Annotated in this window: 113 protein-coding genes, 6 tRNA genes and 3 pseudogenes (2 of these 122 running past the window's edge); 91 read left to right on the forward strand and 31 right to left on the reverse strand. The window is 38.7% G+C overall.

The window, feature by feature from the left end:
• Positions 1–234, reverse strand: the 5' portion of a protein-coding gene (locus O2S85_RS00970) for an ABC transporter ATP-binding protein (RefSeq protein WP_269410930.1). The gene continues 678 nt to the left of window position 1, outside the view; only the first 234 of its 912 coding nucleotides appear in the window; its start codon is at positions 232–234; its stop codon lies beyond the left edge, outside the window.
• A 240-nt stretch (positions 235–474) separates the two neighbouring features.
• Here O2S85_RS00970 and O2S85_RS00975 point away from each other — a divergent pair, with 240 nt between their 5' ends.
• Together O2S85_RS00975 and O2S85_RS00980 are read left to right on the forward strand one after the other, a co-directional pair.
• The gene (locus O2S85_RS00975; RefSeq protein ID WP_269410931.1) at positions 475–1,200 is read left to right on the forward strand and encodes a response regulator transcription factor; all 726 of its coding nucleotides are present in this window, start codon (positions 475–477) and stop codon (positions 1,198–1,200) included.
• A complete protein-coding gene (locus tag O2S85_RS00980; protein ID WP_269410932.1) occupies positions 1,197–2,615 on the forward strand; it encodes a sensor histidine kinase in 1,419 nt (472 codons plus the stop codon). Before O2S85_RS00975 ends, O2S85_RS00980 begins: the two co-directional genes overlap by 4 nt.
• A gap of 564 nt (positions 2,616–3,179) precedes the next feature.
• Here the strand turns inward: O2S85_RS00980 and O2S85_RS18675 are convergent.
• The 8 genes from O2S85_RS18675 to O2S85_RS01010 form a co-directional block, all read right to left on the reverse strand.
• Positions 3,180–3,317: a helix-turn-helix domain-containing protein gene (locus O2S85_RS18675; RefSeq protein WP_369420048.1), complete on the reverse strand. Its 138-nt coding sequence runs from the start codon at positions 3,315–3,317 to the stop codon at positions 3,180–3,182.
• On the reverse strand, positions 3,274–3,408 hold the full coding sequence (locus O2S85_RS18680) for a helix-turn-helix domain-containing protein (RefSeq protein WP_369419707.1): 135 nt from the start codon (positions 3,406–3,408) through the stop codon (positions 3,274–3,276). The genes O2S85_RS18675 and O2S85_RS18680 overlap by 44 nt, the downstream gene beginning before the upstream one ends.
• Positions 3,395–3,565 carry an RNA polymerase sigma factor gene (locus O2S85_RS00985; RefSeq protein ID WP_369420050.1) on the reverse strand — a complete coding sequence of 57 codons (171 nt, stop codon included), beginning with the start codon at positions 3,563–3,565 and terminating at the stop codon, positions 3,395–3,397. The genes O2S85_RS18680 and O2S85_RS00985 overlap by 14 nt, the downstream gene beginning before the upstream one ends.
• A gap of 245 nt (positions 3,566–3,810) precedes the next feature.
• Positions 3,811–5,355, reverse strand: a complete 1,545-nt coding sequence (locus tag O2S85_RS00990; RefSeq protein ID WP_269410933.1) for a hypothetical protein — start codon at positions 5,353–5,355, stop codon at positions 3,811–3,813.
• Complete coding sequence (locus tag O2S85_RS00995; protein ID WP_269410934.1) at positions 5,348–6,061, reverse strand: ABC transporter ATP-binding protein; 714 nt, start codon at positions 6,059–6,061, stop codon at positions 5,348–5,350. The genes O2S85_RS00990 and O2S85_RS00995 overlap by 8 nt, the downstream gene beginning before the upstream one ends.
• Positions 6,062–6,073: 12 nt before the next feature.
• Positions 6,074–6,841, reverse strand: a complete 768-nt coding sequence (locus O2S85_RS01000) for an ABC transporter permease subunit (RefSeq protein WP_269410935.1) — start codon at positions 6,839–6,841, stop codon at positions 6,074–6,076.
• Positions 6,838–7,728: an ABC transporter ATP-binding protein gene (locus O2S85_RS01005; protein ID WP_269410936.1), complete on the reverse strand. Its 891-nt coding sequence runs from the start codon at positions 7,726–7,728 to the stop codon at positions 6,838–6,840. The genes O2S85_RS01000 and O2S85_RS01005 overlap by 4 nt, the downstream gene beginning before the upstream one ends.
• Positions 7,712–7,954, reverse strand: a complete 243-nt coding sequence (locus O2S85_RS01010; RefSeq protein ID WP_269410937.1) for a PLD nuclease N-terminal domain-containing protein — start codon at positions 7,952–7,954, stop codon at positions 7,712–7,714. The genes O2S85_RS01005 and O2S85_RS01010 overlap by 17 nt, the downstream gene beginning before the upstream one ends.
• A gap of 96 nt (positions 7,955–8,050) precedes the next feature.
• Between O2S85_RS01010 and O2S85_RS01015 the strand changes: the two genes are divergently transcribed.
• Positions 8,051–8,563 (forward strand): helix-turn-helix domain-containing protein, encoded by a 513-nt coding sequence (locus tag O2S85_RS01015; protein WP_269410938.1) that lies wholly within the window; start codon positions 8,051–8,053, stop codon positions 8,561–8,563.
• Between the two features lie 75 nt (positions 8,564–8,638).
• Here O2S85_RS01015 and O2S85_RS01020 read toward each other — a convergent pair whose 3' ends face one another.
• The 3 genes from O2S85_RS01020 to O2S85_RS01030 are packed head-to-tail and all read right to left on the reverse strand — an operon-like array spanning position 8,639 to position 10,036.
• Positions 8,639–9,247, reverse strand: a complete 609-nt coding sequence (locus O2S85_RS01020; protein WP_269410939.1) for a hypothetical protein — start codon at positions 9,245–9,247, stop codon at positions 8,639–8,641.
• An 11-nt stretch (positions 9,248–9,258) separates the two neighbouring features.
• On the reverse strand, positions 9,259–9,609 hold the full coding sequence (locus O2S85_RS01025; protein ID WP_269410940.1) for a hypothetical protein: 351 nt from the start codon (positions 9,607–9,609) through the stop codon (positions 9,259–9,261).
• Positions 9,610–9,640: 31 nt separating this feature from the next.
• The gene (locus tag O2S85_RS01030) at positions 9,641–10,036 is read right to left on the reverse strand and encodes a hypothetical protein (protein ID WP_269410941.1); all 396 of its coding nucleotides are present in this window, start codon (positions 10,034–10,036) and stop codon (positions 9,641–9,643) included.
• 531 nt (positions 10,037–10,567) lie between these two features.
• On the opposite strand from O2S85_RS01030, the gene O2S85_RS01035 reads away from it, so the two are divergent.
• Both O2S85_RS01035 and O2S85_RS01040 read left to right on the forward strand, forming a co-directional pair.
• Positions 10,568–10,711, forward strand: a complete 144-nt coding sequence (locus O2S85_RS01035) for a hypothetical protein (protein ID WP_269410942.1) — start codon at positions 10,568–10,570, stop codon at positions 10,709–10,711.
• A 292-nt stretch (positions 10,712–11,003) separates the two neighbouring features.
• Entirely contained in the window at positions 11,004–11,648 is a 645-nt protein-coding gene (locus O2S85_RS01040) for a hypothetical protein (protein ID WP_269412417.1), read from the forward strand.
• A gap of 53 nt (positions 11,649–11,701) precedes the next feature.
• On the opposite strand, the gene fabI is transcribed toward O2S85_RS01040, so the two are convergent.
• Both fabI and O2S85_RS01050 read right to left on the reverse strand, forming a co-directional pair.
• Positions 11,702–12,478: an enoyl-ACP reductase FabI gene (gene fabI / locus O2S85_RS01045; RefSeq protein WP_269410943.1), complete on the reverse strand. Its 777-nt coding sequence runs from the start codon at positions 12,476–12,478 to the stop codon at positions 11,702–11,704.
• A gap of 292 nt (positions 12,479–12,770) precedes the next feature.
• Positions 12,771–14,486, reverse strand: a complete 1,716-nt coding sequence (locus O2S85_RS01050; protein ID WP_269410944.1) for an IS1634 family transposase — start codon at positions 14,484–14,486, stop codon at positions 12,771–12,773.
• 272 nt (positions 14,487–14,758) lie between these two features.
• Here O2S85_RS01050 and O2S85_RS01055 point away from each other — a divergent pair.
• From O2S85_RS01055 to O2S85_RS01160, 23 genes and pseudogenes are all read left to right on the forward strand, one after another.
• Positions 14,759–14,833: transfer RNA gene (locus O2S85_RS01055), tRNA-Glu, on the forward strand.
• A 6-nt stretch (positions 14,834–14,839) separates the two neighbouring features.
• A tRNA-Val gene (locus O2S85_RS01060) sits at positions 14,840–14,915 on the forward strand.
• A 134-nt stretch (positions 14,916–15,049) separates the two neighbouring features.
• Positions 15,050–15,122 (forward strand) — tRNA-Thr (locus tag O2S85_RS01065).
• Between the two features lie 42 nt (positions 15,123–15,164).
• Positions 15,165–15,249 (forward strand) — tRNA-Tyr (locus tag O2S85_RS01070).
• A 12-nt stretch (positions 15,250–15,261) separates the two neighbouring features.
• Positions 15,262–15,336: transfer RNA gene (locus tag O2S85_RS01075), tRNA-Gln, on the forward strand.
• Positions 15,337–15,441: 105 nt separating this feature from the next.
• Positions 15,442–15,514: transfer RNA gene (locus tag O2S85_RS01080), tRNA-Lys, on the forward strand.
• A gap of 251 nt (positions 15,515–15,765) precedes the next feature.
• A complete protein-coding gene (locus O2S85_RS01085; protein ID WP_269410945.1) occupies positions 15,766–17,055 on the forward strand; it encodes a hydroxymethylglutaryl-CoA reductase, degradative in 1,290 nt (429 codons plus the stop codon).
• Positions 17,052–18,014: a mevalonate kinase gene (gene mvk / locus O2S85_RS01090; protein ID WP_269410946.1), complete on the forward strand. Its 963-nt coding sequence runs from the start codon at positions 17,052–17,054 to the stop codon at positions 18,012–18,014. Before O2S85_RS01085 ends, mvk begins: the two co-directional genes overlap by 4 nt.
• A 17-nt stretch (positions 18,015–18,031) precedes the next feature.
• Positions 18,032–19,009 (forward strand): diphosphomevalonate decarboxylase, encoded by a 978-nt coding sequence (gene mvaD, locus O2S85_RS01095; protein WP_269410947.1) that lies wholly within the window; start codon positions 18,032–18,034, stop codon positions 19,007–19,009.
• Positions 19,010–19,188: 179 nt separating this feature from the next.
• Entirely contained in the window at positions 19,189–20,289 is a 1,101-nt protein-coding gene (locus O2S85_RS01100; RefSeq protein WP_269410948.1) for a phosphomevalonate kinase, read from the forward strand.
• 443 nt (positions 20,290–20,732) lie between these two features.
• Positions 20,733–21,632 carry an arginase gene (gene rocF, locus O2S85_RS01105; protein WP_269410949.1) on the forward strand — a complete coding sequence of 300 codons (900 nt, stop codon included), beginning with the start codon at positions 20,733–20,735 and terminating at the stop codon, positions 21,630–21,632.
• 425 nt (positions 21,633–22,057) lie between these two features.
• A complete protein-coding gene (sigW, locus tag O2S85_RS01110; RefSeq protein WP_269410950.1) occupies positions 22,058–22,621 on the forward strand; it encodes an RNA polymerase sigma factor SigW in 564 nt (187 codons plus the stop codon).
• 16 nt (positions 22,622–22,637) lie between these two features.
• Positions 22,638–23,267, forward strand: coding sequence for a zf-HC2 domain-containing protein (locus O2S85_RS01115; protein ID WP_269410951.1), 630 nt, complete (start codon positions 22,638–22,640; stop codon positions 23,265–23,267).
• Between the two features lie 131 nt (positions 23,268–23,398).
• Entirely contained in the window at positions 23,399–24,220 is an 822-nt protein-coding gene (gene cdaA, locus O2S85_RS01120; protein ID WP_269412418.1) for a diadenylate cyclase CdaA, read from the forward strand.
• On the forward strand, positions 24,213–25,559 hold the full coding sequence (locus O2S85_RS01125; protein ID WP_269410952.1) for a CdaR family protein: 1,347 nt from the start codon (positions 24,213–24,215) through the stop codon (positions 25,557–25,559). Before cdaA ends, O2S85_RS01125 begins: the two co-directional genes overlap by 8 nt.
• A 149-nt stretch (positions 25,560–25,708) precedes the next feature.
• Positions 25,709–27,052: a phosphoglucosamine mutase gene (gene glmM, locus O2S85_RS01130; RefSeq protein ID WP_269410953.1), complete on the forward strand. Its 1,344-nt coding sequence runs from the start codon at positions 25,709–25,711 to the stop codon at positions 27,050–27,052.
• Positions 27,053–28,004: 952 nt separating this feature from the next.
• Positions 28,005–29,807 (forward strand): glutamine--fructose-6-phosphate transaminase (isomerizing), encoded by a 1,803-nt coding sequence (glmS, locus tag O2S85_RS01135; protein WP_269410954.1) that lies wholly within the window; start codon positions 28,005–28,007, stop codon positions 29,805–29,807.
• Between the two features lie 171 nt (positions 29,808–29,978).
• Complete coding sequence (locus O2S85_RS01140) at positions 29,979–30,299, forward strand: hypothetical protein (RefSeq protein ID WP_269410955.1); 321 nt, start codon at positions 29,979–29,981, stop codon at positions 30,297–30,299.
• A gap of 12 nt (positions 30,300–30,311) precedes the next feature.
• Positions 30,312–30,689, forward strand: a complete 378-nt coding sequence (locus O2S85_RS01145; RefSeq protein WP_269410956.1) for a hypothetical protein — start codon at positions 30,312–30,314, stop codon at positions 30,687–30,689.
• A gap of 110 nt (positions 30,690–30,799) precedes the next feature.
• Positions 30,800–31,489, forward strand: coding sequence for a TnsA endonuclease N-terminal domain-containing protein (locus O2S85_RS01150; RefSeq protein ID WP_269410957.1), 690 nt, complete (start codon positions 30,800–30,802; stop codon positions 31,487–31,489).
• Complete coding sequence (locus O2S85_RS18685) at positions 31,422–31,685, forward strand: Tn7-like element transposition protein TnsE (RefSeq protein ID WP_367748928.1); 264 nt, start codon at positions 31,422–31,424, stop codon at positions 31,683–31,685. The genes O2S85_RS01150 and O2S85_RS18685 overlap by 68 nt, the downstream gene beginning before the upstream one ends.
• Positions 31,686–31,933: 248 nt before the next feature.
• Positions 31,934–32,896 (forward strand): helix-turn-helix transcriptional regulator, encoded by a 963-nt coding sequence (locus O2S85_RS01155; protein WP_269410958.1) that lies wholly within the window; start codon positions 31,934–31,936, stop codon positions 32,894–32,896.
• A 73-nt stretch (positions 32,897–32,969) separates the two neighbouring features.
• Positions 32,970–33,596, forward strand: a pseudogene (locus O2S85_RS01160) (type 1 glutamine amidotransferase family protein); the annotation flags it as partial.
• 109 nt (positions 33,597–33,705) lie between these two features.
• Here the strand turns inward: O2S85_RS01160 and O2S85_RS01165 are convergent.
• Positions 33,706–34,887 (reverse strand): IS256 family transposase, encoded by a 1,182-nt coding sequence (locus O2S85_RS01165; protein ID WP_269410047.1) that lies wholly within the window; start codon positions 34,885–34,887, stop codon positions 33,706–33,708.
• A gap of 187 nt (positions 34,888–35,074) precedes the next feature.
• On the reverse strand, positions 35,075–37,786 hold the full coding sequence (locus O2S85_RS01170) for a penicillin acylase family protein (RefSeq protein WP_269410959.1): 2,712 nt from the start codon (positions 37,784–37,786) through the stop codon (positions 35,075–35,077).
• Positions 37,787–38,476: 690 nt separating this feature from the next.
• Here O2S85_RS01170 and O2S85_RS01175 point away from each other — a divergent pair.
• Positions 38,477–38,725, forward strand: a complete 249-nt coding sequence (locus tag O2S85_RS01175) for a hypothetical protein (protein WP_269410960.1) — start codon at positions 38,477–38,479, stop codon at positions 38,723–38,725.
• A 494-nt stretch (positions 38,726–39,219) separates the two neighbouring features.
• Here the strand turns inward: O2S85_RS01175 and O2S85_RS01180 are convergent, their stop codons facing one another.
• The gene (locus O2S85_RS01180; RefSeq protein WP_269410961.1) at positions 39,220–41,421 is read right to left on the reverse strand and encodes a Xaa-Pro dipeptidyl-peptidase; all 2,202 of its coding nucleotides are present in this window, start codon (positions 41,419–41,421) and stop codon (positions 39,220–39,222) included.
• Positions 41,422–42,312: 891 nt separating this feature from the next.
• Between O2S85_RS01180 and O2S85_RS01185 the strand changes: the two genes are divergently transcribed.
• Both O2S85_RS01185 and O2S85_RS01190 read left to right on the forward strand, forming a co-directional pair.
• Positions 42,313–42,690 (forward strand): VOC family protein, encoded by a 378-nt coding sequence (locus tag O2S85_RS01185; protein ID WP_269410962.1) that lies wholly within the window; start codon positions 42,313–42,315, stop codon positions 42,688–42,690.
• 63 nt (positions 42,691–42,753) lie between these two features.
• Positions 42,754–42,903: a hypothetical protein gene (locus tag O2S85_RS01190; RefSeq protein WP_269410963.1), complete on the forward strand. Its 150-nt coding sequence runs from the start codon at positions 42,754–42,756 to the stop codon at positions 42,901–42,903.
• A 345-nt stretch (positions 42,904–43,248) separates the two neighbouring features.
• Here the strand turns inward: O2S85_RS01190 and O2S85_RS01195 are convergent, their stop codons facing one another.
• A complete protein-coding gene (locus O2S85_RS01195; RefSeq protein ID WP_269410964.1) occupies positions 43,249–43,689 on the reverse strand; it encodes a cell wall hydrolase in 441 nt (146 codons plus the stop codon).
• 149 nt (positions 43,690–43,838) lie between these two features.
• Between O2S85_RS01195 and O2S85_RS01200 the strand changes: the two are divergent.
• The 25 genes and pseudogenes from O2S85_RS01200 to O2S85_RS01310 form a co-directional block, all read left to right on the forward strand.
• A pseudogene (locus O2S85_RS01200) lies at positions 43,839–44,108 on the forward strand (hypothetical protein); the annotation flags it as partial.
• Positions 44,109–44,529: 421 nt separating this feature from the next.
• Positions 44,530–44,847, forward strand: coding sequence for a PadR family transcriptional regulator (locus O2S85_RS01205; RefSeq protein ID WP_269410966.1), 318 nt, complete (start codon positions 44,530–44,532; stop codon positions 44,845–44,847).
• Complete coding sequence (locus O2S85_RS01210) at positions 44,834–45,400, forward strand: DUF2812 domain-containing protein (protein WP_269410967.1); 567 nt, start codon at positions 44,834–44,836, stop codon at positions 45,398–45,400. Before O2S85_RS01205 ends, O2S85_RS01210 begins: the two co-directional genes overlap by 14 nt.
• A gap of 109 nt (positions 45,401–45,509) precedes the next feature.
• Entirely contained in the window at positions 45,510–45,971 is a 462-nt protein-coding gene (locus tag O2S85_RS01215) for an ATP-binding cassette domain-containing protein (protein WP_269410968.1), read from the forward strand.
• Positions 45,972–45,993: 22 nt separating this feature from the next.
• A complete protein-coding gene (locus O2S85_RS01220) occupies positions 45,994–46,377 on the forward strand; it encodes an ATP-binding cassette domain-containing protein (RefSeq protein WP_269410969.1) in 384 nt (127 codons plus the stop codon).
• 257 nt (positions 46,378–46,634) lie between these two features.
• Positions 46,635–46,952, forward strand: a complete 318-nt coding sequence (locus O2S85_RS01225) for a hypothetical protein (RefSeq protein ID WP_269412419.1) — start codon at positions 46,635–46,637, stop codon at positions 46,950–46,952.
• Complete coding sequence (locus O2S85_RS01230) at positions 46,949–47,077, forward strand: hypothetical protein (RefSeq protein ID WP_269410970.1); 129 nt, start codon at positions 46,949–46,951, stop codon at positions 47,075–47,077. The genes O2S85_RS01225 and O2S85_RS01230 overlap by 4 nt, the downstream gene beginning before the upstream one ends.
• A gap of 455 nt (positions 47,078–47,532) precedes the next feature.
• Positions 47,533–47,745: a helix-turn-helix transcriptional regulator gene (locus O2S85_RS01235; protein WP_269410971.1), complete on the forward strand. Its 213-nt coding sequence runs from the start codon at positions 47,533–47,535 to the stop codon at positions 47,743–47,745.
• Entirely contained in the window at positions 47,735–48,148 is a 414-nt protein-coding gene (locus O2S85_RS01240; protein WP_269410972.1) for a hypothetical protein, read from the forward strand. Before O2S85_RS01235 ends, O2S85_RS01240 begins: the two co-directional genes overlap by 11 nt.
• Positions 48,149–48,432: 284 nt before the next feature.
• Complete coding sequence (locus tag O2S85_RS18690; protein ID WP_367748662.1) at positions 48,433–48,477, forward strand: erythromycin resistance leader peptide; 45 nt, start codon at positions 48,433–48,435, stop codon at positions 48,475–48,477.
• Positions 48,478–48,854: 377 nt separating this feature from the next.
• Positions 48,855–49,025, forward strand: a complete 171-nt coding sequence (locus O2S85_RS18695) for a putative RNA methyltransferase (RefSeq protein ID WP_367748641.1) — start codon at positions 48,855–48,857, stop codon at positions 49,023–49,025.
• Between the two features lie 90 nt (positions 49,026–49,115).
• Positions 49,116–50,579, forward strand: a complete 1,464-nt coding sequence (locus O2S85_RS01245) for an Msr family ABC-F type ribosomal protection protein (RefSeq protein ID WP_269410973.1) — start codon at positions 49,116–49,118, stop codon at positions 50,577–50,579.
• Positions 50,580–50,882: 303 nt separating this feature from the next.
• A complete protein-coding gene (locus O2S85_RS01250; protein WP_269410974.1) occupies positions 50,883–51,272 on the forward strand; it encodes an RDD family protein in 390 nt (129 codons plus the stop codon).
• Positions 51,273–51,848: 576 nt separating this feature from the next.
• Positions 51,849–52,031, forward strand: a complete 183-nt coding sequence (locus O2S85_RS01255; protein ID WP_269410975.1) for a hypothetical protein — start codon at positions 51,849–51,851, stop codon at positions 52,029–52,031.
• Between the two features lie 243 nt (positions 52,032–52,274).
• Complete coding sequence (locus tag O2S85_RS01260) at positions 52,275–53,426, forward strand: MFS transporter (RefSeq protein WP_269410976.1); 1,152 nt, start codon at positions 52,275–52,277, stop codon at positions 53,424–53,426.
• 197 nt (positions 53,427–53,623) lie between these two features.
• Positions 53,624–55,312 (forward strand): hypothetical protein, encoded by a 1,689-nt coding sequence (locus tag O2S85_RS01265; RefSeq protein ID WP_269410977.1) that lies wholly within the window; start codon positions 53,624–53,626, stop codon positions 55,310–55,312.
• Positions 55,313–55,409: 97 nt separating this feature from the next.
• Complete coding sequence (locus tag O2S85_RS01270) at positions 55,410–55,592, forward strand: DNA polymerase subunit beta (protein WP_269412420.1); 183 nt, start codon at positions 55,410–55,412, stop codon at positions 55,590–55,592.
• 200 nt (positions 55,593–55,792) lie between these two features.
• The gene (gene copZ, locus O2S85_RS01275) at positions 55,793–55,999 is read left to right on the forward strand and encodes a copper chaperone CopZ (RefSeq protein WP_269410978.1); all 207 of its coding nucleotides are present in this window, start codon (positions 55,793–55,795) and stop codon (positions 55,997–55,999) included.
• A 219-nt stretch (positions 56,000–56,218) separates the two neighbouring features.
• Positions 56,219–56,890 (forward strand): DUF8832 domain-containing protein, encoded by a 672-nt coding sequence (locus O2S85_RS01280; RefSeq protein WP_269410979.1) that lies wholly within the window; start codon positions 56,219–56,221, stop codon positions 56,888–56,890.
• 36 nt (positions 56,891–56,926) lie between these two features.
• Entirely contained in the window at positions 56,927–57,205 is a 279-nt protein-coding gene (locus O2S85_RS01285) for a glutaredoxin family protein (protein WP_269410980.1), read from the forward strand.
• A gap of 125 nt (positions 57,206–57,330) precedes the next feature.
• Positions 57,331–57,486 (forward strand): hypothetical protein, encoded by a 156-nt coding sequence (locus O2S85_RS01290; protein WP_269410981.1) that lies wholly within the window; start codon positions 57,331–57,333, stop codon positions 57,484–57,486.
• A gap of 136 nt (positions 57,487–57,622) precedes the next feature.
• Positions 57,623–57,925: a metal-sensing transcriptional repressor gene (locus O2S85_RS01295; protein WP_269410982.1), complete on the forward strand. Its 303-nt coding sequence runs from the start codon at positions 57,623–57,625 to the stop codon at positions 57,923–57,925.
• Between the two features lie 11 nt (positions 57,926–57,936).
• Entirely contained in the window at positions 57,937–60,309 is a 2,373-nt protein-coding gene (locus O2S85_RS01300) for a heavy metal translocating P-type ATPase (RefSeq protein ID WP_269410983.1), read from the forward strand.
• A 33-nt stretch (positions 60,310–60,342) separates the two neighbouring features.
• On the forward strand, positions 60,343–60,549 hold the full coding sequence (copZ, locus tag O2S85_RS01305) for a copper chaperone CopZ (RefSeq protein WP_269410984.1): 207 nt from the start codon (positions 60,343–60,345) through the stop codon (positions 60,547–60,549).
• 433 nt (positions 60,550–60,982) lie between these two features.
• Positions 60,983–62,383: an MFS transporter gene (locus tag O2S85_RS01310; protein ID WP_269410985.1), complete on the forward strand. Its 1,401-nt coding sequence runs from the start codon at positions 60,983–60,985 to the stop codon at positions 62,381–62,383.
• Positions 62,384–62,563: 180 nt separating this feature from the next.
• On the opposite strand, the gene O2S85_RS01315 is transcribed toward O2S85_RS01310, so the two are convergent.
• Positions 62,564–62,719 carry a hypothetical protein gene (locus tag O2S85_RS01315; RefSeq protein WP_269410986.1) on the reverse strand — a complete coding sequence of 52 codons (156 nt, stop codon included), beginning with the start codon at positions 62,717–62,719 and terminating at the stop codon, positions 62,564–62,566.
• Between the two features lie 258 nt (positions 62,720–62,977).
• On the opposite strand from O2S85_RS01315, the gene O2S85_RS01320 reads away from it, so the two are divergent.
• From O2S85_RS01320 to O2S85_RS01350, 7 genes are all read left to right on the forward strand, one after another.
• The gene (locus O2S85_RS01320; RefSeq protein WP_269410987.1) at positions 62,978–64,300 is read left to right on the forward strand and encodes a YhgE/Pip domain-containing protein; all 1,323 of its coding nucleotides are present in this window, start codon (positions 62,978–62,980) and stop codon (positions 64,298–64,300) included.
• Between the two features lie 148 nt (positions 64,301–64,448).
• Complete coding sequence (locus O2S85_RS01325) at positions 64,449–64,874, forward strand: MarR family winged helix-turn-helix transcriptional regulator (protein ID WP_269410988.1); 426 nt, start codon at positions 64,449–64,451, stop codon at positions 64,872–64,874.
• 28 nt (positions 64,875–64,902) lie between these two features.
• Entirely contained in the window at positions 64,903–65,289 is a 387-nt protein-coding gene (locus tag O2S85_RS01330; RefSeq protein WP_269412421.1) for a DoxX family protein, read from the forward strand.
• A 360-nt stretch (positions 65,290–65,649) separates the two neighbouring features.
• The gene (locus tag O2S85_RS01335) at positions 65,650–66,225 is read left to right on the forward strand and encodes a DUF4256 domain-containing protein (protein WP_269410989.1); all 576 of its coding nucleotides are present in this window, start codon (positions 65,650–65,652) and stop codon (positions 66,223–66,225) included.
• Between the two features lie 316 nt (positions 66,226–66,541).
• Positions 66,542–67,294 carry a DeoR/GlpR family DNA-binding transcription regulator gene (locus O2S85_RS01340; protein WP_269410990.1) on the forward strand — a complete coding sequence of 251 codons (753 nt, stop codon included), beginning with the start codon at positions 66,542–66,544 and terminating at the stop codon, positions 67,292–67,294.
• Positions 67,291–68,205 carry a 1-phosphofructokinase gene (pfkB, locus tag O2S85_RS01345; RefSeq protein WP_269410991.1) on the forward strand — a complete coding sequence of 305 codons (915 nt, stop codon included), beginning with the start codon at positions 67,291–67,293 and terminating at the stop codon, positions 68,203–68,205. Before O2S85_RS01340 ends, pfkB begins: the two co-directional genes overlap by 4 nt.
• A 25-nt stretch (positions 68,206–68,230) precedes the next feature.
• Positions 68,231–70,108, forward strand: a complete 1,878-nt coding sequence (locus O2S85_RS01350; RefSeq protein ID WP_269410992.1) for a PTS fructose transporter subunit IIABC — start codon at positions 68,231–68,233, stop codon at positions 70,106–70,108.
• A gap of 151 nt (positions 70,109–70,259) precedes the next feature.
• On the opposite strand, the gene O2S85_RS01355 is transcribed toward O2S85_RS01350, so the two are convergent.
• Entirely contained in the window at positions 70,260–70,979 is a 720-nt protein-coding gene (locus tag O2S85_RS01355) for a type II toxin-antitoxin system prevent-host-death family antitoxin (protein ID WP_269410993.1), read from the reverse strand.
• Between the two features lie 249 nt (positions 70,980–71,228).
• Between O2S85_RS01355 and O2S85_RS01360 the strand changes: the two genes are divergently transcribed.
• A complete protein-coding gene (locus O2S85_RS01360; protein ID WP_269412422.1) occupies positions 71,229–71,810 on the forward strand; it encodes a GrpB family protein in 582 nt (193 codons plus the stop codon).
• A gap of 448 nt (positions 71,811–72,258) precedes the next feature.
• Here the strand turns inward: O2S85_RS01360 and O2S85_RS01365 are convergent, their stop codons facing one another.
• Entirely contained in the window at positions 72,259–73,488 is a 1,230-nt protein-coding gene (locus O2S85_RS01365) for an IS4 family transposase (RefSeq protein ID WP_269410712.1), read from the reverse strand.
• Positions 73,489–73,607: 119 nt separating this feature from the next.
• Here O2S85_RS01365 and O2S85_RS01370 point away from each other — a divergent pair, with 119 nt between their 5' ends.
• The 5 genes from O2S85_RS01370 to O2S85_RS01390 all read left to right on the forward strand — a co-directional run bounded on the left by O2S85_RS01370 (position 73,608) and on the right by O2S85_RS01390 (position 79,322).
• On the forward strand, positions 73,608–75,587 hold the full coding sequence (locus tag O2S85_RS01370) for an acetate--CoA ligase (RefSeq protein ID WP_269410994.1): 1,980 nt from the start codon (positions 73,608–73,610) through the stop codon (positions 75,585–75,587).
• Between the two features lie 215 nt (positions 75,588–75,802).
• Complete coding sequence (locus O2S85_RS01375) at positions 75,803–76,180, forward strand: hotdog domain-containing protein (RefSeq protein ID WP_269410995.1); 378 nt, start codon at positions 75,803–75,805, stop codon at positions 76,178–76,180.
• A gap of 253 nt (positions 76,181–76,433) precedes the next feature.
• Positions 76,434–77,009, forward strand: coding sequence for a peptide deformylase (def, locus tag O2S85_RS01380; RefSeq protein ID WP_269410996.1), 576 nt, complete (start codon positions 76,434–76,436; stop codon positions 77,007–77,009).
• A 240-nt stretch (positions 77,010–77,249) separates the two neighbouring features.
• A complete protein-coding gene (locus O2S85_RS01385) occupies positions 77,250–78,164 on the forward strand; it encodes a class I SAM-dependent methyltransferase (protein ID WP_269410997.1) in 915 nt (304 codons plus the stop codon).
• Positions 78,165–78,446: 282 nt separating this feature from the next.
• The gene (locus tag O2S85_RS01390; RefSeq protein WP_269410998.1) at positions 78,447–79,322 is read left to right on the forward strand and encodes a YitT family protein; all 876 of its coding nucleotides are present in this window, start codon (positions 78,447–78,449) and stop codon (positions 79,320–79,322) included.
• Positions 79,323–79,617: 295 nt separating this feature from the next.
• Here the strand turns inward: O2S85_RS01390 and O2S85_RS01395 are convergent, their stop codons facing one another.
• The 3 genes from O2S85_RS01395 to O2S85_RS01405 all read right to left on the reverse strand — a co-directional run bounded on the left by O2S85_RS01395 (position 79,618) and on the right by O2S85_RS01405 (position 83,100).
• Positions 79,618–80,436, reverse strand: a complete 819-nt coding sequence (locus O2S85_RS01395) for a purine-nucleoside phosphorylase (protein ID WP_269410999.1) — start codon at positions 80,434–80,436, stop codon at positions 79,618–79,620.
• A gap of 206 nt (positions 80,437–80,642) precedes the next feature.
• A complete protein-coding gene (locus tag O2S85_RS01400; protein WP_269411000.1) occupies positions 80,643–82,409 on the reverse strand; it encodes a pyruvate kinase in 1,767 nt (588 codons plus the stop codon).
• A gap of 187 nt (positions 82,410–82,596) precedes the next feature.
• Positions 82,597–83,100, reverse strand: a complete 504-nt coding sequence (locus O2S85_RS01405; RefSeq protein ID WP_269411001.1) for a hypothetical protein — start codon at positions 83,098–83,100, stop codon at positions 82,597–82,599.
• A gap of 291 nt (positions 83,101–83,391) precedes the next feature.
• Between O2S85_RS01405 and O2S85_RS01410 the strand changes: the two genes are divergently transcribed.
• Positions 83,392–83,847, forward strand: a complete 456-nt coding sequence (locus O2S85_RS01410; protein ID WP_269411002.1) for an NTF2-like N-terminal transpeptidase domain-containing protein — start codon at positions 83,392–83,394, stop codon at positions 83,845–83,847.
• Here O2S85_RS01410 and O2S85_RS01415 read toward each other — a convergent pair.
• The gene (locus tag O2S85_RS01415) at positions 83,825–85,186 is read right to left on the reverse strand and encodes an IS4 family transposase (protein WP_269411003.1); all 1,362 of its coding nucleotides are present in this window, start codon (positions 85,184–85,186) and stop codon (positions 83,825–83,827) included. The two genes, O2S85_RS01410 and O2S85_RS01415, sit on opposite strands and share 23 nt — an antisense overlap.
• Before the next feature lie 166 nt (positions 85,187–85,352).
• Here O2S85_RS01415 and pbp4 point away from each other — a divergent pair, with 166 nt between their 5' ends.
• The 3 genes from pbp4 (at position 85,353) to O2S85_RS01430 (ending at position 89,378) form a co-directional block, all read left to right on the forward strand.
• The gene (pbp4, locus tag O2S85_RS01420; RefSeq protein ID WP_269411004.1) at positions 85,353–86,969 is read left to right on the forward strand and encodes a penicillin-binding protein PBP4(5); all 1,617 of its coding nucleotides are present in this window, start codon (positions 85,353–85,355) and stop codon (positions 86,967–86,969) included.
• Positions 86,970–87,192: 223 nt separating this feature from the next.
• Positions 87,193–87,582: a BlaI/MecI/CopY family transcriptional regulator gene (locus O2S85_RS01425; protein WP_269411005.1), complete on the forward strand. Its 390-nt coding sequence runs from the start codon at positions 87,193–87,195 to the stop codon at positions 87,580–87,582.
• Positions 87,582–89,378, forward strand: coding sequence for a BlaR1 family beta-lactam sensor/signal transducer (locus O2S85_RS01430; RefSeq protein WP_269412423.1), 1,797 nt, complete (start codon positions 87,582–87,584; stop codon positions 89,376–89,378). The genes O2S85_RS01425 and O2S85_RS01430 overlap by 1 nt, the downstream gene beginning before the upstream one ends.
• 227 nt (positions 89,379–89,605) lie before the next feature.
• On the opposite strand, the gene O2S85_RS01435 is transcribed toward O2S85_RS01430, so the two are convergent.
• Positions 89,606–90,103 carry a hypothetical protein gene (locus O2S85_RS01435; RefSeq protein ID WP_269411006.1) on the reverse strand — a complete coding sequence of 166 codons (498 nt, stop codon included), beginning with the start codon at positions 90,101–90,103 and terminating at the stop codon, positions 89,606–89,608.
• A 153-nt stretch (positions 90,104–90,256) separates the two neighbouring features.
• Complete coding sequence (locus tag O2S85_RS01440; protein WP_269411007.1) at positions 90,257–91,102, reverse strand: YihY/virulence factor BrkB family protein; 846 nt, start codon at positions 91,100–91,102, stop codon at positions 90,257–90,259.
• A gap of 351 nt (positions 91,103–91,453) precedes the next feature.
• Between O2S85_RS01440 and O2S85_RS01445 the strand changes: the two genes are divergently transcribed.
• From O2S85_RS01445 to O2S85_RS01460, 4 genes are all read left to right on the forward strand, one after another.
• Entirely contained in the window at positions 91,454–92,836 is a 1,383-nt protein-coding gene (locus tag O2S85_RS01445) for an amino acid permease (RefSeq protein WP_269411008.1), read from the forward strand.
• Between the two features lie 174 nt (positions 92,837–93,010).
• Positions 93,011–93,526, forward strand: a complete 516-nt coding sequence (locus tag O2S85_RS01450) for a TetR/AcrR family transcriptional regulator (RefSeq protein WP_269411009.1) — start codon at positions 93,011–93,013, stop codon at positions 93,524–93,526.
• 152 nt (positions 93,527–93,678) lie between these two features.
• Complete coding sequence (locus O2S85_RS01455) at positions 93,679–94,656, forward strand: SDR family oxidoreductase (protein ID WP_269412424.1); 978 nt, start codon at positions 93,679–93,681, stop codon at positions 94,654–94,656.
• A 343-nt stretch (positions 94,657–94,999) separates the two neighbouring features.
• Entirely contained in the window at positions 95,000–95,974 is a 975-nt protein-coding gene (locus tag O2S85_RS01460; protein WP_269411010.1) for an LLM class flavin-dependent oxidoreductase, read from the forward strand.
• A gap of 230 nt (positions 95,975–96,204) precedes the next feature.
• Here O2S85_RS01460 and O2S85_RS01465 read toward each other — a convergent pair whose 3' ends face one another.
• Both O2S85_RS01465 and O2S85_RS01470 read right to left on the reverse strand, forming a co-directional pair.
• Positions 96,205–97,854 carry an ABC1 kinase family protein gene (locus O2S85_RS01465; RefSeq protein ID WP_269412425.1) on the reverse strand — a complete coding sequence of 550 codons (1,650 nt, stop codon included), beginning with the start codon at positions 97,852–97,854 and terminating at the stop codon, positions 96,205–96,207.
• A gap of 278 nt (positions 97,855–98,132) precedes the next feature.
• Positions 98,133–99,506, reverse strand: a complete 1,374-nt coding sequence (locus tag O2S85_RS01470) for a sigma-54 interaction domain-containing protein (RefSeq protein ID WP_269411011.1) — start codon at positions 99,504–99,506, stop codon at positions 98,133–98,135.
• Between the two features lie 265 nt (positions 99,507–99,771).
• Here O2S85_RS01470 and pruA point away from each other — a divergent pair, with 265 nt between their 5' ends.
• From pruA to O2S85_RS01495, 5 genes are all read left to right on the forward strand, one after another.
• Positions 99,772–101,319 (forward strand): L-glutamate gamma-semialdehyde dehydrogenase, encoded by a 1,548-nt coding sequence (gene pruA, locus O2S85_RS01475; RefSeq protein ID WP_269411012.1) that lies wholly within the window; start codon positions 99,772–99,774, stop codon positions 101,317–101,319.
• Between the two features lie 391 nt (positions 101,320–101,710).
• On the forward strand, positions 101,711–102,718 hold the full coding sequence (locus tag O2S85_RS01480; protein ID WP_269411013.1) for a proline dehydrogenase family protein: 1,008 nt from the start codon (positions 101,711–101,713) through the stop codon (positions 102,716–102,718).
• Between the two features lie 462 nt (positions 102,719–103,180).
• Positions 103,181–104,035: a DUF72 domain-containing protein gene (locus O2S85_RS01485; RefSeq protein WP_269411014.1), complete on the forward strand. Its 855-nt coding sequence runs from the start codon at positions 103,181–103,183 to the stop codon at positions 104,033–104,035.
• A gap of 114 nt (positions 104,036–104,149) precedes the next feature.
• Entirely contained in the window at positions 104,150–104,776 is a 627-nt protein-coding gene (locus O2S85_RS01490) for an IS607 family transposase (RefSeq protein WP_269411015.1), read from the forward strand.
• Positions 104,763–106,106: an RNA-guided endonuclease InsQ/TnpB family protein gene (locus O2S85_RS01495; RefSeq protein ID WP_269411016.1), complete on the forward strand. Its 1,344-nt coding sequence runs from the start codon at positions 104,763–104,765 to the stop codon at positions 106,104–106,106. Before O2S85_RS01490 ends, O2S85_RS01495 begins: the two co-directional genes overlap by 14 nt.
• Before the next feature lie 176 nt (positions 106,107–106,282).
• On the opposite strand, the gene O2S85_RS01500 is transcribed toward O2S85_RS01495, so the two are convergent.
• Positions 106,283–106,870 carry a cell wall hydrolase gene (locus tag O2S85_RS01500; protein WP_269411017.1) on the reverse strand — a complete coding sequence of 196 codons (588 nt, stop codon included), beginning with the start codon at positions 106,868–106,870 and terminating at the stop codon, positions 106,283–106,285.
• Between the two features lie 1,029 nt (positions 106,871–107,899).
• Here O2S85_RS01500 and pgsB point away from each other — a divergent pair.
• From pgsB to O2S85_RS01525, 5 genes and pseudogenes are all read left to right on the forward strand, one after another.
• Positions 107,900–109,099: a poly-gamma-glutamate synthase PgsB gene (pgsB, locus tag O2S85_RS01505; RefSeq protein WP_269411018.1), complete on the forward strand. Its 1,200-nt coding sequence runs from the start codon at positions 107,900–107,902 to the stop codon at positions 109,097–109,099.
• Between the two features lie 189 nt (positions 109,100–109,288).
• Positions 109,289–109,741 (forward strand): poly-gamma-glutamate biosynthesis protein PgsC, encoded by a 453-nt coding sequence (gene pgsC, locus O2S85_RS01510; RefSeq protein ID WP_269411019.1) that lies wholly within the window; start codon positions 109,289–109,291, stop codon positions 109,739–109,741.
• 5 nt (positions 109,742–109,746) lie between these two features.
• Positions 109,747–109,908 (forward strand): hypothetical protein, encoded by a 162-nt coding sequence (locus O2S85_RS01515; protein WP_269411020.1) that lies wholly within the window; start codon positions 109,747–109,749, stop codon positions 109,906–109,908.
• A 5-nt stretch (positions 109,909–109,913) separates the two neighbouring features.
• The gene (locus O2S85_RS01520; protein ID WP_269411021.1) at positions 109,914–111,527 is read left to right on the forward strand and encodes a gamma-glutamyltransferase family protein; all 1,614 of its coding nucleotides are present in this window, start codon (positions 109,914–109,916) and stop codon (positions 111,525–111,527) included.
• A gap of 2 nt (positions 111,528–111,529) precedes the next feature.
• A pseudogene (locus tag O2S85_RS01525) lies at positions 111,530–111,625 on the forward strand (DUF72 domain-containing protein); the annotation flags it as partial.
• 48 nt (positions 111,626–111,673) lie between these two features.
• Here O2S85_RS01525 and O2S85_RS01530 read toward each other — a convergent pair.
• Positions 111,674–112,027, reverse strand: a complete 354-nt coding sequence (locus tag O2S85_RS01530; protein ID WP_269411022.1) for a DnaJ family domain-containing protein — start codon at positions 112,025–112,027, stop codon at positions 111,674–111,676.
• 318 nt (positions 112,028–112,345) lie between these two features.
• On the opposite strand from O2S85_RS01530, the gene fadH reads away from it, so the two are divergent.
• The 4 genes from fadH to O2S85_RS01550 all read left to right on the forward strand — a co-directional run.
• Complete coding sequence (gene fadH / locus O2S85_RS01535) at positions 112,346–113,125, forward strand: 2,4-dienoyl-CoA reductase (protein WP_269411023.1); 780 nt, start codon at positions 112,346–112,348, stop codon at positions 113,123–113,125.
• Between the two features lie 25 nt (positions 113,126–113,150).
• Complete coding sequence (locus O2S85_RS01540) at positions 113,151–113,930, forward strand: enoyl-CoA hydratase/isomerase family protein (RefSeq protein ID WP_269411024.1); 780 nt, start codon at positions 113,151–113,153, stop codon at positions 113,928–113,930.
• Positions 113,931–114,108: 178 nt separating this feature from the next.
• Entirely contained in the window at positions 114,109–115,008 is a 900-nt protein-coding gene (locus O2S85_RS01545; protein ID WP_269411025.1) for an ATP-binding cassette domain-containing protein, read from the forward strand.
• Positions 115,009–115,045: 37 nt separating this feature from the next.
• Positions 115,046–115,343, forward strand: partial view of a hypothetical protein gene (locus O2S85_RS01550; protein ID WP_269411026.1) — the start only. Its footprint extends 389 nt past the window's final position; 298 of the gene's 687 nt are visible here — the first part of the coding sequence; it begins with the start codon at positions 115,046–115,048; the stop codon falls past the right edge of the window.

The following is a 115,343-nucleotide window of genomic DNA, read 5'->3' on the forward strand; positions in this document are numbered from 1 at the left end:
TTGTAAAATTGGCAGACGATTTTTTTTCAGGCTTTGCCCAAAAATTTCAATATGACCTTTTGTGGGTTTTATCAAACCTAGTAACATGCGAATCGTCGTCGTTTTTCCGGCCCCATTTGGCCCAAGGAATCCATAAATTTGTCCACGTTCAATCCGTAAATTTAGTCCATCTACAGATATGTGTTTTTTGTACTTTTTTGTTAGATCATTTGTCATTAATATTTGATCATTCATCTGTTTCTCACCTCATTTCTATCGTAAACGGAATAAATTAAACATGAATGAAACTTTCCCTAAACATTTGCTTAACAATCCAATTCCGAATATTTCTCTATATCAATTACATACTTAGAGTAGCTTAGGTTATGGAGTAATTATACTTTTCAGAAATCTAAACGGGATATAAATTCTTTACTAAACGGGCTTTTTTATCTATGTTTTATGTAATAATGAAGATAGGAAGGGGGATAAAGTGTGACTTTAAAACTTGAGGATCATAAAATTCTTATCATTGATGATGATCAGCATATTTTAGATTTATTAATCACAATATTTGAAAAGGAAGGCTTTCAAAATGTCTTAACAGCTGCTACTGGAGCAGAAGCACTTTTAATGACAACACAAAATCATCCCCACATTATATTGTTAGATGTTATGTTGCCTGATATAGACGGCTTTACCCTATGTGGCAAAATTCGTTTGGAGACAGATGTGCCTATATTGTTTCTTACAGCAAAAACAACAGATTTAGATAAGTTGCAGGGTTTTAGCTTTGGAGGAGATGACTATATTACCAAACCTTTTAATCCATTAGAAGTAGTAGCTCGTGTGAAGGCTCAATTACGACGTTCTATTCAAATTCCAGCCCAACATACACGGAAGCAAGTTTACGATTATGGGGTTTTTAATATAGATCCCAATACTGGAAGACTCATTGTTAATGGTGCACGAATAGAGTGCCCTACCCAGGAGATGAAACTTTTACTCTATTTTTGCGAACACCCTAACCAAATTCTAAGTAAGCATCAAATTTATAAAGATGTATGGGGAGAATTGTATGGTGGGGACAGTACGGTGATGGTACATGTACGGCGTTTACGTGAAAAAATAGAAGAAGATCCAAGCAGACCTAAATGGATTAAAACAGTCCGAGGATTAGGCTATATATTTGAAACAGACGTAAATGAGGAGTTGTTGTGAAATTAAAAAACCGTGTCGCCTATTACTTCGTATCACGACTTTTCTGGTTAATGCTTATTTGGGGCTTACTCATTGTTCTTAGTGTTATTTTGATTAGCTTTTTTCTCGGTCATAACAAAGAAGAAAATCCACAATTATCGATTAGCAAAATCGTTGAACATACGGATATGGTTGATCAAAAGCCTACAATAGGCTCGAAGACAAAAGAAGATTTGATAAAAAACAACATGTGGGTACAAATCTTGGATGAGCAGGGTGATGAAGTTTTTTCCATTAACAAACCAAAAAGCATGCCAGATCATTATGACCCTGGAGAACTAGTGTCTGACTACTTATATCCTGCCAAAAAGGGTTTTCAGTTATCTACATGGTATGAAACCAAAGATAATCAGGATCTAACATGGGTTTTGGGGAAACCGATGACAAGTAATAATCCCTTTCAATATTGGGTGAATAATTTATGGGTTCTTTCCATCATTATTATTGGAATATTAATTGCCTTATTTTTTGGAAGACAATTGGGTGCTCCTTTACTCTATATTGTATCTTGGATTGAAAATCTATCTATAGGTAAATATGAAGAACCTTTTAATAATCGAAAGTTTAATTCAAAGCAACGCTGGCGAAATAAAGCTGAATATAAAACGTATCAAGAATTGACGCAGGCTCTTTCTAAGCTTACATCAACTCTTCAGAGAAACACAGAAGAACGAGAGTTATTAGAAAAGACAAGGGAAGAATGGATGACGGGAGTCTCACATGATCTAAAGACGCCTTTGTCTGTTATCAAAGGGTATACTGTACTCCTTTCTTCACATGAACATGACTGGGAACAAGATAAAGTACGTCACTTTTCCAAAATCATGGAGGAACGTGTGGAGTATATGGAGCAACTAATCGAAGACTTCAATTTAACTTTTCAATTGAAAAATGATACTATTCCGATACAACTTGAACAAAAAGACCTTGTAAATGTTCTCAAAGGTACTTTGGAACAATTGAAAAAAATGCCTGAATCAAAAAATAAGGTGTTTTCATTTGAAACGAATAAGGAACAAATACTTTTTAATATGGATACGAAATACTTAAAGCGAGCATTTGAAAACTTAATCGCGAATAGTATCAAACATAATCCGCCTAATACTGAAATTAAGATCATACTTCATGAAGACCTGTCTCATCCAAGACAAATTCGTGTTTTAATTGAAGATGATGGGGTCGGTATGGATCAAGAAACGATTGAACATTTATTCGATCGATACTTCCGTGGGACGAATGCAACTTCTAATAATTCTGGAACAGGACTAGGAATGGCAATTGCAAGGCAAATCATAATAGCTCATGGCGGAGAAGTTGAGATAAATAGTAAACTTCAATTAGGAACCCAGTGTAATATTACTTTCCCAATCGAATAGAATCATCAAGACTATAAAATAACTTATCGGTTCCGATTTCCTTCATCTTTTCGTCAATCTGTTTAAGAATGTACTGTCCCAATGCATCATCATCAATTTGTATTTTTATGAAAGATGTATCAATTATTGCGGTTCACCTTTCTTTTTTATTCCTGCATTTGTATATAAAGATGTTTTGTATGCAAAAAGTATATACATAGATAAATCGACTATTTAAAAAATCAGACGGCTGTTGGTACAGCCCCACGGGAATTTCACCCCTGCAAGTATTGGTTCCAGCCCTACTCATAGCTTGTGACGCTTCAAACGCTGGAACCATGACGGTAGGGGAGTATCATTATTCAAACTGATGGGTTATCGCCAGTAATCCACCACGATTACATTAGACTTCTTGGTTATCGCTCGTTTCCATGGAAAGTCATGGCGCAAGAACCAGGTAGCTCGTCATCAGCAGAACGTGTCTGATTTTTTGTTATGCTGCACGACATTATCTTCCGTGCTTTATTTGTCAAAGAACAATTCCATTCTAAAATTCAACAATTAACTTTCTGCATGAGAATGATGTTAATGAAATTTAAACTTGATAACTGCTGTGATTAATTTAAGTTCTATCCTTCGCTTCCATTCGTCATCCACAATCAGAGCAGTGTTTCCATTCTCATCTACTATTTTTCTCTGTGCGGTAATTGTAGCCTTTGTAATGGTTCACAACTTGGTCCATAGCTTGTGAATCGTCTTGTACCGCCATTAAGATTACCGAATAAGGAAGTAAAGGATAGTCATTCATTTTCATGCTCCTTTAAATAGTTTTTAATCTTTTCTAATGCCTTCTTTTTGTGGTAATTAACGGTTCCCCTAGCTATTTCTAACTCTTTGGCAATTTCAGTATCACTCATATCTAAGAAAAAGAAGCATAAGATAATGAGTTGATCTCTCGTTTTGATAAAGATTGAATAGCATTCACAATTAAAAAATCTGCTACTGGAACGACATAATCATTAAGGTGAAAATAATAGACATCCGTAGCGTAGGTGTCACACATACTTAGTTCATTCAACTTCTCTTGACTTACCGCAGATAAGACAATCAATCTTTTATTCTGTGTCTGTGTTTCACTTTGAAAGGTGAGATAGCAATTTGGATTTTCATTAAATATTATTTATTTTTATGTTTATTCCATCCATTACTTAAATTTTTAGTTTAAAATCAAACTACTATTTGATATTTTATTCATCATTCCAATGATGAATAGTATTTCTATGAGAATTATGGGTAATAGAAAGAAAATACTACCTAAATATACGACTAAAATAATAATTGGAATTGTCACCATACTTATAACGGCAGTAATGATCGTGGCTTTACTCTGTTTAACTACTTCCATATCATTACTCCATGTATAGGTTGGAAAACGTAAATTGACTAAAAAACCAACAATACTTATTAGGGCCAATGTAGTGAACATCAATACGACCATCGTTATTAGGTAAGGTATGCTCACATGAAATACGGTATAAAACACAATGACAGTTAACGCCATACCAGGGAGAAATAAAAGTATATTTACCGATACTTTTGCTAATGCAATTTTAGTGATGCGGATAGGAGCTACCAACATGACCCAAATACTTTTTCCTTCGAATGAAAGGCTACAAGAGGTGGTTGTTGTAAGCATGAGAAATACAAAGGTTATCATGGTAAATAGATGTTGGGCTGTGATCGTAAATCCGATTACATCATAAGAAAAGGAAGGCATATTTGGTATGACTCTAATGAGAATACATATATTTAATGCGATCATCCCAACAGGGGTTAACAGCGTATTACTTACATATGTGAGGGAAGAGAAATATAATTTGAATTCTTTCCTCAATAACGCAATAATGGGTGTATTTACAGTCCAAACGGCATTCGTATTTCTTCTTTTTAGCTGTTTTCTTTTTTGATCTTTAAGGAAATGATGAAAATAATGTAATACATAGATTGTTATCGTTGTGGTAACAACCGCTATAATAAATAACAAAATGAGATTTAATAGAAAATGAGATTCTGTTATATCATCAATCGAATATCGAAAAATAGAGGCATTTATAAACCAATCTTTATAATCCATGGATTTTGAGTTAACTATAAAATAAATCAGCGGTGCTATAAAAATTCCTAAGGAAAGGATCGATTCTGTTACATTGTTATGGAACTTAATCAGTGTTAGAAAGTTTCGTACCAACAAGGAAATTAAAAAAGTCAGATTGATTGCCAGTAACGGAATGATGAAACTTAATACTAATAAAACAAAAAGGATGACGATAAAGTAAATGTTTAAAAAAGAGAGCGTTAAAATATACCCAAACATCAACACAATAAATGTTAAAATGATATGAATGATATATTTACTCAATAGTGGAAGCAGCTTGGCTTCCCAGCTTTTTATAGGTAAGCTAAAAATGAAATCACTATCTTTGCCATCTATCACATCATCAAATCCGCTAAGATTATTCCATATTCCAAAAATCCAAAACAATAAGGATGAGAGTAAAACAAAAAGAGCTGCCATATTATTATTTGCATTTAAATCTATGGCAATAAACAGCACATAACCTAAAAACATTAAAAAAGCTGCAATGTAACCTGAAATAGTATAAATAGCGTACTTTCTTACTTCTTTATTCGAGCTGTTCAAATTAGAAAGCTTCATTTGATTTTTCAGACGAAATGAAAATAATAACTTCAGATTATGCATGGGATGTCACATCCCTAAACAGTTCATTTAACGATGTGTCTTTGATAATGTTTTCCATCGTATCATTTACAACCACTTCGCCTTTATTTAAAATCACCACTTTATTACAAACTTTTTCGGCTACCTCAAGCACATGGGTAGAATATAAAATGATCGCTCCTTCTTTTGCTCTTTTTTTCATTTCATTGATCAAAAAATGAGTAGCGTTGGGATCTAAACCAACAAAAGGTTCATCTAAAATAATGAGTTTTGGATTATGCATAAATAACGAAATGAGAACGAGCCTTTGTTTCATTCCGTGGGAATAGCTAGATACCAGCTCATGGATCGCACTTTCCAATTCTAATTCTTTTAGTAAATAAGCTAAGTTTTTATCTCGTTCTTTATCATCCATTTGATAGAGAGACGCAATGAGTTCAATATAGTCTTTTCCAGTCATGTTGTTATATAGCGTAGGGGTATCAGGAGAATAGCCAATCATCGCTTTAAACTTTTCGGGATCATCTTTTAGCTTTGTATCAAACAGCTTTACTTCCCCTTTATCAAACGCATGTATACCAACAATGGCTTTAATCGTCGTCGTTTTTCCCGCTCCGTTTGCGCCAATAAATCCACAGATATCGCCTTCATGCAATGCTAAAGATAAGTTTTTCACTCCTTTGTTAGAACCTTTATATGTTTTGGTTAAGTTTTTAATCGATAACATGTGCTATCCCTCCTAAACCTGATTAATGAAGAACTTGGCTGTAAAAATATTAATCATAATATAGATAATTGGTGCAATGAGTAACAGGAAGTTGGCACTGCCTGTTTGAAGAAGCAAGCTTTCCGCTAAGGTCAGTACACCGCTTGGCAGGAATAAAGAAAATGTCTCATTGATATTTCCTAGTAACAGAAAAACCATCGATAATAATATTGTTGCCACACCAATAAATATCGAACTTTTTATTATGGTGCTAAACAAAACTGCTAAACTGATAACGAAAAGAATCCATACATTGTAAAATACAAGGAACAATAAAAAATCAGTGATAGAATAATAATCAAAAAGATAAATGGTGTAGAAATAAGAAACAATCGAACCTATTGCAATGCATACCATGCTGATCAGCCAGTTTCCAAAAAGTTTGGAACTGATATATTCTAAACTGGATACAGGTCTAGTGAAGATAAAGCCTTGCACTCCACTGTTTTTCTCATTGGCGATCATCCCCATAAAACTTATAACAAGTATGATTAAACCGATTTGATTAAATTGGCCTGAAAAAGTCGCCAGTAACACTTCATTTGCCTGTGGATCAGGGGCATTCGGATCGATCATTATCCCGTCAATCCCTCCAACGTTTTGAATAATGACCTCCATATATTTATCAATTAATGGCTGTGTTACACCAAGAATGGTGAAAAATATCGTTAACCAGATAAACTTTATATTTCTAATGGCCTCCAGTAATTCAACTTTGAATAAGATAGCTATATTTCTCATACTTCGGACACCAACTCTAAAAATATTTTTTCTAAATCTTTCTTCTCATATGCCAAAGAATTGATCTGGATGTTTAATTGTTCCAATTCTTTGATAAGATGAGAAAAATTGATTGGTTCATTACTAGTGACCGAATATTGACCAGCTTTTATCTCTTTCAATTTATATGGATCATTTAATTTTATGGTTGATGTAGTGGTTTCGTCTGTATTGACTTGGAAATTTACTTGTTTCCTATTTACCGTTTCATCTTGATTGGTTATGTTTCCAATAATTTTTCCGCTTTTTATAATAATGTAGCGATCACAGAACTCACTGGCATCATCTAAAATATGGGTAGATATGAGAACAGTCGTATATGCTTTCAGTTTTTTGATTAAATTCTTGATTTCATTTCTGCCAACGGGATCAAGCGCAGAAACCGGCTCATCTAAGATTAAAAGCTTGGGACGATGAAGAATCGCTTGAGCAATTCCTAACCGCTGTTTCATACCTCCAGATAATTCTTCCACTCTGTATTTGTTTTTGTCTTTCAGTCCTACGTCTGTCAAAATGTCATTGATATTGTCAGCAAGATATTCTTTACTTAAACCAGATAAGCTGCCAAAAAATCGTAACGATTCTTCACACGTCATCCACCGTTTAAAATCTGTGTGCTGTGACAAATAACCAATATCATTTTTGAAGTTTAAAATGTCTTTGCCATGAAAGGTGATTTTTCCGCTCTCATAACGAATGATACCAGTCATACATTTAATCAACGTGGTTTTGCCCGCTCCATTTGGCCCTAATAGGCCAATACACTCTCCTTCTGCGATATCAAAACTAATATTCTTTAATATTTTTCTGCCTCTAAAAGATTTATTCACCTTATGAATGGCGATCATTCTTTAACATTCTCCTTCCAATAATCAGATATAGTATGGGCCCAAGCGTGTTGAGCAGTACGATGACAATCGCCCAAACGATTGGGTAATTTACAATGTTTCTGCGACGATACAAATCAAATAATGCGACAGCTAAAAGTATGCCGTGTAAAACCAAAATTGGAATAACTAATGGTAAAATTGCGTCCCAATTCAAATCGAATAAAACACTAATATCAGTGTTCATAAAGGTATCCTCCTATAATTATCATTATTGATAACGATAATTATAATGTACATTTAAATAAAAATCAATTATTATTATAAGTAAGGAGTGAAAGCTATGGAATTTAAATTATTTAAAAATCAGATACGTTTTAAAATAGCATTAGAACTAATTGATAAAGAAGGGGGATTATCCATCATGCAATTAAACGATTTATTAGAAGATGTGCCACAGGCTACATTGTATAGACATATGAATTCGATGTATGAAGATGGATTGGTAAAGGTTGTAAACACAAGAAAAACACGATCAGGAGAAGAAAAATTTTATGCAATAAACACAGAGACGTATAAAATTGATGAAGAAGAATGGAACCAAGCAAGCTATGATGAAAAGGTGAATTTTGTAACTTTCTATTTCATGTACATTCTGCAATCCTACAAAAGTTACCACGAAATCATAAAGGAAAAAAAGGATCAATCTACTTTCTCCATTGCGAAGTTACATTTAGATGAATCTAAATTTGAAGATTTCCAGTCAGAACTTAATGCATTATTTAATAAATATTATGATGAAAAACAAAATGATAATAGTAAAGAGCGAACAATCTCGTTAGTTATTATACCCTGAAAACAGGTTGTGGTAGGACAATAATGATAAATTTTCCTTTAGTAAAGATTACTGGACAATAAAAAGTTCTGAACACTAAGAAGCCAGTGAATCGTCCTCAAAATCAGGTGTTTCCTGCTTACATTGAATTATTTGCGTTATGGATAAATGCGGATTTTGGGCAAACAGGTAAAAAATAGATCGCTGCAAATAAGCCTTCACCGTAGCTTCGGAGACGACTGCTTTGGAGGGTGTCCGCAAGTAACGAAAGAGCAGACCAGGGACACGATGGGAATAATGAATCGAGATCAGCTGTAACAGCCCCATGGCGATACAGCTGCACATCACGTATCCTTCGATGGCTTTGATGGCCAACTGGATGTTTTCTTTATCTTTTGTGTCCGTAATCTGCTCTAACGGGTGCGCTTCGCCCTTTTTTAAATAACGGTTCAGCTTTGGCATCGATTTACTCCAGAAATGATAACCGAAACCATCGATGACCTGTTTCATTTCTCGGAAAGCAGATTCGATTTTGAAGCGATGTCCATATAACTGGATGATATCTATAGCTGCAAGCGTTTGGTCGGTGCTTACCAAAATGGCTGACCGCTCTCCATATTGAACGAACAAAGCGCAGTTCTTGATATAATCCCTGTCCCCACAACAAATCAAGACAGAGATATTGAACCGTTTCTTCCTTGCCATAGATGGTTACTTTAGCAGATTGAAACTGATCTGCCCGGGTGGAAAACAGCGTCATCAGTTTGATATCTTTCCCCTTTTTTCGTGGGCGTTCCCCGTCCCTTCTTTTTCGCAGGAGGTTGCTCATACGTTACGGCACTCTTCTTGGCTTTGGTAACAAGGTGCATCTGCGTGTCTTCGGATTGATGGAGTTCGTTTAACCGCTTTAGGGTAGGAACAGACAGGAAATAGCGATCCAGCAGCAATAGTGCTTTTCCAAATGTTTTCGCTGTGATAAATCCTTGTTCAATCATCTGCACCACATGGGATTCTTGCCGAGATGTATCTTTCCTGTTTATTCCAACCAAAAATCGCTTTAACACCATCTTGCAGGTTGATAAACAAAGGCAGACAAAACTATTTCTGTGGTGTTCCCATTAGAATGCCGACAGACCAAACAAATGTCCGAAACGTGGCTTTGGAGTTATTCTCGGATTCCTGGTGAAGCTTTTTGACAGCAGGCATCCGCCGGGCTTCTTTGGACTGTTTCACACCATCGCCTACAAGCACCACTTTTCCATTGTAGCGAACAAGAGGAGCAGTACGTTGAATGATTTGAAGCCATGCCATACGAATGGATTCTAAAGACCATGCATCGGAACGGAAAAATTGGTTGAGTTTTTCATAGCATCGGGCAGGCAATGAAAGGGCACGCATCAAGCCGATAATGACAATAATAAACCATTTGTAGGTGGCTTTTCTGGAAAAGCAGGTACGAAATGCACATGGGATAGAATCAATATATTTTAACATAGGTATGGTCAATCGCCTGAAAATAGGGTAAACTATTTAATATAACCCTTTCAGCGATCTAATCTCCTTTCCGGTAAGTTAGGTTATTAGATATATTCGCCAGAAAGGGTTATTTTTCCTGCGTTTTCTTATTTGAACTCTTCACTGTCCAGTTATTTTAAATATGGAGGGAAAATGACTCTTAAAGCAATTCTGTAATGAAGAAATTTGAATTAATTGGAGGTACCTTTGACATATTGTTTTTTGTCCAGTAAAAAGGGTGAATTGGAAGGCACTCCAACAGTCAAACAACGTTATCCGGATAAAAGGGGATTCTTCCAAGTTTTTCAGAAGCGCTGAACGATTGATAAAAGGTTCAACTTGATATGATGATGAGTTGAAAGGTTTAGCCTCCATGGTATTATAGAGTTAAAATTCAGATAGAATTCCTGCGTATGCTAAGCGGAATGGAGTTAGCCCCAGCAAAAACGGAGCTTATCTATGGATTTTTCGAAACCTATTTTAATTATATAGAGGGAGGAAGAGGAGCAAATGCGAAAGGAAATCGATAAACTGCCTGAACATGAAGCGGATCGAGTACTTGAATTGCCGAATTCGTATCGGGAAGAAGGATTTAAACAAGGAAAGAAAATGATAGTTAAAAATATGATCAAAAAGGGATGTCGGATCAATTAATTGCTGATATTGCTGGTTTAGACATTGAAGAAATTAAAGAAGTGAGACAGCGGTTGAATGGTACAAATGAATCGTAAGTAAGATTCAGAAATCAACGGAGAAGTCGGAGAAGGCTGGCTTTTATCCGATCGAACAAAACGTAATAGATGTTTTTGAAAAGGCCTGGGAAGTATTAAGAGAAGGGTTAATGGAATCACATTTGTCGCTTTCATTGACCGGATACCCTGATCTTAACTCATGGCTAAAATTGAAATTGATGATCGGTAAGTAGGGGAGGGAGTGGACGTAGTTGATGGAGCTCATGCTTAAATTCCAATGGGAAATATTCATTACCGCAGAAGTGTTGTCTATGGTGTCACTTTTACTGTTCGGTGTTGTCCGATATGTAATGAATAAGAAAAAGCTAAGCTTACTTTTTATCGTTGCTTTTCTTGTATTCTTAGCTTTAGAAGCATTACTGGCAATCTTGATTTATCGGATAACCGGGGAAATCTCAACCTTTCAGATAGTCATTACTATTTTTGTGATTTATGCATGTACATTTGGCGTTATAGACTTTAAGAAATTGGATCGCTGGATGCGGAAGAAAGTCGGGGATTGGCGTGGGGAGGAACTTTTAACCGAAAAAGACTATCAAGTTATAGAAAGAAGTAAGGATCCGAAGTATGTGGCAAGAAAGTATCGTTGGTCTTCCACTGTACATCTAGTAGTGTTTGTTGTTGTGCAATTGGTGTTTTGGATGTACGGTACCGCAAACTTGGAGGAATTGTTTGGATATATACGTGATCTTTCCTGGATTGAAGCAGGTACTTATGAGGAATCTCCATATCCGAACGAAGCAATCTATTCCATAGGGATGCTTTGGGGGATAGTTTTTATTGTTGACTTTATATGGTCCTGGTCCTATACCATTTTTCCATCAAAACCTAAAAAATAAAAAAGTTTTGAAACAAATTAAGACGCTTATTCAGGTAAGCGTCTTAAGTCATTTTACTCTCCAATAATATGATATCCCGAGTCCACATGCATGACTTCGCCTGTAACACCTCTGGACAAGTCACTCATAAAGAATAAAGTCGCATCGCCAACTTGGTCTTGATCAATATTACGGCGCAAGGGAGCTTTCTCTGTAATGAAAGACGTCTTTTCATTAAATCCGGATACGCCTTTTGCGGATAACGTGCGAATCGGTCCTGCAGAAACAGCGTTAACACGAATACCATATTTACCAACATCCTCGGCCAAATAGCGGACACTTGCTTCCAATGAGGCTTTGGCAACACCCATGACATTGTAATTCTTGATGACCCGTTCTGAACCAAGATAAGTTTGGGTAACAATACTGCCGCCTTCAGTCATTAATTCCTTGGCTGCCTTTGTGACAGCTACCAGGGAGTAGGCACTTATCTCTTGGGCTAACAGGAATCCGTCCCGGGATGTGTCTGCATACTCTCCTTTTAATTCTTCCTTATTGGCAAATGCAACCGAGTGCACCAATCCGTGAATGACACCAACGTTTTCTTTAATCTCCTGGAAAGCGGATTGGATGCTCTCATCACTGGCTACATCACATGAAACGATTAGCTTTGCTGTTATTTCATTTTCTTCTAGCAGTTTTTCCAATTTCTTACGGGAACGTTCCTGCCGATTGGTAAATATTAAATTTGCCCCGGCATTATGTAAGGACTTGGTGATTCCCCAGGCGATACTGCGTTGATTTGCGACGCCCATGACAACAATATTTTTCCCTTTTAACAACTCAGTCATTTGTTTACCTCCAATATAAGCAAGTGTTCAAAGCAATTATTGAAAAATCAATATTTTATATTCATCGATTACTGAACACTTCGATTAGATCTGTAGATAGTATAACCCAAAACTAATATTGAAAGAAACCATAGACCCTAAGCAATTTATCACCCGGCTAAAAAATGATAAAAAGTGAAAATACCCTTTACAAAATCAAGCAATCTGTATACTCATCTTTGACACCTAAAACCGCCTCAAGTGCTGTAAAATCAACACTTTTGGCGGTTTTTTTAGAGCCTAAAACTGCGTACTATTTTCCTTTTTTGGTTTGTTTTAAAATTTTTTTCATGTTTTTTTGGGTTACTATTTCGAAGTCAGTCCTAAAGCCAAATGCATCATGCAATGCATCCGTAATTTCTGTTCGAGTAAATGCTGGTATGTATCCTTCACCATCTAACTCACGCATGTTCATATTCCTCAATGTACTGACTAGTTCAGGGCAAGTAAAACGTTCATCTACCTTTTTTTCCAAAATACGATACATCAATAGGGACAGAAAGCATGTCAGAAAATGTGCTTTTATGCGGGATTCTCTTTGTAAATAAACAGGTCGAGTCCGGAATTCACTTTTTAATATGCGGAATGTCTCTTCAATTTCCCATCTCCCCTGGTTAATTTTGATCACTTCCTCAATGGGAGATTCCAGATTGGTACATACCGCATAAAACCCATCATACATCGATTCCTTCTCTATTTGTTCTTGATTCAAAACCACTTGGGTTTTATCCGCAATTTCCCCATCATCCGTCACATGGGTGGATTTTATGAACCTTTTCGGATCATTTTGATGCGGTTTATTCAAAGAGCCGGGCTTCTCTATTTTTTTGATCGCTCGCTCAATTTGTTTCTCCCGAATGGATGATTGATATCGTTCATAAACAGGTGAATAGGTGACAATTAACTTTTGTTCCAAATCATTTTCTTTTATCCATCGCTCTTTATAATAGGTTCTTTTGTCATTTTCGAGCTGACGGATATCATTCAAGTTTATTTTTTTATTACTCCCAGGTATTCGCCATCCTTCTGGATCTAAAGCCCACTCCTTAAGAAATTTCTTTAGTTTTTTAATCGATTGTGTGGTCACAAATGCACGTTCTCCATAGGTGTTGTATATCCGGTTACCATTCGAAGAAAGACCAGCGTCCGTGCATACAACAAACTTGGAAAGATTAAAGTCTTTTAAAATGCGTTTTTCCAAGGGCTTCAACGTTGGTTGTTCATTGGCACTCCCGGGGTTCATACTGAAAGCGAGTGGGAGGCCAGATCCATCCATAAATAATCCCATTTGAACGATTGGATTCGGGCGATTTTCTTTCGAAACGCCATATTCCCTCAGGCTATCTTCTTCTTCAATCTCAAAGAAAAAATTAGTGCAGTCATAATAAAGAACCTGTGTGTTCCGCCCGACGACATTCAAGCTATTTTTATAAACTTTTTCCTCAATAAAATCTGATTGTTCTTCGAGGACGTTGAGGGCCCGATATATTTGATGTGTCTGAAAATGTGCGGGTTCTAGTAAATCCTTTGCGTGTTCAAATGTGCCTTTTTTAGAAGTGGGATGCAGAACGCGCAAATAGAGAAGACGCGTGAGAATCTCGTTGAGATCATATTCAAATTCATATTTTTGTGAGATCTCCTGACAAACTTTATCCAGTTTCAGCTCGTGATAAATAGATTGTAAAAAAAGATAACCAGTATTGAAGAGCGTTTGTTTATCTCGCTCAATTTGCTTGTCGGGATTGTATTTCGCAATGATTTTGTGATTATTTTCTTTTTCTTCTAGTGTTAATTTTTTGGCATATTCTTTTGCCCAGGTGTAGGGATCTATGCCAGGATGTTTTTTTAAAATTTCTTCGTGATTTCCCAAGGATTCAACAACTTTGGTTGTTCTTTTATTGTTTCGATAAATATCCTTAATCACAAAATAAGATGTAGAATTTTTAGAACGACTGACTTTAATGCGCACATAATCGCTCCTTAAACCAGCTTTAGTTATCTACATTATACCATATTACGAAATGTTACGAAATAATAAAAAGGAAAAATTGACAAAAAAATAAAGCCGCATCAAGGCTTTTGTCCATTTTTTAAGTTTTTAGGTGTCAAACTCCCGAATTTATCACCCGGCTAAAAAATGATAAAAAGTGAAAATACCCTTTACAAAATCAAGCAATCTGTATATAATAAAATTCGTTGGTATACGACATAGTTTTTAATTGCGACATACATAATCGGCAAGGCCCGTTGGTCAAGTGGTTAAGACACCGCCCTTTCACGGCGGTAACACGGGTTCGAATCCCGTACGGGTCACCATTTTGGGGAGGATTAGCTCAGCTGGGAGAGCATCTGCCTTACAAGCAGGGGGTCGCAGGTTCGAGCCCTGCATCCTCCACCATTCGTACGTTGTGTCAACTGGAATGAATAAACATTCCAATTGGTACACATACTTAGATAGTGATTTTTGTACATATGAAGCGTATGTTCAAAAGGAGTGTCATTTTTACCGGACCTTTTGAACAACTGCTACAAGCCGGCCTAGCTCAATTGGTAGAGCAACTGACTTGTAATCAGTAGGTTGGGGGTTCAAGTCCTCTGGCCGGCATCATTTTTTTATGTATAATATTTGTAAAGCTGTTAACAATACGGAGGGGTAGCGAAGTGGCTAAACGCGGCGGACTGTAAATCCGCTCCCTTTGGGTTCGGCAGTTCGAATCTGCCCCCCTCCACCATGATCATATTGTTGGGCTATAGCCAAGCGGTAAGGCAGCGGGTTTTGATCCCGTCATTCCCAGGTTCGAATCCTGGTAGCCCAGCCAATATTATGTTTGCAAATGAATTACATAAAAGGGAATGTTCAATAGGTGGTTTATCCTTCCCCATTTTGAATATGCTCTAAAATCAGAACTTATGATGCGATCAATGAGCCATTAGCTCAGTCGGTAGAGCATCTGACTTTTAATCAGAGGGTCGGAGGTTCGAATCCTCCATGGCTCACTAGAACAAAGGCGGAAGCTGAATGAATCGGAAATTTTTACGTTTTATTTTCCGTTATACAAGAAATCCTAGCCAAAAACTAGCAACCATAGTAAAATGAAGTAAACAAGGTCGTTCTGTAAAATGACAACCTTGTTTATTTGCATTTTAGACTATTTTTTTACATAATAGAGAGAGCTATTTTTTGAATAAAACGTACTTGAAACAGACACAAATATAGATATGATCTTTTTTGCAAAAGGATGAGTGGAATGAGGACTTCTAGAATCCCTGGGTTTTATAATATGGCGGTGGAAAAGCGACGTGAATGGTTAGCATCAAATTTACAACTGCAGGATGGGGAATTGGATCATTTGGAGAGTGCTCAATCATTGCCACTAGAGACGGCAAATAAGATGATTGAAAATGTTGTTGGTACTTATTCCTTACCATTAGGGATGGGTTTGAACTTTTTAATAAATGGAAGGGATTATGTCGTTCCAATGGCGATTGAAGAACCATCTGTTGTGGCGTCGGCCAGTCATATTGCTAAAATTGTCCGGGAAGCCGGCGGGTTTAAAACAAACGCTACTGAACGTGTCATGATCGGGCAAATTCAGATTATCGGCTGTCCGGATTTTAATGCTGCCAAAGAGGCCATTATTGCAGAGAAGAATGCACTGATCAATGATGCGAATGCGGCATACCCAAGTTTGGTTGCTAGGGGTGGCGGTGCCGAGGATCTGGAAGTTCGACTGTTAAATGATGATGCAGAATCGGATTACGGGAAGATGTTAGTGGTGCATGTATACATAAATACATGCGATGCCATGGGAGCCAACATTATCAACACGATGGTGGAATCATTAGCACCAACCATGGAAAAATTAACAAATGGGAAAGTATATTTGCGTATTCTTTCCAATTATGCCGACCGATGCCTGGCAAAGGCGATATGTGTCATCCCACCTGAATTGTTAAGAAAGGATGGCTTTACCGGGGAAGAAGTGCGTGATGGTGTTGTTCATGCATATAAGTTCGCTGCCTCTGACCCATACCGGGCGGTCACCCATAATAAAGGGGTCATGAATGGCATTGACCCGGTGGTTATCGCAACCGGTAATGATTGGCGTGCGGTAGAGGCTGCTGCCCATGCCTATGCATCACGTCATGGAAAATATGATTCGATGACAACCTGGTCCGTTGATAATCAGGGAAACCTGGTGGGGGAATTGGAGTTACCGATGTCGGTTGGAACTGTTGGCGGATCTATTCGTGTGCATCCGATGGCTCAGGTCGCTCATAACATATTGGATGTATCTTCTGCCAAGGAGCTGGCACAAGTCATTGTTGCTGTAGGACTGGCACAAAACCTTGGCGCATTAAAGGCTTTGGCAACGGAAGGCATCCAGAAAGGTCATATGGCATTACATTCTCGGTCGGTTGCTATGGCAGCAGGTGCTACTGGGGAGATGATCGATATTATTGCGGAACAATTGATTGAAGCAAAGGAAATCCGTGTTGGAAAAGCTAAAGAATTGGTGGAAGAATATATAAAATGAGTGCAGAAAAGGCAACAACTTCAGAACAAACAGCTATAGGATTAGCTCATAGTAAACTGATTTTAATTGGTGAGCATGCGGTTGTACATGGGCAACCTGCCATTGCCATTCCATTTCCGCTAGTTGGCGTGGAGTCCATTGTTGAACACGTCCCAGGAGCAGTTAAATTGGATAGTGCCATCTACCATGGGCCAATTGATTTAGCGCCGAATCAAATGGATGGGATTGTTAACTGTGTCCATGCGGCGTTAAGGGAATTGGGACTGCCATGTAAGGATCTATTAATTCGCATCAAATCTTCCATACCACCTGGCAAGGGACTAGGGTCGAGTGCTTCGGTGGCTATTGCAGTAATCCGGTCATTGTTTGCCTATGCAGATGAACCCTACACGGAAGAGGAACTGCTTAACCTTGCTAATATTTCGGAAACTTATGCACATGGCGCACCTAGCGGAATTGATACATTGACAATTACATCCGGATCACCGGTCTGGTATGAAAAAGACAGACCATTTGACTTTATTCAGCCAAAAGCGGACTTCCATTTTGTCGTTGCTGACTCTGGTCGAATGGGTGATACGAAGTCTGCGGTTGAATCGGTTGCAAACTTATTCAAATCCGCACCAAAGCGAATTCAGGCAAGCCTTGACCGGATAGGTGAAATCACACATCAGGCAAGACGTGCGCTGGAAAAGGCGAGTAAACACATCTTGGGGAAAACGTTGAATGAAGCACAAAAGGAACTGGAAGCGCTTGGTGTTAGTGATGCGGGATTAAACAGGCTGATTTATATAGCCCGAAAAGAGGGAGCACTGGGGGCAAAACTAACTGGTGGTGGAAATGGCGGTTGTATCATTGCGCTGGCACGAAATGAAGCACACTCCATCCATCTGACCGAGAAGCTGAAAAGAATTGGTGCACACGCAGTTTGGCCTTTTGTATTACGGCGGCAGATCTAAGTGAAATGGGGATATCGATGAAAGCAACAGCTAAAGCACATACAAATATTGCCCTTATTAAATATTGGGGAAAGCGGGACGATTCGTTAATTTTACCGATGAATAACAGCCTTTCCTTAACACTTGACGGGTTTTATACAACAACAACGGTAGCTTTTCGGGAAGAACTTTCACAGGATACGTTTTTTCTAAATGAGCAGGCTGTTACGGGGAGTCAATATCAACGGGTTGCAGCGTTTCTCGATCACATCCGAAACGAAACAGCGGTAACGAATTTAAATGCTGAAGTGCACTCCATTAATCATGTTCCCACTGCGGCCGGGTTTGCCTCCTCTGCTTCAGGATTTGCGGCATTGGCGGCAGCAGCGATCAAAGCACTTGATGTTCCAATGAGTGACGAGGATCTATCCAGGATAACCAGACAAGGATCAGGTTCTGCATGCCGATCCATTCACGGTGGATTCGTGGAATGGGTAAAAGGAACGAAAACGGATGGTTCCGATTCCTATGCTGTTCAGGTACAAGCCGCGGATCAGTGGGATGTAAGGGTCGCTGCTGTTGTTTTAACGGAAACGGCAAAGAAAATATCCAGCCGGGAAGGGATGAAGCGTACAGTAGCAACTTCTCCGTTTTATCCGGGCTGGATGGATAGTATCCCTCATGATTTGGAACAGATAAAGGACGGAATAGAACATCATGATTTTGAAAAGGTTGGCAGTATCGCTGAGGCAAATTGTCTGAAGATGCATGCTACAATGCTTGGGGCTGCACCACCGGTTATGTATTGGAATGATGCAACAGTTCGGGTCATGCGAGAGGTTCAGGCAATGCGAGAACGTGGTGTCCCCGTGTTTTTTACGATTGATGCCGGTCCCAACGTAAAGGTGCTCTATTTACCGGATGATGAGGCAATTGTAGAAAAGGCGCTTCACCAAATTCCTGGTGTACAAGATGTTACCTTAAGTCGCCCAGGACAGGGAATCACCTATCTATAAAGTGAAACAGGTGGGGGTATTACAGCCGGTTAATGCGTGATAAAAATGAGTAGGCGGGGGTAGGTTTGAAAAAACGCCCGCGATGCGAATATATTTTTTGGCGTTTTGTGCCTTAGGTAAAGCAAATGGTATAGATATAACAGCCTGTAAGTTCCTGATTCATATAGGAGTTGAAAAAATTGTCGAACACATCCATGACCATTCAAGTACCAGGAAAACTAATGGTTGCAGGTGAATTTGCTGTCCTTGAGCCGTATCATCAGTTAGTAGTAATGGCAGTTGACCGCTATGTTTATGCAACTATTACAGAACAAAATAACAATCGGCTGTCACTACTCGATTTTGCATTGACCGACCTGGAGTGGGACTATCATGCGAATAAGCTTGACATTCGTGCGCAGGATGACCGGCTTCGGTTTGTAGAAGATGCGATGACTGTGGTGCTTACATATTTAGTAGAAAATGAAATCAGGCTAAGCCATTTTCATTTAACGATAAAAAGTGAATTAGATGATGCCTCGGGAGTGAAATATGGGCTTGGCTCCAGTGCAGCTGTTGTAACATCCGTTATCGCCTCAATCCTACATATGCATTTAAATGAAAAACCTACAGCGGAATTGGTGTTTAAACTGGCAGCAATTGCACATGTGAAAACGCAAGGAAGTGGTTCAGGCGCTGATGTTGCCGCATCTTCCTATGGCGGTTTCCTTCAATACAGTTCATTCCAGGCAGAATGGTTGCTACAATCTTACCAGCAGGCTCATTCGATCATGGAGTTACTAAAGATGGAATGGCCTTATTTTTCTGTGAATCCAATTCAACTCCCTAAAGATATTTACATTTGTATTGGCTGGACAGGCAATCCCGCATCTACGTCAAGGTTAATCCCAAGAATCCGTGAGCTCAACAACCATCATCCAGAACTTTATCAGCAATTTTTACTAGATAGTAAACAAGCGGTGACCACCTTTTTGGAAGGTGTGGAAAAGAGTGATAAGGGTTTATTATTCAAGGGGGTTGCGGACAATCGAAATGCGCTGGCAACGGTCGGGAAAAATGCTGGGGTTGAAGTAGAAACCCCTTTGTTAAAAACGTTGTGTGATTTAGCGGAACAATATGGAGGAGTCGGAAAACCATCTGGTGCTGGCGGTGGTGATTGCGGAATCGCGTTCATGCCAAACCTGCAAATGGCCAATCGATTAATGAAGGCCTGGCAGGATGTTGGAATCAAACCGTTGACCATCAGTCCTAACCTTTTTGGGGCAACCATGGTAGAATAGATAAACAGTAAACAGGTATTATCCAAATAGGATGGTACCTGATTTTTTTGTGACTGGGTAAAGACATGGGCTGTCATGGGTAGATATTAACCGGACTTCGGCTGATTGCAATTGATTGTTGCATTGCCGGGGTCGATATTTCCTTTGTTCTGGTTGATAGTTAAGCCTATCAGGTTGATATTAGCATGTGTATGGTCGATAAAAGCACTGCCTCGGTCGATACACGCCCAACCCTGGTTGATATTAGATAAATTCGGTCGATGTTAGCTGCGTTTCGGTTGATATTAACATTCCGGAATTGATTGTGTAGTAACATTCAATCAATCGTGTGTCTATCCTAACAATCGCCTGAACCTTATTATGTATGAATATACAAAAAAATGTTGAGTTGAGTCATGTTCCCCTTTTTCGCTAAAATATACATATACAAGGGGGTTGGGAATATGTTAAAAGATATGTCGATTATTGGGGTACCGATGGATCTGGGACAAAGCAGACGGGGTGTTGATATGGGGCCGAGTGCGATGCGCTATGCTGGTGCTATAGAAAGATTACAGCGTTTACAATACCACGTTGATGATTTGGGAGATATTTCTATCAATCGTCCAGACCAGCAGTCGGATGAGCGGGAAGGAAACTTAAGAAATTTACCACAAGTTGCCGAAGCGAACGAAACATTAGCACAATTGGTAAATGAGGAGATTAATAAAAACCGCTTTCCGCTAATTTTCGGTGGGGATCATAGTATTGCCATTGGCAGCTTATCCGGAATCGCCAAGCACTACAACAATCTTGGGGTGATCTGGTATGATGCGCATGGTGATTTGAACTCCGGGGACACATCACCGTCAGGCAACATTCACGGAATGCCACTAGCCGTTAGCATGGGAATTGGCCATGAAAGGTTAACGAACATGTTGGACTACCAGCCAAAAGTGAAACCGGAAAATGTCGTTATTATTGGTGCACGTTCACTGGATCCGGGAGAACGTGAACTGATTAAAGACAAAGGGATTAAGGTGTTTACCATGCATGAAATTGATCGGATGGGAATGACTAGTGTGATGCGGGAAACGGTTGATTACTTAAAGCATTGTGATGGTGTTCATCTTAGTCTTGATTTGGATGGATTGGATCCATCGGAAGCACCTGGTGTAGGAACACCGGTGCTTGGCGGGCTAAGTTATCGCGAGAGTCATTTGGCTATGGAAATGCTTGCTGAAGCGGATATTCTGACATCAGCCGAATTTGTTGAAGTCAATCCAATCTTAGATGACAAAAATAAAACCGCAACACAGGCAGTTGGATTAATGGGATCTCTATTTGGTGAAAAATTAAAATAGCAATGAAAAAGACATTGAATTTCACTCGTGAGCTTCAATGTCTTTTTTGATTTTCCTGGTGGCGGGCACGCACGTGATTCTGAATTGTCTAACTCCTATGTGTACGTCAATTTTTATCCCCAAAACTATCCATATATCTAGTATACTATAATATGGAATTCCCGATATATTTATAATATAAAAGATATTACTTAAATGCGTGTTCAAAAAGGAGGATAAAAAGGACCGAGAAGTTCTAGGCGGCGTAGCTTTGAGCACCGGAGTGTACATAAAAGGTACATGAGGAGCGGAAAAGCAAGCCAACGACGAAATTCGAAGCGTCATTTTTACCGGACTTTTTGAACATCCTCTTGATGGAACAAAATGAAACCTTGTTCAAATGTGATTCGTAACATAATTACCGCGAGGCAAGCGGAGGGCTATTCATGGAATGGATGATAACGGAAAAAATAAAACAGGTGAAAAAAGGAGATCAGGCAGCCTTCGAGGATATTGTCAACTTTTTTCAGAATAAAATCTACCAGCATTGTTACCGTATGCTTGGCAATGTGCATGAGGCTGAAGATATCGCACAGGAAGCCTTCATTCGTGCTTATATTAACATTGATTCATATGATGAGAAGCGGAAATTCTCCACCTGGCTTTACCGGATTGCAACGAATTTAACGATTGATCGCTTACGAAAGCGAAAACCGGATTATTATCTTGATGCAGAAATAAAAGGCAGCAAAGGACTTACCATGTATTCGCACGTTCAGGCTGACAATCGGTTACCGGACGAGGAAGTGGAAGGTTTGGAACTCCAATGTTGTATCCATAAAGAAATTTATGCGTTACCACCCAAATACAGGGCAATCATTATTTTGAGGTATTTAGAAGAGTTTTCATTAAAAGAAATTAGTGAGGTCCTTGATATCCCATTGGGAACCGTTAAAACCCGGATTCATCGAGGGAGAGAAACGTTGCGTAAAAAGCTGCGCTACGTGTAAAAGGAGTGTGGACAGTTTGGGCGATCATGAGGCGATCAAGCTGATGCATAAATATTTTGACGGCGATTTAAGAAAGATAGAAGAGGAAAGTTTGCTGCGGCACCTGGAAAGCTGTCAAAGCTGCCAAGAGCACTTTCATGAGTTGAAACGAATGATCACCTGGGTCCAGAGCAGCAAAAAAATAGAAGCTCCATATGATTTTACTAAAAAGGTCATGGAAAAGTTGCCAAAAGAAAGGAAACGTATCAGTTATAAACGCTGGCTGAAGGCTCACCCAATCATTACTGCTGCGGCAATATTTATTGTATTATTGTTTGGCGGGATCCTATCATCCTGGAATCAAGATAACCAGCTGGTTGTTTCCAAACAGGATAATGTGATTGTCGATGGTGATATGGTTATTGTTCCGGAGGGAGTAACCGTTGCAGGCGATCTGATTGTTAAAAACGGCGATTTGCGAATTGACGGCACTGTCGATGGTGATGTCACCCTCATCAATGGTAAGCTAATTGATCAGACAATTGATGATGATGACCTTATGGCAACGGTTGGGGGAGTCAACGGTGAATTTAACCAAGTTGATCGAGTGTTCGATTGGATCTGGTTCAAATTGAAGCATATGTTTGATGCTGTCTTTTTGTTTTGAGGTGTTGTGTACTATTACAAAACGGGTGCATACACTTTAAGTTTCATTATACATATAAATTTATGATATAATGTATAATGTTAGTATGGACTAGGGTGAATGAAATTTTATGGGTAAAGGGAAGTGTAAACATGCTTGATGGGGGATTTGACTTTTTTAATCTGCTTCGAATCGGTGTCGATATTGCTCTCGTCTGGTATGTATTATATAAATTAATCATGTTAATCCGTGGTACGAAGGCTATTCAGTTACTAAAGGGAATTGCCGTCGTTCTGGTGGTTTGGCTGCTAAGTATTGTATTCGATCTCCAAACTGTTCAGTGGCTGACAAATTATTCGATAACATGGGGTTTCCTTGTCATTGTTATCTTGTTTCAGCCAGAGCTTAGAAGGGCATTGGAACAACTTGGTCGTGGCAACTTCTTTTCCAGTGGGGTAAAATCGGAGGAAGAGCGAATCGAACAGACAATTGAAGCACTTGTTCAATCTGCCAATTACATGGGTAAGCGACGGATTGGTGCACTTGTTTCGATTGCTCGCGAAACTGGCATGGGCGATTACACCGAAACAGGGATTCAGATTAACGGAAAACTGACCCACCAATTATTAACCAATATTTTTACCCCCAATACACCACTGCATGATGGTGCGGTGATTATCAATGGCGAAGAAATCGTTGCGGCAGCTTGTTATTTACCTTTATCCGAAAGTCCGTTTATTTCCAAAGAACTGGGGACGAGGCATCGGGCTGCAATGGGGATCAGTGAGGTAACTGATGCAATAACCATTGTTGTATCCGAGGAAACGGGCGGTATTTCCTGTACAAGGAATGGCGAATTACATAGGGATTTGGACCAGGACGCATTACGAAATTTCTTACGGGAAAATTTATTATTAACATTGAAATCCCCTGAATCAAAGTCGTGGATCAGGAGGGGGAAACGAAATGGATAATTGGTTTAGGAGTAAATGGTTTGTCCGGGCAGTTTCATTGGCTTTTGCGATTTTGTTATTCACGTTCGTTAATGTTGAAATAAGTGATAAAAACGCGGAAAAACAATTTTTTGGTACGTCAAAGGACTCAGAAGTAGTTGACAATGTTCCGGTTGATATCAAAATCGATAAAAACCAAGTCGTCAGTGGAGTTCCCAAAGATGTGCAGGTACAACTGGAAGGGCCAAAAAGTATGGTTGCACCAGCAGCTAAACAACGAAATTTTGACGTGTTTGTCGATTTACGAGGATTGGATGAAGGAGAACATAAGGTTGAAATCCAATATGCCAACGTAGCTGATGATGTGAAGGCATATATCGAACCGAAAACAGTTGATGTAGTGATTGAAGAACGCTCCTCGAAGGAATTTAATGTAAATGTTGACTTTATTAACGAAGATCAGCTTCCTGACGGGTATGAAATCGGGGACTTTGAGGTGAATCCGCAAACTGTAACAATCCGTAGTTCCAAGAGTGTTGTCGATCAGATTGCTGTTGTGAAAGTGTTTGTCGATGTTGCAGGATTAACGGATCCAATTAAGAGTCGGGAAGTACCCGTTAATGTGTATGACAGTCAGGGCAATGAGTTGAACGTAGCGATTAAGCCGGAAAACGTGGAAATATCCGCTGACATCAATCATCCCAATAAAAAGGTACCAGTCAGTGTGGAGACCACCGGAAAACTACCTGATGGTTATAGCATTGATTCAGTAACACCAAAAGTTAACGAGGTTACTCTCTATGGTCCGAGCAGCAGTTTAGAGAATATTAATACGATCACTACCGAAAAGATTGATTTGTCAAAAATAACCAAATCAGGCACCGTTGATGTTGATCTGGATTTACCAGACGGCGTGAAGGCTCCCGACCATGATTCGATAAAAGTAGATGTGGAAATTGAAGAAACAAATGAAGAAACAAATGAAGACATAAATGAAGAAGCAAGTGGACAAGCAAGTGAACAAGCAAGTGAAGAAGATAATGAGGAAGAAAACGAAGAAGCAAATGCACAAGAAAATGAACAGTCAAAAACAATTGGGAATGTCCCCATTGAGGTGAAAAACCTTGGTGAGGATAAGCAGGTCTCGTTTGTAAATCCGGAAAATCCAAATGTGAATGTAGAGGTTGCCGGCAAAGAAGAAGATATGGACAAACTTACTGCGGATGATTTCCAACTATCTATAGATGCGGATGGCTTGGATGAAGGTGAACATAAAGTACCGGTAACAATTGAAGGACCGAAAGACGCAGACACCAAAACGGAAGTTGAGGAAGCAACTATTGACATTACCGCTCCTTAAGGTTCAAAATTGTGCAAGTATAATCGCATATTTCGATTGGATTACGTATAAATGGAACAAGAGAATGCATGATAGCTACAAGGGATAAATACGGATTTCGCTCTCACTTTGCAAAAGTTGGTTGAAATGGAGAAAAGGAGAGGTACAGCATGGGAAAACATTTTGGAACAGATGGTGTTAGGGGAGTGGCAAATCTTGGTCTAACACCTGAATTAGCTTTTAAAGTTGGACGCTTTGGCGGTTATGTCCTAACAAAGGAAACCGAAAAACCAAGAGTGGTTATCGGACGGGATACACGAGTTTCCGGGCATATGCTGGAAGGTGCATTAGTTGCAGGGTTACTGTCGATAGGTGCCGAGGTTATGCGATTGGGTGTTATCTCAACACCAGGGGTTGCCTATTTAGCAAAAGCCACCAGTGCCCAGGCAGGTATTATGATTTCCGCTTCACACAACCCAGTGGAGGATAATGGAATAAAGTTTTTTGGCCCGGACGGTTTTAAATTATCGGATGAACAAGAAGACGAAATTGAGCGATTAATGGAAGGAGAAGATAACCTGCCACGTCCAGTGGGTGCCGATTTGGGTGTTGTCAATGATTATTTCGAGGGTGGACAGAAGTATCTTTCTTTCCTTAAGGAATCAATTGATAATGACTTTGAGGGGTTCCGAATCGCGCTTGATTGTGCGAACGGTGCGACCTCAAGCCTGGCTACCCATTTGTTCGCGGATTTAGAAGCGGATACGTTTACAATTGGTTCTTCTCCGGACGGACTGAATATCAATGAAGGTGTCGGCTCTACACATCCAGAGAAATTGCAGAAATTTGTAATAGAGAAAGATGCTGATGTCGGACTGGCATTTGATGGTGATGGTGACCGGCTGATCGCTGTTGATGAATTGGGCAATATCGTTGACGGAGATAAGATTATGTACATTTGTGGAAAATACATGAATGACAAAGGCTATTTGCGACATAATACTGTGGTTTCAACGGTTATGAGTAATTTAGGTTTTTATAAAGCTTTGGAAGAACATGGTATGCGCAGTGATAAAACAGCTGTCGGAGATCGTTATGTTATGGCGGAAATGCGCAAAGGCGGGTATAATCTTGGCGGTGAACAATCCGGCCATGTGATCTTCCTTGATTACAGCACAACCGGTGATGGGATGTTATCTGCATTACAGTTGGTGAATGTGATGAAAGAAACTGGCAAGAAACTGTCAGAGTTGGCAAGTCAGATGGAAGTCTATCCACAAGTGTTAAAAAATGTAAGGGTAACGGATAAGAAGAACGCTTTGACGAATCCAAAGATCAAGGAAGCCATTGACGAAGTGGAACGGGAGATGAATGGCGAGGGTCGGGTTCTGGTTCGCCCATCAGGTACCGAACCCCTTGTACGCGTCATGGTGGAAGCGGCAACCAAGGACGAATGTGAACACTACGCTGATCGGGTTGTAAAGGTCATTGATGACTTATTAGGAATAAAATAAACTACTTTACAAAGCTGCTCCAATAATGGGGTGGCTTTTTTGTTGCTTAGGAAATTGTAAATATTAAATGCTGTGGATAACTTTGTAATCGGATGAGCCCCGTCCGGCTCCAGCGCCCAGCGGCTAGTGTGCTTCCTTCACCTTCGTACGATAAGTCAACATCGACTCCCTCTGGTCGTCGTGTTTCCTTTATCTCCTACGGTTCAGTCCAGCACATACGCCGCTAACCGGGCGCTTACGCCTTTGTGCTTTTCAGAACATCTCTATAAGCTGAGGGCATCGAATTGGTGTCAATAGAATATAAATATCGACATTTCCCGGGAAATAAAATCGAATGTTGGCGAATGTCCAAATGTCCATAAGCCAATGTTCGTATAAAACGGCTGATACTTGTTCCACACGATATTCCGGAATATCCGCATACAGGCAATATGCTATTTAAACATGTTGTAGATACGGACATATAATATTAGCAGTTACCACAAAAAAGTATTGACCAATTTATTCTTTGTCAGTTACAATAAATGGTGCGCGCATTTTAATGTTTGTATGCGCCTTTGTGGTAACTGTAGTCAAACAAGGAAAGGAGCATCGTCTTTAGTTTAGCAAGTAAAGCGCCAGAACTATTTTCGTTCGATTGGAAAATAGTTGACGAGGTGGAGGTTAATCGATTTTTCGGCGGATTCCTCCCGATTGCACATCTCAATCGTTATGCTTTTATCTGAAAACAATGAGGCGACTTGTTGTACAAAGGAAAAGGTGAGATGGAAAATAAACAATCACGAGAAAGGGGCAACAATACGCCCCAAGGCAGAGGTTAGATGTAGCAGGTCTGATGTCAATGAAATTCGGTCGGTAGTACGCCAATTCTATGATGATCCGGCTTTTGCGCATATAAAATCTGCTATAATGAGTCGTTTGTTGCCCCTTGATACTAGGAGGAAACAACGATATGTGTGGAATTGTCGGATATATAGGTCGAAATGATGCAAAAGAAGTTTTATTAAACGGATTGGAAAAGTTGGAATACCGTGGTTATGATTCAGCGGGTATTGCGGTGCTTAATGATGACGGAATCAACATGTTTAAAGGAAAGGGACGGATTGCAGCACTCCACGAACGGGTTGACAGCACCGTGTACGCCACAATGGGAGTCGGTCATACACGTTGGGCGACCCATGGCATTCCAAGTGAGGACAATGCACATCCACATCAAAGTGCAACTGGACGGTTTACACTCGTGCATAATGGTGTCATTGAAAACTATCAGGAGCTACAAAGTCTTTATCTTCAGGATGTAACACTTGTAAGTGAAACAGATACAGAAGTCATTGTACAACTGGTTGAAAAACTGCTGGAGAAATATGAAGACACTGCTGAGGCATTTCGCCAGGCCGTAAGTTTATTAAAAGGATCTTATGCGATTGCATTGATCGATAGACAGGATCAAAATACGCTGTATGTTGCCAAAAATAAAAGCCCATTACTGGTTGGATTGGGCGATGGTTTCAATGTTGTTGCAAGTGACGCGATGGCTACCTTAAAACTTACCAATCAATATTTGGAAATCCATGATGAAGAGATTGTCCTGGTAAGCCGCAACTTTGTGGAGATACAAAAACTGAATGGTAAAGCCGTTGTACGAAAGCCATATACAGCGCAAATTGATGCAAGTGATATGGAAAAGGGTACGTATCGACATTTTATGCTAAAAGAAATCGATGAACAGCCGTTTGTCATGCGTAAAATTATCAAGGAATACCAAACAGAAAATAATGAACTAAAGCTTGATGCCGATATTCGCCAGGCGATGAAAGTATGTGACCGTATTTATATCATTGCAGCGGGCACGAGTTATCATGCCGGTTTGGTTGGCAAAGAGTTCCTAGAGAAATTGGCCAACATCCCCGTAGAGGTGCATATTGCCAGTGAATTTTCCTACAACATGCCACTGTTATCTGCAAAACCATTATTTATTTTCATTTCGCAAAGTGGTGAAACAGCGGATAGCCGTGCCGTATTAGTAAAGATCAAAGAAATGGGACACCCGGCACTAACGATTACCAATGTGCCAGGATCCACCCTTTCTCGTGAAGCAGATTATACACTAAATTTGTATGCCGGTCCGGAAATTGCGGTTGCATCAACAAAGGCATATACGGCCCAAATTGCTGTGTTTGCCATTCTTGCTGTCGATACAGCCAAAGTAAAAGGTATACAATTGGACTTTGACCCAATACAAGAACTTGCCATTGTCGCAAATGCCATGGAAGTATTAACAGATCAGAAAGAAACAATAGAAGAATTAGCACGCGGTTATTTTGCCACTTCCCGTAATGCATTTTTCATCGGACGCAGCAGAGACTATCATGTTTGCCTGGAAGGTGCATTGAAATTAAAGGAAATCTCCTACATCCAAGCAGAAGGTTTTGCCGGGGGAGAATTAAAACATGGAACGATTGCCTTAATTGAAGAAGGAACTCCGGTTATTGCTTTAGCGACACAGGCAAATGTAAATTATTCGATTCGTGGCAACGTTCAGGAAGTTGTCGCCCGTGGTGCCAACGCGATGGTCATCAGCATGCGCGGTCTGGAACAGGATAGGGATGCGTTTGTTTTGCCGCATGTGCATGAACTATTAACGCCGTTGGTATCGGTTGTGCCGTTACAACTGTTGGCCTATTATGCTGCATTGCACCGTGGTTGTGATGTTGATAAACCAAGGAATTTGGCGAAGAGTGTGACGGTGGAGTAGGGTTCTTGGAGTTTTGTATGAAGATTGTGTAGAGTGACAATAAAGTCGTTTAATTACAAATAAAGTTGTTTAATTTACAATAAAGATGTTTAAAAAACACGCGTTATCGATTATAATTAATGTAATCGAACGTGTGTTTTTTATTGCATTAAAATATGAGGTGATAAATACGTGGCTAATGCTAAATACAGGATCAAAAGAAGAAAAAATGCTTTGAAGGAGCTAAATGAGCTAGTAGAAAGACACTCTAATCTATTAATTATTCATTACTCTTGCGAAAGTTTTTATAATATTAAAGATGGGAGAACTCCACGAATTACATCTATTGCAGTTAGGCATTTCAATACTGGACAAACTATTTCCTTTTCAATTCATAAAGTGGCAGAGAAACAAGGTAAATTAAATAGCATTGAAGATCACTATAATGAATTAGAAAAATCCATGTTAGATGAATTTTATCAATTTGTTTCAACTCATATCAACTTTAAATAGATTCATTGGAATATGAGAGATATTAATTTTGGATTTGAGGCAATTAATCATCGATATAGTGTTCTTGGAGGAACGCCTTCTATTATTCATGACAATAATAAGTATGACTTGGCTAGAAAAATGGTTGATATCTATGGAACCTACAGTAAAGAACATCCAAGATTTGAAAAATTAATTGAAAAAAATAACATAACCAAGAAAGATTTTCTCAGTGGTGCAACTGAGGCAGAAGCATTTGAAAATAAGGAGTTCGTAAAGCTTCACCAATCAACATTAAGAAAGGTGGATATACTGCATATTATTGTTGAAAGAATTATTGAAGATAACTTGGAAACCGATGCTACTTTAAGAGAAATCTATGGTTTACTCCACAAGGGTTGTATGAATTAATGAAGGAAAATTGGGGATATAATCTTTTGATATTCTTTTTAGGAGCTGTACTCTCAGGGATAGTTGGAGTATAATTACACTTTTATTTTTATAAAAGGAGATGTGATAAAATGCCTAAACGCCAAACTGGTTGGACTGAAAAGAAAATAGCTCGTTATTATGAAGAAGGTCGTGGCCAAGGAGAATTAGGGAATTACAAATCTTGGTTAACGATTCAAGATGTTCTGTCCAAAGGGCGTGCTCATCGAGACATCGGTTGGAAAACAAAGCGTGGGCATCATCTATTATCAGATAATGAATACAACTATTTTTGCTTACTCGATTGGTCTGATAATGTAATTGATATTCGAGAGCAGTTTCCCATCAATAGAGAAATCACCACAAAAATTGCTGAAGACTTGAACATTACACACCCCTTAGATCCTACAACACAGTCCCCTATCGTAATGACAACAGATTTTCTTATTACACTACGGTATGAATCAAAAGTAAATTATATTGCCAGAACTATTAAACCTGAAAAAGAGCTTAATAGCACAGGAGTTATTGAAAAATTTGAAATTGAACGTGTGTATTGGGAAGGTCAAGATGTTGATTGGGCTATTGTAACAGAAAAAGATCTTCCCAAAACAATAATTGAAAATATAAAATGGCTGCGATTTTCTTATATACTCGCCGACACTACAGGTAATAGCTTTATATCTATCCTTTTAGAAAAACTAAAAACAGGTAATGGAACAATTAGGGCGGAAGTTTTCGTATTTGTCGGATGGAAGAAGGCGAGTTTATGCGATAGTTAAAGTAAATAATGGGTTGAAGGATTCCTTTATACTTGAAGTAGCAGTACTGGACAATCGTTCCTTGTCTACACTAATTGTACCTTCACTAGGGTCTGTCCATAGAAATGAATTACATATTAAGGGATTATTAACTAAATTAGTCTTAAATTGTGGAAGTTGGAGTCGCTCTTTCTTGAATAACCAAGTCCATAACTAGATAAGACATTCTAATGAGACTACGATGAATTGGGTTCAAAGGATAAGAAATTGTATATATTAATATTGCTGACTTTTAGAAATGATGTTAATTGCCACGGTAACCGTTTAACCCATTTGGATATACATTGTCCAAAGGGTGATTTAATGGTAAAAATAACATAACGATATTCCATTAAACATGTGATTGTAGAATATCACAGTTAAACATATATAATAGAAATAAATTTCATATAGAGGTGAATTTATATGCCTAAAATTGACAATATGCTAGCAATTCTATGGATGCTTAGTTCAGGTGAAAAAGTTACTGCACAACAAATTTCGGAAAAGTTAGAGATTAATATAAGAACTGTGTATCGTTATATTGATACCCTTTCAACAAGTGGTGTGCCTATAATTTCAGACACAGGACATTACGGTGGATACACTTTATTGAATAGTTTTATTGAAGCCCCACTCTTTTTTGATTTAGACGAGCAAATTTCCCTGTTTCACGCTGCTGTTTTTGCAGAAGAAGCTGGATACTATGGAGGTGAAGCACTAAATAGGGCTATTTCAAAGCTAAGCAAATATACAAATCAAGAGCAGGAAACAAAGATAAACCAACATTTAAGCAGCCTTGAAGTAATGAGTCAATTAATTTTTTTCCCTATGGAACCTTTATTGAAGGAGTTGGAGCGGGCTGTAGCTGACGGATACTCTGTAAAAATTTCATACAATAAAAGTGATGAAGAGCAATCAAATTATAGATTGATTGATCCGTACAGAATTATTTACTGGAATCATAAGTGGTATGTGATTGGATTTTGTCATCTTAGGAATGATTTCCGTAGTTTTAGAGTAGATCGAATTGAAAGTCTAATGCTAACGGAAAATAAATTTAACCGACCAGAAAATTTTTCAGCACGTGACTTTTTTATGAAAAATCTCCTTCCAACTATAGAAGATAAGCAAGGGATTATTTCTTTAGTTATTAATGGAAATGCACGAGCTTTGGGTGATATTTGCCAACACTGGTTTTTAGGACATTATCTACAAGAACGGACTTCAAATCAAGCAGTATTTTTTCTTGAAAAAGATATGTTGTATACATATGTACCTTATTTACTGTTGCCGTATGGTAAATCTATTCAAATTGTTGAACCAATAAGTCTTAAGAAAAGACTTACTGAAGTTTTGTCGGATCTAATAAAATTTCATCAAATATGATAACTTCCCTGACGCTAGTTGTCAGGGAAGTTATCATATAATAGGCTTATCATTGTGATGGGAGTGTTATTAGATGCAAACAAAAAAGGTTTATCTTTATGTATTTGATACAATGTCAGACTGGGAATATGGGTATTTAACTGCTGAACTAAATTCAGGAAGATATTTCAAAAAGGATTTAGCGCCTTTCAAAGTAGTTACAGTAGGAGCTGATAAAGAAATCATTACATCGATGGGAGGATTGAGCATAAAACCAGATATTTCTCTTAATGCTTGCACTTTTGGGAGTAAAGATCTCTTAGTTTTACCTGGAGGGAATACTTGGGGAGAAGATATTCATCAACCTATCTTGAAAAAGATTGGCGAAGCATTAAAGCTTGGGACTATTGTTGCTGCAATTTGTGGTGCAACGGAGGGGCTAGCGAATTTTGGGTACCTAGATTCTAGAAAGCACACAAGCAATGACTTAGAGTATCTTAAAATGGTCTGTCCTAATTATAAAGGAGAGAAATTTTACAATATGAGTCCTGCAGTATCTGGTGAGAATCTAGTTACTGCATCCGGAGTAGCTCCTCTGGAATTTACGATGGAAGTACTGAAAAAGTTGGATGTATTTGCGCCAGATACATTGCATTCATGGTATAATCTAAATAAGACTCATAAACCTGAATACTTCTTTCAGTTAATGAATTCAATAAACGGATGGGTACTGTCAATAAGTTTGTGTAAATTAATAGAGTATCCTCGGAATTGGGATTTGTTTTCTGACACCTACCCTGGGTACCCAGGGTAGGTGTCAGAAAATTAAATCAGATATTATTTGGTTTCCCGTATCGTTTTTCAAACATGTCCTGTAGCTGCTGATAAGCGCTTGCGAATCCCCTTAATTTTCGTTCTCCCCATCTTTGGTTATAGTCGGTTACTTGAAGGTACACTACTTTTTCTGTCGCCCTTTCGCTTGGTAAACTGTTCATGGTTTTTGTGCGCTTCTTGATTTCCTTCATCGTCCGCTCGATGATGTTCGACGTGTATATCACGCGCTGGATAGACGATGGGTAATCCAGGAAAGTCAGAAGCACTTCTAGATCTTCTTCCCATGATTTCACGACTTTAGGATGCTTCGATTGCCAAACCTGCTTAAATGCGTTAAATTGCTTTCTGGCTTCTTCTTTGGTACTTGCCTGATAAATAGGTTTTAAGTCTTCTGCTATGGCTGTCTGATCCTTTTTACGCACGGCATTTAACGCATTGCGGATTTTATGAACAACGCATCGCTGGACATCGGCTTTTGGGTACACCTCTTTCATAGCTGTTTCCAACCCGGGAAGACCGTCAAACACACCAAGCAACACTTCTTCAGCCCCGCGCTCGTAAAGATCTATCAAAATCTCTTTCCAGCCCAAGGAACTTTCCTGACCGCCTACATAAAATCCGAGAATTTCGCGGTAGCCATTCTCATTAACTCCAATGACGATGTAGACGACCTCATTGGCAACGTCATCCCGGCGCAACTTTAAATAGGTTCCGTCCAAATAGAGGACTGAGTAGCGTTTATTCAATGGGCGTTGCTGCCAGGCCTCAATATTTTCAACTGTCGCTTCCGTGATGTTACTGACGGTTGTGGCGGAGTAGGAAGATCCTAGCATATGTTCAATCATTTCCCCAATTTCACGCGTACTAACGCCTTTCTGATACATGCGCGTCACTGTTTCACCTACCCACTGATCACGGCGTTGGTAAGGATCAAATAATTCCGTCTGAAAGTCACCATGGCGATCACGAGGTACTGCGAGATCATCAATATGACCGTGTTTGGTATCAAGGGACCGTTTGTAATAACCGTTTTTCACTTGTTTCAATTCAGGGTGTTCTACCTCGAAAAACTGCTTTCTTTCTTCCTCCATGATGGTCTCCAACTGCTCTTTGACAAAGTCACGTACAAGGTTATCCAGTTGATTTATAAAGTCATGATCCGTTATACTTTGAGACATGGTAGGGTTTCTCCTCTCTTTATTTGTTGTCCAATTTTGAGGATACCCTACCTCTTTTTTTCGTCTCAAATATTTTACACAAACTATTTTACGTCATCAGTGGATAATCAAATAATTAAAAGAAAAAGCCCTACATAATTTAACCGCTGTAGGGCTAAAACTATTAGACAGACTCAAAACCTAAAATCTATTCCCATTTCTCAATTAAGTTATTTGCTTGAGACATGAGTGTGTCATATGCAAGTTCAGAAATTACTCCATTATCTTTTTGGTTATCAAGTAGATTCTTAAAACCTTTCATGTGCTTGACGACTTTCTCTGCATTATCTTGTTTTTCAAAGTGACTCACAGCCGTTAAATGAAGGTTTAAAGAGTGAGGGAATTCATCATTAGAAAATTCCCCCTCTTTTTCGAAGTGATTAACTAGTGTCTGTATACTGGTTGCACTAATATCCATATCCGGTAATAAAACAATACGACGGTCTGTTGCTTCTTCTATTTTACCACGGCTATATAATAATGGAATTGCCTCATCATTTGCCCATTTATCGAACAAATTGCCATAGAATTTACTATTGGGATCCCCCGATTGACCGGGACTGTTCATGGCAATTGAATTATCCCATTCACCAACATCCACTACAACCCTAAAGGTTGCTCCATGATTTTGTTGGAAATCTGAATTATATCCTGAAGCCCCAACAGTGTCTTTACTTCCACCGCGTGGGAGAGGGCCAATATTCATTTTTTCTGCTTGCTTCTCATCAACTAAATTCGATAATGGATGTTCTAAATAAGCATGTTTCAAATCTCCCCACCGCCATTCATCCATTTCTGGACCAAGTAGTTCTTCCGCATGGTCAATTGCATCACCCAAGGTTGATAACAAAATATGATCACGCACTTTTTCAGGATGCTCACCGAAACGCTCATCTGGATTTTCTAATAGATCCAAGATGACAACAGGATCCCCAGATCCAATATGATTTGCTGTCTCTTCCGACATAATTTCTCTCACAACCGCATCTTGTAAATGATATTGATACCATACTTCAAACAAAGTACCGGCAGATGTTTCAATGGATAATTCGCCATCCCATTCTTTTAACAAATTCAAAGCATCGTTTAATTTATCATCAGAAGAATGTAGATCATCCAATAAACTGGTGATACGTTGACCCGGAATTGATGTATAGTCTGTTTGTAACTGCAGTGAATCTTCAATTCCTATTTTTTCATTACTTTCCATTACTTCCTTAATACGTTGGTAACGAAATGGTGTGGCCCATGCGTCAAATCCAAGTTTATATTTTTCGTAGTCATAATCATCTGGTAAATTCATTTGATTGGCTGTGCCAATCCACCCTCTCTCTGGATTAAACTCGTTTGGCAAATTATTTTGGTCGAGATAACCATCCCATTCATAGGTGCCATCACCAGGTACAGGCAAGAGTCCATCCCAATTATCTCGCACAGGTGTTAATCCGCCTGGTTTCCATCCAATATTTCCTTTAGTATCAGCATATACTTGATTCTCAGACGGCGATCCCCATTTATTCATTGCATCATAGAATTCATCCCAGCTTTCGGCACCCATATAGGATAAACTTCCCAAATAAGGAGCCATTCCAGGTTCTAACCAAGCTGCTTTTACCGCATATGCACGGTTGTTTTCCTCATCCTTATAAATAACTGGACCATGTCGAGTGAATTCTAGTTCCTCTACCTGTTGTCCCTCATCTTTTACCACGATTTCTTCTGATATTGAAGTCATCTCTTCCCAATCATCTTCGTATAGGTACTCTGATGAATTATCTGGATTTGTTTCATACACGTAAAGATCTTCCTGATCGATTCCAAAGATAGTTAAACCCCATGCGCTTGTATCGTTGTGACCAATCGAGACACCTGGTAAAACTGGTTCACCACCTCCAATAACATCTAATCCAGGTGCAGACAGATGCGTAATATAACGAAGTGATGGAACATCCACCGCTCTATGAGGGTCATTAGCCATTATCGGACGGCCAGTTTTTGATTTTTCAGGGCTGATAACCCAGTTATTACTACCAAGGTTCATATTCTGCTTAATTTGTTCGTTTAAGTCTTCAGTAGTAGCCTGAGTTTCAACGTCGTCTATCACAACCTTGTTTTCTACACTATCAAAATTAACTCCACTGGTTGCTAATTGATAGGTATCTAATATATCTTCGGAAATGTCATTAAGATCTAGACCTTCCGGTATGGTTGTTTCCCATTCTGGTTCAAGTCTATTACGAATGCTTTCAGCATCTTCGCCATGTTCACGTAAAGTGATTGCTCTCGCCACTTCATTTTTGATGTTTCTAGTTAAACCATGACTACGAATACGGACAATATCCTCAGGTTCCCATTTGGATGGCTTATAATTAAGGATATTAAATTCATCTGGAAGTAGATCAGGGTTCTCTTCTGTCATTTCAACATAGGCATTAATACCTTCGGTAAACGATGTCACAATTTCTTCTGTATTCGGGCCATAAGCTTCCCATTCTTCTTCTATATCACCGCGATATAGAAATAATCGTTTAGCTTTATCTTGTTCTAAATAGTCTGGACCAAGAACCTCTGACAGTTCTCCCAATCCATTCTTTCGCCACAAATCCATTTGAAATAATCTATCACGGGCAACATTAAATCCTTGTGCAAAATAAACGTCATCCTCAGATGATGCATAAATATGTGGTATTCCCCAATCGTCCACGAGTATTTCGGCCGGTTCTTTAAGTCCCTCCAATTCATGTATTGTCGTTGTAACGTCACTTGGGCTTGCATTACTTGTAATGCTTGTAGCGCTTGATAAAAAAGGTGTAATGAAGAGCATACAAACAAATGCCAACATTACTATTTTCTTCTTCATGAACTCACTCCTCGTATAATATATTTATAGCTCACATTTAGTTAAACTCGTCGTCCCCCTCCTTCAATTGATTTTATATGTGATTCATAATCAGCCGTTTAACCTGATTATGAAATGCCACCATTTTTTATTAACACTCCAAATTTTGGAGATACTAATTATCCTCAAGAACATCCGATGGCAATGATTAAAGAACCAACAAGTATAATGTCGGCAACCACAAAAAAAAGAACACTCCATTCTAATGGGGTGGAGGATTAAATCATATACATATCAAACCTGGATATTTGCGACAACATTTTTAAAACAACTAGTTCTAAATTTAATGCGTTGTTATTATCTCCTTTGCTCTCATATTGGGGACTTGTTATTTCCCCAGGATAGCATATCAAGATATAGGAAATAGTTATCTACTATGTTTGATAGTCTACTTTTAATGCTATCATCGGAATACATTTATGTGTATTGGGAATAATCGACCCATTTCGACAGTTTTCTGCCCTCTTTTATTATAAAATTCGATAAAACTTTCCTTGAATTAGGAAAGGGTCTTGAGATAATTTGTCGATAATAGAAATAGGGAAGAAGTTTTAACCATGTAAAATTGGTTGTAAGTAGTCTAGAATGTGAATTCATTATGAACTCAGTTAACCTGGGATGGTCGTATAATTCTAATTTTAAGGTCAGAAGGTGTGTTCCGAGGTCCGGGAGGAGATTCAACAATTATTAAAAATAGACGCCCATTTAAAGGAAGCCTATGATTTAAAGCATAAGCTGGATACGTGGTTTAAAGTAGAAATGAAGACGGTATTGTTTCAATGTTTGGATTGCCATGGAACCGATGAAGTTCCTGAGTATATAATTGGTGAATTTAGTGTGGAAAAAATAATAGGGATGAAGTGGAACTTCATTGTCCGCATTGTAATGCACTATGATTGAGACGAAAATGCCCCAGGTGATTATCACCACTGGAGCTGCCTTTTCTGTTGGAACCTTTAATATATAGACTGGACATAAACGACCCGTTTCGTTGTAGTGTTATTTTCAAAAAGCCCCTTTGTTTGATGATAACGCAGGAAGTGGTATGTAGAATTACTAGTTTTGATTTTAAAAGTTATAATATGCTTTCACCTAGTTTTGGTGTTGAGAAAAGGTAATAGATTTCTATTGCTTGCTAAGCGGTGGTTTATACTACTTGATATGTTAATAATTAATAAATAGCATGTGAAATTTTTGGTGATTTCACACGCTATTTATTGTGTAGATCATAGTTTTTTCTTTTTAAGAGGGCCCATTCCTATGTTGTTCATTAACTGTAGATATGAGCAACTCAAAATTATACCCTTTCAAATTCCCCAAATATTTTTATCTTCTTGTTTATCTTGCTACTTTCAGGGAAAATAAAGGTTTGTTTTGGTCCATTAACATGATTCTTATTTCCATTTGTCAATGATATAATTTGCATCCGCCTTTAAAACAAGGTAAGCTTCGTTGGAAATCAGATCATTTTTCAATTGATGGTTAATCAATTGTTTGAACCCTTTCATATGTTTAACAACCTTTTCTCCCGCTTGCTTATTTTCAAATCGTTCCACCGCTGTTAAATGCATCTGCAAAGATTTTAAAACTGAGTTATCGGCAAAGTCATCTTCTGCTGCAAAGTATTCTACTACATCATGCACGTCCGCTATTTGTTCTGGTGATGTTCCACCATTAAAGCCAAAAGCTGTGTCTAGTGCTTGCTTTCCGCCTACAATAGGTAATTTCACATAGCTTTCGCCTAAGGTTACATCAACATTTGTCTGATTTGTATCTGCAATTAACCGTTGATAATCACTTCCAGCGATAACAACTCCCAATCGATGGCCTTTTTTGAAAACATAGTCCTCAGGTAGAGTATCCCACTGAAATGTATATTCCTTTCCGGTTTCGAGCGGTTCTGAAACATCAAGTGACTGCCAATGTTGGGCATCAAGCCATCCATGTGTCACTATTTCATATGGGGCAACATGGGTTGTCTTTTCAGTTTCTTTATAACATGGACTATCTTCCTCTGATTCTTCTCCCCAGCAGGTTTTTTCATCAAGTGTTCGGATTCCTTCCCCTTGATTGTTATGATCAACACGCTCATCTTTACCATAGTCCACGATCATGGCTGTCAGATTTGTATCATCCGTATCAACGACTGCATCGATATTTACTTCGGGAATACCACTTAATCGTACATCCTTATCCAGTTCAGGTGATAGGAACATGAGGCGATTTTCCTTTTGTGTATATTCATCCTCGACCATTTGTATTTCCGTTTGTCCAGCATCATCTGTATATGTTTGTGTAACGTCTTCCAACAATGGGCTTGTTAGAAATGTACCTGGCAATTCATCATCCGCCGGTGCAAGTCTGAGGGTAACGTTTTCCGAGTCATTATCTGGCCAATTGGAATGTGTTTCCCATTCATCTGCTTCGCGCTCAATATCAACCATTGGCTCATCCATAATTCCGTTATCAATTCCCATTAACCAATAATCAAACCAACGATGAAGCGTATCGACCCATTCTTCCCGGCGAAAATCAAATGGATCTACATGACCAGTTTGGGCTAGCCAAAGTTTTCTTGGCACATCATTTTCTGCTAGAGCATCCCACCAGTTGGAAAAATTATTTGTCTTTACATTATAATCATTTAAACCATGAATCATAAACACACTTGCGTGAACCTTATCTGCACCTTTGATAAAATCTCGCTCTTCCCAAAATTCATTGTAGTTACCTGTTTTATCATCTGCTTCATGCTGTATTTTATCACGAACAGGAGCACATGCATCTATATGGGAGCTGCTGGTTACCGTTTTTGATAATCCTGAAGGACCATTCCGATAAAACGGAATACCTCCATAACGATAATAATCATACCAGCTACTAATAGCACCGATCGGGACAATCGTTTCCAAGCCTTCAATTCCTGATGCGGCCACACCGTTCGCTAATGTACCGTCGTAAGATTTTCCAATCATTCCTACTTTACCGGTAGACCACTCTGCTTCAACTATCTCACCATCCTTATCTCGTGCCTCTCCTTTACCATTCAGCCAATCTATGACGACTTCAACACTTTCAATTTCTTCAAATCCCCCGGTAGTCGGGCAACCATCAGAGTTGTTTGTTCCTACCATATCGGGCAGTACAACTGCATATCCCCGTGGGACAAAATAATTATCATAATACAGGGGGAAGAGATCATTTACGCCATCCCCATCTGGATCTTTTATTTGTGACTCGTTTCCACGACCAAGCTTTTCGTAGTAGGGGCTTGCATCCATAATAACTGGCACTTTAAGTCCATCTTCCGTTTCTTCTGGTCGTATAATGTCTACTGCAATACGATCGGCCCTTCCGTCACGGTCACTATCCAATTCCGATTCTACGTAAATTGTTTCTTTAATTGCATCAGCATAGGAGTAGATTGGCTCTGTAACTCCATCAACCAGCTGGTATCCAGTGATATCTTGAAAATTGTCATTTGAACTGGCATCTGCCACCATTGGCAACGAAATACTCAGTGTTATGGCTACCGACAACATGATTCCAAGAAATCTATTTTTCTTCTTCTTTCCAACCAAAATTAATCCCTCCATTCATAAATGATGACAATCCCCAGAACTTTTGCTAAAGGGCACTGCTTTCCGTTTTTTGCCAGTAAAATGTTTGTTTACCTCCTAATCAATTTGAATATCAGCCACTTCTGTGGATGTACGCGTTGATTCCATAGACAGCCCATTCTGAAGCAATTTTCTCGTGTTGTTTCTAACCCATTTATGTTATGTACATAACGTACACCCCCTAGATCAAAGAGCCGTAACTGTTAAACAACAATCTATCAATAGACTTTTAATGTGCTCTATAAAACAGTCCGGCTTCCAAATTGAACTAAGTATAATAGATTTAAGAAAAAAATACTGAAGAATTATGTCGAATTTATGCAATTATTTAGAAGATGGTCAAAAGTTACTAGCCGACAACAGATTTGTGGCTAATTTGTCGATAATAGAAATAGGAGAAGGTCGTAATCATGCAAAATTGGTTGTAAGTAGTCTAGAATATGAATTTACCATGAATCAGATCACCTGGGATGGATGTATAATTCTAATTCTAAGGTCAGAAGGTGCTTGTATGGGGGTAACCGTCAAAAAAGAAAAAAGTGTCGGAATATAGTTAATAAATTTAATCCAATTGAAAACAAATAGATATAATAGTATTCAAATAATTGAAAAGTGGCAAAATGATGTAAAATATGACATAGATGTTACATATTTAGAAGTGCGTTTAGTTAAGGTTTGTTAAATTTGATGAACAATAGGAAACGACCGTTGATCAACAACTGGAAGATTACAACGGAGACACAACACTTTACACACCTCGTTGAAGGTCGGGTTAAAGCAGGTTTCTCGGTTGGGGAATTTGATACGTTGAAAATCTAATTATGGAATAATAAAATTATTTAAATTTAAAACTTTAAGGAGACTGCAATGATGAAGGTCAAACAAATTGTTACCAATATTGAGACGCAGGACATTTCCAAGGCAAAACACTTCTATGAGGAAATACTTGGACTTGATCAATTAATGAATATGGATTTTATCGTAACATACGGATCACATGAAAAAATAGAAACGCAAATCAGTTTCCTTTCAGAGGGAGGTTCTGGGACTCCTGCACCTGACTTGTCAAATGAAGTGATTCGGGTACTAATACCTGGGAGACGATTTGCAATTCTTGATTTTCAGCATGTAGATGAATACGCACAATATTTTCATGAACTTGGTATTGATGTAAGTATAAGCCGAAAACATTATTTGCAGTTTCCCTTCGTCCGTTCCGTGAATTTTTTAAGCAATGCAATCTGAAAAATGATAAACATTATGCGGATTTACCCCTGTCTCTATAGCTGGATTTGCAAAGAATCGTTAATGAACATACAGGAAGAAAAGAAAGCAGATTTAGAAGCAGCTGCAGCCGACTACCGAAAACACCCCCGAAAAAGAGTTGATGGAATCGCCTGTTTTAAAAATAAAATATGTATTCCAAAGTGGAGTATCAACTTCCACTTTGGTGACTAAATAATACCCGCACCCCCTTTATTGTACGTAGACGAGTTCATCTTTGAATCAACGATTTACCCATTAATAAAAGGATTGCCTTAATGACAATCCCTAAGTCATTAGGCCATTTCATTTTTTATGCAGGATCTTATGCATTTTCAAAGGTGGATCCGGGAGGGAAAACCTTTAAATTAACGATGTATAAAATCCTGTATATTTTATCATAAAGCGATGGTGTTCCAACATTGATAAATCAACAGTATTTATGCAGCTCCCTTTCGATAAATGGAGAGCGATTTAATTAAATTGATGCTCATCTCCATTATCAATGAAGATTCTAAAACTATATTCAGATCCTGCTTATCATCCCATGTAAACACTGTCACACGTTCCAGCCTCTGGTTCATAAAAACAATGCTGTTTATATTGACCAGTAAAGGGCTGGCCATACCATGTTTGTGGACATGGACCAGATGGATTAAAGTACCAAAGTGCATATTTCGCTGGGTGTTCCCGCCAACCTCTTAAATTTCTTCTCGCTAATCTTTTTTCAACGTTTCTTGCCCTTTGATAAAAAACATTGCCTTTTTGCACAGCCTCAAAAGAGAAATTTCCTCCTTGTACTTGGAAAATGACATCCTCAATTGATCTTAAATCCTTGAAGTCAGCACAATCTGCTACATCACGGTTAACAATTACATTTCCAACATAAAGCATTCCCTGTTGTCCCTCACCTTCAGCCTCCGCTCTCATCATCCTTGCCATTAAGTTAACGTCCGCATTTCGGAAAGCTACTCTTGCCATTATTCTCACCCCCAAAATACAGTATGAAAGAAAGCCTGTATTCGTCACCTTCTTTTTGGGGTGTAAGTGCTGGCTTGGGGGTGAATTAGCGGTTTTGGCGGTTCAATAGCAAGCAAGCTGAATTACAAGGCAACTTTGGAAGCGGGAACAGAAGAGGTTCAAATACAACCCTTATCAAAAAGGGACAAAATGCCGTGAAAATTGGTTTAAAAAGCCTTAAAGGTACTTGGAATGGGAAAGATTTTTCTCATAACGAAGAAACCATATTGACCTCCAAAGAAGCTCTACAAAGTCTCATTCCATCTATCGAAAAACAGATAGCAAAGGCAAAAGAAGGCAGCTCTCAAAAAACATTAAATGAGCGTCGTTTAATTGCACTTAAACTGGTAATTGAATCTTTGGATAACCGTCTTAAATAATTCTATTTGTCAATTTTAACTGTTCCATAATCGGGCGAGATTGTTAAGGATCCCAGCCATAAAGTGATCAAACTTTTTTATAAAAATGTATACTGATTCACAGGGAGGAATCCGTTTTGATCAATCTTTTTTCAAAACAGATTCTTTTTATTTCATGTGAAATGTGGGTTAGAAAGGTGTTTTTGATTAATCATTATTTTAAAGCTAAACCGGGCCATTTAATTGAGTAAGATTACACAAAAGGTCGATTTCCCGATGTAAAGGAAATCGACTTTTTCAGATTAAATTTCCGCTCAATTATAAAAAGTTGTATTATAAGTTCCTTAGATGAATCTTAAAAATGCTGTTGACTATTCAGTTGAACTGTATTACATTATTATAAAGTCAAACTATATAGTTAAACTGAATAGAGGGTATAGGTATGAAACACAAATTATTGCCGTTGTCTGAAACCATGCATTATATTTTATTAGCATTACGTGAGCCACTCCACGGCTATGCCGTAATGCAGAAGATAGAAGAAATGAGTAATGGTACCGTTATTTTAGCTGCTGGTACATTATACGGTGCAATTGAAAATTTGAATAAACATGGTTGGATTGAACCTGTTGGAAACTCAGGCCGGAGAAAAATTTATATGATAACTGCGGAAGGAAGCTCTATTTTGAAAATAGAGCAAGAAAGGCTATTGCATATTTTATCCTTGTATGAAGGGGAAGAATCAAATGAAGATATTTAAGGTGTTTTTTGATATTGAAAAAGAAGAGCAATGGTTGAACAAGCAATTACAAGAAGGCTATCGCTGTACAAATATTAGTGGTTTGGGAATATACACTTTCGAAAAAACTGACAAGAGATATGTTATGCGACTTGATTATCAAGATTATTTACCAAAGAAAAAGTTTATGGAATACAAAGGGATATATGAGGATTTTGGTTGGAGCCACATAGAGGGGCACCGTCTGGGTGGAAGACAGTATTGGCAAAAGGAAGATGGTGATCAAAATGAAATCTTTTCAGACCGCCAATCAATGGCTAATTATTATAAAAGATTGATGGGTTATTCACTTTCGCTATGTATGCTTATGCTATTTGTTGGTATCCCCTGTGCAGATTATTCAGAATTATATCATAAAGGTCTTTGGAGTATGCATGGCGACTTATTTTGGAAGGCGTTTTTATTTGAAACTCCATTCGCCCTTTTGAAGTTATCTCCTGTACTTCTTGGTATTTTCTTTGGTACTACTTCCTATAAGTTTTATCGAAAGTATTCACTGCTAAAAGAAAAATAACACTGGGAGTTCAAGCATGCTTATTAATTCTATAAGGCAGAATGTATCCTGCTGCACCTCTTTTTTAACGAAGGAATTAGCTAATAACAATATATAAGGGGATTATAAAATGCATGTAAATTCAGTTACTAAGAAATATAATGGATCTGTAGTCTTAAAAGATTTATCTTTTGAATTCAAACAAGGAGAAATAATCGGTTTAATTGGGAGTAATGGTGCTGGAAAAAGTACACTTATGAAGATCATTGCACAAACAATTCAGACATTTGATGGAACTGTTGAAGGCAATAGTTATGTAGGATACTTGATTGAGGAGCCTAAACTGTTCAGTAATAAGACTGGATTGGCACATTTGTCCTATTTATCAAAAATCTATGGAAATACATTTAAACTTGTTGAATACGAGGAACTTCTAAAGGGCTTACAATTATTTGATGTATTGAATAAAAAGGTGAAGGAATACTCTTTGGGAATGAAGCAGAAATTAGGTATAGTTATAAGTCTATTGAATAATCCAAGTTACGTTATATTGGATGAACCAACAAATGGTATGGATATAGAAACATCTTGAAGTATTACAACAATTGAAAAAGATGGCAGATGAGTGGAATGTCGGCGTCTTGATTTCGAGCCACAAACTAGAAGATATTGAAACTATTTGTAATCGCATCTTGTTTTTGGAAAAAGGTACTATTTTCGAGGAACAACAATTTAGTAACAAGAGCCAATATATTCTCAAATTGGTTTTTGATACTCCTGCTGAGCTTACAACATTCGTCAATTATCAAGAACTCGGACGTATCATATACTCAAGTGAAAAAACTATTAAAATTGAAACGGAAGTAGAAAATGCTGAAGTCTTCCAGCTTTTGAACCAATTGGGAATAAGATTAATTGATTTCACTGTTGAGAAGAAAACGCTTCGTGAAGCCTATATGAACAAATTCAGAGGTGAATATCATGATACTAAGTATTAAAAATTATGTTAGTTACAATTTAAAAGAATTATTTAAAAAGGGACATTTGGTTGTTGGAGTGTGCTGCAAAACTTTTAAAAGAACCGAGGATGCCCAAGACACTGTAAACAATAAACAAAGTCACGATGTTTATAAAATAGTTGCGAAGTTATACCCCTTTGGATATGCTTTTCCAAAGGGGTATTGGTACAAGGTTATACCGCGATCGGTCCATATTGTTGGAGAAGAAAGTAGAAAAATATAAAGGGATGATATATATGATTGATGCTGGTTGGCTTAACATTGGCAGTCTCGCGCTTGGATTAATTGCCTGGATAATTCCTGTTTTTAATCTCCTACGAGATAAAAAGCAGGTGAATAAGAAATGGGTTGTCTTTTCCATTATCAGTATTAGTGCGTGTGCTATTTCGATATGTTTTCAGATTTTCTATAACTATCATCTAGTAAAGATTGAGGATTGGTCTGCTCTTATGGACACAATGGGTGCTGTTGCATCTGCCTCGGCTGTTCTTGTTATTGTTACCATCTTATTAAATGCACTTACCTTGATTGTATATCGAGATAGCGTTGAATGACAATAAAGTTGTTTAAAAAATTCAAACGTCTTATTCCATTAAAAACTTCAGATGACATTGTTTATTTCAAAACAGGTGGGGAGGACCCAGACTTTGAAGATGTCATCGATTATTTAAGAAGTTAATTGACAAGAGACAACCAACTCGGGGTTGATGTTAAACGTATTCCACTTCGTCATGTTCAGGAAGCCTGGCACCAGCTTTGGCTTTGAAATAAAGTTTAACTGTTTTTAAAAAAGTTGCACCGTTAAACCCCTTTGGATATGCTTTATCTGAAAGGGGTTTCCTGTTGTAAAGGTAATATAAGGTTATACAGCAATCAGCCATATTGTTAATATTATTCACAGAGAATGAATCTATTTTGATCAATCTTTTTTTCGAAATAGGTTTTTCTGTTAACGGTGGAATATGGATGTGTAGGGTGTTTTTGTAAAGAGATGAAAAGGTGCAAATTCTTTTAATCCATGAATTTGTACCTTTTTACTATTGACAAGAGCTTTTATTCATATTAATGTGAAGTTAACTTCATATGAAATAAACTTCACATGAGGCAACCTTCATTTTGTTTAGGATGATGTAGATGAAAAACCGTATTAAAGATTTTAGGAAGGAATCGAATATTACTCAGCAGCAATTAGCTGATTTGGTTTCTGTTTCTTCAAGAACCATCATTTCTTTGGAAAAGGGGAAATATAATCCTTCTGTTCTTTTAGCTTACAAAATTGCACAAATATTTAAGGTCAGTATTGAAGATTTATTTATTTTTGAGGAGGATGATAAAAATGAACAATAAAGAGTTACGAAACTTGATCATTACTATCGTGTTATCAGTAATTGGTATTGGTACATTTGTTATTAGTCTTATAGGCGATGAGGTGCCATTTGGTATTAGTGGATTAGGAATTGCATTGGCGGGCATCTCTATACAAACTTATATAGAAAATAAGAGGGACACAACGACTGAAAAAGGTGAAAAGAGAAGTGAAATTGAGGTGCACGATGAACGCAATGTATTGATCAATGCCAAGTCTGGAGAAACAGAAAATTTTATTATGAGTGGCTTTACCCTTATCGCTGCGGTTCTTTCAGTTTATCTTAATGTATCCGTAGTAGGACAAACGCTAATATTTTCTTTACTCATAATAAGTATCATCATCCGTCCTCTTGTAAAAAGATATTATGAAAATAAATTGTAGGTTTCATTGCGAGTAATACATCGTTATTTATGTAAGAAATTATAGGCTCTTAACCAAAATCTATTTTGATCAATCTTTTTTCAAAACGGGTTCTTTTAATTTAACATAAAATGCAGGTTTGCAAGTTGATTTTGATCAAACTTTATTTTAAAGCTACAGATTTTGTATATTTAAAATAAAGTTGCGATGTTTTAAAAAAAGTCTAACCTCCTGTCCTTTGACTTTTATTGAAAGATAGACTACAATTAATATTAAATTTTAAACGATAGGAGGATTATTAAAAAATGACACATGCAATGAGACTACGATTCCAAACTTTGAACCAGTAATTGAATATGGTCAAAGGCTCTGTTTGTGTAAACAGAGTAAACGGAATTAGTCTGTCCTTTTTTAATAATCTTCATTTCATATTTGAGAAATATTTGTCCACTTTTTTGAGCAATTTGTTCCCCGCATAACGAACTATTTATAGGGGGCTTAATCGTCTTGATTAAAGCGGATAAAAATATGTAGTGCATAGAAAGGAGACTTGTTCTGCCTTTCTTTATTTTTGTCTAATTTTAGCCTTTCATTGTTTGGATCAAGGGCAGGTTTATTTGCTGACGGCTTTTATTAAGCCCTAATGGAATAAGGATAGGTCTTTTTCCCTTTACTCTCGAATCACAGGCAGATGCTTGTGATTTTTTTATATTGAAAGGAAGAAACCATGACTAATAAAGAAAAAAGTACTGAATTTGTTAATAGGTATGTTCATCTATTTAGTCGTCCGCTTTGTAAAAGGCCAATGAAGGTCACTCATTTAAAAATCCTTGTTTGCTTGAATAATCATACGTTTGATTTTGCGAAACAAGGATATGTAAACATGCTGGTTTTGTGATCGAATGATAAATCGAGATATTTCTGAGGTTACTGTTGATTTAGAACTATTGGTCGGAATAAATAAGCCGACGAAAGGGTGTAGAGATTAATGGAAAATGTATGTGTTGAATTGGATAATATTGAACTTTCATTTTCAGATAGAGTGGTATTAAACATCCCCCGACTGGCTGTGCACCAGTTTGACCGGATTGGAATTGTTGGAAAAAACGGTGCTGGTAAGAGTACCTTGTTAAAACTTATAAATGGTCAAATTAAGCCGGAAAAAGGTCAAGTGAAACGATTTATAGATTTTGCCTATTTTGATCAACTAACAATCCCAAAGAAAACCGAGGTAGATTACGGTTTAAAAGGGAAACTGTCTATTCCGGAAACGGAAATTGAAAACTTTAGCGGTGGAGAACAGACGAGACTAAAGTTAGCCCAAATTTTCTCAAACTATCATGAAGGATTATTGATTGACGAACCAACAACGCATCTTGACGCAGATGGTATCCAGTTTTTTATCGAGGAATTGAGCTACTATTATGGTACTTTAATCGTCGTGAGTCACGATAGATATGTACTAGATAAACTTGTGACAAGGATTTGGGAAGTGGAAGATGGATTAGTAACGGAATATACAGGGAACTATTCGGATTATGTAGCACAAATTGAGCTTCAGAAAAGGCAGCAGCGGGAACAACATGAAAAGTACGTTAAAGAAAAATCACGTCTTATGAAAGCTGCAGAAGAAAAAATGAAGAAGGCTAAAAAAATTACACAGGCAAATGGACATATTTCTAAAAAGGAAGCAAAAGCAAAGGCGAATAAAATGTTTATGACGAAATCAAAGGATACAAGTCAGAAGGCAGTTCAGCGGGCAGCAAAGGCGATAGAGCAAAGAGTGGAACAACTTGAAGCGGTAGAAGCACCTAAAGAAGAGGAAGTCATTCGATTTCACCAATCTGGTGCCCTTCAGTTACACAATAAATTTCCGATAATGGCGGATCAGTTAAATCTAAAGGCTGGGGAGAAGACACTTCTCAATGAATCGAGCTTTCAATTTTCGTTAGGCAAGACCATTGCTATTACAGGTAAAAACGGTTCAGGCAAAACAACTTTGCTTCGACATATCTTACAAAGGGGTGAGGGAATCACTATTTCACCAAAAGCAGTTATTGGCGTTTATGAACAAATGGAATATCAGTTTACCAAAGATGAAACGATAATGGAATTTATGAAGGAAAAAAGTGATTACGATGAGAGTAAAATTCGCTCTGCTCTGCATTCTATGAGTTTTAAAGGAAATGATTTAAAAAAGAATGTCCGTAATTTAAGCGGTGGAGAGACTATTCGTCTGGCTTTGTGTCAACTTTTTCTAGGAAGATACAATGTTCTCGTTTTAGATGAACCCACAAACTTTTTGGATGTTTTTTGCATTGAAGCATTGGAATGCTTTTTGAAAGGATATGAAGGAACTGTACTTCTTGTATCGCATGATCGAACCTTTGTTGATAGAGTAGCTGATTGTGTTTATGTCATAGAGGAACAAAAATTAATATTAAGAAGTTAATGTAAAAAACTGTGAAGGGTTGTAAGGGTCCATTGAGATATTAGGGATGTAGTATTGCACTATACTTGTCTTCCCAATCTTATTTCTACTATATATAGCTGTTACTTTCCTCTTCCCCATGCTAAAAAGTTGGTATCCAGAGCGGAAGGAAGAGAGAGGTGATCATTTATAATAAAGTTCGATATAATAAGTTGACTAACAGAGTTGTGGTAATTCAACAATCGGTCTATTATATGTGGTAAAGAACAGAAGGGTACCCTGAAAATATATCGCTAAAGCGTGTAGGTAATTAGGAGGACTTTAATGGAATCCATTACGAAAAAACGTATGAAGGCGTTTCTGATTGACTTGGCAATTTCAAGTGCTTTGACTGCTGGTGTTGAGTATTTCTTGCGGAAAAAAGTGAAAAGTGAAATGGTCCATGCTGTAGTGACGCCAACCATCGTAATGTGGACACTTGAGTATGCACAGTTGCGCAAAAGTGGGAAAACAATTGGTTACAAAAAAATGCGGCTGGAGCTTGAGAGTCAAGAGGATTCTGAGTTAACATCCAGTCAGATCATTAAGCGTATGGGCTACCGGGATACAGTGGGCACTATTGATTACTTGAAAAGCCCCAAAACGTTTGAAGAAAAAGCTGGATCGATATTTCCCCACGATCGCTTTTCAGGTACTGTAGTCAAAGAACTTTAAATGTTGAAAGTGTCATCTATGAAGGTCAATAAGAAGGCATAGAAACCTCATTCTTAAGTAAACATGCTGCGGGCTTAAACGACTTTATCATGGAAAGAGGCGGATAAAATGGATTTGTGGTTTATGATTAAGGAACATTATATGCTTCTTTCTGTTTTTTTAATTATTATAGTTATATGTTTGTTTTTTCTTCTGTTCACTTGGAAAAAGTATTCTAGTATATCCAAAAGTCTAATAATAGTAGTAACTATAATTTATTTGATTATTATCCTTTTATCAATATTTGCTATAGTATTTGTGGTTTCCTTTGGTTATAATGCTTAGGAAATATTATAGTTTTATTAACAAGAAAATATTTTAAATCAGGTAGCATGGAATTCTCTTACCTTTTAAAACTACAGCAACCACCGAAAACGCTCTAAAAAAGAGTTGGTGGAATCATCTATTTTCCAAGTACTTCATACGGGATAGACTAACATGGAATTTGCCAATAATGAACTTTGAAGTGGGTTGTTTTTTTTATCAAGATGGACTAGAATAGATAACATTAATCATTGAGAAAGGAGGCAAAGAGTAATGGAAACTGTTTTCAGAAGTATAGCAGAAGAAGTAAAGACATTTTTACAATTAGGAGATTTACGTGCAACGGGATCCGTCTGTCCTTTTTTAGTAAACTCCATATGGAAAACAGTTTCCGGAAACTTTTTGTCTCATTATTTCAGGTTTAAAGAAGACAATATAATTGTTAGTGCATTCTAATTAAAACTAAACAATTAATTGATGCCGGTTTTTTGCCGGCATCTTTTTTGTTCTAAAGGGCAAAATATTGGATTTGTATGTATACAAGGCCTCTTATTGTATTAGATATTGTATTAGATTCAGTAGTTAGAAAGATAGAAAGGGTGAGACTAGTGCTTAAAAAACTTAGGCAATATAGAAACGTTTCAGTGTTCCAGACGCTTCTGAATTGAATTAAAAAATTTAGAAGCGAGGAATTTCTATATGGCAAATCAAAGAATATTTAACAAATCATTTATTTTCATATTCATTAGTAACTTTTTAGTTTTTATTGGGTTTGAAATGTTGCTTCCTATTTTACCGGCTTACATGACTAGCCTTGATGCGTCTCCCATGCAAATAGGTTTAGTGACAACATTATTCACGATAGGCGCTGTATTAATTAGACCTTTCGTAGGGCACTTTCTAATTGATAACAAACGGAAAGCATTAGCCATCGGTGCAAGTGCAATGTTAATGATAATTACGCTTGTTTATCCTTTTCTTAACATTATATGGATGTTGCTATTGTTACGATTTTTTCATGGTACCGCATGGGGCGTATCAACAACAGCTAATAGTACAATAGCAGTCGACTCGATTCCTAAATCACGCTTAGGAGAAGGATTAGGGTATTTCTCTGTTTCAACAACAGTCGGGGCGATCATAGCACAGAGTTTAGGTATCTTTATATATGACTTTTATTCTTTTGACATTGTAATTTGGTCATCAGTTATACTCAGCCTATTAGCGTTCATTGCACTTTTATTCGTTAAATCGCCTGAACCAATAAAGAGAGAGAAAGAACCATTTCGTTTTTTTGATATGATTTTTGAAAAAAGTGCATGGTTCCCAGCATTACTGACGGTTATTACAACACTCGGTTTTGGAGCGATTATTACGTTCTTAGTTGTTTTTGGAGAACAACGGAACTTGGATAATATTTTTCTGTTTTTCCTTGTCAATGCGACAGTTTCAACTTTTTTACGTCCGTATACAGGGAAATGGTATGATAGAAAAGGACCTTGGTCTATCATCATTGTGTCTGCCATTTTAGGATTTTTATCTTTAGTTGTGTTGTCTTTTGCAACTAACGACTTTCATCTTATTATCGCGGCGATTTTATTTGGAGCAGGTTATGGAACGGTTATGCCATGTCTACAAACAATGGCAGTTCAAAATGTAAGTGAAGAAAAAAGTGGTGCAGCTAATGCAACCTTTTTTTCCAGCTTCGACGTCGGTGTTGGAGTTAGCGCATTCCTATTAGGTATTTTAGCTGAATGGATTAGTTTGGAGATGATTTTTCGGATTGTAAGTTTTAGTTTTATTGTTGTCGCTGTTTTAGTTTATAGGGATTATTTAAATAAAAAGAAATAAATAGATTTAATAATGAATCCACTTCGCTTACTATGAAGTGGATTTTTTTAGAAAAACTTAAATCAAACAAAATAGCAAAGAACATTCACAGTGGAATAATGGATAAAGTAGGTCGAGTTACGGGAACAACAGTCGACATTTGGCAAAACAGACAAGTTTTTGATAGATTTAAAGCATAGAAGGGAGACGGGAATACAATGGAAAGATGGAGCTATAAAGGGTTTATGAGTGAAGTGCAGCGGCGACTGGCTGATTATTCAGCAGAAGAAATCCGGAATCTGATAATGGAATGGGCGGCTGAAGAACTTCCGGATAAGCGGATGGATTTTTTGAACAAATTGAAACTGGAAAATCAGGAGGGAATGTCACAAACAGATGCTGATACCTTGAGGGGTGAAATTGAAACTTTTGCTAAGGATGTGGAAGATGGTGCTTATGTCGATGGGTATGGATGGGATGATGATCTAAAGGAAGAAAGGGACTTCGGTGATGAGAGCTGGTCCGGGGAAATGGACAACTTTTTCCTTAAAGCCCGAAACTTGCTTCGTGAAGGTCATCATGAGGCTGCAGAAGAAGTATATAGAAAACTGTTCGACATACTGGAAATGGGAGAGGAACCGGGATTTCTTCCGGGAGTTTTGGACATCAATCATATGCTGGAAGTTGATCTGCACGAGCAAATTGCTCTTTTCCTCAGGTCGGTTTACTTGAATGCCAAACCTGAAGATCGGGTGAATCTACTATTTGAAACAATGAATGAATTTGCTTATTGGACCTCACCAAGGGTTAACCTTACCGATGTATGCGATTCATTGGATGCGCCATTACCAGACTTTCACGCCTTTTTGACAGATTGGATTGAATTCTTAAAGGAAAAACCACCTTTCCATGTTAATCAGTTACTTCGGGAAGCTGTTTTTCTTAAGGGTGGTATTCAAGCCATAGCAGCTTTTGCAAGCAGCTATGCAGACAAATTTCCGGAAGCATATATGGACTGGATTTGGGCTTTGGAAAAAGAAGGTAAAGAGGAGTCCATGCTTAAGGTTGTTACAGAAGGATTGGAAAAAATTCCGGACAACTTTACAGTAAGGGCGAATATTGCCGAAAAGATGACAGAAATTGGTCGTGAACACAATGACAGCAGAATGGAATTAAAGGGTCTTGGGGAAAGTTTTCATTCCAATCCTTCCATCAAATATTTGCTGGATTTGTATATTTTGGCTGAAAAAGAAGACTGTTTGGATGAGATAAGAGATGAAGTGGAAAATAGAATGAATGAATTAAGGGATGAGGGAAGTGTACGTGGTGAAATATTTAGATTTACAGATAGCCGGCATACAACAATCGATGAAGGAGATTACATTCAAGCGCTTATCTTAGGCGGCAGATATGAGAAAGTATTTGAGATGTGTCAAGGAAAGGGCTCTTTGGGGTGGAGTTCCGCTGCGCATCCTAAACCGATTATGCTCACCTTTTTGATGGATGTATTGTCTAGGGGTAACAATAATTCAAAAGTTCTTAAGGATCAGTGGAGGTATGCTATTTCCAGGGGTATTTTTGGTAATCAAGAGATAAATATGGATAAATACAATCAAGTCCTAAATCAGGTGAAAAGCGCTGTTTATTTAACAGAAGAACAAGAAGAATTTTATTTGACATGGTGCAGAAATGAAACGGGAAGGAGGATAGACGCGATCGTGGGTAATAAACACAGGGGAAGTTATAATAAGGCGGCGAAACTGTTGGTTGCAATGGCTGAGACGCTGGCAAGCAGTAGAAATAAACAAGATGGACTTCGCTTTGTCGAGAAATATCGCAGTAAATATTGGAGACATTCGGCATTTAAAAGAGAAGTAGCCGAGGCACTAGAAACGTCTGAGTTATGAGAGGTCGGTAATGAAAAATATCTGTCACGTGATAATTTGCAAATGGCTTGTTCGGTTCCTACAGCTGCGAAGAGCAAAAAAATACAGCGATATTGATATGATAGTAGAATTTAGTGATGCGGACTTGTCTTTTGATAATTACATGGACTTAAAATTCAACCCTGAGGATCATTTTCAGAAGCCGATAGATTTAGTCATATTAGATGATATTAAACCCGCTTTAAGACCCAGTATTTTGGGGGGAGTGCTATATATGCAGAGGGAGCCTAAAGTTTTTTAGAAGATATTTTATCCGCTGCAGTTAAAGTGGAGAAATTCACTAGAGGAGTATCCTATATCGAATCCACTATCCCGGCCGAACTCCTTCATTCAAATTTACATGAACATATGCGTTGTAGAATGCATATAATTTTTTAAACTTGAAATACCCAACATGGGTATGGTAAATTAGAAAGGAATTAAAATAAGGAGGTAATTTGAATGACCAATAAAACACTTAACGTACAAGGTATGTCTTGTGGACATTGCGTGAACGCTATCGAAGGAAATATTGGAGAACTAAACGGGGTTGAAGCGGTACAGGTTCACTTGCAAGATGGAAAAGTCGACGTAACCTTTGATCCAGAAAAACTGGACTTGAAGGATATTACAGAAGCTATTGAAGAACAAGGGTATGATGTCGCCTAGTGATCGTGCTTATGTAGTGCGATCTCTATATAACAACATTTTATATCCTTTTAGTCAGAGAGCTATGACAAGCAAAAGTGAGTTTCTCCAGGTATTTTATATTTTGGGTTGGTTATTTTAACGTATAGCTTGATTACTGGAGATAGCCCCTTTCAAAGTAGCGGAATAGACCATAACCAATATAAAATTTTAGAAGTAGTTCACAAGGAGGAAGAAACAATGGATCACAGTCAACATCATCATCATGAGTCTCATGTCGAATCAGAGGTCAAAACGAATGTCACATACAATAATGGGAAAGTTTTCATTGAATTGGAAGATGATACGGGGAACCCTCCTGAACTTGCAATACAACATGAAAAAGAGATGCATTTCATCATGGTCTCTAATGATTTAGAGGAGTATTATCATTTGCATCCAGAGAAGGAACAACAAGGATTGTATGCTGTAAACCAGGCTCTAAATGATGGTACCTATCAGGCGTTCGTTGATATTGCACCGGAGAATAAGGTATACCAAATTACACCAAATACGTTACAGGTCGGGACAAATGAAACAAGTAAAGTACGTCTTGATGGAAAGGATAATTGGACGAAAGAGCGTGATGGGAAGACAGTCACGTTAGATGCCGTGGATGCAATAGTTGGGGAAGAAGTATCTTTGAGATTTGACACACACGGGGAAAAATCGGATCCATATTTAGGTGCCTTAGGTCATGTGGTTATTGTAGATGAGGATGTGAAACAGTATATTCATGTCCATCCAGAATCAGATGATACAACCACGTTCAATGCGCATTTTTCTAGACCTGGCATGTACAAAATCTGGGCGGAATTTAAGTTTGGAGATGGAGTGCACGTCTATCCTTTTATTATCGAAGTAAAAGCATGAGCAAGATCATTAATAAGCTACGAGGGGTAGGATAATATGAACAACTATCAACTTGAAGTCTACACCAGACCTACTTGTTCTGATTGCCAAGACTTGAAAAAGTTCTTGCAAAGCCATCATATTCCTCACAAGGAGTACGATTTAGCAAAACAACCAGCAAAAGAAAAAGATCTGATAAAGGTAACGGGAAATAGAATCGTTCCGGGAATCGTTTTTTCTCAGTCCTCCTTCTTAGGGTTGAGAAAAAAGCCAAAAAGCATGACAGGGTTTGAGAGGAATAAGGATGAAATAAAGAAGCTGTTAAATGTAGGGTAGCTGTCATTATATACCCTGATATCTCGGTTAGGGGAGTTTTTTTTTTTTTTTTTTTGAAAAAATTATACCCGCCCCCAGTAAGGTAAGTAGTAAAATTAAAATGTAATACTGGAAGGAATATTAGTATGTCTACACATTCACCGACAATTTCGCAACCTGATCCAAGGCGTTGGAAAGCACTCTTTTTGTTGCGCTTTGCGAATTTCCTTGTGATGATGGATGCTGTGATTATTCAGATTACGCTACCATCTTTAAGTGGGCTTGATACAGGTTATTGTTAAAATGACAAATTCAGACTGTGCTTTCAATATGGTAATAACCATTTACGAGTTATTTTGCAATATATGAAGGTTTTCTGTTGACATAAATACCTTATGGGGGTATAGTATAGATAGAACAGAAAAGGAAGTGATTCATTTGGATAAATTCTTACGTGATCACCCAAGTAAACCAAGAACACAAGATGAAAAGCAAAAAGTTATTAACCGTTTGAAACGTATCGAAGGTCAAGTTCGCGGCATACAGAAAATGGTGGAAGAGGATCGATATTGTGTCGATATTTTAGTACAAATCAGTGCCATTCAATCCGCATTAAAAAATGTAGGTTTCGCCGTCACTGAAAGACATATCAACCATTGTGTCAGTGATGCGATCAAACAAGGTGAAGGTAAAGAAACGATTGAGGAATTAATGGATGTATTGAAGCAGTTTTCCAAGTAGGGGGGATTGTTATGAGTGATGCAAATCATGCAACATTAGGTATAACAGGAATGACTTGTGCTGCATGTTCCAGTCGTATTGAAAAAGTTTTAAATAAAATGGACGGTGTGGAAGCACAAGTTAATTTAACGACAGAAAAGGCCACCGTAGATTACGATTCAGAGAAAACTTCCATTGAAGATATCACCAAGAAAATTGAAAATGTCGGCTACGGTGTTTTAATGGAAAAAGCAGAACTCGATGTTTTTGGAATGACCTGTGCTGCATGTTCGAGCCGTATTGAAAAGGTTTTGAATAAGCAAGAAGGGGTTCAATTTGCCGCTGTAAACTTAACAACAGAAACCGCGTCTATAGAGTATAACCCCGGACTGGTAGATCTTAAAGCATTGATTGGGAAAATCAAAAATATAGGTTATGATGCAAAACCTAAAGCCGAAGCAGCGGAAAAGCAAACGCATAAAGAAAAAGAACTGCAACATAAGAAGACGAAGCTGATCATTTCGGCTGTATTGGCTGCACCATTAGTATTAACGATGCTCGTTCATTTATTTGGCATGAATTTACCGGCAATATTCATGAATCCATGGTTTCAATTTGTATTGGCAACGCCTGTGCAATTTATCATCGGATGGCAATTTTATGTCGGCGCCTATAAGAACCTCCGTAATGGTGGAGCGAACATGGATGTACTTGTTGCATTAGGTACAAGTGCTGCTTATTTTTATAGTTTATACGAAGCATTGAAGACTATCGGCAAACCGCATCTGTATTTTGAAACAAGTGCTGTGTTGATCACATTGATTTTATTTGGCAAGTATTTGGAAGCAAAAGCGAAAAGCCAGACAACGAATGCACTATCCTCTTTGCTTAATTTACAGGCAAAAGAAGCTCGCATCATAAGAAATGGCGAGGAAGTCATGGTTCCAGTTGATGAAGTTGTCGTTGGTGATCGATTAGTTGTAAAACCTGGGGAGAAAATACCTGTAGACGGCAGGCTTGTAAAGGGAAAAACTTCTGTCGATGAATCAATGATTACAGGGGAATCCATCCCAATTGAAAAGGACGTAGACGCAAGTGTTATTGGTTCGACGATAAACAAAAATGGCTCAATTGAAATGGAAGCAACAAAGGTTGGTAAAGATACTGCCCTTGCATCGATTGTCAAAGTTGTGGAAGAAGCTCAAGGATCGAAAGCGCCAATTCAACGTTTAGCTGACGTCATTTCCGGCTATTTCGTTCCGATCGTTGTAGGGATTGCCATTCTGACATTTATCATCTGGATAGCGTTTGTCCAGCCTGGCCAATTTGAACCTGCATTGGTTGCGGCAATTGCTGTACTTGTTATTGCCTGCCCATGTGCGTTAGGGCTTGCAACGCCAACTTCGATCATGGTAGGAACAGGAAAAGCTGCAGAGAACGGAATTCTTTTTAAAGGTGGAGAACACCTGGAAAGAACCCATCAGTTGAATGCGATTGTTCTTGATAAAACAGGAACCATCACGAAAGGAAAACCGGAAGTAACGGATTTTACGGGTGATGAAGAAGCATTACAATTATTAGCCAGTGCAGAAAAAGGATCAGAACATCCACTTGCAGAAGCGATCGTGGCCTACGCAACGGAGAATAACATCGATTTATTGGATGTGGATGATTTTACTGCTATACCTGGCCATGGTATTGAAGCGAAAATTTCCGGAAAACAAATTTTTGTTGGCAATCGCAAATTGATGAATGACCAGCAAATTGATATTGGTGCTAACGAGGAGAAATTAGTTGCATTTGAAACCAATGGCAAGACAGCGATGTTGATTGCCATTAATGGAAAATATCGCGGAATTGTTGCGGTTGCCGATACCATTAAAGAAACGGCCCCACAAGCAATCAAAGAGTTACAAGAACAAGGTCTGGAAGTAATCATGCTAACAGGTGATAATGAAAGAACAGCCCAAGCTATTGCAAAACAAGTAGGAATCGACCATGTGATTGCGCAGGTATTACCTGAAGAAAAAGCGGATAAAGTCAAAGAAATTCAGGACGAGGACAAAAAGGTAGCAATGGTTGGTGACGGTGTAAACGATGCACCTGCGTTGGTCACTGCAGATATTGGAATTGCCATTGGAACTGGTACAGAAGTGGCCATTGAAGCTGCTGACCTTACGATTCTTGGTGGGGAGCTATTGCTCATACCAAAAGCCATCAAAATCAGTCATGCTACGATTAAAAATATCCGTCAAAATCTCTTCTGGGCTTTCGGCTACAATACAGCAGGAATCCCGGTTGCAGCAATCGGATTCCTTGCACCATGGGTCGCTGGTGCAGCAATGGCACTAAGTTCAGTAAGTGTTGTTTCTAACTCTCTTCGCTTAAAGAGAGTGAAGATATAATTTCCAGACAACTTTAAAGGAGGTGAGAAGGTCATGAAGACAACTTTAAATGTACAAGGCATGTCATGTGATCATTGCAAAGCGTCAGTTGAGGGTGCATTAAATAAATTAGATGGTGTATCAGCAGCTGAGGTTAATTTGGAAGCGGGCAGTGTGGATGTTACCTTTGATGATTCAAAAGTAACTGTTGATGCCATGAAAGAAGCTATTGAAGAGCAAGGCTACGATGTTGTGGCCTAATATAAGCAAGAATGAAAAGCTGGTTTTCCTTTTTGGGAAACCAGCTTTTTACATAAAAAATCATTATTAACCAGTATGTCCCTCTCTATATCTTCTTCCATAATTACTATTTTTTGAGTTTGATGGTCAATTCAGCTGGAATATTTGCATCACTCTTTCGTTTAATCGTTACGTTTAAAGGAACATACAAGCCATTTGTAATGGTGTATGCTCCTTTTTTGAACACCAGATCTGCCTTTTAAGTTGTTACCAATAAGTTCATACCAATTATAAGGGATATGGCAGTCCGGGAAGGGAAAGATAATGACAGCAAGCAACATTAATTGGGAGCGAGATTCTGCTGACTTATAAATAACTAAATAATTTTTTATTACATCCTAAATAATGTAATGCCAGTGAGTTTGGCTTTGAGAAGGAGTTGACACAGGGTAAAATGAAATTTAACAAGAAAAAAATTAATGTTGTCGATATAAAACAAACGAAGAAAAGCGTGTTTGCTACAGGGGTAGGAAACGCTATGGAATGGTTTGACTTTGGTTTATATTCCTATTTGGCAGTTATTATCAGCCAAAACTTTTTTAGTGCAGTTGAGAATAATGAGCTAAAATTGGTCTTCACATTTGCCACATTTGCGATAGCCTTTTTAATGCGCCCATTAGGCGGTATTATATTTGGTAAAGTCGGTGATAAATATGGACGAAAAGTGGTTTTAACCGTCACAATTATTTTAATGGCTTTGTCCACATTACTAATTGGTTTATTACCTACATACGATCAAGTAGGTATATGGGCACCTATCCTCTTATTAATCGCTCGAATTATTCAGGGCTTTTCAACTGGTGGTGAATACGCTGGTGCAATGGTCTATATTGCGGAATCCTCCCCAGATAACAAACGTAATATGCTGGGAAGTGGATTAGAAATTGGTACGCTCACCGGTTATATATTAGCTTCACTACTTGCCAGTGTCCTCTTTATTACATTATCTGATCAACAGATGGCCTCATGGGGGTGGAGAATACCGTTTTTACTCGGCTTACCTCTAGGGTTGGTTGGCTTTTACCTAAGAAGGAGTTTAGGGGAAACGCCGATTTTTGAAAATGAACTCTCCGATGATGACATCGAGGAGGAAAGCTTCCTGTCTATTTTGAAAAACCACAAAAGAGATGTTCTGGTTTGTTTCGTGGCTGTCGCATTCTTTAGTGTGACAAACTACATGTTACTATCATACATGCCTTCTTATTTGGATGAAATTATTGGATTATCCAGCACAGTAGGAACCGTATTGATTACGGTTACAATGATTATCATGGTACCACTTGCTTTCATGTTTGGAAGGCTCAGTGATAACATTGGAAACAAGACTGTTTTCTTAATTGGTTTAGGCGGATTAACCCTGTTATCCATTTTCGCTTTTTATTTATTAAACTTGAATGGTTTAATATTTGTTTCTTTAGGCATTCTCATTTTGGGTGTTCTGCTTTCAACTTATGAAGGTACCATGCCTGGATCGTTGCCAACAATGTTTTACACAGATATACGATATCGAACATTGGCTGTGACCTTTAATGTCTCTGTTTCCATATTTGGCGGGACTACCCCATTGGTTTCAACATGGCTGGTCCACCAAACCGGGAACAACTTAGCCCCTGGTTTTTACCTGACAATCTTCAGTATTATCGGGTTTTTGGTGATTTCATTCCTGTTCAGTAGCACAACAGGAAAATCTCTAAAAGGTTCCTACCCAACAGTGGCCTCCAAGTCCGAGTATAAAGAAGCTGTTGAAAACCCAAAAGATTCATTATGGTGGGAAACAGAAAAGAGGGATGAATAAAGTGAAACTTCATTCAGTGGGGGGGTCTTTCTACCCCGCTGAATCAAGTGAACAAAACGAATTTTAATTAGAACATATACTTTAAGAAGGAAGAGGCTGTTCCAAGGTTAAAAAGTCATAACCAATCGGGACAGCCTCTTTTTTGTGAACGAATGTACTTAAACAAGCGGGCGCAAAATTTTAATCACGCATTGCGCTTGCCTCACGGGAAGTCATTGCACCTTGTCCTTCGCTTATATCTTTCTGAATTTCTTGCTTGACTTTTTTGGCATCGGTTCCGGCAAATCCTGGTTTCGTACTGGAATTTTTTGTGCTTTGTTGATCTTGTTGTTGCATACAAATCCTCCTTCATTTATTGCTTAACAAGCTTATTATTTACAAAAAACAAAAGGTGATACTGATAGAGGATGTTCAAAAAGTCCGGTAGAAATGACATGCCCCTGCAAAAGGGGTATGCCGACGTTGGCGCAAAGCCCGTTTTTAGTCGGCCTTCCTTTGAAAAAGCTCGTTGGCTTGCCGAACTATCCTCCCCAGGGCAGGTTAAACTATGGAATAAAAACCTGTCATTAGCACAATTTAAAGAGGATTCCAGTAATGCATGTAAATGGTGAATGGACAACTTTCAAGGTGAAGGGGGTTGCGATTTTGAAGAATGCCATTACACATATACTTACACACAGACTTGCCATTTTCGGAATATGTATCGCCATATTTTATCAGTTTTTGTTTATTATTTGTTGGCAAACCGGCTTTGGGAGTATCCCGAATAATACCTCACATCTGAAGGTAGCGATCATTAATGAAGATACGGAAATAGGTCCTGCTTTAACCAATGCCCTTGCAAAGCAACTCCCTTTTCGTACTAAAGTTGAACACTCTTTACCTCAAGCAAGGGAGAAATTAGAGCGACGTACTATTCAGATGATTGTTCGTGTTCCGGAAAACTTTACCCAACGTGTTGGAAATCTTCAAGACAAGGCACAAATTGATTTCTTTGTTAATGAATCAAATCCCTTGCTGATCGGAAATACGGTGACACAAACAGCTGCAACAGTGACAGCGAAGATTGACCAACAGTTTGCCACCCATGCTTTGGAAAGGATCATGGGAAAACCAAATATTCCACAAGGACAAATACAAAAACTTGTCCACCAGGCATCACAAAGGGTTATTCCCGATGTTCATAAAATCCATCAAGAAGAGAACATGGGCAATCTCATGGCACCGTTTATGTTGGGGCTGGCGGGCTTTATCGCGGCAATGATTCTGCAATTGAACTTATTTAATGCGTCGAGAATGATTGGCGATGTGGCTAACAAATGGCAGAAGTTTGCTGTAAGAAATGGAATTAACGTTGTGATTGCCATCATTTGCTCCTTTATCGCAAGTGAACTGTTGGTTTTATTTCAAGTGCCGATGGTGAAAGGCTTTTTTGCCATTTGGGGATTCCAATTTCTTGTGATGTTAGCTTTTATCGCTTTAACTCAAATTTTTGTCATCCTTTTCGGTTTGTACGGGTTGTTTTTTAACATCACGATTCTTATTATACAAACCATGTTAGCTGGTGGATCCATACCGCGCGTGGCGTTACCGGATTTTTACTATCACTTGGGGAAAGTCATGCCCATGAAATATTCCGTTGACGGCAGTTTTGATCTTTTGCTCGGCGGAACAACGGTATCAAAGGATATCCTTGCTCTGATAATCATTACAATCATTTGTATCGGCATTTGCGTCCTGTTAACCGCCATCGTGATTAAAGATGAAAAAAAGGATAAACCAGTTCAATATGCAAACAATGAAGAAGAAATCACAGATGTTTTGCCGCCATTTCATGATGGAGATCAAGGAGATGGATCAGATTCATTCAGCGGATCAGAGGGGCATACAGATGATCATGGTACAAAAGAGGAATAAGAGATACTGCATTTCGTCTGCTGATTCAATAAATTTACGTGTTTCTCCAAACCAAACCAGCTATTTTGTTGACAAAGATAATGAATCGATGTATTGTTGTTGCATCAACGTTGTCTAGTCAACAACATTTTGGGAGGATGGATGCCCTTTGAACGCGAATAATCATATGGGTGCTTTAATTCACCATGCAGATTTAACGATTGCAAATTATGTAAGGAAACATTTAAAGCCTTTCAACCTCGCACCGGAGCAAAATTTTATAATGATGATGCTTTGGAAGAAAGATGGAATTTCATCTCATGAACTCGTATCAGAACTCAAAAAGGACAAGGCCAGTATCGCACGTATGATCAATAGCCTGGAAGGAAAAGGGTACATCAAAAAGGTCGAGCACCCTTCTGATAAACGTACCTTTAGGATCCATTTAACGGATGAAGGCAAACGGCTTGCTCATTCAGTCCTGCCAGTTCAACAGAAAATACGTGAAACGATTGCTGCCAATATGACTAAAGAAGAAATGAATGAACTCCAAAGACTAATCACAAAAGTTATTGATAATGTTTTGGAAGCTTAAACAGGAGGAGGGATAGATGATGAGCAGTATGATGAGCCTTGGACTCTTGATTATTCGTCTGGTGATGGGATTAACCTTCGCCGCTCATGGTGCACAAAAGATGTTCGGGTGGTTTAAGGGTACAGGCCTAAAGAAATTTTCTGAAACCCTGGCATCCATGAATGTGAAACCCCCCATGTTGAACGCACTTGTTGTAGCTTCGGCTGAAATAGTGTCCGGACTTTTAATTGCCACTGGGTTATGGATTAGGCTTGGGGCTGTATTAGTGGTGATCACTATGCTGGTTGCCATCATTAAAGTGCATGGTAAAAATGGATATCTGCAAAAGGGTGGTTACGAATATAATCTACACCTTATTGCAATTGCAAGTGGACTCGCATGTATAGGACCGGGTGAATATGTTCTGTTTTTTTGATGGATAAGTATAAAAAATCCTGGCTTCAATGTGTTCATGCCAGGAAAATGCTGAGAGAGTGCGCCTCACGGTTGATTCACAGTGCGATTTGCTTTCCATCCGCTGAGAGAGTGTGCCTCACGGTCGATTCAATGTACGTTTGTTTTGCTTCCTATCTGCCGAGAGAGTGCGTCTGACAGACGATTCAAAGCCCAGCCTGCTTCCTATCTACCAAGAAAGTACATCTCATGATCACCAATTTTCGTTTTGGTTTTCAAGTGGTTCGATGTTGGGCCTTTCATTAATCGCTTCATTTAATGTAAACTGAATTCAAGCAAGTATTTAAACCACTATGGGTAAAAACGATAAGGAGAAACCAAAATGACAAAAGGAATCAGCAACAAAAGGGAGTTGTCACAGGAACAATGTGGAGATTTACTCAGTGTGTTGAAAGCCCGTTTTGAAAAAAATATGCACCGTCACGAAGGTCTTGAATGGGCTAAAATCCAAAAAAAGCTTGAAGTGAATACGGAAAAACTGTGGTCACTCAACGAAATGGAAAGAACTGGCGGAGAACCAGATGTTATTGGTTATGATAAAGGGAAGAGCGAATACATTTTTTATGATTGTTCAGCCGAAAGCCCTAAAGGTCGCAGAAGTGTTTGTTATGACCGTGAAGGACAAGAGTCAAGAAAAAAACATAAACCGGAAAATAATGCTATCGATATGGCAACTGCCATGGGCATCGAACTTTTAACCGTAGAACAATATCGAGCGTTGCAGAAACTTGAAAACTTCGATATGAAAACATCGAGTTGGGTGCAAACACCAGCTGATATTAGAGAACTCGGTGGTGCCCTATTTTGTGATTATCGCTTTGGGCATGTCTTCGTGTATCACAACGGTGCATCCTCTTACTATAGTGCCAGAGGCTTCCGTGGCTCACTGCGGGTTTAAAAAATATTTATATGGTGACGGGAACTGGCTGATTGTTAAGTTCAATCATCTACCTAATGAAAAGGAATCCATTTTGATCAATGTTATTTTCAAAATGGATTCCTTTCATTTATCACAAAATATGGGATTATGGCGTATTTTTCTAAACCTTACAAGGCAGACGTGGGAGCACCAATGGAATTAGGCTTCACATTATTACGGATTGGAGAAACGGTGATTAAGAGAACGATTACTACATTTTCAAGAAAGCGGTTGCCTTTTTGATTGATTATGACTGTTTTTGATGTTATTATAATGTTATTGGAGGGTTGATGCGATGTTAACAGAAGAACGGCATGCATTTATTTTACAAGTGTTAAAGCGGGACGGGATCGTGAAATCACAGGATTTAATGAACCAACTTGAATGTTCCGAGTCAACAATCAGAAGGGATCTTGGACAGTTGGAAGATGCCGGGGAGCTGAAACGCATCCATGGAGGAGCCAAACGAATTTATCAGTTAGATGAGGAATTATCTACTTCTGAAAAATCATTCAAAAACATTCAGGGGAAAAGTGCGATTGGAAAAAAAGCTGCATCGCTTATTCAAGGTAACGATGTCATCTTTATTGATGCCGGTACCACAACACTTGCCATGATTCCCCATTTAAAAGGGAAGTCTATTACAGTTGTGACAAATGGTATTCAGCATGCTTCCCTCCTTGCAGATCAACAAATAGAGACTTTTCTAATTGGGGGAAAGATCAAGCATTCAACAAAGGCTATTATTGGTTCAGTTAGCTTGAATGAATTAAAAAACTATCGCTTTAATCAAGTGTTTTTGGGTATGAATGGAATTGACCCGGAATTCGGCTGCACCACTCCTGACCCTGAGGAAGCAGCGTTAAAGCAACGGGCGCATAAACAAGCTGCTGTCACGTATCTTCTGGCGGATCAATCCAAATGGAATAAAGTCAGTTTTGCAAAAGTATGTGAAATGGAGGAAGTGTCCATTGTAACAGATAAAATACCTGACAATCTGCAATACTATAAAGAAAAAGCAACGATTTTGGAGGCAGAAGGAAAATGATTTATACCATAACGCTGAACCCTTCCATTGATTATGTGATTCAAGTTGATCAGCTGAAGCTTGGCGATTTGAATAAAATGGATGATGAGGCAAAGTTCCCTGGTGGAAAAGGGATCAATGTTTCCCGGGTGCTTGATAGACTTCAATATAAAAATACAGCATTAGGATTTCTCGGTGGATTTACCGGGGAATTTATAGCGGAACAACTACAGCAACAGGCAATCAGCACAGATTTCATTCCTATTAAAGGTGAAACGAGGATCAACATTAAGCTTAAATCGGATAAAGAAACGGAAATCAACAGTCTTGGCCCGGATATACTACCGCAAGAAAGAGAAAAATTACTCCAACAGCTTAAAAAGGTAACAGAAAAAGATACGGTTATTTTATCCGGTAGTGCTCCGCCATCTTTGCCAGGGGATTTTTATGAAAAAATGGTGAAACAAATTGACCATTCAGGAGGGGCATTTGTTATTGATACAACAGGGGATTCCTTGAAATCTGTATTGGCTTATGAACCACTTTTGGTAAAACCAAATCTGGAGGAACTAGGCGAGTTATTTGATGTAACACTTCGTAGCCGGGATGAGGTCATGCACTATGGAAAAAAGTTACTGGATCTGGGAGCTAAACATGTAATTGTGTCCATGGCTGGCGATGGAGCGTTGTTGTTTACAAAAGAGGGTATCTTTCAAGGTTATAGTCCCAAAGGTGAGGTCAAAAATTCAGTGGGCGCGGGAGACTCCATGATTGCTGGATTTACCGGGAAGTATAACGAAACGCAACATGCGCTGGAGGCATTCCGTATGGGCCTGGCAGCAGGTAGTGCCACAGCTTTTTCTGCTGATTTGGCAACAGGTGAGGATATTCAAGCATTACGAAAAGAAATAACCATCACCCGAATTCCATAGGTTGAAAAAAGAAAGGATGAAAACCATGAGAATCATTGATTTACTGAGAAAAGATATCATGATCATGGATTTGAAGGCTCAGGACAAGTCATCTGCAATCGATGAAATGGTGTCCCGTCTTGAGGCGAAACAAGTCGTAAATGATGCCGGGACATTCAAGGAAGAAATTTTAAAACGTGAGGCACAAACATCCACCGGTTTGGGTGATGGGATCGCCATGCCGCATGCAAAGACAGATGCGGTCACCGAACCAACTGTGCTATTTGCGAAAAGCACGAGTGGAGTTGATTATGAAGCACTTGACGGACAGCCATCCTATTTATTTTTTATGATAGCGGTACCGGATGGCGCGAATGATACGCATTTACAAACGTTGGCTGCACTTTCCAGAATGCTGATTGATAAAGATTTTGTGGAACAATTAAAGCAGGCAGCTACACCGGATGAGGTGCATGCTCTATTTCAACGGGAAGAATCAGAACGTGAATCCGAGGAAAACCAGGAGGAAAATGGAAAAGAGGAAACCGAAAAGCCATTTGTTGTGGCCGTCACTGCATGTCCAACAGGAATTGCCCATACTTATATGGCGGAAGACTCACTAAAGAAACAAGCCGATAAAATGGATGTTGCTATTCGTGTTGAGACGAATGGATCGGATGGTACTAAAAACGCCCTGACAAGTGAAGAAATTAAGAAAGCGGTTGGAGTCATCATTGCCGCTGACAAGAATGTGGAAATGGCTCGGTTTGATCGAAAACCTGTACTGGAGAGGCCGGTCAGTGATGGGATTAATAAAGCCGAGGAATTAATTACCAAAGCAGTCAATCAGGATGCACCCATTTTTCATGCAGAAGAGGCAACGGGTGATGAGGACAACGGAGCAAAACAATCCAAATCTGTCTGGAGAAAAATTTATAAAGATTTAATGAACGGTGTTTCCTTCATGCTCCCCTTTGTTGTAGGCGGCGGTATTCTGATGGCCATTTCCTTCTTGTTTGAAGGTTTTCTGGGGGAAGATTCCGAGCTTTTTGTGTTCTTCAATACGGTCGGTGAAAATGCGTTCAATTTCCTGATCCCGATTCTCGCTGGTTTCATTGCCATGAGTATTGCGGATAGACCCGGTTTGATGCCTGGTCTGGTTGCCGGCTTGATGGCAGTTAATAGTGATGCCGGTTTTCTGGGCGGACTGGTTGGTGGTTTTCTAGCTGGTTATCTTGTTGTTTTTGTAAAATGGTTGTTCCGTAACATACCAAAGTCACTAAATGGTTTGAAATCCATTTTGCTCTATCCTATAGCGGGACTACTTTTAATTGGATTATCCATGTATTTTGTTATTGGCTCGGTATTTTCGATGATTAACACGGCAATGATGACCTTCCTTGAGAATCTTGGTACTGGAAATGCAGTGCTGGTAGGTGCGCTGCTTGGCGGTATGATGGCGATTGATATGGGGGGACCGTTCAACAAGGCAGCTTATACTTTTTCGATTGGCTTGTTTTCCGATACCGGAGACGGCAGTTTGATGGCCGCAGTGATGATCGGCGGGATGGTTCCTCCGATTGCGATTGCTTTAGCAAGTACCTTCTTTAAAAATAAATTTACGGAAGAAGAGCGGCAATCAGGTCTGACCAACTATATCATGGGATTGACCTTCATTACGGAAGGTGCGATTCCATTTGCAGCAGCCGACCCGGTTCGCGTGATTGGTTCATCGGTAATTGGTGCGGCGATTGCAGGTGGTTTGACACAACTTTGGGCGATTTCGGTACCAGCTCCCCATGGTGGTGTTTTCGTTATTGGACTAACCGGTTTGATGCCTGCCCTGTACTTCCTGCTGGCGCTTCTCATCGGATCCGTCATATCCGGTCTCGTACTTGGACTATGGAAGAAACCCAAAGTTTGATGGGATAAATGATACTTTAAAAACACTTCATTCTATTAGGACCGTTTTGAAAAAGATGAATCGTTAATTTATAAAAATTACGCCGTTTTACCCTCTTTGGATATGGTTATCCGAGGAGGGTTTTTAATTTCCAGGGAAAAAGAGCAATTGATCAAGCGAATACATCCTGCAAGTCTGCTTCCAATCCTTCAAATAAATCGGAATGAACCGCTTGGTGGGCAATTTTTGAGTACGTTTTGTTATTTACAATTTCATTATTCTCCAGAGCGTAAATCAAAATATGTTCATTAATAGGGTCAACAATCCAGTATTCTTTGACATTACATTGTTTATATAACTCAAGCTTCTTCAGCATATCTTTACTTCTCGTGGAAGGCGATAATACTTCGACCACCAGGGTTGGCGTCCCTTTATATTTGTCTTTCTCATTCAAATTATCCTTGTCGCAAATGACCACAATATCCGGTTGGACCACACAGATGTTGTTTTCCTCCTTAAAGAAAGTCACATCAAACGGGGATGTAAGCGGTACACACGTTTTCCCTTTAAACCAATTATAAAATGTACCATGAAGTTCGCTAACTACATGTTGATGCTTGTAAGTAGGAGAGGTAAGGTTGTAGATAACACCATCAATTAATTCAAACCGTTGTTCCGATTTCTCCGTTAATTCCAGAAATTCTTCATAAGTCATCCAACCGCTTGAAGATTGATATTCTGGTTGTTCTTCCCTGATCGAATCTGTGTCATGACAAGGCACAATTGTTGCAGCATCTTTTCCGCTTTTCGTTACAATGATTTCTTCGTTAGCTTCCACGTACTTCAAGTATTTTCCGAAGTTATTTTGGATTTTAGTTGAAGGCACTCTCATTTTCGACACATCCTTTTATTAGCTAATTAACTTATACTATACATGGTATTAGCTAATAGTTCAAATGAAATTTATAAAAATAGCTAATTTGCCTTTTTTGAGATGACATCAATGTTTGACTATATCAATATTAAAAAAAGCAAAAAGTTAAGTTATATTCGCCTGTTGAATCCTATTCCAATGCTGATATACAATTGGTTTATTAAACATCTTTTTAATTAAAAATTGATGGAGGTAGGATAATTGCCGATGCAAAATGGTTCAAATCCAATACCTAAAAGTGATGAAGATCTTCAGAAGGTCACGGTTGGAGAGCGTAAACCTCACAATGCACCTATCACTCTAATAAAGTATGATCCGCGCTGGCCAGGGCTATTTGATCGGGAGGCAACTCGGATTCACTCCGTACTTGGTGACAAGGCACTGCAAGTAGAGCATGTTGGGTCAACTTCAGTGCCGGGATTATGTGCCAAGCCAATCATTGATATTCTACTGATTGTAGCGGATGCTGCCGATGAGATGGCCTATGTCCCGGACTTTGAAAGGGCTGGCTACACACTACGTATTAGGGAACCCGAATGGTTTGAGCACCGTATGTTCAAGGGGCCTGATACAGACATCAATCTACACGTGTTCAGCAAAGGGGCATCCGAAGCCGGCCGAATGTTACGCTTTCGTGATTGGCTACGTACCAACGATGCTGATCGGAGCAAATACGCGCGTGTTAAGTGCACTCTGGCTCAGCACGAGTGGCGACATGTGCAACACTATGCAGATGCCAAAAACGCGATAGTCCAGGAAATTATGGAGCGAGCAAACGCAGCCGAATAGAACGAATAATAAGTACGAAAACGTGGTTATGGAAAACAGCAGATTACCAATGTTTAAAATGCCTGAAGCATAATTTAATAGTATATATACATTGTCACCAAATGCCTGTATTGACAAGCTATTCAGAAATATATATGATTTAAATAAATCCATTATTCAGGCGATTTGGGCACAGTTAAAGTGTTAACGGTTTCAAAATGGATTGTAAACAGGGAAAAACATTTCATTAAGGAGGAGATGCATTTGCGTACAGATGTTGGAGGGATTCATGACATTATCAATGGTCACTAGCGTTGCATTAAAACCATTTCTGAAAGTCAATCATCTTGATTAGCTACCCGACTTAATCGGGTGAATATTCTGTCATATATTCCTTCTATAAAATTAAAAAAGAACAACGAGGGTTTAAAGGTAGCCCTTCATCCATTTTTTGAATTTTATATACTATTTAAATGAGTGGATCATAAACCAAGTTATCTAAATGAAAAATCTCTCCTAATTCATATTGTGCTAGGGTTTCTTCAAAGATTCGTTCGTGTTCTTGCCGCCGTCGTCCTCTAGATGTGCCTTCAGGTGGTTTAAACACTTCGGAAATAAAATTCGTCATTGATTTATCCCAGCAATCACGAATCCAGTGAAGCATCTCTAGTAGTGTGCCTTTATAGCTTATTCTGTTCTTCATAAGCAGTGTTAAACAGTACGTGATCATCGCTAGATAGAGCTGATTGTATACGGCATTTTCACTTTTTCCATACAACTTTTTGATTACAAGGTGTTGCTTTACCCATTTGAAAAATAATTCAATTTGCCAACGATTTCGGTAAAGGTCGCTTATTTCCTGTGCACTCACCTTTGCATCATTACACACGATTCTAATTTGATTCCCTTCACTATCTCGGGTCTCTACTAATTGCAGTTCATGCTTCATGTTTCCAATCTTTATAATCGCATGTCGAGTGATTGGAGAAGTATCGTCAACCGGCATTTCCTCGATGACATGCACAACAGTATTTGATTTAATTCGTGTCACAAAACGAATACCAGCTTTCGAGTAGGCTTCAAACTTTTCAAAGTTGAAATAGCCACGGTCGAACACATGCAGCACATTTTTATCCGCTACAATCAATGCGTCCAGCTGTGTTTCATCCGCAGGTCTTGCCGGAGTAAGATTTACTTTATTTGGGTAAGAAATGCCATCGCAAAAGGAAATGGAAGTATGCATCTTCACTCCAGATTTTGTTTCTCGAAAATCTGCCCATTCATATTGACTGAGGCACATGGATATGGTTGATGAATCAATCAAATGAAGCTTACCAAGTTCTTTACTTACCATTCTTGGTCCAAGTATATGGTGCAACTTCTGAATTAAATGATGTAGAATCACTTCAAAAATTTCATGTGGGATACTTCTGTTTTTTCGAGAAAGCTGTGACTTACTAATATTTTCAATACCTACTAGCCTTTGAACTGTTTTCTTGCGTTTAATCGTATTGCTTATTCGTTTTAAACTATCTAAGTTTTTCAGTTGTGCATAGATAAAAGCATTGGTAAACGTTAGTAGATCAAGCTTTTTAACATACTTATCAAGTTCTGCGTGATCGACCATTTTTTGGGTTACTTTTGAATCTAATGGATGAATGTATTCCTTGAATACAGTTTTTATGGTATGATTGTCCATGAGTTCTCCTTATAATTTGGGATTTGGACAGGACTACCATTCCCTTATTATAAGGTTTTTTTATAGACTTTTGTAGTGAAAACTCCCATTATTCCTAATGTTCCAACTAAATATTTTTCTTGATATTTGTAGAAAAACTTTATGCAACGCTAGTGATCAATGGTAGTGAGATTGTCTATCCAGATAAGGCGAGGCAGGAGTTAACTGAAATTGGTAGCAGTGAAGCGTTCCAAGCATTACTAAAAAGATCGCAGGAAGATCCTGAGGCATTTTGGAATAACGTTGCCCAAGAACTACACTGGTTAAAACCATGGAAAAAAACGATTAGTGGGAGTTTGCCAGACTTTGAGTTTTTTCAAGGGGGCATCAGTAATCCTTGCTACAACTTATTAGATCGGCATATCGCAAACGGGGCGGGTAATAGAACCGCGTTAATTTGGGAAGGAGAAGATGGAGAAACAAGTTTTTACACTTATCAAATGCTACTTATGGAAGTAAATCGTTTTTCCAACATTCTTCAGTCTTTGGGAGTGAAGAAGGGCGATCCTGTTGCTATTTATCTCCCAAATCTTGCGGAATCGTTTATTGCTATTCTTGCTTGTTTTCGATTAGGGGCCGTTTATAGTACAATCTTCTCCGGTTTTTCCGAACAATCCTTAAAGGATCGACTGTCCAGTTATGAGCCGAAAGTGGTTGTTACCGCTGATGCAAGTTTACGGCGTGGTAAAGTAATTCCACTTAAGGAAAAGGTTGATCATGTCATTGATGATATTTCCAGTGTAGAAGCGGTTATTGTTGTAGATCGTCTAGGCACGAAACCGTCTATGGAAAAAGGAAGAGATGTTTGGTGGCATGAGGAACGGCAAAAGGCAGCTATTCATTTTGAGCCTGTTCCCATTGAGGCAAATGAGCCAGGTATTGTTTTCTATACAAGTGGGACAACAGGTAAACCTAAAGGGGTTGTCCATGCTGGTATGGCTTTTGTCGTTCAAAATTATGTATATGCCAAATATCATATGGATCATCATCCGGATGACGTTTTTTGGTGTACAGCTGATGTAGGTTGGCTTACGATGCACATCTGGGGAGTTGTTGGCTCCTTGGCAAACGGAGTTACGACGGTTGTTTATGAAGGCGCCCTCAATTATCCAGAGCAGGATCGCTTTTATCAAATCATCGAAAAATATCGGGTGAACAAGTTATTTACCGCTCCAACTGCATTACGTATGCTTCGAAGTCTCGGAGAAAAGTCGCTTCAGCGGTATGATCTTTCTTGTCTTGATGTTGTTTCGTTGGTTGGAGAACCGTTTGATCCGGAAACATGGCTTTGGACGAAAGATGTATTGGGTGGAGGTAATATTTGTGTCAATAATACATGGGGACAAACGGAGACGGCAGGATGTCCTTTGGCTGGTGCTGCTTGGCTCACACCTATGAAGCCAGGCTCAGCAGGTGTTCAATTTTTGGGTGCGGATGTGGGCATTGTTGATGATGATGGAAACCCCGTTCCCAAGGGTACGTTAGGGAACCTGGTTATCCGAAAACCATTCCCGATGCTGTGCCGAACACTATGGAAAGAACCTGAGAGATATTATCAAAAATATTACAGCCAGGTGGAAGGAAGCTATTATGCTAGTGATCATGCTTTAGAGGATGAAGATGGGTATTTTTGGGTAGTGGGACGTTCTGATGATGCATTCAATGTCTCGGGTCATCGTTTAAGCACCATGGAATTGGAGAATGCCGTACTGGAATGTGCCGCCATTTCTGAAGTAGCGGTTATCGGCGCCCCGGATGAAATCAAGGGTGAAGTTCCTGTCGTTTTTGCAACCCTGGCAAATGGATTCACGGCCAATAATGATTTGAAAAAACAAATTGAAGAAAGTATCGTAGGTGGAATTGGTCAGTTCGCCCGCCCTCAACAGATCTTCTTTGTTAAGGCTATGCCCAAAACAGTCAGCGGAAAGATTATGCGGCGACTCCTAAAAGAAGTTCTGACAAGCGGGAATGTCACCAGTGATGTGACAGGACTGGAGGACCCTACAGTTATCAACCATATTGGAGAAGTGGTTTCAGCACAAATGGGTTCGAAAATATAATAATAGTATGCAGCCAGGAAATATCAATTTAACAAGAAAACAGGCTGCTGAGGATATATGAATCAGTGGCCACATTGTTATTTACGGTTACTCGTTTTTTAAAGGAGAAATAGGCTATGAACCTGAAGATTTTCACGTATAGAAAGTAGTTCAATAGTTTAGATTTCAAATTTGACAACGCTAATATGTTTTTTCATTCCGAGGAGGAGTGCAGGTTGAATTTAAAAGTTGGAGATAACATCAGGTTTGAACGGACATTCACAAAAGATGATGTTGAATTGTTTACAAAAGTATCCCGGGATGAGGGTAATCACCATACCAACCCTGATGAACAGGGAAGATTTGTTATTCAAGGGTTGTTGACCGCCACATTACCAACAAAAATTGGCGGAGATAACAATGTACTGGCTCGTACAATGAATTTTGAGTTTTTGAGACCAGTTTTCACAGGGGACACAATAACATGTGAAGTAACGATCGAGGAGCTGGAAAAGCAAGATAATAATCGGACATCGATTGTGGCATCTTTCTTGTGCACAAATCAGAAGGAGAAACAAGTGTTGCAGGGAAACTTCGCTGGCGTAATATTATAGGCTTATAAAGGATAACTGTTGAATTTTTTGTTGGCTTGCTTTTCCGCCCCTCATGTATCCAGGATAAGTATCTCCCGCCACCCGCTCACGTCCTTGACCAACGCAAAAGTTAGTGCCTCCTGTACAAGCCTTGTGTTTAAAGCTATTCCGCCACGAACTTCAATGCGCGGGATGCCTGGGATGCTAGCCGACCTTGGTTTTTCCTTTAAATTATCACAAGTATTAAAAGTAAAGGTGGATGAGTTGTTTCATTATGGATAAATTTAATACGGATTATTTAATTAAGATGAAGGATATTGTTAGAGAAGGAAACCTTATTCTGCATCAAGCCACACAAGAAGTAAAAGTGCCACCCTCCAAAGAAGATCGGGAAACACTAATTTGCATGATGAACTTCTTGAAAAGTAGCCAGGACCCGAATCTTGCCAAAAAATATAAATTACGTGCAGGTGTAGGTTTATCAGCAAATCAGATTGGTTTGAACAAGCGTATGTTTGCAGCATATTTAACAGACGAAAAAGGTAGAGAACACGAATATACCCTTATCAATCCGAAAATAATCAGTCATTCTGTATCCATGATTTATTTGCCGCAAAGCGAAGGATGTCTTTCTGTTGACCGGAATATACAAGGGTTTGTTCCAAGATATGAACGGGTTAAAGTAAAAGGGTTTAACCTATCAGGGGAAGAAATAGTATTGAAACTTAGCGGATACCCTTCCATTGTGATTCAACATGAAATAGACCATCTAAATGGAATTATGTTTTACGACCGGATAAATAAAGAAAATCCGTTCAAAGTACCTGAGGGCAGCAAGAGTTTGTACTGAAATTTAAACTCACTGATTATAAAGATAGGAAAAGATGTTGAAAGCCCTAATACAAGTTATAACGGAGTATAATTAACTTTCATGCATGTGTAAGATAACCGAGAATGCTGAGATTTCAAGACCTTATTGGTTGACAAAATAATTTAATTGTGCTATAATTTACAATTTAAACACTCTTGTGTATAATAAGATTCTCCTGGCCAGGGGAATCTTATTTTTGATTATGCGGAGGGTAATTGTATGAAGCAGAATGAGTCAAGTTTAACTTCCTTAATATCGGCTTTTGGCCGAGCATATCACAGTAAGTATGACACACCAAAAATTTTCGATGATTTTATTGCAAAAGATTTAATTTCTGAACAAGAGTTTCATGATATCAGCGAGAACATGATGCAAGGCATACAGTTTTTCAACAAAGATATAGCGGAAAGGTTTAAAAATAACCCGGAAGAAATTTTAAAATGGATTACGCAAGTCCAGCTTTCTCCAATAGCCTTGGCACGTGCTGCATATTGCGAAAAAGTATTACTTCATGAAATTAGCTTAGGGGTAAAACAGTATGTCATACTTGGAGCCGGGTTAGATACGTTTTGTTTCCGTCACCCGGAATTGGAAAGCAGCATAGAAATATTTGAAATTGATTATGCAGCTACACAAGAATTTAAAAAGAAAAGACTTGATAATGTGGGTTTTGAAATACCAAGTAACCTCCATTTTATTCCCATGGACTTCACCCAGGCGTTTTCTTATCAAAGTCTAACGGATCAAGGCTTTAAAAACAAAAAATCCTTCTTTAGTTTATTGGGTGTTTCGTATTATTTAACGAAAGAGGAAAATTCAATTTTGATCAATCGTTTGTTTAACCAAATACCAGCAGGAAGTTCGATCGTTTTTGATTATGCGGATGAAGAACTCTTTAAAAAAAAGGGATTATCCAATCGAGTTGAAAACATGGTCAAAATGGCTGCAGCAAGTGGCGAACCAATGAAGTCGTGTTTCACTTACAATGAAATCGAAGCAATGTTGGAAAATGCGGGTTTGCTAATTTATGAGCATTTATCGCCGGCTAAGATAAATGAACAATTCTTTCGTAACCGGAAAGATTACTTATCCGCATATGAAACGGTTCATTATATCCATGCTGTAAAAGAATAAAGAATAATAAATTACACATTTGCCGCTCAATGCTCCAGGTCATTGGGCGGTTTCTAATTACCCGAATTAGTTCGTTAATCTTATTTCCTTTCTATTTTATTTTTGCGGAATGATAGGTGTATAATGTTAGCGGCGTTTTTTAAATATAGCAAACTGTACATATATATAGAGAGGGGATCAAAAAATTAAAATGAAGTAAATTGGGGATGTTAATAATATGAACTACATAAGCGAATGAACACGTGTTAGCAAAAAGAAAAACAGTGTGGAAAGAGGAAAAAAATGAGTACAGAAACAGAACAAAAAGGAAACAGCAGAGTAAAACAGGTATCACAGGCAATTATAGTTATTATTGGTGCATTCATAGCAGCATATGGATTAGAGTCGATATTAATTCCAAACAGTGTATCAGACGGTGGTGTGACAGGCCTGAGTATCGTTGGGTCACAATTAACGGGAATACCGCTTGGAATACTAATTGCAGTATTAAATATCCCCTTTATATTTTTGGGATATAAACAAATCGGGAGAAGTTTTGCTATCTATTCTGTTATCGGTATTGCATCGCTCGGATTTGGGACGAGCATTATGCATCATATACCAACCATTATTCAAGGAGATACATTGTTGGTAACCGTTATTGGTGGTATTGTCATTGGTTTTGGTATGGGATTGGCATTACGAAATGGCGGTGCTTTGGATGGAATTGATATGTTGGCGGTATTACTTTCCCGCAAATTGCCTTTTGGAACCAGTGATCTCATTTTATTCTTAAATTTGTTTGTTTTTATTATTGTTTCCACAGTCTTCGGTCTTCGCGGAGCTTTCTTATCAGGAATTGCTTATTTTATTGCATCTAAGGTGATTCATACCGTTGAAGAAGGTTTAAGTGGTTCCAAAACCTATAAAATAATTACAACTAAACCCGAAGCAATGGTAGAAACTATACGTGATCGCTTGGGCCGTAGTGCAACATATAATTTGGTTAAAGGCGGTTATTCAAATGAACGATTCAAAGAAATTACTTGTGTCATTAACCGTTTAGAAGACAGTAAAATGAAGGAAATTATTTATAAAATTGACAGATACGCCTTTGTTACTGTATATGATGTGGCTGAAGTGAAGGGCGGCAACTTCAAGAAGCAAGATATTCATTAGTATTTTCCTAACCCGCCAATTTGGGAATCGCCGATAAAAGTGTGAAAATCGCCGTAAAATAGGATGAAATCGCCGAATGATAACTCAAAAACGCCGTATAATGTTCAAAAATCGCCGTAAAAAAGTACAAAACCGCTGATACTGTGTGGAGTAGTTGTTGAAAGAATTTAAAAACAATCTATGGATGAAAAAAGGTGTTTTTGAACTGTACAATGATGGTGTTGAATAATGGTTTATTTGCGCAACGGGTACTTGTCCGTTGCGCATCAGTGTCTAGCTTTGAACAATTTTATCCTTACATTCTTGCAATGGATGCTTTTACCAAATTCAAAAACTTTTCTCTGACTAAAGCTGCTACTTCTATTACTTCATCATGGCTAAGCGGTTGATCCAAAATCCCGCATGCCATATTGGTTAGACAGGAAATACCAACTACTTTCATGTTTCCATGTGCAGCTACAAGTGCCTCTGGTACAGTTGACATCCCAACGGCATCTGCGCCTAAAGTACGAATCATACGGACCTCTGCTGGGGTTTCATAGGCGGGGCCAGTCCACCATGCGTATACACCTTGCTGCATTTTTGTTCCTTGTTCTTCCGCTACTTCTAATACAATATTACGCAATTCCTTGTTGTAAACCTCGGAAAGATCGGGGAAACGTGGACCCAGTTCATCGTTATTTGGTCCAATTAACGGATTGTTTGCAACAAGATTTAAGTGATCAGTAATTACCATTAAATCCCCAGGTTCAAATGAGGTGTTTACGGCACCACATGCATTGGTGATCATTAATTTTTCGACACCGAGTGCTTTCATTAATCTAACCGGGAATGTAACCTGGTCCAATGACACGCCTTCGTAATAATGGAATCTGCCTTTCATGGCTACAATATTCTTTCCGTTCAAGTTCCCAATAACTAATTCATTTGCATGGCCGATCGCATTGGATTGAGCAAAATGAGGTATCTCGTTATAAGGGATTCTGACTGCATCTGTTATTTCATCGGCTAGCGCGCCTAAACCGGAACCTAGGATAATTCCAATTGTAGGTACGATTTCTGTCTTACTTGTTACATAGTCCTTTGCTTCTAAAATATGCTTTATATTATGCATTTGTATCCTCCTGACTCTACATACACTTCTAATTATACGATAAGTATGACTGATGTGACTGATTTTGTAAATATAATATTTTTACCACGCGTTGCGTTAATACAGCAGGATAACTGCATCAATATAGTAAGGATAATCCTTTCCGAAAAATTCAGCAGGGGAGTGCAGGCTTATTACACTACGCTCCTCCTGATGCGTTTTCACTATTATTCTCTCCGTTTTGATCGACGAACAAACTTGTAGTTATAACGATGGGTTTTGACGATTAACTGAAGTGTTTCCTTTAAGAAATCAACAGCTTTTCCGGCATAGGGTCCTTTATTGAGCATAATGCAATCAAATGAACTGCCAAACATCACGTCCGCTAATTCCGACCGTGCTGGCACACCTTTTTTTGCAAGTGTATCTAATACTTGTGTAGCTAGAATTACGGGGACATGAGCTGCCTGACACATTGCCAGCATTTCATGTTGAATGATAGATAACTTTTCAAACCCGACTTCATTAGCCAAATCCCCTCTGGCTATCATGACCGCAAACTTTGGGAAATGTAACCCTTCCAATAATATCTTTGAGAAGTTATTCACAGCATCTCTTGTTTCAATTTTAGCTACAATTGTCAAGTTGGCTATTTTATTTTTTGGGATCATCAGCCGTAAATAAGCGAGATCATCTGCAGTATGGACAAAGGATGCCCCCAAAAGATCAGCATACTTGTGAATAAATTGCAAATCGTACATATCCTTGCTGGTAAAAGCGGGTAATTTCATTGCGGTTTCCGGTAAGTTAATCCCTTTATCTTCTTTTATTTTTTTTGGCGTATCAGGATAGATAACTTTTGCGATAATAAAGTTAACATCTACGTGTTCAATGATTCCATGTATTTTCCCGTCATCAATATAAATACTTTCTCCGACTTTGACATTGGCAAATGCATCAGGAAGGGTAATGGATATTTCAGCTGGGTTGTTAATAGTGGCTGCTTGCCCCTCCATATAATTAGATAAATGTATTTTTAATCGGTCACCGTTTTTAACGAAAATATCAACAGGGCTGCTTGCCAGTTTCCCTATATGATAAACATTGTGGGAAGGTGCGTGACATAATGCAGTTCCTTCCCCGATATAACAGGTTTTGCTGATGGTAACGATATAACCATTGGGATGGATGCCTGAAACAGTGAACTTTCTTTTTTTCATACGGGCATCCCTGAATTGAAGTGTGTCTCCCACCAAAAATAATGGCGAATTTTCTTTTACAATTAATGGAATAATAAAATCAAACCCGTTTTGTTTTAAATCTTTAAAGTCTTCTCGTGTTACAAGAATTCCCGTTTTAACATTTAATGGAGCTCCATAGCGGTCTTTATTCACTTTTATTTTTAAAGGATATGTGGTTCGTTGTATTTTACCAACCCTTATTTTTGGACCCGACAAATCCATATAGATTTTGCAAGGGGGGATAGTGGTTCCATTTGCTTGTAATTGTTCTTCCATCCATCGAATAGATTGTACCAACCTTTGCCATTCTTCCCAGGTACCATAGGCGCAATTAATTCTGGCAATTGTCATACCCCGGGACAAAAAATCCTTTATTGATTCTTCCGGGGTATTTAGATCCAGTGTTACCATCACTTCAGGTGTATCACTTTGGCGAGTATTTAATATGGAATTTTTCCGTTTGATCGCTTCATGATATTGGTTCATGGGAGCTGGTCGGAGTTTCGCACCAATTCCCAGATTCATACAGGTTTTATGTAATCCTTCGCGTATATGATCGGTATAAGTTAGCACTAATCCATTGGCTCTTAAATAATCCAGCATGAATGGTTCCACGTTATTTTGAAGTTCGATGAAAGCAATCAAGTTTTTGGCACTGAACCGCTGATGAGGAGTCGGGTAATTGGATACGCTGGATTGCTTTAGAAGAATTTGCTCGTATAGTTGCAAAAGCTTTTTTGCTGTGGGATTCATTGACAACATCGATCACCCCTATAAAGTGAAAATGCGTGACAAATTTACTTTATCCGTTACATACCTAATTATTAAGTTATTCATCGCACAACATAAATATCACCATGAACATTGCAAAAAACAAAAATCCATTTTGAACAAACTTTTTTCAAAATGGATTTTTGTTTATTAGCTTTTTGTGCGTTCATTAAATTAAAGGATCAAATTGACGCGAAGACCGCTGGTTCATCCGGTTTTGATAGCGTTGATCCATATCCCTCCTCGGTGAATATTCCTCATCGTTATACTCTGAATAGTTCTTCTTCCCCGATGACTTATATCTGATTTGAAATTCTTCTTCAAATTCAGGTATCTCCTGCCCCGGGGTTGACTGTCTCATGCCTGATATCCATGTTTCAAATTTATTAGTGCCTCTGTTGTTGATTCTGCATAGATCTTCAAGGGAATCTGTCAATTCCGTTAAACAATCCAGTCCGTTCTTTAAAAGAATCCCCTTTTTTTTAGCTTTTTCCAGCGTGTGTTCCAGTCTGTAGGAATTCCCCTGGAAACGAAATTCAATGACGCAGCTGGTACGATCCCAGTTGAAATTATAATCTTCAATTTTTAAATGCTTCATCACCCTAGTCAGCTTTTTTTCCGAGGCACTTTGGTCATTGCGTGGCATCCACTTTAAGAGAATCTCCTTAAACATACGATTCACCTTCCTAAGTTGTTGTTTTGGTTTTAAACGGATTATCCTTATACTATTGTTTTCTACAATGTAAGCAAAATTCCTCTATTAATCGTTTTGCAATTATCGACAATTTTCACAAAATGGGTATGTAAAGCGTACTGGGAAATTCTCATGGATTTGGTTTAACCTTATTGTTTGATTTGCTATTTGAAAAACATATGCTATAATTATCTCAATTACTACACATGTAGTTAACACAAAATACTACACTTGTAATAATTGAGATAAAGGAAAAATGAGGTGAAGCGTTTGAGAAGCAGAATCGAAGACAAAAAGAAGAGAATTAACCCCTTTATTATTGTAGCCATTATTGTTTTAACAGGGATAGGCGGCTTTGGCCTATTTCAATTATTACATAAAAATGATAGCAACCAAGTTCAGGAAGTGGCAGATATATTTATTCAAATATTGGAGAACAAAAACTATGATAAATTAGGTGGTGTACTTGAAGAAAAATCATATACTGCATTGGATTATACCTTGGATGAAGTAATAGACAAATATAAAGACATATTTAACGGAATCAATATTAATCAAATACATGCTTCCAAAATTAAATTAGAAAAAATAAACAACCATGAACAAGAGCTCTCTTATCAATTAAGCTTGACAACCCCTTTGGGAACAATAAAGAATGTGAAATATCATGCAAAAATTATTAAAACGGATGGTAATTATTTACTCAACTTTCGCAGCCCAAACTAGGCAGGTATACCTTGATATAGTTAGGTAATCCCGCAAACCAATACTGTAGTTGACTTTTGATTAACTTTTTGAATTTCTTGTTCGTTTTATTCAAAGCATCTTCAAGAAGCTCGATTAGTTGTTGTAATGCAACTGCCCAATCCAGTTCATTTACTTCGTCACAAAGTTCATAAAACATCCCGCCAAGTGTGCGGTCATCTGTACTACAGCGGTTTTGCCAAGACAAAAGGATATATCTTGAAAAGACAATCGTCGTGTGGCTGATTAGTGAATCATAGGATCTACCTTGAAATTCCTTTTGTAATTTCAACAGAGATTTTGTCGCCTTGAAAAAGACTTCAATGTCCCAGCGCATTCCGTAAATTCGAATAATCTCTGTTTCTGTTAACGTACAATCCGTACTTAAGATAGCTAACCATTCACTTCTTTTATTGCGATTTCGAACGAATACAACTTTTACTGGTACTCCGTTTGCCATCGTTGTATGAATAGAGCGCAAGATACTTTTGTTTCCCGATGCTGGTTTCGCTAGACGATAAAGTTCTTTTAAATTAACCCGTTTTTCATCAACTAAATAACGTTGATTGGTAGCTTTCACCATACCAATCACGTCTATACCTTGTTCCACAATCGATTGAATCAGTGGCTGCTGGGTAAACCAACTATCCATTAACACATAAGATGCGTCTATTCCTGCAGAAAGTGCCCGTGAAATCATAGATGGTAGTTGTTCTGGAGCTGTTTGTAGGGCTTCTTCCCGTCTTTTATAACCAGAAGTGCGTTTGTCTACTTTATTCGAAATATCATTGATTTTTGACTTCTTTGAGCTTAATAAGGAGAAGTCGACTGGCATGAAAGTGGCACCATCCGACCAACCAAGCGTAAGCATACGAAAACCTTTGTAAAAACGCATTTTTTGAGATGCGTGATCAAAACAGCGAGCCAGTAATTCTACTTTCTTACTCCGGTTCCGTTCATAGGCAGAGTCATCAACGATTAACACTTTTGGACGATCATTTTTGGTCAACCGACTTACTTTAGAAATGGTTGAAGCACTTAGTGAAAGTAAAAAACGGCGCCAATTATACTTGGAATAGTTTAAAAAGCGATAGATGGTGTCTTTCCCTGGCAGACTTTCTGATTTTTTGCTTTCAAGCAATCGAAACCAATTTTTCTGTTCGAAAATCAAACAAAATAGGAGCTGAAATAAATAAGCACAAGAAAACCCAAATCCTTTGGTGATACCGGCTTTCCGCAAATGTTTAAGCATCTCTAATTCATTAAAACCAGATTTTAATTCGGTTGGCATTTGATTATTTTGGTCATTATTCGCTATCATAGTAGGAGGCACCTCTTCTATTTGGGAGTTTTTTTCTAGACAATTAAACTATACCAAAAGTGGAGGTGTTTTTCTTTTTTATAGTAGGCAGATGTCAAGGTCCATAATGAATTTCCAAAAGTACTTTACCAGATAAAGGTTAGATGTCATTTTTACTCTGCGAAAGTTGAGTTATTTAGTGAAATGGGAGCCATCGTTAATCTTCCCTGGGATGGAAGGTAAAGATAAAGTGGCCTTTCATGATTGGAAACCGGAACGAGGGGAGATTAAAGACCATCATGGCCATGGATTGGCAATAAACCAAGATTTTAAATGGGTTGGAATCGTACCGAAAGATTTATCTCAAGGCAATGAAAGAGAAAATCGTCTGCAAGAAATTAGTCAAACTTTTGATATATCAATAGATGAGATAAATGAGAAATTAGATCAAAGCTGGGTGAAGGATGATTTATTCATTCCTCTTAAAATAATTGAATCCGACCAAGCAGAAAAAGTGCCCGGAGTTTCCTATCAAAATACAAAGCAGCGCTATTATCCTTTGAAGGAAGCAGCGGCTAATTTAATTGGATATGTAGGAAAAGTAACCAAGGAAGACTTGGATAAAAACCCAACATTGGCTGAAGGGGACATGATTGGAAAATCCGGACTGGAAAAAGCTTTTGATAAGAAGTTACGCGGTAAAAGCGGAGGAGAAATACTTATTGTCGATGAGCAAGGGAATGAAAAAAAGGAAATTCAAAAGGTAGAAAAAGAAGACGGGAAAGATGTTCAGCTAACAATAGATAGGTATATCCAAAAGAAGGCGTTTAAACATCTAAAGGGAAAAGCCGGTTCTACCGTCGTAATGAATCCGAAAGAAGGAGGTCTGTATGCTCTGGTCAGTTCTCCTGCCTATGATCCAAATAAAATGGTTCAGGGCGTATCCCAACAAGAATATGATAAATACGCCAATGATAAAGACAAGCCGTTTATTTCAAGATTTGCTGCAGGTTATGCACCTGGATCGACATTTAAAACAATCACTGCCAGTATTGGTCTGGATGCTAAAGTGACATATCCGAATAAGGTTAGAAAAATAAATGGCTTAAGTTGGCAAAAGAACAAATCATGGGGAGGTTATTCCGTTACCCGTGTTTCCAATGTGCAAAATGTAGATATGCGTAAAGCGCTTATTTATTCCGATAATATTTATTTTGCGCAAGAAGCTTTGGAAATGGGAGAGAAAACGTTTAGAAATGGCTTAGATAAGTTTATCTTTGGGGAGGAATTAGATTTACCTATAGCCATGAGTCCCGCGCAAATTTCTAATGAATCGACATTTGGTTCGGAAATCCTGCTGGCAGATACCGCTTATGGACAAGGTGAACTGTCGATTTCTCCTATTCAACAAGCAACCATATATTCTGTTTTTCAAAACGAAGGAAAAATAGTTTATCCCAAATTGCTGGACAATAAAAGCGAACGGAAAACCAAATTGGCAATAACTGGTTCAACAGCAAATAAAATAAAAAACTATTTGTCAGAGGTGGTAAGTGATCCGAATGGAACGGCCCATTCTCTGTACAACCAACAACATCAGTTAGCTGCCAAAACGGGTACAGCGGAATTAAAAATGAAACAAGGCAAAAAAGGGAATGAAAATAGCTTTCTACTCGCTCTTGATACGGATCATGATGATTTTCTTCTTCTATCACTTGTCGAAAATTATCAAGCTGGCAGTTCAGCAACTCAATTAAATAAATCGTTCATAGATGAATTGTATGAGTACTTCCAAGGGCATTGATTACGACATATCCAGTTGGAGGGTAGGCGCTTTATTTTTCATTTAATAGTTTTTTCCGTTCCTTACCAATCAGCCGTGACAGCTAAGCTCACGGTTGATTCCTCATATTTTTCTTTTCTAATGAGCCGTGATAGCCACGCTCTTGACAGATGGATATGTGCTTTAAAAAATTGATCCTTCTTGCTATAATAAATACTACAGATGTAAGAGTGGGAGGGACATCATGAAGGAAATTCCGCAAATATCAGAGTCAGAATATGAAGTGATGAAAGTCGTTTGGAAATATGAGCCGATTTCTACGCCGGAAGTAGTGGAGAAGGTATCAAAAGAAATTGACTGGAAACCGAATACGATTCAAACCATGCTTGCCAGACTGGTAAAGAAAAAAGCTTTGCAAACAACAAAACAAGGAAGAGCACTTGTATACACATCACTAGTTCAAGAGCATGAGTATGTAGAACAAAAAAGTAAATCATTTCTTAAAAAGTTTTTCGGTGGCACATTAAATTCCATGGTATTAAATTTTATTGAAAACGATCAGTTGTCAAAAGAGGATATTTCTGAACTAAGGGAAATATTGTCCAAGCGGGATACGAAGGATGGGGAAAAATGATGGATACCCTTATACTCCGTTTTTTGTTAAGTACACTAGTGGTATCCCTCTTGATTTTGGCCATTCTTATAACGAAAAAAGTATTGTATAAACATATGTCAGTTCGAACACATTATAAGATCTGGTATTTTCTCTTATTGTCCCTTGTTACTTCCTTTTTTCCTTGGAATATTTTCCGGCTTGGAGAGGTACCTCAATATCTTAAAAGCCTACTCTCCACTGGAAAATACTCAACTTTTAGAGGTGAAAGTATAAGTAGATTAGATCATTCTGCTGCCTCAAATACAGATCTATTGCATGACTTTACCGTATCTGTGAATAAGTCAACGCCGGATGTTATCTATCATACATTCATTACGGTTTGGGTTATTGGAATAGCTATGTTCATTGGTTTGGCAATTTGCTCACTCTATCAAATTCATCAAATAAAAAAATCAGCTACTACTATTCCAAATCGAAAAATAAATGAAATGTTAGCAGCGTGCAAAGAGGTTGTTGGAGTGAAGAGAAAAATCAGGTTAACAGAAACCGATAATGTTACTTCGCCGATCACACTGGGGATTTTACAACCACATATCATTTTACCAAAAAAGACACGAGAAACATTTTCATTAGCTGAATTAAAATACGTTTTTTTACACGAGTTGTATCACCAAAAAAGTAAAGATGTCTTCGTTAACTATGTCATGCTGCTAGTTCAAGCGATTTATTGGTTTAACCCATTTGTATGGCTCGCCTTAAAAAGGATGCAAAAGGATCGGGAACTTGCTTGTGATGCTGGTGTTCTGAATCTGCTGGACGAGAGGGAATACATCGAATATGGGCATACCATCATTCATTTTGCAGATAAAAGTGCTGAACGCTCGTACGGACGGCTTGCCCCAGGAATAGGGGGAACAAAACAACAAATAAAGCAGAGGGTGCAAAACATTGCTAACTTTCACAGAGATTCACCGTTATTGAAGTGGAAAGGAAAAATCATCTGTGCGGTTCTAGGGGTTTTTGTGTTATTGCTTACTCCATTTACTGCTGTTATCGCTAGTACAGATGATGTATTTGATTTTAACGGGAAGAATACAGTATACGAGGATTTAAGTTCCTATTTTGATGGCTATAATGGCAGCTTTGTTTTGTATGACGCATCGAAAAAACAATATCAGATTTATAATTCAAAAATGAGCAGGCAGCGGGTTTCTCCTGATAGCACATATAAAATTTATTCCGCATTATTTGGCTTAGAATCAAATGTTATTTCCGCGAATAATAGTGAACAAATGTGGGATGGACAGATTCATCCTTATCAAGAATGGAACAAAAATCAAAATTTATCTACCGCATTGGGTAACTCCGTAAATTGGTATTTTCAACATATCGATCAAGAGGTAGGCAGAAAACAACTAAACAATTATTTTCACAAAATAAAATATGGCAATGAGGATCTTTCGGGAAATTTGGATCGTTATTGGATGGAATCCTCATTGAAAATTTCACCAATTGAGCAAGTGCAACTATTATATGCGTTGGAAGAAAATAAATTTGGTTTTAAGGAGAAGAATATTCAAGCGATCAGAAAGGCACTTTTAATTGGCGAGCAAAACGATCGGCAATTATATGGAAAAACTGGCACAGGTACGGTAGATGGAAAAGATGTGAATGGTTGGTTTGTTGGCTTTGTTACGAAGGCTGGTCATACGTATTATTTTGCAGTCAATATTCAAGATGAAAATGGACGGGCAAGTGGAGACAAGGCTGCAGAGATTGCAGATATGATTTTACGTGACAAGAATATCTATTAATAGCAGACTTCTAAAGGGTGCGGGTTTTTTGTGGTTATTATCCTTGTTCACCATTGTTAAAGCATATATTTAAAAAAGGCGACCTGTTCACAAAGTTATCGCTAATATTTACGATAATTCTGTGAACAGGTGCCTGTTATCCATAAGCGATTGCCTGCTTTGTATTTATTCCAATAGTAGTTTTAGAATCACTCCGACAAAAGGCAAATCCCTTGCAAATTCGCTGCTTAGTCAATCACCTCATCAAACAATACACCGTGGCCGAATTGAATGAGTTTCATTCTGCTTGGCTTTTTGATAAAGACACTCTTGTATTTGGCTTCTCCGTCTTTATCTTTTAAAAGCACAATTCGTTTATGTGGGTTATCTTCTTTTATATCAATTGTATATGCTGTCATATCCACTTTATCTTCAAAAATTGGATATTCCGCTAACTTTTTATCACTATCATCAGCTTGATTGGATGCATCGTTGTTAGCTTTGTCCTGAGATGAATTATCCTTGTTTGAATTAACATCGGATTCGTCATCTTTATTTGTGTCCTCTTCATCAGATACATCATCTTCATCAGCATGATTCTCCTCTGAGTTGCCAGTTTTATCCTGTTCTGTACTACTGCTTGTATTACTGTTTGCTTCTTCCTTCCCTGTTGTGTCATCGTTACCGGCACCACATGCTGAAAGTACAAGTAGTGCAATACAAGCGATGATTAATCTCTTCATCATTCACTCACCTTTTCTTTTTTATTTCAAATGTATAGTATACTAGAGGTCTTAAGATAAAGACAACATTAGATGGTGATAAAATTTGAGAAGAAATTAGCGGACACCCATGGAAGTGGTTGCTTTTACTTTTAACCGATGACAAGGGATAAGAAATTAATGGTCACTTTTTGTGTATCTCTTCCGGGTAGCATCTTTATTGTTAAAAACCGATGCATTAATCAACCCGCCTATTAACAGCACAACCGCAGTTAGATAAAACCATATCATTAAAACGATGATGCTTCCAAGTTGTCCGTATAATTCCGTGTAATTACTTACTCCAACATATTTTGCAAAGCCAATGGATACAACTTGCCAGCCGATTGTTGCAAATATTGCTCCCGGAAAAACCTTTTTCCATGGCAAGTGAATGCTGGGTATTACTTTATATAAGATAGTAAAGAAGAATAAAAGGAATAGGGTACCAAGCCCCCATTTTGTAAAAAACCATAAACGGTACCATAGTGCCTCGACCGTAACCTTTGTCAGCACAAAATTGCGGACAATATTCTCCACAATCGGGATAACTAGTGACAGGGACAAAACAATCATAAAGCCAAAGGTGATTAGCAAATCGGTCATAATTCCCTGCATAAAGAATGACTGATTCCGTCTGATTTTATATGCTTTGTTTAATGATCGTACAAGTGATTGAATAGCCATCGATGCCAGCCAAAATGCAGCAATCAGACTAAAGGATAACCATTGGCCCTGTCCTTTGGCTAAGATACTTTCCAAAGTATTGCGTATCACATTGTAAGTTGCTTGGGGTGCAAACGGTTCAACCATTTCCAGAATAGTATCTGGGTCAACCCGGAGAAATCCGATAAGGCTGAAAACGAAAATAAGAAAAGGGAACAAGGATAACATAAAGTAATAAGCCATTTGTGCGGATTGGTCATAGAATCGCTCCGAGAAAAAACGGATAATGATTCGTACGGTGTTTGTTATAAAATTCACTGGTAAGTTTCCCCCTTGTCCATCGACAGCGTGTTCATATAGCTTATTACTATGAATAAAAAAGCCTTTTTATCCATTACAGAGACATGACGAAAAAAGAAGGGAGATGATATTGGAATTAATAGACGGTTTAGCACATCATCAGCGGATCTTTGCATTAAATCGGGGGATAGGTATACAGGAACATTTTTGAATAAATGTAAAAAAAGGTTTAATGTTGTCGAATTTTCGATTATAATTATATTATTCGTCGTTTTATTACTGTAATTATGAAATAACAGATTACTCCAACCTAGGCTATTTCGTAACCAAACAACATAACGTTTTTGCTAAAAAGAGGGGGTAATACATATGTCAAGTGAAACAGCAAATGAAAGACAACTGGAAAGAGGACTGAAGAACCGCCATATTCAGCTGATTGCGATTGGCGGGGCAATTGGAACTGGTTTGTTTCTTGGTGCCGGGAAGTCGATACATCTGGCTGGTCCGTCGATTATGCTCGTATATTTGATCATTGGCATCGCGCTGTTTTTTATGATGCGTGCTCTGGGTGAGTTGTTGCTTTATAAGCCTGATGCCGGTTCTTTTGCCGAATTTGCCGAGACATTCATAGGTTCTTGGGCAGGATTTATTACTGGCTGGACATATTGGTTTTGTTGGATAGCGACGGGTATTGCCGAAATTACTGCTGTTGGGGTTTATATACGATACTGGTTGCCGGATGTACCGCAATGGGTCCCGGCACTTGCCTGTGTTCTTATTTTGTTTTTAATTAACATGACCGCAGTAAAGGCATTTGGAGAAATTGAATTTTGGTTTGCACTTATCAAAATTATTACGATCATCGCCTTGATTGTAATTGGTATTGTGCTTGTTTTGATGAGCTTTAAGGGAAGTGATGCGGAGGCGTCTTTCTCAAACCTGTGGACATACGGGGGTTTCTTTCCAAATGGTGCTTCAGGTTTTCTACTTTCCTTTCAAATGGCTGTTTTTTCCTTTGTAGGGATCGAACTTGTTGGTATTACGGCAGCTGAAACGGTTGATCCAAATAAAACGATACCAAAGGCGATTAATAATATTCCGATTCGGATACTAATCTTTTATATTGGGGCCTTGTTTGTAATTATGTCCATTTACCCTTGGAATGGAATCAATCCGGCAGAAAGCCCATTTGTAAAGGTTTTTGCATTAATTGGTATTCCGGTTGCCGCGGGAATTATTAACTTTGTTGTTTTAACCGCAGCGGCGTCATCCTGTAACAGTGGGATCTTTAGTACAAGTCGAATGGTTTATACGCTGGCCAAAGAGGGACATGCGCCAAGAAAATTGGGTTCTTTAAGCAAACAGAATGTTCCAGCGCCTGCATTGATTTTTTCAACGCTTGTGTTACTGATCGGAGTGTTGCTTAACTATCTTCTCCCGGATCAGGTGTTCACACTAGTTACCAGTATTGCAACCATTTGTTTTATCTGGGTTTGGGGCATTATCCTGTATGCACATATTCGCTTCCGGAAAACGATGCCGGAAGCGGCGAAAAAAAATCCTTTCCGCATGCCGTTTGCTCCATTTATGAACTGGCTGGTGCTCGCCTTTTTCATATTCGTGATTGTGATTTTAGGTTTTGCTGCTGATACGAGGGTTGCACTATTTGTCACACCAGTTTGGTTTCTAATCCTTGTCATTGCTTATCAAATGATAAGAAATAAACAGGATAAGCATAAATCGGAATATTAATTGTAAAAATAGCCTGTTTGGGGAAAGCATATCCTAAACAGGTTATTTTTTTCGTTCTAAGTGGGACGTTTCCGCACTCCAAAGAGGTTTGAGACATTACGCTTGCATGAGGTGACAAAGTGGGTTATTATGTAATTGATCAATCAATAATAAACTGTGGGCAGGGGTTTTGCAATGGTTAGACCGAAAAAGGCGAATCGGAAGGAAGAGATTCTGGAGGCGGGGTTAGAAGTATTTGCGAAACGGGGTTATTATAATACAACGACCGCGCTTATTGCAGAAAAAGCAGGCATATCTCAACCATATGTCTTTAGATTTTTTAAAACAAAGGAAGAATTGTTTGTCGCGGCTTTAGACCGATCATTTGAAAGAATCCTTCAAACCTTTAAAAGTGTGGAGGCTAACTCGGACCAATTGGTTACCAAAATGATTGAAGCCTATGAAGCGTTGTCTGTATTACATCCGAATGAAATTTCCTTGCAGGTGATAGGAATTTCCGTAACGGAAGAAGCCATACGAAATTCGATGAAAGAGGGATTGTCTCGTATTAGAAGCTACACCTTGGAAAGGTTTAAATCAGCGGGGATAAAGAATGCTGAAAGAGAAGCTACTACATTTCAAGCAAGAGGGATGTTATGTAATATTTCTTATTTCTTAGATCTTCCCGAGCTTATTGATCAAACGAAATAAATAATCGAGTCAAGTTGATTATTTATTTTTTAAATTCAATTTAGTGATTGATCAATAACTAATTGTGTTAGAAGAGTGAACCAAACTTATGCATAAAAGAAGTTTGAAATGTTATGTTTCATATTTTCTAACGTTAATTGATTGATCAATCAATAAATAAAAAGGAGCAGAGCAAAATGAAAACTGCAATTGTATTAGGAGCAACTGGTGGAACAGGACAGGTCATTGTTTCAGAACTATTGGATAGAGGAATAGAAGTCATTGCTTTCGGACGTTCCGAAAATAAATTGAAAGCATTAGCAAAAAAACACGATTTTAAACAGGGATTGTCATATAAGTTGGGTGATATATTTGATTACCAAACAATTATCGATGCGGCAAAAGATGCGGATGTTATATTCCAATGTGCAAATGTTCAATATCAAGAGATGGAGGAAAAACTTCACCTGCTTGGGGAAAGTGTGATGAAAGCAGCGGATATTATGCGGAAGAAGATTGTCATTGTTGATGGCATTTATGTATATGGACATCAAGTCGCCAAGGGTGATGAAAATCATCCACAACATCCACATACAAAAAAGGGGAAGATAAGGGTTGCATTCGAGCATTTAATATTCAGTAACAAATGGGAAAATGTAAAAGCTTTAATTGTTCGGCTTCCGGATTATTATGGTCCAACCTCACAAAACTCTTATTTGCAGCCTACATTAGAAGGAATGGCTGCTCAAAAGACTTCTTTTTTTATTGGAAATTTGAAGACACCTCAGGAATATGTCTATTTACCAGATGCCGCGAAGATGATTGTGAATATAGCGGAAAAGGATGATGCTTACGGAGAGAACTGGAATATACCTGGTGCGGGATTGATTTCAGGTAAACAAATTGTCCAAATAGCTCGCAAGGTCACCGGTAATCGAAAAATGGTTATCCCTTTAAATAAAAATGTCATTCGTTTCATTGGTTTGTTTGATCCGTTTATGAGAGAAATTGTTGAAATCATGTACCTAACTAAAGAAGGGTTTGTGTTGAATGGTGAAAAATATGAGGAACGTATCGGGGAAATTTCGGCTACTCCGTTCAAAAACGGTCTTGAAGAAACGTTACGACATTACATGTGGGAAAAAAATTAGACTTTGACCGTTCGGAGTATTATAACAGTTTAGGCAGATTTATAACGTTATGCTAATGTAAGCGGTAAGGCTATAGCATAAACACCTGGAAAGATAACTGATAGACCAAAGATTCCCATTCTACACCTTACGTGTCAAAATTCCATGTTTGTGGTATTCTATATATAGAAGATCATACAATATTAAAAACCGCACCATGTTCCAGCATGGCGCGGTTACAATAAGACCAACCCCATCAAGAGGGGTTAGGCACAGAAGGTTAGTAATCCCTCAATGCCAGGCTATGGTGCATGAGGGGTTATTTTTATTTCCCATGAATTAGGTTTGAAAGGAGTAGCAAATAATGAAGCTGGGAATTTTGGATCAAATGGCACAACCTAAAGGCATAGGTGCAGAGGAAACAGCGCGAAGAACCATTGAAATGGCGCAAGCGGTCGAACGATTCGGTTATGAGCGATATTGGTTTGCGGAACACCATGCTACAAAAGGATTGGCATCAAGTTCACCGGAAATTATGATGGCGGCCGTTGCTGCAAAAACAAACAGGATGAAGGTTGGCAGTGGCGGGATTTTGTTGCCACAGTATAGTGCGTATAAAATAGCAGCCCAGTTATCCCAGTTACAGGCGCTTTTCCCAGGAAGAATAGAGGCAGGTGTGGGACGTTCGCCTGGTGGTGGAGAAACAATCCGGGCATTATTGGCAGATGGAAAACCAAATCAGTTGGCTGACTATCCTGAAAAATTGACGGATCTAATCACCTTCTTGAATCGGGATGGAAAGGTTCAGGCAGCACCACGTACGGAAAGTGGTCCAAGTTTATATTCGTTAGGGCTGGGAGAAAATAGTGCAAAACTTGCAGCTGAACTGGGCATAGGCTATGTGTACGGCCATTTTATCAATCCTGCCAGAGGAGAAGCGGCCCATGAAACGTATCGGGAATATTTCAGGCCGGGTTATTTGGATCAACCTCGGGAACGCTCAGCAATTTTTGTGATCTGCGGGGAAACGGATGAACATGCCGAGGAACTTGCGATTAGTCAGGATGTTTGGCTACTTCAGGTCGAAAAAGGTCTGGACAGCAGGATGCCAAGTGTGGACGAGGCCAAGACAAAGACAAAAAGCTGGAGTAAGGATGAACAAAAACAGATGCATAAAAACCGGGAACGGATGATTATTGGAGGACCTCAGAAAGTGAAAAATGAATTACTCCGCTTGTCTGAACGTTATCAATGTGACGATTGGCTGATTCTGACCAATATTTACAGTTTTGATGAAAAGATTCATTCTTATCAGCGAATGATGGAATTGTTTGCATAAAAAATAAGCAGCAAAGCCCCAGTACACAGGACCTGCTGCTTATTTTGGTGTTCCCCCAAGCAAAGGGTGCAACCGCCCGAACAGGAAGCAAAACCCAAAACCGCTCGAACCTTGAGTGCAACCACTCGAAAAAGCAGCTGAGACGCTCAAGTATAAGTTTCAACCACACAATAAGCAGCAAAGCCCCAGGTACGCGTTTTGCAGCCTGTTTTGTTTAAAGGGTTCTTAGGTCAAAATCGTCCTGATTTAAGAATCGAATACAATAACCAAAGAAACATTAATATCGCCACGACAAAGCCAATTTCAATCGCCGGGAGCCTCCAAAGAATGGAGGATTGACCGCTTAATGCCGAACCGACAATAAGTCCGACCATGATAATACTGAAGGAAAGCAAGACGATACTAAAGGATAACCGGTTGCTGATGCGATCCAGTTTCTTTAAAAATATTTCCGATTTTTCAAGAGAAATTTCGATTGGTAACTTTCCTTTTTTTACCATTGAGGTTAATTCCCGAATGTTCTTGGGAATATCGGCAATAATCTCACCGTATTCCGTCCACTGGTGAAAAGCAGTTTCAACCCAATTTTTCGGATTGAGACGCTCTCTAAATAATTTACGGCCAAAAGGTTCAGCCAGTTTCATAATACTAATGTCGGGATCCAGTCTTTCTACCATTGCTTCCAAGGTAAGGAGGGTTTTCCCAAGTAATGTGAGATCAGGAGGGATCTGGATGTAATGCCGGTGTGCAACGGCAAACAAATCGTTAACCGCTTCCCCGATACTTACCTCTTTTAACGGGATATCATAATATTTGACCCGCAATTGATCAACATCTGACCGTAACAATTGGATGTTGACATCATCGGGAACCAGTCCCATGCGGCTAATCGCCTTAATCACCCCGTCTGTATTATCACGCATCATGGAAATAACCAATGATGCAAAATTGGCTTTCATTTCCGGGGTTAACCGGCCGACCATGCCAAAGTCCATAAAAACAATGGTTTCATCAGGTAGGACAGCTACATTCCCCGGGTGTGGGTCACCATGAAAAAATCCTTCCATAAAAACTTGGTGGAAGATGGCATTGGCCACCCGTTCTGCCAGTATTCTCTTATTGTATCCTTTTTCGGAAAGCTCCTCTAATTTGTTCAACTTAATCCCATCAATATATTCCATTGTCAGCACTTTCTTGGAGCAGTATTTCCAGTAGACTTTCGGGATCTGAATATGCGGATGATCACTAAATTGTTTCGTGATCTTTTCCGCGTTTCGTCCTTCTACGTTATAATCCAGTTCAGCCAGAATTGCATTGGCAAATTCATCAACGATCTCGGAAATTTGATATTGAGCAGCCCATTCCAGTCGAAATTCTGCTAACACCGCCAGTTTCCGCAGTATTTCCAAATCGGTTTTCATGTCTTTTTCGATTTGGGGGCGTTGGACTTTGACCGCAACCTGTTCCCCTGATTTAAGAACAGCATGATGGACTTGACCAATCGATGCTGCACCAAGCGGCGTTTCATCGAATGTCCGGAATATTTTGTTCAATGGCATGCCTAATTCTTGTTCGATAAGTTCCTGTACATTCTCGAATGGAAATGGTGGTACTTCATCCTGGAGTTTTTCCAATTCCCGAATAATGTCATCGGGGAGCAAGTCTGGCCTTGTACTGGCAAATTGCCCCATTTTAACAAATGTTGGTCCCAGCTCTTCCAAAAATGAGCGGATTCGTTCCCCGAGTGTTTTGTCATATTTTTGCCGTTTGGCGGCGAAACGCTTCGGTAAAGGAATAAGTTCATGCAGCCCTAATTCCTTCACAATATAGCCGAAGCCATTCCTGGAAAAGGCGACAACTATTTCCCGGTAGCGTTGCATATGACGGATACGTTGTTCAAAAATGGGAATCTCCTCCTTTACCGGGTTGTTTTTCTTTATGAGCTGTGTTTGGCAGCTTAATGATTTAATACCAAAACCAGCAGCTTGTTCGGTATATTTTTCCTTAGTTTCATTTTGTATACTATACCACTCATCGGGCGATACATACAAAGAATTGTAATGTGATCATCAGAGGATGCAATCTTTTGGAAAATGAACTGAGTCAAGAATAAAACATCAAAAAATATACGGGGAAAAAAAGAGCGCTTGACATTCTGTTAGTATTGAATATCAAATTTCTCCAATTTGTTATAAAGGGTGACGCGTGAGATTCCCAGAATTTTTGCAGCTGCTGATTTATTTCCGTTTGTTTGTCCTAGTGCGTCCATAATCCGCTGTTTTTCCATATTTTCCTTTTCTTTAGGCAAAGATGGTTGTATCGTATGGGATTCGATGCGCAACGATGGGGATGGCTGCTGGTGGAAACTTAGCAGATCCTGCCTGGTCACAACGGCTTTCTCGGAAAGGATCACGATTCGCTCCATTAAATTCCGGAGTTCTCTTACATTTCCGGTCCAGTGAAAAGTCGTTAACAATTCAAGTGCATCCTGTTCCATCATCGGAACGGGCACTTGGTATTTGGCGGCAAATTGTTTCAGAAATAATTGTGCCAGTCCCGGAATATCTGCCGTCCGTTCCCGTAGTGGCGGCATGGTTAATTGAATAATATCCAAACGATAAAATAAGTCAGAACGAAATCGCTTTTCTTCCATCAATTGTTCCAGGTTTTGGTTCGTAGCGGCGATAAAACGCACATTTATCTGTTTTCCTTTGGAGTCACCAATCCGATAAATGGTATTTTCCTGTAACACCCGGAGCAGTTTGACTTGCATTTCCAGCGGTAGTTCTCCCACTTCATCGAGAAATAATGTGCCTTCATTCGCCATTTCAATTTTTCCCGCTTTCCCATTTTTCTCCGCACCGGTAAATGATCCACCTTCATAGCCAAACAATTCACTTTCAAATAAGGCAACCGGAATCGCGCCACAGTTGACCGGGATAAATGGCCCGTCTTTTCGGGTACTTGCATCATGAATAGCCCGGGCACATATTTCTTTTCCTGTTCCGCTTTCTCCAAGGATTAGTGTTGTCGCGTCCGTTTTCGCTGCTTTGCGAGCGATACGGATGACTTGATTCAGTGCTACACTTTCTCCTTTTAATTTGGCAAAAGGTGTCTCTCCATTCGTGGTATTTACTTGTTGTCGTAGTTCATTCAACTCCACCGAGGTTGACATCAAATTATCATTTAATTTAACGATTTGTGTGATATCCCGCTCCACTGAAACAGAGCCGATGATCCGATTGTTTTGATCAAATACAGGTGCTGCATTAATCACTACATGTTTATTCTCTTGTGGACGGTGATAAGCATTTTTTACAGGTTCCTGTGTTTTGAGTACTTTTAATACCATTAAATCGTCATGATGGAAAAACTTGTTGATTGGCTGATGCAGAATCTCGGATTTGTGGATGTTGTAGGTATGAACGGCTGCATCATTCCAGTAGATTACCTCCCGATTGACGTTGATAACAGTGATTGCATCATCTTCTGCACCTAAGACGGCGTTTAAAACATGGTAATCATAATCCATTTCACTTCACCTCCGAATTGTAAGGCAATTGTAAATGTAAGCGTAAACTTATTATACACTTTTGTACATATAGTTTACAAATAATCATTTCATAGTATGCCAGAAAATATCAGCTATCATTACGTGGATAGTCGGTTATTTCATTGATATCATGGCTTTTTCACTTCCTAATTTATAATAGAATAATAAAGTTGGCATGATTCTTGCTAATATTATAGATGAAAGCGCTAAATTTTTAAGGTTTTATATCAAGGAGGTTATTATATTGGCATTACCTTTTAAACATGAACCATTTACAGACTTTAATGATCCCACGAACCGTCAGGCATTTGAATCTGCCCTAAAACAGGTTAAAGGTGAGTTGGGAAAAGAATATCCAATCGTGATCAATGGGGAAGAGATTTATACAGATGATAAGCTCGTTTCTGTAAACCCTGCTAACAAAGAGGAAGTTGTCGGTTACGTATCCAAAGCGACGAAAGAACATGTGGATCAAGCAATGGAAGCCGCTCTTGATGCGTTTAACACATGGCGCAGCTGGACACCAGAAGAACGTGCAGATGTCTTGTATAAAGCGGCAGCCATTGTCCGTCGCCGAAAGCATGAATTCTCTGCATGGCTGGCTTATGATGCAGGTAAGCCTTGGAGTCAAGCTGATGGAGGCGTGGCAGAAGGACTTGATTTCCTGGAATACTATGCTCGGCAAATGGTTGAGCTTGGTCAAGGCAAGAAAGTAGAAGATCGTGCGAATGAACAGAATTCCTATTTCTATCAGCCAATGGGACCTGGTGTCGTCATTCCACCATGGAATTTCGCTTTTGCGATTGTATGCGGTACCACAGTTGCACCGATTGTGGCGGGGAACCCAGTCCTGTTAAAACCATCGGAAAACACACCAGTCATTGCCTACAAATTGGTAGAGGTATTAAAAGAAGCCGGACTGCCAAAAGGTGTACTCAACTTTGTACCAGGTGACCCGGCGGAAATCGGCGACTATCTTGTTGATCATAAAGACACACATTTTGTTAACTTTACCGGTTCACGTGCAACAGGAACCCGAATCATGGAACGCGCTGCCAAGGTGCAGGAAGGTCAAACATTCTTAAAACGCGTCGTCGCTGAAATGGGTGGTAAAGATACGATCATTGTTGATAATGATGCAGATCTTGATTTGGCTGCAGATGCCATTGTAAATTCAGCATTCGGTTTTTCCGGTCAGAAATGTTCTGCTTGTTCACGGGCGGTTATTCACAAGGATGTTTATGATGACGTGCTTGCCAAAGCGATTGAACTAACCAAGGAATTAACGATCGGCAACCCGACCGAAGAAAATGTTTATATGTCAGCGGTTATTAATCAGAAACAATTTGATAAAATCAAGAACTATATTGAGATCGGCAAGCAAGAAGGTGAACTTGCCTATGGTGGAGAAACAGATGATTCCAAGGGGTATTTTGTTCACCCAACAATCTTCAAGGATTTGGATCCGAAAGCAAGAATCATGCAGGAAGAAATCTTTGGTCCGGTTGTAGCATTTGCTAAAGCCAACGATTTTGATGAATTGCTGGAAATTGCCAACAACACGGAATATGGCTTAACTGGTGCAGTTATCTCCAATAATCGCGAGCACTTGAATCGTGCCCGTTATGAATTCCATGTTGGTAACCTGTACTTCAATCGCGGCTGTACCGCAGCAATCGTTGGATATCAACCATTTGGCGGATTTAAGATGTCTGGTACTGACTCCAAAGCAGGCGGCCCGGATTACTTGCAGCATTTCTTGGAAGCAAAAGTAGTATCTGAAGTATATTAACCATCACGACTGCGGCAAATGCGTCCCTTACTTAGGTATTATAAAAATTAAGCGCTGTTAATAACCTGGTAAACAAGATGGGCCTCGTCCGGCTCCAGCGCCCAGCGGCTAGCAAACTTCAGGCTTCCTCCTACGATAAGTCAACATCGATTTAGGAACAAAGGAAGGCCGACTAAGAACGGCCTTTGCGGCCAACGTCGGCATACCCCTTTTGCAGGGGCATGTTTCCTTTATCTCGTAGGTAAGGATGTTCGGCTAAGGACGCCGCTTTGCGCGGCAACGCCGAACCACCCGTGTTGCACGGGCGCAGTTTGTACGCCGCTAACCGGGCGCTTACGCCTTTGTATCTTTGCCGCACGTGTTAGTTAAATGTGTGAAGGAGCAATTCAGCATGGCAAATCTAACAAGAGATTTTTTTATTGGATTATCGAATAATAAGTTTTTAAATGCTAATGCCAAAAAGTGGGGATTTCATCTCGGAGCAGAAAAGTTCGTTGCCGGTACGACGATTGATGGTGTTGCGAATGTGGTTAAAGAACTGAACCAGCATGGCATCCGCGCAACTCTGGATAATCTTGGTGAATTTGTATCTGATAAGACGGAGGCAAGTACCGCTAAAGATGAAATTATGCAAATACTGCACCGCATTCATGAAGAACGATTGGATTGTCACGTATCCGTTAAATTAACCCAGCTTGGTTTGGATATTGACCGGGAATTTTGTCTGAATAACATGCGGGAAATCCTGGCCTTGGCTGCAGATTATGGCATTTTTATCAATATTGATATGGAGAAATATAGCCATTACCAAAAAACATTGGATGTCCTGTTTAAACTTCGCAATGATTATAGTAATGTGGGTACCGTTATTCAGTCCTATTTGCGTGAAGCGGCGGAGGATTTGGAACAATTGAAAGACATTCGCATTCGGCTGGTAAAAGGGGCATACAAGGAAAATGAAGATGTGGCTTATCCATCCAAGGAAGAAATTGATCAAAACTTTATTCAAATGGCAAAAACACGTTTGAAAGGGGATACATTCACATCAATTGCTACCCATGACCATCATATCATTCAGGAGTTAAAGAAGTTTGTCGAGGATAATCACATTCCTTTGGACAGGTTTGAATTTCAAATGTTATATGGGTTCCGCACCGAAATGCATTACAGTCTGGCAGAAGAAGGGTATAATTTTTGTACGTATATTCCATTTGGCACTGACTGGTTCGGTTATTTCATGCGCAGACTTGCAGAACGTCCGCAGAATATGAATCTGATTATGAAAGATGTATTTTATACGGAAGATAATAAGTTAAAGAAAGAACCGCTGATTGCCGGGGCTGCCGCTGCTTCATTAATGGCAGTCTGGATGCGGAAAAAGTATAAAAAGGCGAACTGATTTCTAGATAGGTATCTGATAGCCTTATTGTAATCTTAACTATCTGAGTTGGTGTTAAAAAAGTAGTGTAACAATTTCGTATTCGTGGTACACTAAATAAAATCGTTCCATGCTGATGACATGAAACGGCTACCATAAGACCAACCTCAACAAAAGAGGCAGGCACAAGAGACAGGTAATCCCTCATTGCCGGGCTAAAGCATGTGAGGGATTATTTCCTTTTTTTAACGCTACTAACATGCCAAAAGAAATCATCAGTGCGACCATTGGCGACACCTCCTTCTTGGGAAATATCTCAGAAGGTAAAAACGGTGTGCCCGCCCCCCTCCATGTATAGCCGCTCCATTGTTTCTCTAGTATAGTGCACGGAAATATTAGATTCTATTAAATTTCTCTGATTAGCGTTTCATACTTATACATTGAATATCCGTATGTTATCCTTACAACAGAGGTGGATTTGCAATGATTTATATTGGACTTACCGGCTGGGGTGACCATTATTCCTTATATCCCGCCCATATCAAAGCAAAAGATAAACTTCCCGAATACAGCAGTCATTTCCCCGTAGTGGAGGTGGATGCTTCTTTTTATGCCATCCAGCCGGAACGTAATGTTACAAAATGGGTAAACGAGACACCGGATACTTTTCGCTTTGTCGTAAAGGCCTATCAAGGGATGACCGGCCATAAGCGGGACGAGCTTCCATTCGAAACAAAGACAGCGATGTTTCAGGCGTTCAAGGATTCTTTAAAGCCCTATCGAAAGGCAAATAAGCTTGCGATGGTATTGTTTCAGTTTCCGCCATGGTTTGCCTGTAAGAAAGAAAATGTTGACTATTTACGTTACTGTAAACAACAAATTGGGGACATTCCGGTGGCGCTGGAATTTCGCCATCAATCCTGGTTTAGTGATGCTTTTCGTGCTGATACTTTGGCATTTATTAAGCAGGAAGGCTGGATTCATACGATTGTCGATGAACCACAGGCAGGCGAGCGTTCCATTCCGACTGTACCGGTTGTGACGGATGAAAACCTGGCGTTGGTGCGGATGCACGGCAGAAATGTGTACGGATGGAATAAGCCGAATGGTGCTGATAATAACAGCTGGCGCGAAGTTCGTTATTTATATAGATACAACAATGCTGAGTTGTCAGAATGGAAGGACCGAATCAAGCAACTGTCAAAAGGAACCAAAGATATTATTGTCTTGTTTAATAATAATTCAGGCGGCGATGCTGCTGGTAATGCTAAGCAATTTCAAGAAATGCTAGGGATTGAATATGCGGGACTGGCACCAAAACAATTGCGTTTGTTTTAGCGGGGTTTCAAAACAGTTTAATCTAAATTATTTAAAATTAATTACTTTTTAGCAGGATTCTCCCATTTTATGTCGAACCTTGTAAGTAGAAATAAAATGAGGAGGATCGCTAACATGTATACCATCGATGAAGCATCCAACATACTTGGTGTTCATCCCACCACATTAAGAAGGTGGGAGAAAGAGGGGAAGATAACATCCTCTCGAACCACCGGTGGCCATAGAAGATATGCTGTAGAAGACCTTAGTGCTATCAAGCATGATTTGAAACCACTTCAAGACAAAATTGTTATTGGGTATTGCCGTGTCTCATCATCGGACCAAAAGGAAGATTTAAAAAGGCAGGTCCATACCGTTTCGCAGTATTGTTCGGCAAATGGATATCAGTTTCGTATTATAAAAGATCTGGGAAGTGGTTTGAGTTACGATAAGAAGGGGCTAAAGGAATTAATCCGGCTGGTGCAAAGCAATCAGGTGGAGAAAGTTGTCGTCAACTATAAAGATAGGTTATTACGTTTTGGGTATGAATTGTTGGAACAAATATGTGCCTTCCATCATGTGAAAATTGAAATCGTCAACCATACAGAGGATAAAACATATGAGCAGGAGTTAGTCGAGGATATGCTTTCCATTATTACTGTCTTCAGCAGCCGCTTGTATGGAAGCAGAAGTCACAAGCGAAAGAAACTGCAACAAGCAGTGAAACAGGTCATTGAGGACAACGGCCATGCTTACGTATAATAAAAAGGTACGGTTGATGGTTACAAAAGATAACAAGCAGTTACTCGATTCTCAATCCAGAATGTGCAACTGGCTGTATAATCAATTGCTTGACGCGGTGGAAGAAGATTATCGCAATGGAAAAAAGAAAAAACTGCTTTCCGGCAGAAACCTGAGGAATGAAGTACCGAAAATAAAAGGGGAAAACCCATTTTTGTTTAAAGTCCATTCCTCCCCATTGAAAAATACGGCATTACGGTTAAAAGATGCCTATGAACGATTTTTTGATCCAAAATTAATGAATGAGAAACCAAAATATCGTTCATGGAAAAAGAAGTGGTTTTCGCTATATTATGATGAACCAAAAAAAGGTTTTAAATTATTGGATACCAATCTGCTTTCCTTAAGTTTTGGCAAGTTAACAGATGAAGAATACAAGGAATTAAGGAAAATAGATGAACAGGCCAGGAAGACCATCAAAATTAAAGTTGGACTCGTGGAAGCGGTAGAACTAAGCGAAACGGAGAGAATCAAAACCCTTCGCATTACAAAGGATCTGGATTCGTATTATGCCATTTTTACAATAGAAGATGCCAAAGAAATCACCAAAATAGAGGAACAATCGTTTATTGTATTTGATCCCAACCATAAGAATTTGGCGGTGGGATTAGGCAGTGATGGAAAATCATATGAATTGAAATCGATGAATGCACTATTGAAGTATTGGGATAAACGAATCGATGAAATTAAGTCAAAACGGGACAAATGTGAAAAATTTAATAAGCTGGTATGCACCCCAAACGTTACTTATTTTGAGCCAAGCAAACGTTGGAAAAGACTTAATCATGCTTTGGAAAAGGCGCAATTAAAACGTCGAGAACAAATGAAGACGCTGTTATTTAGCTATGCGCATTATTTTTCCAAGCGTTACGATGCCATTTACATTGGTGACTATACACCAACTCCCGATGTAGCGAAATACGGGTCAATGAGAAGAGCCATGTTAAATCAAACACCAGTCGGTAAATTCAGGAGTATTTTGAACTGGGTGCAGGCAAAAAGCGGTAAATATTATCAAAAGATCGATGAACGGGACACAACCAAAACCTGTTGTGTCTGTGGTCATCAGGAGAAAAAGGACCCATCTATTCGCAGCTTTACATGTGTAAACTGCGGTACAACGCTTTCGAGAGATATCAACAGTGCAATTAATATCGGAAAGAAAGCCAAAAAGCGATTGCCTCGCACAGGCTACATAGGTGTGGAATCCCCTATGTATACAGTGTGGTGGGATTTTAAACAGGCAAAGATTGCTTGTGGTTTGACCCCATCTGCTGGCCTCGGGAAGTAAATCCGGGGGGTGAAACAAACATTCTTCTTGGTAACAGAGAAGAGGTCTTTGATTAATTTTAGGCTTAATTTCGGTTAGGTTTAAATAAACAAAGGAGTGCGGTAGTTCTTTCTAAGCTATCCCGTAGAAATCCCCCACTTCAAACTATCTGTAAGAGGTTTGAGTGGGGGATTGAATTATTGTTTGAAGACATGGTCACCAATAATCTCCGTGGTAGGTAAATGATCTAACCAGTGGTCTGTGGCGATAGTTGGATTATAGAAATAAAGAGATTTAGTGTTTTGATCCCTATTGGCGAATGCTTGGTCAACAGATTGATAGTCTACCTCATCGGGCGTATTATTTATCATACCATTTTGAGCAGGTGTAAACTGACCCGGTTGGTAAATGACATCATGAATCGTATCGGGGAATTCGGGACTATTGACTCGGTTAAGAACGACAGAAGCAACCGCTATTTTCCCCGCCATTGGTTCGCCACCTGCTTCAGCATGTACAAGTTTGGCTAAAGTCTCTCTTTCATCGGTTACTGCACTATTGTTGGAATGGCTAGAGCTATTAGGAATTTTTATGCTTTCACCAACGTTTAGGTGATTTGCATCTGGAATTTGCGTATTGTTTTCTAGAAGGTTTTGCACAGTTGTATCATTATTTGACGCAATTTTGCTTAAATTATCACCGGGTTGAACCGTATAAGCAAAAATTTGATTGGCTGGTAAAACGACAGCGGCTACTGCAATTAACGAGAATAATATTTTTTTCATTTTATCACCTAACCCTTTACTCCAAAAGATTGAATAGAATGTATAAAATCTATACCAATCGATAAATAATGACAAGGGCTAAATACATTATTTAACTGAATTGTGATCAATTGAAATGTTATGGAAATAAAAAATAAGTGCCCGTTTGTTCAATTAAAAGCGCCTATCTGGAATAAGAGTAAGTGTTCTATACTGTGGAAATAGGGCGTATGGTTGAAGATCGCCAAAAATTAAAGGCTTCTCTTCATATTGGAAGGGGAGCTTTTATATTACATATTAATTATTATTACTACAATATTTTAATAATGTGTAACGTTTTGTTATACATGAATTTGGTTTAATGAAAGTGATAGTCGATGGACAACATTACGCTTCATAAACTATCGTCATGAAATATGGGGTAAATATACCGGTTATAATCACCTAATTAATGTTAAATTTATCAAATTTTTGTTTCTGTTTTGTTGAATATCTGTAATGGTATAAGAGTCGACATTATACTATAATTTGCTCGTAATGGGTCGAAAATGCGCGATTGATCTTTGGTGTTTTGTTACATATGCGATAAAAGTGTAGGGCACGCTCGAATTTTTAGTCTGTAAGATACTTTGATAAATAGTCAGACTCTTATCGAAAAATATTATATTAGAGGATGTTCAAAAAGTCCGGTAAAAATGACATGCCCCTGCAAAAGGGGTATGAGGGGTATGCCGAAGCCTGAGCGCAAGCCCGTTTTTAGTCGGCCTTCCTTTGAAGAAGCTCGTCGGCTTGCTTTTCCGCTCCTCATGTACCTTTTATGTACACTCCGGTGCTCAAAGCTACGCCGCCTAGAACTTCTCGGTCCTTTTTATCCTCCTTTTTGAACATGCACTATTAATATTTTTTCATCTTGCACTAATTTACATTTTTTTACGTGCTACATACTTTAGTAGAAATAAAAGGTAGGGGATTAATAAAGGAATTCTGAAAATAGTTTTGGTATGAAATGAGGGAAGAAAGAATAATTCATTACCTTTAGGAGGATGTTGCGTGTACCTTGTTGTCTTATTATCTTTGGTTTTATTTATAATAGGAGTTTATGAAAAGCGTAATCACCAAAAAAATATTGAGGCCGTACCAATCCGTATAAATGTCAATGGAATTAGAGGAAAATCTACCGTAACACGATTAATAACCTGGGCGCTAATGGAGGATGGCTATCATACAGTTGGAAAAACAACCGGAACATCAGCAAGAATGATTTATTGGAATCGGGACCAGGAAGAACCTATTAAAAGAAGACCTGAAGGCCCCAATATTAGGGAACAAAAAAAGGTTGTTAAATTAGCTGCCGATGCAGGCGCAAATGCCCTGGTAAGTGAGTGTATGGCCGTAAATCCCGACTATCAAAAAACCTTTCAGAACAAAATGTTGCAAGCAAATATTGGTGTAATCGTCAATGTTTTGGAAGACCACATGGATGTCATGGGCCCGACACTGAGTGAAGTGGCCGAGGCATTCACAAACACTATTCCTTATGACGGCTTTTTAATTATTGATAGAAGTCCATATGAATCCTATTTTAAAGAAATTGCGAAAAAACGTAGAACTAAAGTAATTGTTGCCAATCCTGAAAAGGTTAGTGAAGACTATCTTCTACAATTTGAATACATGGTTTTTCCCGACAATGTTGCTTTGGTTTTGGCAGTTGCCGAAGCCTTACAAATAGATGAAGAGGTGGCATTAAGAGGAATGTTAAACGCAAATCCGGATCCTGGTGCGATGAAAATTTTGCCAATCGGAAATAAATATCAACCTTCCTATTTCGTGAATGGTTTTGCGGCCAATGATTCTGCTTCCACGTTGAATATTTATAAAAGGGTTGATATGTTAGGCCATTATCCGAGTGATCATTTGGTTGTGATCATGAATTGCCGGGAGGATCGGGTGGATCGCACTGAACAGTTTGCAACAGACGTTCTTCCTCACTTGGAGATGGAATCGTTAATTTTAATTGGAAAGACGGTTGGTCCGATTATGGAAAGCTATAATCAGGGACATATAAAAACAAAGGAAATAGTTGATCTAGAAGAAACAAGCGTAGAAGAGATAACCCGGGTCTTACAAAAATACCTTAGTGGTTACTGTATTTACGGTGTCGGAAATATACACGGTGCGGGGGAGCCGTTAATTACCAGGTTAGAAGAATTTAAAGTATTTCCAGAAAAAGAAATGAGTTATACCGTTTAAAGTGCGTGTTCAAAAAGGAGGATAAAAAGGACCGAGAAGTTCTAAGCGGCGTAGCTTTGAGCACCGGAGTGTACATAAAAGGTACATGAGGAGCGGAAAAGCAAGCCAACGACGAAATTCGAAGTGTCATTTTTACCGGAATTTTTGAACATCCTCTTAAAAGAATTTCGGGGAGGAATTGTTAAAAAAATGAATATAGAATCTTATATTGCATTAGCTGTTGGGGTTATCTTCAGCTTAATATATGCGGAAATGACTGGGATTTTACCAGCGGGGTTAGTAGTCCCGGGTTACCTTGCACTAACGTTTACTTCACCCATGATCATTATTTCAACTCTGCTTATTGCCTTTATCACCTATCTAATTGTGATGCATGTAGTGGGGAGGTATACCATTTTATATGGAAGACGAAAATTCACTGCCATGTTAACAGTTGGTATCATTTTAAAAGTCATATTTGATTATTTCGTACAAATCCCGACACCATTTGGCATATTTGAATTACAGGCATTAGGTGTTGTTATTCCGGGTCTAATTGCCAATACCATCCAAAGGCAAGGGGTTATACCTACTGTGGGGAGTACCATTGCCCTAAGTGCATCAACGTTTTTGGTTGTTCTTACCTATAATACCATAGTTTGAAGGGAATGACAGGAATGGAACTAAGTGAAGACAAAAAGAAAAAGCGGCTGACTTTGCATCAATTGATGTTAAGGTTTACGAAAATGCATCAGAAAAAAGCGGATTTACATGCTTCGATTGCAGCAGTGATAACTTTGATGACGGTCATTTTTTATGAAATGAAGTGATGGTGATGAAGAAAAAGCGGTGGTATATAGCAATTGTGTTAGGGATTATCTTGTTCATGATAGTCCCTTCTCTTATAGGATCAAATAAGGGTGAAAACACCTACCATATTTTTAATAAAAAAGAGAATCATGAACATCAATATGGGGTGGCTAGTGATAACTCTATGGCGGTTGAAGTGGGAATGGACGTCCTAAATAATGGCGGCAATGCGGTAGATGCGGCTGTGGCCGTTGCCTATGTGCTGAATGTTATTGAACCTTCGTTAGGCGGAATCGGAGGCGGTGGAACACTTATGGTCATGAATCCTGATAGTAAGCCTGTGGTCTATGACTATCGGGAAACGGCTCCGGAAGACGGTGACTTACCCGAGAAAGGCATTGGCGTTATGGGCTTTGTAAAAGGTATGGAAACGGTTCACAATGATTATGGGAAGCTTCCGATGGAGTCATTGCTGGAACCTGCCATTGAAATGGCGAATAATGGGTTCAAGGTTTCTGAAACATTACATGAGCGATTAAAGGGCGCATCCAATCGATTAGATACAGAGGCATTACCTTATTTTCATCATGGAAAAGCGGTGAAACCGGGAATGATTATAAAGGATTTGGAAATGGCGGAAACATTGCGTCAGATTCAAAAGGACGGCTCCGATGCCTTTTATAAAGGTGAAATAGCAGACATGATCCATGAGAAGGTTCCGGAAATAGAGCTAAGTGATTTGAGAAATTATCACGTCGAAAAAAGGGAACCTCTAGAAATAGAATATAAGGGTTATAGCATATATTTACCTCCACCCGCAAATGGAGGTGTTATGATTGCTCAGGAATTATTGATGGCAAAACACTTGGAGTGGGACGAGAACAATCTACATTCTTTCATTAAAAATATCGGAACCATGAATCGATTAGCATATAAGGACCGAATTGAAAACATTGGTGACCCGAATGAAATTGATATGGATCTAGATGAATTGTTATCCGATGAACATATCAAAAACATGCTAAGGAAAAAAGACGATGATCTGCGAGTGGAACTGGATTCAAAGGGGGATATAGCGGATCATGCCAATACCACCCATTTTACTATTATAGATAAAAACGGCATGATGGTGTCGTCAACAAACACTTTAAGTAGCTTCTTTGGATCCGGGGAACGTGTCGGTGGATTCTTTTTAAATAACGAATTGGATAACTTTAGTACTAGTGATTCCTCATCAAATCGCCCAAAAGGAGGAAAACGTCCTTTTAGTTATACATCCCCTATCATCGTTTCCAAGGACGATCAACCTGTGTTGGGAATTGGTGCTGCAGGAGGGAGAAGGATCACCTCGGTTTTAACAAGTATCTTGGTACAACACCTTGAATTCGGAATTCCACTTCAAGACGCAGTGGATAAACCTAGGTTCTTTATGGAATTGAATGATGATGCGATTCGTTTGGAAGAGGAAATTCCGCAAGATGTAAAAGATAAATGGAAAGATGACGATTTTAACCTCATTGAAAATTATCGTTCCGTTTATTTTGGGAGTGTCGAGTCTCTAGAAATCATTGACGGACATATCCACGGTGGTTCAGATAAAAGAAGAAACGGATCATGGCAAAGTAAAAATGGTACGTAAAATCAGGCGGCGATGCGGGGGTTAATGCTAAGCAATTTCAAGAAATGCTGGGAATTGAATATGAGGGACTGGCACCAAAACAATTGCGACTATTTTAACGGGGGACAGTCCTTACGCATCCCGCTGATATAACCAAGATGCACCACTTAACCAAATAATTTTTGGTAAATTTGCTTGGCATATGTGGCAAATTTTTTGTTTTTATCTAACTGTCTTTGATTAACAAACGCGTCAAATTTAGTCTTGCTTTGTACATTGGCTTTTTCCTTATTCCCGGTGGCTGCAGTTACCAGATCATCCACGGTAATGTCTTTTCTTTTTTTGTCCGTTTCCTCCGCCAGATATCCAGCATTTTTTAGCATGCGATACCCCATTCGAATTTCCGGAGACAGTCCTTGTAATTCCTCTCGTAGATTGAGTCGTTTACCTTTACCAGGAAGATCATCAAACTCGCCCTTATCAATCGCATCTTTTATCCTTTCCTCAACAAACATATACATATTGTGCACCTCCTGTTTACCTGTGTAGTTATAAGTATTATACCAGTTCATCTTACGTATTGATATGGATGTTTGGACCGTACGGGAGTTCATTCTTTTATACAATATTAACCAACCCTTTATTGCAATTAAATAATTCCCAAACGATTAACAAGCTTATTGATATGAAAAAAGATTGGACAGAACAACTCAATATGGCATTTAATGCAATAAAATTCAAAAGGTTGTAAAACTATGTTACACTAATATTAGCAAATTGAATGCATATTCATTTAAGTAAAATGTATGCGATTTCAGACTAGAAGGGGAAGAGCTGTTATGGCGTTAAAACGAAAGGTAGCAATTATAACGGGTGGAAGCAATGGGATGGGAAAGGCGATGGCAACCCGTTTTGCAGCCGAGGGAGCCAATGTGGTGATTACGGGTCGGAAACAAGAAAGATTAGATCAGGCCAAAAAAGACATTAAGAATGAAACAGGAGTAGAAGTATTGGCAGTGCAGATGGATGTACGGAATCGGGAGGATGTCCAGCGTACGGTTGATGCGACGAAAAATACATATGGTTGCATTGATGTTCTTGTTAATAATGCTGCAGGGAATTTTATCTGCCCCGCAGAAGACTTGTCACCAAACGGTTGGAAAGCAGTCATTGATATTTGTTTGAACGGCACCTGGAATTGCACCCAAATTATTGGTAAAGAAATGATCGCGCAGAAAACTGGTGGTGTCATGTTAAATATGGTGGCTACATATGCATGGACTGGATCACCAGGAGTAGTTCACTCGGCATCGGCAAAGGCTGGTATTTTGGCAATGACCAAATCACTTGCTGTTGAATGGGGGAAATATGGAATCCGGATCAATGCGATGGCACCAGGACCGATCGAACATACTGGTGGTTCGGAGATTTTATTTGGCTCGGACGATGCTGTTCAACGTATTAAGGAGAAAAATCCGCTTGGTGTAGTTGGTACACTAACCGATGTGACTGAGGCAGCAACATTTCTTGTCTCTGATCAGTCCCGTTATATTAATGGCGACTGCTTGACCATTGACGGAGGGCAGTGGATGGCAAATGACAGGTTTATGCAGAACTAATTTTTTAACGTGGAGGAGTTAAACCATGGAAGAATTATTGATTGATACGCAAAATGGCGTCCGAACATTGACACTAAACCGCCCTGAACGAATGAATGCGATTCATGATGCATTTAGTACACAAATCGAACAAGCCCTTCAGCAAGCTTCAGCCGATGATGATGTCCGGGTTGTTGTTATTACCGGAAAAGGAAAGGCCTTCTGTGCCGGGCTGGATTTAACAATGGCACAAGATAAATCTACGACAAGACATGAACAATTGGATGAATTGGGCTGGGTTGGACGGCAGGCATTGGGTATTGTCCATTGTGATAAACCGGTTATTGCCGCAATTAATGGGGTTGCAGCGGGAGCAGGTTTATCTTTGGCACTTGCATGTGACTTGTGCTTCATGACCCAAAGTGCCCGAGTAACGACAGGTTATATCCGCCGTGGGTTAAATCCTGATGCCGGGATGAGTTATTTTTTGCCGCGGCTCGTTGGTAAAGCAAAAGCAACGGAATTGATCTTTACCGGACGTGATATTCAAGCTGATGAAGCGGAACGTATTGGCTTAGTAAGCAGTGTTTTCCCGGATGACATATTTATGGATCGCATTCGTGACATAGCTGAGGAACTAGCCAGTGGACCGCCGATTGCACTTACACTGTCGAAGCGGCTCCTTACCGCAAGTCCTGATGTTGAGCTTATTACAATTTTAAAACAGGAGTATGCATTTATTAAACAATGCTTCGGGACGGAAGATGTAAAAGAAGGCGTTCAGGCATTTTTGGAGAAACGGAAACCTGAGTTTGTTGGGAAGTAGAGCGTTTCTACTATGTATGAAATTGATAGCTGTTGGTAATAGTTTCATATATTGTTTACTCGAAATATCATAGGCTTTGCAACTAAAGTACTTGTGCATTTATTTGATGTTTTTGCTTTACTTTTTCATTAGCACCCGAACTTCTCCTCCATTGACATAGGAGTAAATTCCAAGCACTATGTTTAAGGAAATGTTAAAATTTAAAAAAGGCTATTTTCAGGAGCACATTATGAATTTGATTGAACTAATAAATATTGACTTTACCATAAATAAACAAAAGGTACTGAAAGATGTTTCTTTAGGAATAAGAGCTAATGAATGCATTGCGATTACTGGTAAGAATGGTTCAGGTAAAAGTACGCTTTTGAAATTGATCGCGGGCTTTGCCGTGCCAACTATAGGAAAAATCAATCGATTGACTAATAAAATAAGTTACGTTCCAGAACGGCCTCCCGAATCGCTACGATTTACACCAAAAGAATACCTAAGACATATGGGGAAAATAGCGGGACTTGAAACCAAAGCACTCCATTCTCGAATGAATGCGTTGATTAGACAATTCGGGTTAACAGAATATGAGAATGTTGTCATACATCGCCTGTCGAAAGGGAATAAGCAAAAGGTTAATATCATGCAGGCTTTGTTATCCAATCCAGATATAATTTTGCTTGATGAGCCACTATCCGGATTGGATTCGCGGTCACAGGAGGAATTCGTAAAATTATTAGTGGAATTAAAAACAGAAGGTAAATCGATTATCTTCACTTGTCATGAACCTTATTTAAAAGAACAAATAGCTGATCGGACAATTAATGTCGCAAAGCAGCAAATCAAAGAGATTGTTGAAGGCAACTATTTCCGTTCAATTGAATTTTCTGGAAGATCAACGGTATTCCATCCATTTATTCAAAACACTCGGGATATCATTGACTATAAATGCCATTCTTCAACGACATATGAAATAAAGGTGATTTCTACCAGTAGCGACCAAATTGTAGCACAAATTATCGAACTTGGTGGATCATTGGAATTTGTATCCCGTCCGACAGAGGTCCATGTGGAAATGAAGGATAAATAGAACGCAGGTGAATGATATGAGATATATGATAAGGTATATGTTGCAAGATTACATCCGGACTTATTCGTTTGTGCCTCCTGTTTTGCTTTTTATTATTTGGACAATTGTTTCCTATACATATGTACCGAATCCTGTTTTTGACAGCTTTGCGATTGCTTGTGCTGCGCTTTATCTTATAGTTGCGTGGCTTGCCATAACATTAATGGATACTGAGGAACTTGTTCAACAGCAAATCACCATGTTGCATGCAAACAGTTATGTTAAGGTATTTAGTGCAAAGATCCTGTCTATTTTGTTCCTTGCCGCGTTACTATCTCTATTTGCCGTTATTTACC

The organism is Lentibacillus daqui (assembly GCF_027186265.1).
GTDB lineage: Bacteria > Bacillota > Bacilli > Bacillales > Amphibacillaceae > Lentibacillus_C > Lentibacillus_C daqui.

Coding starts and splice junctions, on each gene's coding strand:
- O2S85_RS18680 (WP_369419707.1), bottom strand. CDS start 3,408: ATGAAAATGAATGACTATCCTTTACTTCCTTATTCGGTAATCTTAATG.
- O2S85_RS00990 (WP_269410933.1), bottom strand. CDS start 5,355: ATGCATAATCTGAAGTTATTATTTTCATTTCGTCTGAAAAATCAAATG.
- O2S85_RS00995 (WP_269410934.1), bottom strand. CDS start 6,061: ATGTTATCGATTAAAAACTTAACCAAAACATATAAAGGTTCTAACAAA.
- O2S85_RS01000 (WP_269410935.1), bottom strand. CDS start 6,841: ATGAGAAATATAGCTATCTTATTCAAAGTTGAATTACTGGAGGCCATT.
- O2S85_RS01005 (WP_269410936.1), bottom strand. CDS start 7,728: ATGATCGCCATTCATAAGGTGAATAAATCTTTTAGAGGCAGAAAAATA.
- O2S85_RS01010 (WP_269410937.1), bottom strand. CDS start 7,954: ATGAACACTGATATTAGTGTTTTATTCGATTTGAATTGGGACGCAATT.
- O2S85_RS01015 (WP_269410938.1), top strand. CDS start 8,051: ATGGAATTTAAATTATTTAAAAATCAGATACGTTTTAAAATAGCATTA.
- O2S85_RS01020 (WP_269410939.1), bottom strand. CDS start 9,247: ATGGCAAGGAAGAAACGGTTCAATATCTCTGTCTTGATTTGTTGTGGG.
- O2S85_RS01025 (WP_269410940.1), bottom strand. CDS start 9,609: ATGGTGTTAAAGCGATTTTTGGTTGGAATAAACAGGAAAGATACATCT.
- O2S85_RS01030 (WP_269410941.1), bottom strand. CDS start 10,036: ATGTTAAAATATATTGATTCTATCCCATGTGCATTTCGTACCTGCTTT.
- O2S85_RS01035 (WP_269410942.1), top strand. CDS start 10,568: ATGCGAAAGGAAATCGATAAACTGCCTGAACATGAAGCGGATCGAGTA.
- O2S85_RS01040 (WP_269412417.1), top strand. CDS start 11,004: ATGGAGCTCATGCTTAAATTCCAATGGGAAATATTCATTACCGCAGAA.
- fabI (WP_269410943.1), bottom strand. CDS start 12,478: ATGACTGAGTTGTTAAAAGGGAAAAATATTGTTGTCATGGGCGTCGCA.
- O2S85_RS01085 (WP_269410945.1), top strand. CDS start 15,766: ATGAGGACTTCTAGAATCCCTGGGTTTTATAATATGGCGGTGGAAAAG.
- mvk (WP_269410946.1), top strand. CDS start 17,052: ATGAGTGCAGAAAAGGCAACAACTTCAGAACAAACAGCTATAGGATTA.
- mvaD (WP_269410947.1), top strand. CDS start 18,032: ATGAAAGCAACAGCTAAAGCACATACAAATATTGCCCTTATTAAATAT.
- rocF (WP_269410949.1), top strand. CDS start 20,733: ATGTTAAAAGATATGTCGATTATTGGGGTACCGATGGATCTGGGACAA.
- sigW (WP_269410950.1), top strand. CDS start 22,058: ATGGAATGGATGATAACGGAAAAAATAAAACAGGTGAAAAAAGGAGAT.
- cdaA (WP_269412418.1), top strand. CDS start 23,399: ATGCTTGATGGGGGATTTGACTTTTTTAATCTGCTTCGAATCGGTGTC.
- O2S85_RS01125 (WP_269410952.1), top strand. CDS start 24,213: ATGGATAATTGGTTTAGGAGTAAATGGTTTGTCCGGGCAGTTTCATTG.
- glmM (WP_269410953.1), top strand. CDS start 25,709: ATGGGAAAACATTTTGGAACAGATGGTGTTAGGGGAGTGGCAAATCTT.
- glmS (WP_269410954.1), top strand. CDS start 28,005: ATGTGTGGAATTGTCGGATATATAGGTCGAAATGATGCAAAAGAAGTT.
- O2S85_RS01145 (WP_269410956.1), top strand. CDS start 30,312: ATGAGAGATATTAATTTTGGATTTGAGGCAATTAATCATCGATATAGT.
- O2S85_RS01150 (WP_269410957.1), top strand. CDS start 30,800: ATGCCTAAACGCCAAACTGGTTGGACTGAAAAGAAAATAGCTCGTTAT.
- O2S85_RS18685 (WP_367748928.1), top strand. CDS start 31,422: ATGGAACAATTAGGGCGGAAGTTTTCGTATTTGTCGGATGGAAGAAGG.
- O2S85_RS01155 (WP_269410958.1), top strand. CDS start 31,934: ATGCCTAAAATTGACAATATGCTAGCAATTCTATGGATGCTTAGTTCA.
- O2S85_RS01165 (WP_269410047.1), bottom strand. CDS start 34,887: ATGTCTCAAAGTATAACGGATCATGACTTTATAAATCAACTGGATAAC.
- O2S85_RS01170 (WP_269410959.1), bottom strand. CDS start 37,786: ATGAAGAAGAAAATAGTAATGTTGGCATTTGTTTGTATGCTCTTCATT.
- O2S85_RS01180 (WP_269410961.1), bottom strand. CDS start 41,421: ATGGAGGGATTAATTTTGGTTGGAAAGAAGAAGAAAAATAGATTTCTT.
- O2S85_RS01185 (WP_269410962.1), top strand. CDS start 42,313: ATGATGAAGGTCAAACAAATTGTTACCAATATTGAGACGCAGGACATT.
- O2S85_RS01190 (WP_269410963.1), top strand. CDS start 42,754: ATGAACATACAGGAAGAAAAGAAAGCAGATTTAGAAGCAGCTGCAGCC.
- O2S85_RS01195 (WP_269410964.1), bottom strand. CDS start 43,689: ATGGCAAGAGTAGCTTTCCGAAATGCGGACGTTAACTTAATGGCAAGG.
- O2S85_RS01205 (WP_269410966.1), top strand. CDS start 44,530: ATGAAACACAAATTATTGCCGTTGTCTGAAACCATGCATTATATTTTA.
- O2S85_RS01210 (WP_269410967.1), top strand. CDS start 44,834: ATGAAGATATTTAAGGTGTTTTTTGATATTGAAAAAGAAGAGCAATGG.
- O2S85_RS01215 (WP_269410968.1), top strand. CDS start 45,510: ATGCATGTAAATTCAGTTACTAAGAAATATAATGGATCTGTAGTCTTA.
- O2S85_RS01220 (WP_269410969.1), top strand. CDS start 45,994: ATGGCAGATGAGTGGAATGTCGGCGTCTTGATTTCGAGCCACAAACTA.
- O2S85_RS01225 (WP_269412419.1), top strand. CDS start 46,635: ATGATTGATGCTGGTTGGCTTAACATTGGCAGTCTCGCGCTTGGATTA.
- O2S85_RS01230 (WP_269410970.1), top strand. CDS start 46,949: ATGACAATAAAGTTGTTTAAAAAATTCAAACGTCTTATTCCATTAAAA.
- O2S85_RS01235 (WP_269410971.1), top strand. CDS start 47,533: ATGAAAAACCGTATTAAAGATTTTAGGAAGGAATCGAATATTACTCAG.
- O2S85_RS01240 (WP_269410972.1), top strand. CDS start 47,735: ATGAACAATAAAGAGTTACGAAACTTGATCATTACTATCGTGTTATCA.
- O2S85_RS18695 (WP_367748641.1), top strand. CDS start 48,855: ATGACTAATAAAGAAAAAAGTACTGAATTTGTTAATAGGTATGTTCAT.
- O2S85_RS01245 (WP_269410973.1), top strand. CDS start 49,116: ATGGAAAATGTATGTGTTGAATTGGATAATATTGAACTTTCATTTTCA.
- O2S85_RS01250 (WP_269410974.1), top strand. CDS start 50,883: ATGGAATCCATTACGAAAAAACGTATGAAGGCGTTTCTGATTGACTTG.
- O2S85_RS01255 (WP_269410975.1), top strand. CDS start 51,849: ATGGAAACTGTTTTCAGAAGTATAGCAGAAGAAGTAAAGACATTTTTA.
- O2S85_RS01260 (WP_269410976.1), top strand. CDS start 52,275: ATGGCAAATCAAAGAATATTTAACAAATCATTTATTTTCATATTCATT.
- O2S85_RS01265 (WP_269410977.1), top strand. CDS start 53,624: ATGGAAAGATGGAGCTATAAAGGGTTTATGAGTGAAGTGCAGCGGCGA.
- O2S85_RS01270 (WP_269412420.1), top strand. CDS start 55,410: ATGATAGTAGAATTTAGTGATGCGGACTTGTCTTTTGATAATTACATG.
- copZ (WP_269410978.1), top strand. CDS start 55,793: ATGACCAATAAAACACTTAACGTACAAGGTATGTCTTGTGGACATTGC.
- O2S85_RS01280 (WP_269410979.1), top strand. CDS start 56,219: ATGGATCACAGTCAACATCATCATCATGAGTCTCATGTCGAATCAGAG.
- O2S85_RS01285 (WP_269410980.1), top strand. CDS start 56,927: ATGAACAACTATCAACTTGAAGTCTACACCAGACCTACTTGTTCTGAT.
- O2S85_RS01290 (WP_269410981.1), top strand. CDS start 57,331: ATGTCTACACATTCACCGACAATTTCGCAACCTGATCCAAGGCGTTGG.
- O2S85_RS01300 (WP_269410983.1), top strand. CDS start 57,937: ATGAGTGATGCAAATCATGCAACATTAGGTATAACAGGAATGACTTGT.
- copZ (WP_269410984.1), top strand. CDS start 60,343: ATGAAGACAACTTTAAATGTACAAGGCATGTCATGTGATCATTGCAAA.
- O2S85_RS01310 (WP_269410985.1), top strand. CDS start 60,983: ATGAAATTTAACAAGAAAAAAATTAATGTTGTCGATATAAAACAAACG.
- O2S85_RS01315 (WP_269410986.1), bottom strand. CDS start 62,719: ATGCAACAACAAGATCAACAAAGCACAAAAAATTCCAGTACGAAACCA.
- O2S85_RS01320 (WP_269410987.1), top strand. CDS start 62,978: ATGCATGTAAATGGTGAATGGACAACTTTCAAGGTGAAGGGGGTTGCG.
- O2S85_RS01330 (WP_269412421.1), top strand. CDS start 64,903: ATGATGAGCCTTGGACTCTTGATTATTCGTCTGGTGATGGGATTAACC.
- O2S85_RS01335 (WP_269410989.1), top strand. CDS start 65,650: ATGACAAAAGGAATCAGCAACAAAAGGGAGTTGTCACAGGAACAATGT.
- O2S85_RS01340 (WP_269410990.1), top strand. CDS start 66,542: ATGTTAACAGAAGAACGGCATGCATTTATTTTACAAGTGTTAAAGCGG.
- pfkB (WP_269410991.1), top strand. CDS start 67,291: ATGATTTATACCATAACGCTGAACCCTTCCATTGATTATGTGATTCAA.
- O2S85_RS01350 (WP_269410992.1), top strand. CDS start 68,231: ATGAGAATCATTGATTTACTGAGAAAAGATATCATGATCATGGATTTG.
- O2S85_RS01355 (WP_269410993.1), bottom strand. CDS start 70,979: ATGAGAGTGCCTTCAACTAAAATCCAAAATAACTTCGGAAAATACTTG.
- O2S85_RS01360 (WP_269412422.1), top strand. CDS start 71,229: ATGCAAAATGGTTCAAATCCAATACCTAAAAGTGATGAAGATCTTCAG.
- O2S85_RS01365 (WP_269410712.1), bottom strand. CDS start 73,488: ATGGACAATCATACCATAAAAACTGTATTCAAGGAATACATTCATCCA.
- def (WP_269410996.1), top strand. CDS start 76,434: ATGGATAAATTTAATACGGATTATTTAATTAAGATGAAGGATATTGTT.
- O2S85_RS01385 (WP_269410997.1), top strand. CDS start 77,250: ATGAAGCAGAATGAGTCAAGTTTAACTTCCTTAATATCGGCTTTTGGC.
- O2S85_RS01390 (WP_269410998.1), top strand. CDS start 78,447: ATGAGTACAGAAACAGAACAAAAAGGAAACAGCAGAGTAAAACAGGTA.
- O2S85_RS01395 (WP_269410999.1), bottom strand. CDS start 80,436: ATGCATAATATAAAGCATATTTTAGAAGCAAAGGACTATGTAACAAGT.
- O2S85_RS01400 (WP_269411000.1), bottom strand. CDS start 82,409: ATGAATCCCACAGCAAAAAAGCTTTTGCAACTATACGAGCAAATTCTT.
- O2S85_RS01405 (WP_269411001.1), bottom strand. CDS start 83,100: ATGTTTAAGGAGATTCTCTTAAAGTGGATGCCACGCAATGACCAAAGT.
- O2S85_RS01415 (WP_269411003.1), bottom strand. CDS start 85,186: ATGATAGCGAATAATGACCAAAATAATCAAATGCCAACCGAATTAAAA.
- O2S85_RS01425 (WP_269411005.1), top strand. CDS start 87,193: ATGAAGGAAATTCCGCAAATATCAGAGTCAGAATATGAAGTGATGAAA.
- O2S85_RS01430 (WP_269412423.1), top strand. CDS start 87,582: ATGGATACCCTTATACTCCGTTTTTTGTTAAGTACACTAGTGGTATCC.
- O2S85_RS01435 (WP_269411006.1), bottom strand. CDS start 90,103: ATGATGAAGAGATTAATCATCGCTTGTATTGCACTACTTGTACTTTCA.
- O2S85_RS01445 (WP_269411008.1), top strand. CDS start 91,454: ATGTCAAGTGAAACAGCAAATGAAAGACAACTGGAAAGAGGACTGAAG.
- O2S85_RS01450 (WP_269411009.1), top strand. CDS start 93,011: ATGGTTAGACCGAAAAAGGCGAATCGGAAGGAAGAGATTCTGGAGGCG.
- O2S85_RS01460 (WP_269411010.1), top strand. CDS start 95,000: ATGAAGCTGGGAATTTTGGATCAAATGGCACAACCTAAAGGCATAGGT.
- O2S85_RS01465 (WP_269412425.1), bottom strand. CDS start 97,854: ATGCAACGCTACCGGGAAATAGTTGTCGCCTTTTCCAGGAATGGCTTC.
- O2S85_RS01470 (WP_269411011.1), bottom strand. CDS start 99,506: ATGGATTATGATTACCATGTTTTAAACGCCGTCTTAGGTGCAGAAGAT.
- O2S85_RS01480 (WP_269411013.1), top strand. CDS start 101,711: ATGGCAAATCTAACAAGAGATTTTTTTATTGGATTATCGAATAATAAG.
- O2S85_RS01485 (WP_269411014.1), top strand. CDS start 103,181: ATGATTTATATTGGACTTACCGGCTGGGGTGACCATTATTCCTTATAT.
- O2S85_RS01490 (WP_269411015.1), top strand. CDS start 104,150: ATGTATACCATCGATGAAGCATCCAACATACTTGGTGTTCATCCCACC.
- O2S85_RS01495 (WP_269411016.1), top strand. CDS start 104,763: ATGCTTACGTATAATAAAAAGGTACGGTTGATGGTTACAAAAGATAAC.
- O2S85_RS01500 (WP_269411017.1), bottom strand. CDS start 106,870: ATGAAAAAAATATTATTCTCGTTAATTGCAGTAGCCGCTGTCGTTTTA.
- pgsC (WP_269411019.1), top strand. CDS start 109,289: ATGAATATAGAATCTTATATTGCATTAGCTGTTGGGGTTATCTTCAGC.
- O2S85_RS01515 (WP_269411020.1), top strand. CDS start 109,747: ATGACAGGAATGGAACTAAGTGAAGACAAAAAGAAAAAGCGGCTGACT.
- O2S85_RS01520 (WP_269411021.1), top strand. CDS start 109,914: ATGAAGAAAAAGCGGTGGTATATAGCAATTGTGTTAGGGATTATCTTG.
- O2S85_RS01530 (WP_269411022.1), bottom strand. CDS start 112,027: ATGTATATGTTTGTTGAGGAAAGGATAAAAGATGCGATTGATAAGGGC.
- fadH (WP_269411023.1), top strand. CDS start 112,346: ATGGCGTTAAAACGAAAGGTAGCAATTATAACGGGTGGAAGCAATGGG.
- O2S85_RS01540 (WP_269411024.1), top strand. CDS start 113,151: ATGGAAGAATTATTGATTGATACGCAAAATGGCGTCCGAACATTGACA.
- O2S85_RS01545 (WP_269411025.1), top strand. CDS start 114,109: ATGTTTAAGGAAATGTTAAAATTTAAAAAAGGCTATTTTCAGGAGCAC.